The organism is Denitratisoma sp. agr-D3 (assembly GCF_054658675.1).
This window is the reverse complement of record NZ_BAAGIA010000005.1, coordinates 1-115343: the sequence shown is the minus strand read 5'-3', so window position 1 is coordinate 115343 and position 115343 is coordinate 1. Positions and strand designations below refer to the sequence as shown.

The window sequence follows — 115343 nt, the reverse complement described above, 5'->3', positions numbered from 1 at the left end:
GAAGTTGGAGTGTGCTACGCCGGGAATGAGGGGGGGGCTAAATTGACTCGCTTTGCCTATGTATGACTTTCCCGATTATGTAGCAATGCTTATCGACCCATACCTTTTTAGGAAAGCGTTGTGCATCGGGGTTATCGCAATACAGCCACCATGAAGCAGCGTCTCTAACGATCCTGCGGATGAGCACATCCCCCTCATAATTCACAGCAAAGACTGCAGTATCGGCGAAGGCTGTATCTGCTGTATTCACCACTATTAGGTCGTTTTGAGCCAAAGTTGGCCTCATTCCCTCGTCGTTCATAGGGATGGCTAATAGCTTATGGCTGTCATAGTTTCTTTGTTTGAGCCAGTCGTTGCGAAAAGCAATGAAGGCACCGACCTTAGGGAGTGATCGGATCTTGTACTCATTCCTGCCTGCTTGCAGCTGTAATTGGACACAGCGGATCGTGGCGTAGTCAGACTGATGGATTCCTTCACCCCTAGCCTGTGGGGCTACTTTTAGCGCTAGTTCAAGCTCCGCAGCCAGGCGAGGGCTAAATGAATTTAGCTCAACGCCCATACCCGCAGCGAAACGTATCCCTGCCATTAGGTTTAGGGGGCGTCTAGCGCTTAGGTACTGGTTGACCATTGACGCGCTTCCAATATTGTTCTCACGGCCAAATGCTGCTTGCGATTTGTTCACATGCCGTTCAAAGAGATCTCGGAGCGCTGAAGCTTCATCCTTTGCTATCATTTTTGCCGTTTGAGACATGTAGCAATGCTACATTATTTTGTGAGTTATTGACAAACGATATAGCAACGCTATCATGTCGGCTGTGTTCCCCAGCTTATAAATTTTCTGCCTAGTGCCCTATGTTCCGTGGCTAACTTGATTGATTCTCCAGAGGGATCGCTGGAATATGCGCTTAGCCAGATTGGGGCACCGCCTGATCGGGTGGTGAGGCTATTCCCACAAGATGGGATTACAGCCGTTAATTTCGAATATTCGGATCTCATTCGCGGCCGCCGTGCGGGTGACGTACAAGCCGTTGTTGAAAAGGACGGCAGCCCTCTGCTTTACGTTGCGAAGGGCAGTCCTGATGCAATAGACGACGAGCGCCAGTTAGCCTCACTTTTAGCAAATCGAGGGGAAACTGCGCTATTGCTAACTGTCCCATCCGGGATAGCTCGGCGTACAAGTGCCAGAGTTTGGCATTGCGGGCTGAATGATTCCTCGTTTGAAGATCTGAATCTTGCAGACTCCGCTCGGGCTAAAGCAATCCTAGGTGACCTTCAGCAAGGGATATGGGCTGACCCCAATTACGCATATCAAGAGCAGCGCTTGCGCGATTTGCTCGTCAAGAGCGTCCGGCATGTAGCCGGGGCGCTAAGGACTCAGTCGGGTTTCTCTGACGACGAAGATCAATTGGAGGTTCTCGGTTTAATCGGCCGTGCATTGTTCGCCCGCTTCTTACTAGACCGAGAAATTCTTTCTGGAGTAAGTGCTCCTGCACTATGGCGGCTACTTGATGGTGATGGCGCCTCGGCTTTCGCTTCTCCAAAACAGGCTGCTGCTACGTGCATGTGGCTTGACTCCACTTTTAACGGCGAGTTCATGCCGTTACCTCTTAATGGCAGAAGCTATGAGAGTTACTTTGCCGTGCTGCAGAGTCGCTCTAAAGCAGCGTTAGAGCCGTTAGGCTGGATCATGAATCGCACGGACGCGTATGGTCAGCTTCCACTTTGGGAGTACTTGGATTTCTCGCATATTCCGGTGGGCACATTGAGCGAGGTCTATGAGGACTACGCTCATCACCGATCACCCGAGAAGGCTAAAGAAACAAGTGTCCATTTTACCCCCCGCCATATTGCCCGCATGATGGTGCGTCAGGCCTTTGCAGGGCTTGAGAGAGAGAAGGCTGCGAGTGCTCGATTGCTGGATCCGGCTACTGGCGCTGCTGTTTTTTTGGGCTTGGGATTCCGCGAGCTTGCTCGGCAGCATGCAAGCCTGTCGGGGGAGTGGCCGGATACTCAGCAATTGCGGCATATCTTGTATCGACAGCTGCGGGGATTGGATATCAATCCAGCTGCGCTCAATTTGGCCGCGCTGACGCTTTATCTAACTGCCATTGAGTTGGATAACAATCCTTTGCCCCCCGAAAAGCTTAAGTTCAAGGAAAGGCTTCTAGGGAACGTCCTGTTCAATGTCGCTATACCGGACCCCTCTGATCGAGACTCCGGGCTGCTGGGAAGCCTGCGTACGTCTTCCCCGGCAGGTACGGGGTTTGATATCGTCATCGGCAATCCGCCGTGGACGTCCCAAAAAGGAGGGGGAGGCGGAGAAACGCTAGTTAAGCGTGCTGCCGATAAGGTTGCAAAAAAGTGCATTTCGACTCGCGCACCAACTTTTGAGCTGTCTTACCAGCATCCGGACAAAGTTCCTGATCTAGCATTTGCTTGGAAGGCAGTGGAGTGGGCAAGAGAAGGTGGAATTATTGCCCTGGTTATGCATCAGCGCATTCTAGTAAAGCAAAGTGAAGGCTGGAGTGCTGCGCGTCAGGCCTTGTTCTCATGTATTCAAGTGGACGGCATTTTGAATGCCGGTGAGTTCGCTGACGACAACAAATTTATTTGGCCAGGTATCCAGGCTCCGTTCTGCATTCTCTTTGCCCGTAACCATGCTCCTAAGCAAGATCACCGCGTTGTGGTTTTAACTCCTACGGTTGAACCTTCCCTTCTTACGCGCCGGCAGTTACGCCTTGATCCGAATGCAACTGTAATCATTCGCCAGGAGGAGCTCGAGGATCAGCTTAATCCTATCAGCGTGCTGGCCAAGGGGTCGGAGCTTGACCTGGTGTTCTTACAGCGTTGTTTGTCGCGGGTTACTGTTGGTAAAAGTGAATGGCGTGGGCAGGCAACATCGGATGCGATGTGTAGGCAAGATGCGCGCGATCTTCCAATGTCCACCTTGGGAGAGTGCTTAACGGCGATCGCCGCGGACATGCCTGCGCGGGGTATGAAGAAAGCTGACGAACGTAGCGGAAAAACGAAGCTGCATACGCCTGCATGGTTTGCGCAACTTCCAGACGAAACGTTAGAGCTCTGTGCGAAAGAACGCCTGGTCGGCCTCGTGGATTGTGCTCCCTTGCTACATTTTGATGGGGACAGCAATGTCCCTCGGAAGTCTTGTACTCATTTTGTTAAACGGCCGATTCGCTCTAGCCCTGATATTTCTTACTTCACGGCGCCACTTTCATTGATGTTGAGGGAGGCTCCTGGCAGGTTGAGGGAGCCTGGGCGTGCATTCTTGTTAAAGCCGCCACTTGGTGGTCAGATCCCTGTCATATACCCCTTTAGCTTTGTTGGTGTTCCGCTACTCGCTGGAGCGGCAGCGGAGTTTGCGGCGAAGTACATTTGCTTATGGATTAACAGTTCGTTCTATGCGTACTTCCACACGTTAACGTCTTCTCGATTTGCCTACGGCAGGCGAGTGATTAACAACGAAGAAATGGCTTCTGTACCAGTTGTGAGCCCTGATGTAGCGCTACAAGCTGAATTGACTTCTGAAAAGGAGGTTAATGAACTATTTAGCATCCTTCCAGACCCTCAAGTGGATGCTGTTGCACGAATAGACGCTTGGTTAAACAACATCGCCGGTTTTAGCGATAACGACTATCGGTTGATCTGTGATACTTTGTCTGTGTCATATCCGATTGGATCGTCCAAGAAGAGTGGATTGGCTTGGGTGGAGCCGAAGGTTCTTGATGAGTATGTTGATGCCCTGCGATACGAAATTAGCGATATAGCTCCAGATGCCGTGGATGTCGATTCACTAAAAGTAGTCGGGTCAAGTTGGATGAGCGGATGGCGTTTCTTGGCTTGGCGTCTTTCATCGGAAAGGGTCTGCGAAAGTAAGTGCGTTATAGACAGTACCTCCGAAGAGAACCTACTCGAGCTTGTTAAAACTGAATACCCAAATGGTCAGGTTTGGGCTGTCACGCGAGATGGCTGGCAAGTGTTTGGCCAAATAGCCCTGCCTAGACTATGGCTGCCTTCACGGGCACCTCTTGTCGCAACAACAATAGTTGCTTGGGCCGACCAGAGGATGAATTGATGGTAAAGGCCGGAAGAAGAGAGCAATAAATGACGACGATGCACGTTGCTACCGCGTCAAGTGCTTCCGGAAGCATTCCAGAGGATGATTTTCTTTTCTTTAAGCCAAGAGATCGCAACACTCCAATTAGATCAACGCTCAGCGCGCGCAATCTTGCTACCATTTTTAATGCAATACATACCTGCTGGGCGGAGATTGAAACGTTCCCCTATAGAAAGTCGCAGCCCTTTCAGTCAGCTCACCTGCATGACGAAGACGCCCTAAGCGCAAAGCTTGTAGAAATCTTGAATTACAAGCTACAAAAGAATCTCATCCCGGGGTTTAAAGCGAACCAATTCCAAGATGTTTACCGGGATGCGAAGCAGAGTAATGCGAGCGCGACAAGCTACGACCAGATGCCTGACCTCCTGTTCCGCATGATTAGGTTTGCGCCGAATGAAGACCGGAGTGAATCGGGGCTGTATGTTGAATGTAAACTTGTGTCGGCAGGGAGTGGATGCGGCGAATACGTCTCGAACGGAATGTATCGATTCGTCTCTGGGCGCTACGCTTCACAAATGGGCTTTGGGTTAATGCTTGGCTACACAACCCAAAGTTATAGTGACCCAGATGGCGGTCTTGAAGCATATTTCAAGCTGGCTTCCAAAGCAGAATCCATTAAATGCAAGGCGACGTTAAGTTCTTGCGAAATTCATCCCAATAGTTATTCGAGCAAACATACAAGGGCTTCCCCGTGCGCCCCTTCGTTTCGTATGTTTCACATCTGGTTGGTTCGGCCAGGTGTGTCTTAGCGAGAGACAAATTGCCCATATTGCGAATAATCCTGATCTATTTGTAAGTTGAAGGGGTAGCTAATGCTTCAAATCAAACATCGCGGCCAGGCGGAATCGTTGTTCTGTGACTTGTTTTATGAGGCGGGAATGGCATTGGGAGTCCCCGGGTATGGCGAGTCCGATAAGGAGAGCCATTTGGGGGTGAGTTCAGCGGTAGTTGATGTAATACATCAGTGCGAATTTGGAGATCCACATTTTGTAGGAGGCCCGGGGGTATTTTCTTTTGCGAAGAAAAAAGAGAGCGTAGAAAAAATCTTCTCCAGGGCTGCCCCATTTGCTACTGAACTACTCGCATTGCTTGATGAAAGAAATCCCAACTTTGCGGAGAAATTTAGGGCAGAACTCGCCGCGATCAAAGACTGGATGTTGCGGCAGTCTATTTAAGACTGTCTTGGTGGGATTATCCTTCTGAATCAATGAGAAGGTCAGGAATTGCTTCCTTAGATGGGCGCATTTATGCGCCTAGCGACACGCATTTGCGCCAGGCTTTTTTCTTTGGGGTCCAACCCCGTGATCAGGGGATGGCGAGGAAGGAAGGTTTGGCCAGCAGGCTTTCCCAGTCATGGATGGGCAACGGTTTGCCGAAGAGATGCCCCTGGTAGCGGGTGCAGCCGCTGAGCTTGAGGAATTCCAACTGATCCTGGCTTTCAACGCCCTCGGCGATGACTTGTATGCCCAAGGAGCGCGTCATGGAAATGATGGCGCGGACGATGGCGGCGTCATTGGGATCCACGATGATGTCGCGAACGAAGGTCTGGTCGATCTTGACCTGGTCCAGGGGCAACAGCTTGAGGTAGGACAGGGAAGAAAATCCCGTGCCGAAGTCGTCCAGGGAAAAGGTGACGCCCATGGCCTTGATCTGCAACATGCGGTCCACGATTTCCTCGACGTTTTCCAGCACCACGCTCTCGGTCAATTCCAGTTTCAATCGGGCGGGGTTGGCACCGCTACGCTCCAGGCAATCACGCACCTGGCGGGCGAAATTGGCTTGGCGGAATTGACAGACGCTGACGTTGACGGCGATCTGTAATTCCCGGGTTCGGGCATCCTTTGCCCAGCGGGCCAACTGGTCGCAGGCGGTCTGCAAAACCCAGGCGCCGATGGGAATGATGAGCCCCGTTTCCTCGGCTAGGGGGATGAATTCGGCTGGGGAAATGGGAATGGCTTGTCCTGCGGGGAACCAGCGTAGCAGGGCCTCGGCGCCGATCAGGTGGCCTTCCTGGTTGCACTGGGGTTGATAGAGCAGATGGAACTCGTCCAGTTGCAAGCCATTGCGCAGGGCATCCTCCATGGCGAGACGGGACTCGATGGCGGCCTGCATTTCCGGGTTGAAGAAGCGAATGGTGTTGCGGCCCTCGCCCTTGGCCCGGTAGAGCGCCACGTCCGCTTGCTTGAGCAGGGTATCGCAGGAGTGGGATTGGCCGCAGAACAGCGTGACGCCGATGCTGGGGGAACTGGTATGGGGGAGCCCGTTGGTGGTGACGAAGTAGGGCTGATTAAGAAAGTGCCTGATTTTCTCGGCGATCACCTCGGCCAGGTTGGCCGCCGTGCTTTCTTCCGGGCCAAGGTTTTCCAGCATCACGACATATTCGTCTCCCCCCAGCCGGGACACCGTGTCGGACTCGCGCACATTGGCGGACAGCCGCCGGGCGACGTCGATCAGGAGGCGGTCGCCGACGTCGTGCCCTTGGGTGTCGTTCAAGGTCTTGAAGTTGTCGAGGTCGATGATCATCAGCGCACCGCATTGACGGCTGCGGTCACTGAGGGCCAGGGCCTGGGTCAAGCGGTCCATCAACAGGCGCCGGTTGGGCAAGCCGGTGAGGGGGTCGTAGAAGGCCAACTCGATGTTGGCGGTCCGCGCGCGTTCAAGGGGCATCAACACATAGGCATTGAGCAGGGACAGCAAAAGAAAACCGATGGCGATGCCGATGGCACCGAACAAGGCGCCTTGGCTGAGGGTGGGGGCTAGATCCACATCGACCCGTAAACTGCCGGCGGTGTTGCCGAAGTCCAGGATGGGGACGCTTTGGGAGAGGCAGATGCCGCTGCAAGGGTCGCCGACTTGCAGCAGGGCATTGCCCTGCGTATCCAGAACCGTGGTGGCGGTACCTTCGTGGCGGTTTTCGTTGATCTGCTCCTGCAAGCGCTCTGGGGTGAAGCGCCAGCCGACGGGATTGGCGGCGATGGCCTGGCCGACGCGATGTGCCAAATAGCGGGCATCGTCCGCCGCCAACTGGTTCTTGGCCGAATAACCGATGAATACGAAGACCACTGCCGGCATCAGCACCGCCCCCAGAAGGGCGGCTTGGGCAAGTTTGCGGACCAGGGTTTCCGAAGTGGGCAACATGGGGGTCAGGGCAAGGCCATTGGACGTTCTAGGCGGGCAAGTGGGGCGGAACGCCCGGATGCAGTGGCTTGTCTCCGTGGACTGGGATCAGGGGCCAAGGACAACTTGCCGGGAAGGAAGGGATGCGCTCAGGATGGGGAACGGTCATCGCAAGGGTAAACCGGTAAGGCAAAAGGGCAGCCATGGCACTGCAAGCCGCCGGGGCAGTGTAGCCGATGACCCGGCCAGGGGAGAAGGGATGCCGGCGTGTGGTGGGCGGTGTTCAGCCGCGGCTGCGGTTCCACAGCACGTCGCCCCGATCGGCGATCAGGTTGAACCAGCGCGCCAGCACGAAGAGCAGGTCGGACAGGCGGTTGATGTATTCCCGTGCCGCATCGCTGACGGGCTCATCGCGCCCGAGCTGGACGATGCTGCGCTCGGCGCGACGGCAGACCGTGCGGGCAAGATGGGTCAGGGCCGCGGCGCGGGTGCCGCCGGGAAGGATGAATTCCTTGAGAGGGGACAGCGCGGCGTTGTAATGGTCGATGGCGGTTTCGAGTCCCTGGACGGCTTGGGGCGACAGCAGGTTGCTGGTGGGGATGGACAACTCGCCGCCCAGGTCGAACAGATCGTGCTGGATGGCCGTCAGCAAGGGAACAATTTCTTCGGGCAAGGACTCGCATAGCAGGAGACCGAGCAGGGAGTTCACCTCGTCCACATCGCCCATGGCCGCGACTCGGGCCGCGTCCTTGCCGGTGCGGCTACCATCGCCGAGGCCGGTGGAGCCGGCGTCGCCGGTACGGGTATAAATTTTCGATAGTCTGTGGCCCATCCGCGGATTATAAGGGCCCGCGCCGGGCAAGCGCCGGGTCGGTGGCGATGCCCTAGCGCAAGATGTTAAGCTTCAAGATTCGGGATGTATTAAAAAGAAAGGCTGTAGGGGTGTCTGGGGGAGAAATGAAACCGGCGATCGATGACAATTCATTGATGCAGGAACTGGTCGCCAGGGGCCTGAAGATCCCCCCATGGCCCAAGGTGCTCCAGGAGTTGCAGCAAGCGCTGGCAAGCGGCCGCGACGATATCCGTACCCTGGCCCACGTCATCGGCCAGGACCCGGGAATCGCCGCCATGTTGTTCAAAGTGGCCAATTCACCCGCTTTTGCCAAGGGTCAATCGGATTTCGAGCGCCTCGACCAGGTACTCATGGTGCTCGGGGTCAAGCAGGCCCTCAATCTGGTCCAGGCGGTGAGTCTGAGCACGAGCTTGAATGCCGAGAACCGCCCCGCCTTCGATTTGTTCTGGAACCGCTCGGCGGAGGTTGCCATCATCGCCGCCATGATTGCCGAGGATCGCCTGTTCAGCAACAAGGTGTCCCCCGACCAAGCCTATCTGGCCGGCATTTTCCGTGAGTGCGGCATTCCCATTCTGATGCAGCGTTTCCCCGATTACTGCGAGGCGGTCACTCTGGAAGAGATGCAGTGCGGGCCGTCCGTCGTCACGGAGGACCAGCGCTACGGCATGGACCACGCCGTGATCGGCTACCTGGTGGCCCGCCACTGGAAACTACCGGATTTTGTCGCCACGTCGATCTTCTATCACGGCGACATGCCCGATGCCGCCCATGACGAAGTGCGCACCCTGGTGGCCATCCTGCATCTGGCCAACCATTACTACAACTACATTCACCACCGGGACACGCCCCACTGGGACGAGGTGAAGGACGATGTATTGGCCGAACTGGGACTTCACCCCGCCGAGGAGGAGGAGTTCCGTGCCGATATCGAAATCCGCTTCAACAACATGGCCTGACGTCGCCGCCATGACGGGTACTTGGGGATCACCATGGCCTTGGCGGTAGAAAGCTGCTCGGCCCAGCACATCGGCGACCGGGATGAGCAGCAGGACCGGGTGGTCCTGCTGCCCCACGGCAAGTACCCCGGCGTCTTGATGATGGTGCTGGCCGATGGCATGGGCGGGCTCAGCGGCGGCGCCCTGGCGGCGGAGCAGGTCATCCATGCCTGTCGGCAGGACTTCGACGCCTTCGTTCCCGGCGGCGATCCCCAGGCCGCCTTGGCGGCCTGCATGCAGGACAGCCACGACAGCATCAAGCTGGCGGCGGTCAGTTCCGGCTTGGAGCCCCATAGCACGGCATGCGTGCTGATCTTGCAGCCGGAACGGGCCGATTGGGCCCACTGCGGCGATTCACGGATCTACCATTTCCGCGACGGTCGCTTGCAGGCCCGCAGCGTCGATCACTCCCTGGTCATGCGCAAGATGGTGCTGCCGGGCTATCTGACCGAGGCCCAGGCGGAGCGGCATCCCAAGAAGAATATTCTCTCTTCCTGCCTGGGAGCCGAAGTGGCGCCCGAGGTGGACTTTGCCTCCACCATGGGGTTGCAGGCCGGCGATTGCTTCATGGCCTGTTCCGACGGTATCTGGGCCTATTTCAGCAACGAGGAGCTGGGTGCCATTCTCGATGGACAGCCGCCGCGCCAGGCCGCCGAAAACCTGATCGCCCAGGCCCGGGAGCGCGCCGACGGCCATGGCGACAATTGCTCCGTGGCAATCGCCAAAATCGTGACCGCGACAAGCCCCGGCCTGGCCGGCAAGCGCTAAGGCCCTAGCCGAGCCAGCGGCGGCGCCAGAACACCAGGCTCAAGCTGCCGGCGATGACGGCCATGAAACCCAGGGCCAGGTAAAAGCCGACCGGGTTGTCCAGCAAGGGCATGGTGTGGAAGTTCATGCCGAAGATGCCGGAAATCAGGGTGGCGGGCATGAAGATGATGGCGACGACGGTCAATGCGCGGACTTCCTGGTTGAGGCGATTGCTGACGCTGGACAGGTAGATGTCCAACATGCCGGCGATGAGGTCGCGGATCGCCTCCAGGGATTCGAGCACGTGCACCGTGTGGTCGTACACATCCCGCAGATAGGGCAGGGTGGTGGCCTGGAAGGCGTGGCCGTCGTTGCGACAAAGCTGGCTGATGACTTCCCGCAGCGGCCACACGGCGCGGCGTAGGGTCAGGGTTTCCCGCTTGAGCTGGTGCAGGGTTTGCAGCACCGTCGGGGTGGCTTTTTGCATCAACTCGTCTTCCAGTTGCTCGGTGCGCTCGCCGATTTGCTCCAGCACCACGAAGTAGCGATCCACCACCACGTCGAGCAGGGCGTAGGTCAGGTAGTCGGCCTGTTGCTGCCGGACCAGCCCCCGGTTTTGCCGTAGTCGTTCGCGGATGGGGGCGAAGTTGCCCGTCGGCCGCTCCTGGAAGGTGAGGACGAAATCCTTGCCCAACACCAGGCTCACCTGTTCCGAACTGACGGTCAGGTTGTCGGCGTCGTATTCGAAAAAGCGGCTGACGATGAACAGGTAGTCACCGTAATCGTCCACCTTGGGACGCTGGTCGGTATTGAGGATGTCCTCCAGAACCAGCGGATGGAGCTTGAAGCGTTGGCCAATCTCGGTCAGTACTTCGGGTTGGTGCAAACCGTGTACATTGAGCCAGAGTACCGGATGGGCTTGGCGGTCGCGCTGGTATTGGCGGGACTCGGCCAGGTCGGTAAAGGCGATTTCCTCCAGGCTATCGGGGCCGAAGGCAAGCAGGCTCACCATCGCGGTGTCGGTCTTGCGTTGTCCGACATGAACCAGACTTCCTGGTGGTAAACCCAACTTGCTGACGTGTCCGTTGCGCGGCTTACGACCCGGGTGGCGATGGGGTTTTTCCTGTTTTCTCAGTGACATGGCCATTAGTTGAGTTTTTTTTAGGGGCTTGAGTATGATTGTTGCTGTAGCGGGACACTTCAGTCGGGTACGACAATTTTTCCGTCAGCCGGGCGCTGCGGACCATTAACTCATTGGGCCGCAAAAAAGCCCGTCTGGCAATGCCAAGTTTGGAGAATATATGACCGTAATCATAGGCGTAGCCAAGGAATCCGTGGCCGGGGAGACCCGTGTGGCCACGGTGCCCGAGGTGGTGAAGAAGTTCAAGGCCCTGGGGGCGGAGTTCAGCATCGAACAGGGTGCCGGGTTGGCAAGCCATTTCCGCGATGAAGACTTCGCTGGAAACATTGTTTCCAGCGTGGCCGAGGTGGCGGCCCAATCCCAGGTGGTGTTCCGGGTAACCCCGCCCAGTGTCGCCGACATCGAAGCCCTCAAGTCGGGCACCGTGCTCGTCGGCTATTTGGCCCCCTACGCCAGCAAGGAGCGCATCGCTGCCCTCAAGGCGAAGAACATCACTAGCTTCGCCGTGGAATTGATTCCCCGCATCTCCCGCGCCCAGAGCATGGACGCGCTGTCCAGCCAGGCCGCCGTGGCCGGTTACAAGACCGTGCTGATCGCTGCCGATGCCTGTCCCAAGTTCTTCCCCATGCTTACCTACGCCGCCGGCACCATTCGTCCCGCACGGGTATTGGTGATCGGTGCCGGGGTGGCCGGTCTGCAAGCCATCGCCACCGCCAAGCGTCTCGGCGCCATCGTCGAGGGCTATGACGTGCGGCCGGAAACCAAGGAACAGATCGAGTCCCTCGGTGCCAAGTTCGTGGACACCGGCGTGTCCGCCGCCGGTAGTGGCGGTTACGCGCGGGAACTGAGCGATGAGGAAAAGGCCCAGCAGGCCGAGAAGCTGGGCAAGGCCGTGGCCGGTTGCGACATCCTGATCACCACCGCCGCCATTCCCGGCAAGAAGAGCCCCTTGATCATCACCGACACCATGGTGGCGGGCATGAAGCAGGGCGCCGTGGTGGTGGACATGGCGGCGGAAGGCGGCGGCAACGTGGCCGGTACCGTGGCGGGCCAGACCGTCAAGGTCGGCCCGGCCACCATCATCGGGCCCGTGAACCTGCCGGCCACCATGCCGGTGCACGCCTCAGAAATGTACGCCAAGAACCTCTACAACTTCCTCTCCCCCTTCATCAAGGACGGCGCCCTTTCCCTCGATTGGGAAGACGACATCATCAAGGGCGCCTGTCTGACCAAGGACGGCCAGTTCGTCCATGAAGGCGTCAAAAAGATCCTCGGAGACATCTGACCATGGAAAACTTCATCTACGTTTATATCTTCATGCTGGCCGCGTTCACCGGCTACGAAGTCATCTCCCGGGTGCCGGTGATTCTGCATACCCCGCTGATGTCCGGTTCCAACTTCGTGCACGGCGTGGTGCTGGTGGGCGCCATGGTGGCCCTCGGCTATGCGGATCCCAATGATCCCCTGCAACTGGCCATCGGCTTTTTCGCCGTGTTCCTCGGTGCCGCTAATGCGGCCGGGGGCTATGTGGTCACCGAGCGCATGCTCGCCATGTTCAAGAAGAAGTGAGGGCTGAACTGTGAATATCGAACTCCTGATCCAGGCCTCCTACCTCGTCGTGGCGGCGCTTTTCATTCTCGGCCTGAAGGCCATGTCCTCGCCGGTGACGGCGAAAAAGGGCATCGTCTGGGCCGGCGTCGGCATGGTGCTGGCGACCCTGGTCACCTTCGCCAAGCCCGGTCTGGGCAACTTCGGCCTGATGATCATCGCCATCGTCAGCGGCGGCGGTCTGGCCTGGTACCTGGGCAAGGTGGTCAAGATGACCGACATGCCCCAGATGGTGGCCGTCTATAACGGCATGGGTGGCGGTGCCGCCGCTGCGATCGCGGCCCTGGAATTCGCCAAGGGCGAGGTGCATGATCCCATCACCACCACCTTGGCCGTGTTGGGCGCCCTGATCGGCTCCGTGGCCTTTTCCGGTTCCTGTATCGCCTTCGCCAAGTTGCAGGGCATCATGAAGAAGGCCTGGCGCCTGCCCGCCCAGAACGCGGTGAACGTGGCCCTGGCTGCGGTGACGGTGCTGCTCGGCCTGTCCATCATCGTCTCCAGCCATGTCTCGCCCCAGGTGCTGATCGGTTTCTTCGTCCTCGCCCTGGTGCTCGGTGCCATTCTCACCAGCCCCATCGGCGGCGCCGACATGCCCGTGGTGATCTCCCTGCTCAATGCCTTCACCGGCCTGGCCGTGGGTTTCGAGGGCTATGTGTTGCACAACCCCAGCCTGATCATCGCCGGCATCGTTGTGGGCGCCTCCGGTACCCTGCTGACCCAGTTGATGGCCAAGGCCATGAATCGGCCCATCAGCAATGTGCTGTTCACCCCCATCACCGGTGAGGCCCAGGGCGGCGAGGGAATTTCCGGCACGATGAAGGAAGCCAGCGCCAACGACTGCGCCGCCATGATGCGCTACGCCCAGAAGGTCATCATCGTTCCCGGCTACGGCATGGCCGTGGCCGGCGCCCAGCACAAGGTGTGGGAAATGACCAAGTTGTTGCAGGAAGCCGGTGTGGAAGTGAAGTTCGCCATCCACCCGGTGGCGGGCCGCATGCCGGGCCACATGAATGTGCTGTTGGCGGAAGCCGGCGTGCCCTACGACATCATCTTCGACTTGGAAGAGATCAACGAGGAATTCGCCACTGCCGACGTGGCCCTGGTGATCGGCGCCAACGACGTGGTGAACCCCGTGGCCCGGACCGACAAGTCAAGCCCCATCTACGGCATGCCCATCCTCAACGCCGACATGGCGCAGAACGTCATCGTCAACAAGCGGGGCAAGGGTGCCGGCTACTCGGGTGTCGAGAACGCCCTGTTCTACGGCGAAAACACCCGCATGCTGTACGGCTCCGCCCAGCAGGCCATCGCCGAGGTGATCGCCGACATCAAGGCCATGCAGGGCTGATCGTCGCCTGCCAGCCCGGCATCACCGCCGCGCGGCCCCGGCTCGTTAACGCGAGCCGGGGCCGCGTTCTTTTCGGTGATCGACCAGCCCTTGTTTGGGCCAGGATTGGAGGCCGGTTAACGCCCTGAATTGAACGGTCTAAGCGGGGCTATTCCCCCCCAAGCATCTGGACGTCGCCGGCAATAATTGCCGCCATGGGAGATTGGGACCATGGCTGAGGATAGCGACCTCGAAAAAACAGAACCAGCGTCAAGTCGACGCATTGAACAAGCTCGCGAGGAGGGGCAGGTCCCCCAGTCCCGCGAGCTTTTGGCGTTCATGGTGCTGTTGGCCACGGTGAGCGGCATGTGGGGCATGTCCGGCTGGATTAGTCATCACGCCGAAGCCATCATGCGACACGGCCTGAATTTCGGCAGGGAAGCGGCTTTCAGCGACCGGATCATGCAGACCAGTTTCGTCACCCTGTGCGAGGAAGCCCTGATGCTGGCCGCGCCGATTTTCCTGTTGTCGGTGGTGGCGGCCATCGCCGCGCCGGCCATGATCGGCGGCCTGGTCTTCTCGCCCAAGGCCCTGGCCCTCAATTTCGGCCGCATCGACCCGGTGTCCGGCATCAAACGGGTGATTTCCATGCAGGGCCTGGGCGAGTTGGTGAAGGCCATCCTCAAGTCCCTGCTGATCGGCGGCGTGGTCTGGTGGATGGTGCGCCACGACGGCGAAACCCTGTTTTCCCTGTTGGGCCAGTCCATCGAGGTGGGCATCGGCTCCTTCTTTCACATCCTGTTCAAGGCCGGCATGGTGTTGCTGGTCGGGGTGGCCCTGATCGTTGCCCTGGACGTGCCCTTCCAGCTCTGGCAGTACTACGCCAAGCTGCGCATGACCAAGGAAGAGCTCAAGCAGGAACACAAGGAGCAGGAAGGCGACCCCCATCTCAAAGCCAAGATCCGCGCCCAGCAGCGGGAGATGGCACGCAACCGGATGATGGCCGACGTGCCCAAGGCCGACGTGGTGGTGACCAACCCGACCCACTTCTCCGTGGCGCTGAAGTACGAAAGCGGTTCCATGGGCGCGCCGGTGGTGGTGGCCAAGGGCATGAACGAGGTGGCCTTGAAGATCCGGGAAATCGCCGGAGAGAACCGCGTGCCCGTGCTCGAGGCGCCGCCCCTGGCGCGGGCCCTGTACCGCCACACCGAAATCGGCGACCAGATTCCCGCCAAGCTGTATACCGCCGTGGCCGAGGTCATGGCCTACGTCTATCAATTGAACCAATACCTGGCCGACGGCGGCGCGACCCTGTTGCCGCCGGCCGTGCCGGAACAAATCTCGGTCCCCGCCGAACTCGACCCCGGAGTGCCTGAAGCATGAACCCCACCCTGCTCCTGGCCTTCAACCAGATCTTCGGCAAGGCCAACCTGAAGGCCCTGGCTGCCCCTGTCCTCATCGTCATGATTTTGTCGATGATGGTGCTGCCCCTGCCGTCCTTCGTCCTCGACCTGTTCTTCACCTTCAACATCGCCCTCTCGGTGATGGTGCTGCTGGTGGCCATGTACACCGTCAAGCCCCTGGACTTCTCGGTGTTCCCCACCGTGCTGCTGGTGACCACGCTGCTGCGCCTGTCCCTCAACGTGGCTTCCACCCGGGTCGTGCTGCTGCAAGGCCACACCGGCCCCGACGCCGCCGGCAAGGTGATCGAGGCCTTCGGCCACTTCCTGGTGGGCGGCAACTACACCGTCGGTATCGTGGTGTTCATCATCCTCACCGTGATCAACTTCGTCGTGATCACCAAGGGTGCCGGCCGGATCGCCGAAGTGGGCGCCCGCTTCACCCTGGACGCCATGCCCGGCAAGCAGATGGCCATCGACGCCGACCTCAACGCCGGCCTGATCGGCGAGGACGAGGCCCGCAAGCGCCGCAGCGAAGTCGCCGCCGAATCCGACTTCTACGGTTCCATGGACGGTGCTTCGAAGTTCGTCCGCGGCGATGCCGTCGCCGGCATCCTGATCCTGTTCATCAACGTCATCGGCGGCCTGATCGTGGGCGTGCTCCAGCACGACATGGACGCCGCCACCGCCGCCAAGACCTACACCCTGCTAACCATCGGCGACGGCCTGGTCGCCCAGTTGCCGGCCCTGATCATCTCCACCGCCGCCGGTCTGGTGGTGACCCGGGTCGGCGACGACGACAGCGACATCGGTCAGCAGTTCATCGGCCAGATCTTCGGCAACCCCTCGGTTCTGGTGCTGACTTCCGCCATTCTGGGCATTCTCGGTCTGATCCCGGGCATGCCCCACCTGGTTTTCCTGTTGCTGTCTGTCGTTGTCGGCGCCCTGGCCTACTGGAAGCTGAAGGATCACCAGGAAGAATCCGCCGCTGCCGAAGCGGAGGCAGAAAAGAAGGAAGCGCCCAAGGCCGAGTCCCTGGAAGCGAGTTGGTCCGACGTGGCGCCGGTGGACGTGCTGGGCCTGGAAGTGGGCTACCGCCTGATCCCCCTGGTGGACCAGGGCCAGAACGGCGACCTGCTCAAGCGCATTCGCGGCTTGCGCAAGAAATTCGCCCAGGAAGTGGGCTTCCTGGCCGCGCCGGTGCACATCCGCGACAACTTGGAACTCAAGCCCAGCGCCTACCGCCTGACCATGAAGGGCGTCGAAATCGGTGCCGGCGAGGCCCACACCAACATGTTCCTGGCCATCAACCCCGGTCGGGTGAGCGGCCCCCTGTCCGGCATCGAAACCCAGGATCCCGCCTTCGGCCTGCCGGCCATCTGGATCGAACCCCATCTCAAGGACCAGGCCGGCATGCTGGGCTACACCGTGGTGGATACCAGCACCGTGGTGGCCACCCACCTCAATCACGTCATTCTTTCCCATGCCGCCGAACTGCTCGGCCGCCAGGAAACCCAGGCGCTGCTGGACCACATCGCCAAGGATGCGCCCAAGCTCATCGAGGACCTGGTGCCCAAGCAAATCTCCCTCACGGTGGTGCAGCGGGTGCTGCAAAACCTGCTGGAAGAGGGGGTGTCCATCCGCGACATGCGCACCATCATCGAAACCCTGGCGGAGTACGCCCTGCGCACCCAGGATCCGATGGAACTCACCGCCCAGGTCCGCATCGCCATGGGCCGCGCCATCGTCCAACAGATTTTCCCCGGCAACAGCGAATTGCAGGTCATGGCCCTGGAGCCGGGCTTGGAACGCATCCTGTCCCAGGCCCTGGGTGGCGGCGGCGATGCCGGCGCCATCGAGCCGGGCCTGGCCGACACGCTGCTGCGGGAAACCGCCGCGGCTGCCCAGCGCCAGGAGGACCTCGGCCTGCCGCCGGTGCTGCTGGTCCCTGGTTCCCTGCGCTGGCTGCTGTCCCGTTTCCTGCGCCGTGCCGTTCCCCAACTGAAGGTCATCGCCAACGGCGAAGTGCCTGATTCCCGCACCATCAAGGTGATGTCGATTATTGGAGCCAACAAATGACAGTAAAACGCTTCTACGCTGAAACCGCGCGGGAATGCCTGCGACGGGTCAAAGCCGAATTGGGGCCGGATGCCATCGTTGTCTCCAACCGTTCGGTGGACGGCGGGGTGGAAATCACGGCCATGTCGGCCGACAGCCTGGAGGCTATCTCCCGCCAGGCCGGGGCCGATCCGGTGGCCGCCGTCGCCAACGGCGCGGCACGCCCCATGGCCAGCGTCGTGCCCGAACGGACGCCCGCCGCTGCCCGTGCCGCGATGGACGACGATTACACCGTGAGCCTGTCGCCGCAAGTGCGCAAACAGCCCGCCGTGCGTAGCTGGCAACCGCCGCAGCACGACGTGCGGCCGGCCGTGGAGGACAAGCCCCGCCTGCGTCCATTGCCGCCCAAGGGTCGCAACGGTGGCGACGGCGTTCCCTCCGCCGCCCAGGTGGCGGCCAGCCTGCGCTCTTCCCTGGCGGAAGGGGAGCGCCTGGCGGCCCAGCCCAGCAACGATGGCCGGGTGAATGAGTTGATGCGGGAGATGCAATCGATCAAGGGCATGCTGGAACAGCAACTGGCGGGTTTCGCTTGGGGCGAGATGTCCAAGCATGAACCGATGCGCGCCCTGCTTTTGTCGGAAATGCTGGAAGCCGGATTTTCCGGCCAGCTGGCCCGCCGGCTGACTTCGGAACTGCCCAATGAGATGGGCCTGGAGGAAGGTCGCAAGTGGCTGATGTCCGCCCTCAATCGACGCCTGCGCACCCTGGGCGACGAAGGCGACCTGATTGACCGGGGCGGTGTCTATGCCCTGGTGGGGCCGACCGGCGTCGGCAAGACCACCACTACCGCCAAGCTGGCGGCCCGTTGCGTGGTGCGCTACGGTGCCGACAAGGTGGCCCTGCTGACCACGGACAGTTACCGGATCGGTGCCCACGAACAACTGCGCATCTATGGCCGCATCCTTGGCGTGCCGGTGCACGTGGTGCGGGATGGCGAGGACCTACGTCACACCCTGGCCGATCTCAAGGACAAGCACATGGTGCTGATCGACACCGTCGGCATGAGCCAGCGCGATCGCATGGTGGCCGAGCAGGCGGCCATGCTGATGCGCGCTGGCGAGGTCAACCGCTTGCTGCTGCTCAACGCCACGAGCCGTGGCGACACCCTGGACGACGTGATCCGTGCCTACGCCGGCGAGGATCTGGTGGGCTGCATCATCACCAAGACCGACGAAACCGCCGCCCTGGCACCGGCGGTGGACGCCATCGTCCGCCACGGCCTGTTGTTGGCCTACATGGCCAATGGTCAGCGGGTACCGGAAGACCTGCATCTGCCCAACCGCAGCTATCTCCTCCATCGTTCCTTCAAGCAGCCCATCGCCGGCTCTCCCCATCGTCTGCGTGAGCAGGAAATCGGCATGGTGATGGCGCGTCAAGGCGGCCCTGCCGCCGATGGCGGCAAGGGGAACGAGGACCGGCGTCTTGGCTGAACTTGGCAGCCACGATCAGGCGGCCGGTCTGCGCCGCCTGTTCGGTAACCGGGGCGCGCGATCGGTGGCCTTCGTCCACGTTCGACGGGGCGCGGAAAGCGCAAAGATGATCGCCCGGGCCGCCAATGGTTTGGCCGACCACGGTCACGGCGTGGTGGTCGTGGATGAACAGCCGGGCGGCGGCGGGGTGCTCGCCCTGGCCGGACAACGACCGCGCTACGACTTGTTCGATGTCTTCATCGGCGCCTGCCGCCTGGAAGACGTCATGATCCGGGCGACGCCCAGCATCAGCCTGGTACCCGCCGCCCGCGCCGCCCGGGAGTTTGGCGTCGGCGAGGTGGATATCGAGCAGCGGATGAGGGCCTGTCTGGCCGAGCTCGGCGTCAAGGCCGGTTTTGTCCTGGTGGATGCCAACTTGCGCCAAGGCGATGTTTCCCAGTTAGCAAAGGCTGCCGACCACATGGCCATCGTGGCCCCGTCGGCGGGACGGGACGTGACCGATGCCTATACCCTGATCAAGCGCCAAGGCGGCCGTCATGGCCGCCGGGAATTTCAACTGGTGCTGGAAAACGTCGGCAATTCCTTGGTGGCCAGTGGCGAAGCAAGGACTATTTTTCAGAATCTGAGAACTACGACACAGAAGCATCTTGGTGCCCGCTTGGGGCATCTTGCCACCTTGGTGAACGGCTCCGCAGACGACCTGGTGGATGGACTGCTGACCCGGCTTAGCGCGACCAACCAACCGCCGCGAGAAGGCGGCACAACCCGTCTGCGAGGCCTTTTCGGGGCCTCGGGCCTGTTTGAATCGGTGGTATAGTCGGGCGGAATTTCCGCCCGATTTTCCTTGAATACCGCCGCTTTCCGACAGATGTATACCGCCCAAGGCTCACTGGAACGCAGTCAACTCGTTACCCAATATGCGCCGCTGGTTAAACGGATCGCCTTCCATTTGATGGCGAAATTGCCGGCCAGCGTGCAGGTGGACGATTTGATCCAAAACGGCATGCTGGGCTTGCTCGATGCCCTGGGGCGTTACGAAGAGGGCTTGGGCGCGCAGTTCGAGACATACGCCGTGCAACGCATCCGCGGTTCGATGTTGGATGGCCTGCGGGAGAACGATTGGTTGCCCCGGGGCGTGCGCCGGGAGATGCGCCGGGTGGAAGCCGCGATTCACAAGCTTGAACACCAGCATGGCCGGCAGCCCTCGGAAAAGGAGTTGGCGGATACCCTGGGCATGACCCTGGATGAGTACCAGAAGCTGTTGCTGGAGGCCCGCGGGCACCAGTTGGTCTATCTGGAGGATTTGTCGGATGCGGGCGATGAGGATTATCTCGATCGCAATCTGGCCAGTTCGACCCTGGATCCTTTGGCCGCCCTCGAGGATGCCAGTATGCGGGCCGCATTGGTGCGGGCGATTTCTGCCTTGCCCGAGCGCGAAAAGCTGATGATGGCTTTATATTACGAACAGGATTTGAATCTTCGTGAAATCGGTGAAGTGATGGGCGTTACCGAGTCGCGGGTTTGCCAGTTGCATAGCCAGGCCATCGCCCGGTTGCGGGCATCCGTGGTCGGCGAGGGCGAGGAAGCGAAGGAAAAACCCTTGGCAAAAGCCAAGCGTGGACGTAAACCCAAGGCGGCGTGAAGGGATCTAGCGTATGGATTTAGTCAGCATTCTGGGCTTGTTGTTGGGGGTGATCGCCATCGTCGGCGGTCAGTTGCTGGAAGGGGGGCATATCGGCTCCCTGATCCAGCCGACGTCGTTGCTGATCGTGTTCGGCGGAACGATGGGGGCGGTGCTGCTGCAAAGCCCCATGCGGACCATCAAGAAGGGCCTGATCATGCTGGGCTGGATTTTCGTTCCGCCCAAGGTGGACGCCGGCAACCTGATCGAGCAGATGACGCGTTGGAGCCACCTGGCGCGCAAGGAAGGCCTGCTTTCCCTGGAAAACCAGATCGAAACCATGGACGATCCCATTCTGCGCAAGGGGCTCCAATTGCTGGTCGATGGTGCCGAGCCCGAGCGTCTGCGGGAAGTCATGGAAGTGGAGATCGGTTCCTACGAATGGGAACTGAAAATGGGCGCCAAGATTTGGGAAGGCGCGGGCGGTTACTCGCCGACCATCGGCATTATCGGCGCGGTGATGGGCCTGATCCACGTGATGGAAAACCTGACGGATCCGTCCAAGCTGGGCGCGGGGATTTCGGTGGCCTTCGTCGCCACCATTTACGGCGTGGGCATGGCCAACCTGTTTTTCCTGCCGGTGGGCAAGAAACTGATGTCCAACATTTCCCGCCTGGTTTCCCTGCGCGAAATGTACGTGGATGGCTTGGTGGGCATCGCCAACGGCGACAACCCGCGCATCATCGAAAGCCGTTTGCAAGGCTATCTGCCGGACTGAGGCTGCCATGCACTATTCCCGCCATCGTCGCGAACGACGCAAGCAGCAAGGTGAGGAGCTCGAGAATCACGAGCGTTGGCTGGTGTCCTATGCCGACTTCATCACCCTGATGTTTGCCTTCTTCGTGGTGATGTACGCGATTTCCTCGGTGAACGAAGGCAAGTACAAGGTCCTTGGGGATGCCCTCAATCTGGCCTTCCGCGCCGCGCCTGGCGACACGACAGGTGCCGCGCCGGTGTCGATCAGCCCGAACGTGACGGCTCCCATGTTCATGCCCCTGCGCCGGACACCGGCCCAGGTCAAGCAAGACGAGGCCACGCGGCAGTTGCTGGAAAAAATGCGGGCCATGATGAAGGAGATCCGGACCACCCTTGCTCCCTTGGTTCAGGAGGGCTTGGTGAATGTGACCGAAGGGCCGCGCGGCGTCACGGTGGATTTTGACGCCAGCGTTCTGTTTGCCCCCGGCGATGCCCGTTTGGATACCTCGGCCATCCGGGCACTGGTGGTGGTGGCGCAGATCGTCGCACCGGCAACCTTCCCCATCACGGTCGAAGGGCACACGGACAATGTGCCCATCAGCACCCCGCTGTATCCCTCCAACTGGGAGTTGTCCGGCAATCGGGCTTCCAGCGTGGTGCGGCTGTTCATTGAAAGCGGCGTCTCCCCCAAGCGGCTCACCGCCATCGGTTATGCCGATCAGCGTCCGGTTGCCGATAACAGCACCCAGGATGGGCGCCAGAAGAACCGTCGAGTGTCCATCGTCATGGAAGCCATGCCGCCCCAGGACAGCCGGGCGCCCGAGAACATCCTGAAACAACCCTAAGAGTTTTGCGGCACGCTGTCCGCAGTCGCGTCAGCGACTAGGCGCTGCCGATGGTGCGGCCGTGGCTGATGCTGTTGGTCTGACCGTCGGGGCCGTAGGTGGCGGGGCGATTGGCGGCCGCCATCAAGGTCTGGATCGCCTGCTGGTTGTTGCTCAGGCGTTCGGCCACCAGGCGGCCGTTGATGTCGTTGAGAAGCTTGGCTTCGCTGGCCAAACCGATGAAGCTGGCCCAGAGTTCCTGGTGTTCAGCGGCTTGTTGGGTCATCCACTGCTTCAGGCCTTCCCGGTCCGTGGGGATGCCGCTTTCGGCCATGAGCACTTGGCGTTTTTCGCTTTGCTGGCCTAAGGTTTCCGCCAAGGTGGTTTTGCTGGCGGTCAGGGGGGCGATCTCGTCCTTGCGCCCGGCGGTGAGTACTTCCTGTTCGGCCTTCAGCAGGCCGACGAATTTTTCCACCAACTGCTTTTCCGCGGCCAGCAGCGTGAAGAACGACTGTGTCTGGGCCGCTGTCGTCACGGTGGTTTAGGCCTGGGGACGACCGCGCAGCATCTGCTTGACGTTGTCGAGCAAACCGTCGGCGATGCGTTCGGGATCGATCTGGAAACGACCCTCGGCGATGGCCTGCTTGATTTCCTTGACGCGATCACTGTTCACCACGGGCGTATTGGCCATGGCGCTTTGCACTTCTTGCATGTGCTGGGTGAAGGTGGCCACTTGGGCCTCGGCTACGCCACCCGATGCCGTCTGGGCGGCCGGAACCGACCGGGCCGTTACGGTGGCACCGGGCTGGTTCAGACTAGGGGACGAGTTGTTGATCTTCACGGCAAATTCCTTTCCACTCAGGGAGCTCTGTACTGGTTAACGGTATTCCACGTCAAAACTTTAGAGCATCGTCCTGTGGCAATCGTTGGACGGATTCTACGATAAATCAGTGTGTTATTTCAACAATGCCGCCAGCCTTGGCAATGCCGCTGACAACCTGACCATTGGGCAGGCGAACCCGGACCACGGCCTCCTCGCTGGCGTTGTTGAGGGCCTGGCCCTCGCTGGAAACGGAAAAGCCGCTGCCGCGGCTGACGATGGTGACCCGTTGCCCCTGTTGCACCACGGTCGGCAAGCGTAGGGCATCGCTACGCAGGGGCTGGCCGGCGATGAGGGAAACCCCCAGGGTCTTGCCCAGTGCCAATTGCGGCGAGTCCAGCAGGTTGCCCGGAAATTCGGTGATATCCCCTTGGCGGATCTCGATGTCCGCGTCGCTCAGGGTTTGGCCGGCCCCCAGGTTGCGGCGGGCGACCAGGTAATTACCCATGATCTTGACCTGAACGGGGACGAACAGCGCCCAATTGGCGCCGGCGATGCATTGCACCGTGACTGTGGTTCTGCCCCACAGCCGCCCGCCGTCCTGGCGCACCTGAAAGCCCGAGCAGGGCGGCAGTTGGTTGGCGGGATCGATATGGCCCACGCTATAGCTCACCGCGCCCGACATCCCCTTGGTCTGGGCGCGCAAGAAATCCTCCGCCGCTTTTTTGACGGCGGCCGGATCCTGGTAGGCCTGTACCCCGGTGGACAGGGCAAGCAGCGCAAGCATGGGGAGGCGTTTCATCGACCCATTCAAGCATGGTGCGCCGCCATGGGAAAGCCGGAAAGCCTCCCGATTTACCCGGTAGTTTTCCCGGTAGCCGATGCCTGGGCGGCAAGTTTTGCCGAATACCGGGGAAATGGCGGCAAGACCCGCTGACGCGGCAAGGCAGTAGGGACGGGAAATCGGCCTGTTTGGCTCAACCATGCGGATAAAGGTGGTGGCATGGAATCTGCATCTCGGCAGCTATCCAGATTTCTTTAGGCCTTGCCATCATGATCGATCGATTGGACCGCGAATTCGGCGTCAAGCAAAGCGCTCTGAATCTTCGTGCCTATCGGCAGGAGCTGCTGGCCTCGAATATCGCCAATGCCGATACGCCTTATTTCAAGGCCCGGGACATCGATTTCAAGTCCGCGTTCCAGAACGTCATGTCCGGTCGCAATACCGGCAGTGTCGAGTTGGCCCGCACGTCTTCGGCCCATATCCAGGGCCAGAGTGACGGTCAGTTCGATCCCCAGGCCCAGTACCGCACCGAGTATCAAGGCGCAGTGGACGGCAACACCGTCAACATTGACGTGGAGCGGGGAGCCTTCGCCGAGAACTCCATCCACATGGAAGCCTTGCTGACCTTCCTCAAGGACAGCATCAAGGAAATGCAAACCGCGATCCAGGGGCAATAAGCGATGTTGAATCTGTTCAATATTTCCGGCTCCGCCCTCACTGCCCAATCGGCACGCCTGAATGCCGTGGCCAGCAACCTGGCCAACGCCGACAGCGTGGCCGGGGCCGACGGCAAGCCCTACCGCGCCAAACAGGTGGTGTTCCAGGCCACGCCCATGGGCAACGACGGCGGCAAAGGCGTGCGGGTAACCCAGGTGGTGGAAAGCGCCGCGCCCCTGCGCATGACCTACGACCCCGCCAATCCTGCCGCCAACCAGGACGGCTATGTGGCGATGCCCAATGTCAACGTGGTGGAGGAAATGGTGAACATGATCTCCGCCTCCCGTGCCTACCAAACCAATGCCGAAGTCATGAGCAACACCAAGTCGCTCATGCTCAAGACCCTGGCCATCGGCCAGTAATTCATTCGTTCAGGAGAGTCGTCATGGCAACCAGCACCGTCAGCAATAGCAACAACAATTCCGCGTTTGACTATACGTCCCTGAACGGCACCAGCAAGACCACAACCTCCACCGAGGAATCCCAGACCCGCTTCCTCAAGCTGCTGACGACCCAGTTGCAGAACCAGGATCCCCTTAACCCCATGGACAACGCCCAGATGACTTCGCAAATGGCCCAGTTGAACATGGTGGACGGCATCAATAAGATGAATACCTCAATGCAGAGTCTGTTGACCTCCATGACTAGCGCCCAGACCATGCAAGCGACCTCCATGGTGAACCACGGCGTTCTGGTGCCCGGCTCCGGCCTGACGGTGACCGGCAAGACGGACACCGCCGCCGGTACCGCGGTGGGCGGATACAAGCTGGCATCGGGGGCCGATACCGTCAAGATCACCATCAAGGATTCCGAAGGCAATGTCGTCAAGACCAACACCATCACCTCGGTCAAGGAAGGGGTGAATGCCTTCACCTGGGACGGCCTCAACGAAGCCGGCGAGATGGTGGCGAACGGCAACTACACCTTCAGCGTGGAAGCTGCCCAAGGGGGCAACAAGGTCGATGCGACCGCTTTGACCCTGGGCGTCATTTCCAGCGTAACCAACGGTACCGACGGTCTGACCGTCAATGTGAGCGGACGCGGCTCCTACAAGCTGTCCGAAATCGAACAGGTTTTCTAAAGGGGAAGAGTCATGGGTTTCCAACAAGGGCTTAGCGGCCTCAACGCTTCCTCCAAGGCACTGGAGGCCGTCGGCAACAACGTGGCCAACTCCGGCACCGTCGGTTTCAAGTCGGCCAACGCCCAGTTCGCCGACGTATTTGCTTCCTCCTTGGCCGGCTCCGGCAGCGGCCAGATCGGTATCGGTGCCAATCTGGCCACCGTGGCCCAGCAATTCACCCAGGGCAACATCACCTCCACCAACAATCCCCTGGACATGGCCATCAACGGCAACGGCATGTTCCGCTTGTCCAACAACGGCGTGATCAGCTATTCCCGCAACGGCCAATTCCAGTTGGACAAGAACGGTTTCATTACCACGCCCGATGGTTTGCACTTGACGGGTTATGCCGCGGATGCAAACGGCAATATCGTGCCCGGCAACCTGGTGGACTTGCAGGTGGTAAACACCAACATTGCTCCCCAGGTGACCACTGCCAGTCAAATTCAGTTGAACCTGGATTCCCGGGCCAAGGCGCCGACTGCGATGACGGGTGGCTCCCTGGCGGGCAATATCGTGTTGACCTCGCCGGTGACTATCACCCAGGGTAGTAACGACACCTTGCAACTCACAGTAGACGGCGTTGCGGTCAACATCACCGTCCCTCCGGGAACCTATCAGTCCCTGGCGGATTTCGCCAGCAAGGTCGAGACCCAGATTAACGCGGCCTTGGGCAACTCCGGCGCAGGCGTCACGGTGACTCTTGATACCTCCAACCACTTGGTCATCAAGTCCAAGAGTGTTGGCACCGTCGGTAGCCAGGGGAGCGGCTCTTCCGTGGTATTGGTTGGCGGAACCTCCGTACCTTCCATCCTGAGCGCCTCCACCCATGGGAAGTTGACGGGCACACTCGCCACTCCGCTGACGGCGACTACAGCCAATGCCATTCTGGCCACTAACAATACCTTGACGATCAGCGTGGATGGCGGCGCAGCTGTGACGACATCCAGCTTTGCCGGGAGTTACAGCACATTGGCCGATCTGGCCACCACCATCGAAGGTCGGATCAATGCGGCCCTGACGGCACAAAGCAAGACGGTGACGGTTTCCGTGTCGCCTACTAATCAGCTGGTCATCACCTCGAACACCACCGGGGTTACGTCGCAGGTAGCATTAACGGCCGCGGCGGCCCCCGATGCTGCGGTTGCATTGTTCGGTGCATCGCCCACCATCGTTGCAGGTGCCACGGGTCCCACCTCGTCCACGAGTGGCGGGTTGACAGCCTCCACAGTCCTCGGTTCCTACGGCGGTTATGTCACCGGTACGGTGGCCTTGAGCGCATCGTCGGCCTCTCCTCTGCCAGCCACTGGGTCTCTGACATTCGTCGTGGATGGTGGCCCTACTGTGACATCCAACATCACCGGCCCTTTTACATCCCTCGCCAGCCTGGCTTCGGCGATTGAATCGTCAGCGTCTCCCGCGGGAAGAATTACGGTCAGCGTGGTGGGCAGCCAGTTGCGGGTGACGTCCACGGCGACTGGAGCCACTTCTTCTGTTGCCGCCCCTGGCGGCACTTTGGCGGCAACGTTGTTCGGTGCCACTCCGGCAACGACCACGGGCGGACAGACTTCCATTCAAATCACCCAGGGGGTAAACGATTTCCTCCAGGTCAAGGTGGATGGTGTCGAGGCGGACATCACCATTCCGGCCGGTACTTACACGGCAGCAGAGTTGGCCGGCAACCCTTCCGGCACACCGCCCGTGATCGGCTTGATCCAGACACTGATCAACAAGGCTCTGGGCACCACCGGCAAGGCGGTGGATGTGAGGCTAAACGGCACCGGGCAACTTAGCATCACCTCGACCTCAAGCGCTGGTGAAGGCTCCACGGTGAGTTTGGTGGGGGGTACCGCCGCTAAGACACTGCTGGGTTCCCTGCCCGTTGCCTTGACCGGTACGGGCCCGACCTGGATCGAGGGCGGTGACAATTTCAGTATCACCAACACTCTGAGCTACACCTCCTCTACTTCGCAAACGGTGTACGACTCCCTGGGCAATCCCCACAACCTGAACATCTATTTCGTCAAGACCTCCCAGGGCAACCGCTGGCAGGCCTATACGACCCTGGATGGGGCCAATTTGGCCGGGCCGATCCCGATGCAGTTCAATACGTCCGGGGTGTTGACCACGGCCATGCCGCTGACCCAGAGCTACACCCTGAACAACGGCGCCACCTCGCCCCTGACCTTTACCCTGGATTTCACCGGATCCACCCAGTACGGTGTGAACTTCGGCGTTAACCAGTTGCTGCAAGACGGCTATACCTCTGGTCGCCTGTCGTCCATGTCGGTGGCGGACGACGGCACCATCCAGGGCCGTTACTCCAATGGCAAGTCCCGCAACATGGGGCAGGTGGTGTTGGCCAAGTTCAACAACAACAATGGCTTGCAGTCCCTGGGCGGTAACCAGTGGGCGGAAACGGCTGAATCCGGCCAGCCCATTCCCGGCACGCCAGGCCAGGGCAGTCTGGGTGTCATTCAGGCCGCGTCGGTGGAAGAGTCCAACGTGGATTTGACCGCCGAACTGGTGAACATGATCACCCAGCAGCGGGCTTATCAAGCCAATGCGCAAACCATCAAGACCATGGACCAAATCTTGCAGACACTGGTGAACTTGCGTTAATGCCGGCATAGATTGCCGGCCTCACTGGAGCTGAACGATGGATCGCCTGATTTACACCGCCATGTCTGGCGCCTCCCAGACCCTCAGCCGGCAAGCGGCGGTGTCCCACAATCTGGCGAACGTTTCCACCACCGGCTACCGCTCCGAGGAACACCGGCTGCGGGCGGTCCAGGTGCTGACCAAGACCGTTCCCGGTACCGGCGCCGCCTTGCCGACCCGGGCCTTTGCCGTGGATGCCAGCACCCACACCGACTTCTCCCAGGGACCGATGATGGAAACCGGTCGCTCCCTGGACTTGGCGGTTCAAGGCAAGGGCTGGATCGCCCTGTCCATGCCCGACGGCACCGAAGCCTACACCCGCAACGGCAGCATGGAGCTCAGCGTCAACGGCATCCTGCAAACCCGCAACGGCATCCCGGTCACCGGCGACGGCGGTCCCATCACCATCCCGCCCGATTCCAAGATTTACATCGGCAAGGATGGCACCATTTCCGTGGTGCCCGAAACCGGCGCCCAAAACACCGTCAATACCATCGGCCGCATCAAGCTGGTCAATCCGCCCGAGGAAACCCTGCGTCGTGGCGAGGATGGCTTGTTCCGTTCCACCGAGGGCGTGCAGCCGGTGAATGAGCGGGTGAGCTTGGCCAGCGGTTTCATCGAGAACAGCAACGTGAATCCGGTGGAGCAGATGGTGAGCATGATCTCCCTGGCCCGCCAGTTCGAAATGCAAATGAAGATGGTGTCGAGCGCGGATCAGAACGATCGTTCCGCGACCCAGATCATTAATGCCCGTTAAGGCAGTGTTGGAAAGTTAGGATAGCCCCATGATTCGTTCCCTCTGGATCGCCAAGACCGGCCTCGATGCCCAGCAAACCCAGCTGGATGTGATTTCCAACAACCTGGCCAACACCAGCACCAACGGTTTCAAGCGATCCCGCGCCGTGTTCGAGGACTTGCTCTACCAGACCATCCGCCAGCCGGGCGCGTTGGCGACGCAGCAGAACACCATTCCCTCCGGCCTGATGCTGGGTACCGGTGTGCGTCCCATTTCCACCGAGCACGTGTTCACCCAGGGCAGCCTGCAAAAGACCGAGAACCCCCTGGACATGGCCATCAACGGCCAAGGCTTCTTCCAGATCCAGATGCCCGACGGCACCCTCGCCTATACCCGCGACGGCGCCTTCCAGAAGGACAACACCGGTCAGATCGTGACTTCCAGCGGCTATCCCCTGTCGCCGGCCATCGTCATTCCCAACAACGCCCTCACCGTGTCTGTCAGCAAGGACGGCATCGTCACCGTCACCACGCCGGGCACGACGGCAGCCACCCAGATCGGCACCATCCAGCTGGCCACCTTTGTGAACAACGGCGGCCTGCAAAGCGTCGGCGAGAACCTGTTCGTTGAAACCGGCTCCTCCGGCGTGCCCACGCCCAACACCCCGGGCCTCAATGGTGCCGGCGTGATCAACCAGTTGTACGTGGAAACCTCCAACGTGAACGTGGCTGAGGAACTGGTCAGCATGATCCAGACCCAGCGCGCCTACGAAATGAATTCCAAGGCCATCTCCACGTCCGACGCCATGCTGGGTCGCTTGACCCAACTCTAACGATAGGGGGACATTGACATGATCCGCACCCTCAGCCTTATGACTATCCTCGCCGGCCTGTTGACCGGTTGCGTCACTACCGTGCCGCCCACCGCCGTGCACCAGCCCATGACCATTCGTCCCGAGCCCAGGGAATCCCTGGCCGCGGTGAACGGCTCCATCTACAGCACCTCCAGCGCTCGGCCCCTGTTCGAGGACCGGCGTGCCCGTTTCGTCGGCGACATCATCACCATCAACATCGCGGAAAAGGTCCAGGCCTCCAAGAAGTCCGGCACCACCGCCGAGCACACCCAGAGCATTTCCGCCGGCATTCCCACCATGGACGGCGTGCCGTTCAAGGGCGTGTCCAACTTGAACATTTCCGCCAACGATTCCAACAAGTTCAACGGCAAGGGCGAGAACACCTCGACTGCCGACTTCACCTCCACCATCACGGTTACCGTGATCGAGGTGCTGCCCAACGGCAACCTGTTGGTGTCCGGCGAAAAGCAGATCGGGCTGAAGCAGGGCGAGGAATTCGTCCGCTTCTCCGGCGTGGTGAACCCCAACACCATCACCACCGCCAACACCGTGACCTCCACCCAGGTGGCGGACGCCCGCATCGAATACAAGGCCAACGGCTTCCTGGACGACGCCCAGGTCATGGGTTGGCTGAGCCGCTTCTTCCTGAGCTTCCTGCCGATCTGACCCCGAGGAAAGAGGAGTTTCATCATGAGTCTCACCCACAAAATCCTCATCGGCCTGATGTGGCTGTTTGCCGGCCTGATGGTGGCCGACGCCGCCCGCGCGGAGCGGATCAAGGATCTTGCCTCGGTCGCCGGTGTGCGCAACAACCAGCTGGTGGGTTACGGCCTTGTCGTCGGCCTGGATGGCAGCGGCGACCAGACCACGCAAACGCCTTTCACCGTGCAGAGCATCGTCAACATGCTGTCCAACCTGGGGGTCACCATGCCGCCGGGGACCAGCCTGCAATTGAAGAACGTCGCGGCGGTGATGGTGACGTCCAATCTGCCGCCCTTCGCTCGCAGTGGCCAGCCCATCGACGTGACGGTGTCCTCCATCGGTAACGCCAAGAGCCTCAAGGGCGGCACCCTGATCCTGACTCCCCTCAAGGGTGCGGACGGGCAGATCTACGCCATGGCCCAGGGCAACGTGGTGGTCAATGGCGCCGGCGCCTCCGGCGGCGGTTCCCGCGTCACCATCAACCATTTGTCCGTGGGCCGGATCGCCGGCGGCGCCACGGTGGAACGGGAAGTGCCGACGCCCCTCGGCCAGGGTGAGTTCGTGTATCTGGACCTGAATTCCACCGATTTCGGCACCACCCAGCGCATGGTGGAGGCCATCAACCGGGTCGTGCCCGGTGCCGCGACGGCCAACGACGCGCGCCAGATCCGGGTCAAGGCCCCCAGCAATCCGAATGAGCGGGTCAGCTTCATTGGCCGCATCGAGAACATCGAGTTGCAGGCCGCCCAGGGCGTGGCCAAGGTGATCGTCAATTCCCGCTCCGGCTCGGTGGTGATGAACCAGGCGGTGACCCTGGACCGTTGTGCGGTGGCCCACGGCAATCTGTCGGTGTCGGTCAGTTCCGACAACAGCGTCAGCCAGCCCAATGCCTTGGCAGGCGGGCAGACCGCCGGGGTGACCAATTCCGACATCACCATCAAGCAGGACGGTGGCGCCCTGATGAACGTCAAGGCCGGCGTTAACCTGGCGGAAGTGGTCAAGGCCCTCAATGCCATCGGTGCCAATCCCCAGGACCTGATCGCCATCTTGCAGGCCATGAAGGCCGCGGGCGCCCTGCGGGCCGAACTGGAAATCATCTGACGGGCAGTTTTTGCCGTTTTTTCCCGGGACCGTGGCCGGGGAAATGGTGACAAGCTGTGGCCATGACGATTCCCGCCGAAACCAATGTCTTCGACCAGCGCGGCCTGGCCGACATCAAGCGCCTGGCCAAGACCAACGATCCCCAGGCGCTGAAGGCGGCGGCACGCCAGTTCGAGGCCTTGTTCCTCAGCATGGTGCTCAAGTCCATGCGTGACGCCTCCCCCCAGGACGGGCTGATGGACAGCGATCAGACCCGCATGTACCAGTCCCTGCTCGATCAGCAATTGGCCCAGGCCATGGCCAGCAAGGGCAACGGCACCGGGCTGGCCGCCATGATCGAAAAACAATTGTCCCAGGTGCGCACCTTCAATCCCGATAGTGCCGAGGGGGGGGCCTTGCTCAATCCATCGATCAAGGGCACGCCCTTGTTCCGGGAGACACCGGCGCCTGCTTTGCCGTCCCTCACCCCGCCCAGTGCACCCTTGTCGTCGGTGAATGGCGAAGGCGGCTATGGCGGCGGCGACGGTAGCGCCACTTCCCGCGATTTCATCGCCAAGGTCTGGCCCCACGCCCAGGAAGCCAGCCGCGTGACCGGCATCCCGGCCCAGTTCCTGGTGGCTCATGCCGCCCTGGAGACGGGCTGGGGGCGGGCTGAGCCCCGTCTGGCCGATGGTCGCAGCAGCTTCAACCTGTTCGGCATCAAGGCCGGCAAGAGCTGGAATGGCGCGGCGGCGGAGGCGAGCACGACCGAATACGTCGATGGCGTGGCCCAGCGCCAGGTGGAACGGTTCCGCGCCTACGGCTCCTATGCCGAATCTTTCCAGGACTACGCCAAGCTGCTGGCCGGCAATCCCCGCTACGCCAATGTGCTCGGCGCCAAGGACGGCACGAGCTTCGCCCGGGGCTTGCAACAGGCCGGCTACGCCACCGATCCGGCCTACGCGGCCAAGTTGGAGCGCATCATCAACAGCCGTCCCTGGGTGTCCTGACCGCACCGCCAGCGCCCATCCCGCCAGGATTGGGCTGAATTCCTTCCTTATTTCTCGCGATGGCATGCCAGTTGCTGAGTAAAGGCATGCACTGCAATCGCGGCAATAGTTGCCGTGGTCAAAGCCGAGGAATAGACAATGGGATCGGGCATTCTAGGTATCGCCGTATCGGGACTCAATGCCGCGCAGGTGGGCATTCAGACGGCCAGCCACAACATCACCAACTCGTCGGTCACGGGCTATAACCGCCAGACGATCATCCAGACCACCAATACCCCCAATTTCACGGGTAGCGGTTTCCTTGGCACGGGCACCAACGTCGATACGGTCAAGCGGGTCTATAACGACTTCCTTTACACCCAAATACTGGGGGCCCAGACCAATGTTGCCCAGCTGCAAACCTATTCGGACCAGATCAGCCAGATCGACAACGTGCTGGCCGATTCCACTGCCGGCCTGAGCCCCGGCTTCGACAATTTCTATTCCGCCTTGCAGGCCCTGGGCTCGTCCCCCTCCTCGGTGCCGGCGCGGCAGGCCGTGTTGTCCTCGGCCCAGGCCCTGGTGGCCCGCTTCCAATCCCTGGACCAACAGCTCTCGACGATGCGCAATGGCGTCAACAGCCAGATCACGACCGAGGTTGGCACCATCAATTCCCTGGTACAGCAAGTCGCCGACATCAACCAGCGCATCATCCTGGCCCAGGCCGCCGGCACGGGGCAACCGGCCAACGATCTGCTCGATCGCCGGGACGCCTTGATGACCGAGTTGAACAAGGAAGTCCGCATCACCAAGCAGTTGGAGTCGGACGGGACCTACAGCGTCTTCTTCGGCAATGGCCAACCCCTCGTGGCGGGCACCCAGGTGTACCAACTCAAGGCCGTGCCATCCAACGAGGACATGAGCGATCTCGGCGTGGCCTTGGTATCGCCCAATGGTAACGAGATTCCCCTGCCGGAAAACCTGATCTCCGGCGGCAATCTGAGCGGCCTGCTCGAGTTCCGCAGCCAGACGCTGAATACCGCCCAGAACCAACTGGGCCGCATCGCCATCGGTTTCACCAGCGCCTTCAATGCCCAACACCAATTGGGGCAGGATCTGACGGGCAAGCTGGGTTCCGATTTCTTCAAGTCCGTGTCGCCGCAAGTGATGGGAGCCGCGTCCAATCTCGGTGTCAGTACCGTTTCGGCCAACATCACCGTCAGCGATTACCAGGTCAAGTACACCGGCACCGGTTATGCGGTGACCCGCCTGTCCGACGGCACGGACATGGGCACCTTCAACAGCCTGCCCCAAAGCGTGGATGGCGTGACGATTTCCCTCAGTGCCGGCAAGCCTGCCGCCGGGGATACCTTCCTGATCCAGCCGAGCAAGGAACCAGGGAAGCGGGTGTCCACCTACGCCACCAATACCGGCAATGCCACGCTGGATTCCTCCGCATCCAATATCCAGTCCCTCACCGACAGCGATTACCGGCTGACCTTCAACGGCGACGGCGTCACCCTGATCCGTCTGTCCGACAATCAGACCTGGAGCGCAACCGGCACGGACCAGGCCAGCGCCCTCAAGACCCTGATGGCCAATACCGGTCCCCAGGGCTTCACCCTGAGCATCAATGGCACCGCCCAGCCCGGCGATACCTTCCTGATCCGACCGACCCGCTACGCCGCCCGCGACATGGGCCTGTTGATCACCAACACGGACAGCATCGCCGCCGCCACGCCGATGCGGACGTCGACCACAACCGGCAACAGCGGCACGGGAACCATTTCGAGCGGTGAGGTGACCAGTACCGGCGTCGGTCTCACCGCCAACCTCAAGCTGACTTACGATGCCGCGGCCAATGCCCTCGTTGGCTTCCCCATCGGGGCTCAGGTCAAGGTGGGCGGCACCATCTACAGCATCAGCAGCGCCACCCAGCGGGTGCCTTTCCAGGCCGGTGCCACCATCACCGTCCAGGGCACCAATTTCCAGATTGCCAACACGCCCGCCAATGGCGATACCTTCGTGGTGGGGCCGGACAAGATCACGACGGGCAACAGCACCAATCCGATGATCAAGGTGGAATACGCCTCCGGCAACGTGGCATCGACCAAGACCCTCACCTATAGCACTGCGACTCAAAGTCTGTCCGGCTTTCCCGCCGGATCAAAGGTCACGATCAAGGATTTCGCCTCGCCGCCCAACGTGTTGGGCGTAGTGACGATCGACAGCGTCGGTAGCACCCAAATTCCCCAGCCGCCCATGACACTGCCGACAACCGGGGTCAGCCTCAGTTACGAGGGGGTCACGGTCGACATCAGCGGCCAGATGGTGAATGGCCAGCAGATCACGCCTTCGGCCTACAACGTCGAAACCCCGGTCAGCTTGCCCACCTCGCCCATCACGCTGACGTACAAGAAGGCGGATACCAGCGGCTTGCCCGCTCGGCTGACCGGTTTCCCCGTCGGAACCACGGTGACCGTAACCAAGGCCGACGGTTCCATGAAAACCTATCCCATGGACCCCACCGTGGCGGGCGCCGACTATGTGCCCTATACCGCAGGTGCCACGATCTCTTTCAATGGCATGAGTTTCCAGATCGGCGGCAGTCCGGTGGAAGGCGACAGCTTCACCGTCGGACCAAATCCTTCCGGTTCTGGCGATAACCGCAATCTGCTGTCCCTGGAGGCCTTGCAGACGGCCAATACCATGTTGAGCGGTACCGCCAGTTTCCAGGGTGCCTACTCCCAGATGGTGAGCCAGGTAGGTAATAAGGCCCGGGAAGTGTCGGTGACCCTGACCGCCCAGGAGAACCTGGTGTCCCAGGGGGAAACCGCTATCCAGTCCATGTCCGGGGTCAACCTGGATGAGGAGGCCGCCGATCTGATCCGTTTTCAGCAGGCCTATCAAGCTTCGGCAAAAATCATCGATATTACTGGCAAGCTGTTCGATATGCTGGCCAGCCTCGGCGGCTAACGGGGCAAGAAACAGGAATTAGGAGTTCATCATGCGCGTCAGTACCGGGATGATTTTCAACGCAGGTTCGAGCGGTATCCAAAAACGAACCTCCGAAATGCTGCGCACCCAGCAGCAGCTCTCTTCCGGCAAGCGGATCATGTCGCCCTCCGACGACCCGGTGGGCGCCGCTCGCGCGCTGCAATTGACCCAGGCCCTGAGCGTCAATACCAACCAAACCGCTTCCCGGGCCGATGCCAAGAGCAGCCTTGGCCTGGTGGACAATCAATTGGGTTCGGTGAACGACTTGCTGACCCGGGTCAAGGAACTTGCCACCCAGGCTGGTGACGCCGCCCTGTCCGACCTCGACAAGAAGAGTATCGCCACCGAACTGCGGGCCCGCTATACCGAGCTGATGGGCCTGGCCAACAGTACCGACGGTACCGGCAACTACCTGTTCTCCGGTTACCAGGTGACCAATCGTCCTTTCGGCGGCAGCATCGAGGATGGCATCACCTATGTTGGCGACAGCGGTATCCGTCAACTGCAAGTGGCCTCTTCCCGCCAGCTGGGCATCAGTGCCGCGGGGGACGACATCTTCATGAAGATGCGCAACGGCAATGGCACCTTCCTGGCCGCCATGCAGTCAACGAAGTCCGTCAATAGCAGCACCATTGTTTCCTCCTCGGCCGCCGTGACCTCGGCCGCCGATTGGGACGACCCGGTCAACAGCGGCAAGCTGGAAGTGCGGTTCTGGACCGATACCGCCGGCGGCAGCGTGGCGACCCACGGCGTCGGCGTCGGTAGCCTGGATTTGTCCACCGCCCTGCCGTTGACCATTACCGCCGGGGTCAATGACCAGTTCAATCTGAGTCTTGATGGCGGTGCCGCCACGACGATCACCCTGGCGGCCGGCACCTACACGACCGGAACGAGCCTAGCCGCGGCGCTGCAAACCGCCGTGGGCGCGGGGGCCACGGTTTCCTTGAACGGCAACAATCAACTGAACATCGCCTCCAACACGACCGGCGCGACTTCCAGCGTGCGCCTCACTGCTGTCGGCGGCAATACCGGTTTCGCCACCCTGGTGGGGACCCCGGCCTACGCTCAGGGCGGCACCAGTGCCCCGGGCAGCGTTTTCTACGACATCGTGGATACGGTAACGGGCAACTCGTTGTTCACGAACACCGCCTCCACCACCGGTGCCGGCAGTACCTACACCCACGCCTATACCAGCGGGGTCCCGATCACCCTGTCCGGCTTCAACGCCGCCTACACCACCTCGGTGCCGCCCACGGCGTCGGGTACCAACGGTTTCGGCGCGACCCTGATCTTCAAGGGGGTGCCTGCTTCGGGTGATACCTTCAGCGTGACCCATCCCGCCAATGGCAAGATCGCGGTCACCGCGAAGCAGGTCGCTGATTGGCACGCCGACGCCACCATCGACAAGGGCGTGGTCACCAACCCGGCAGCCTGGCAGCAGAGCGCCAATAGCGGCAACCTGGAAGTCCGGTTCTGGGTGGATACCGTGGGCGGCACCACTACCCAGGGGCAGGCCGTGGGTTCGGCGGTGCCGATCCCCGTCGCGGCCACGGCACCGGCACCGGCCACCCCGCTGACCCTGACCGCCGCCAACAACCAATTTACCCTGTCCCTTAACGGCGCCGCCGCCGTGACGGTGACGGTGCCCGCCGGCGTCTACAACGATGCGGCTTCCCTGGTGACGGCGATGCAGACCTCCGTGGATACTGCCTTGGCTCCCCTGCCCGCCGGTTCGGCCAAGGTCAGTCTCGATAGCGCCAACCACCTGGTCGTGACGTCTTCCACGAATGGTTTCGGCTCCAGCATTTCCCTGGCGGCAGCCGGCGCCAACACGGGCTATGCGACCTTCTTCGGTACCCCGACGACCACAGCGGGCATGACTGCCGTGCCGGGCACGACCTTCTACGACTTGGTGGATGCCAGCACCGGCAAGTCGGTGTTCACCGGCGGCGCCTCGACGACCGGCGGCGCCGGCAACACCTACAACCATGTCTATGTGCCGGGTCAGACCATTTCCCTGTCCAGCCCCGGCGGCACCGGCAGCCCGGCCACCGCAGCCTTTAACTATGGCGCCTCGGTGACTGTCAGCGGCGTGCCGGTGACCGGCGATGCCTTCACCATCAAATCCAGTACCGATGGCTTGGGTAACGGCTACTTCGTCACCGCGCCCAAGTCGGCGGCGGCCGTCAACAGCGGCGGCGGCATCATGGGGGCCGGCGAGGTGACCGATGTTTCCAAGTGGAACAATCCGGCCAACTCACGCAACCTGGAGGTCCGCTTCTGGAAGGACACCACGGTTACCCCCAACCAGCTCTACTACGACCTGGTGGACGTCACCACCGAGAAGTCTCTATTCACGAATACCACATCGGTGGCGGGCGGCACGGGCAGCACTTTTACCCACAAGTTCACCGCTGGCGACACCATCAGTTTCTCCGGCCTGAACGTGCCGGTGGCCGGGCCCCCGCCGACCACCGTGACGGACTTCGGCATTTCGGTCAGCGTGGACGGCACGCCGAACAGCGGCGATGTGTTTTCCATCAAGCCCAGCACGACCCAGAACGTGTTCGACACCATCGCCAATCTGGTGAATGCCCTGGAAAATCCCAAGCCAGTGGGCACTACCGGCAATAACTACCTGATCAACAAGGTAGGCGAGGCGCTGACCAACGTGGACCAGGCCATGGACAACGTGCTGCGGGTGCGGGCGTCCATCGGCGCCGCCCTGAACGAGGTGGACAGCCTGGACAACGTGGGTTCCAACCTGGACCTGCAATATCAACAAACCCTGTCCAGCATCCAGGATTTGGACTACTCTTCCGCCATTACCAACCTGATGCGACAACAGACGGAATTGCAGGCTGCCCAGCAATCCTTTGCCAAGATCGCCAACTTGTCCCTGTTTAACTACCTCTAAGATGCTGCATAGGTTCCCTTTTGTTTTTGCCGTTTTATGCCTGTTATCGATGACGGGATGCATACGTCTGGGGAATCTGACGAGCACAGCGAGCGAAAGTAGCAGCTCGACGATGATCAGCAACACGAATGTCAACGTGGGGCCGACGAACACCATTTCCCTGGAGAAGCTGGTGTACTGGGGCGGGGTTGGGGCGATCGCCTATTTTGTGTTGGATCCCTATGCGCCGAATTGGGAAATCGAGGAAGCGCAGTTCCCCAACGATCACTACCTGCTGTCCTTGAAAATGAAGCGCTATTACGCGGGCGGTGCCGGCGAGGCCCGGGTCGTGTTCAATCGCAGGGCCAAGGAGTTGGCTGATGCTGGCGGTTTCTCTGGCTATCGCATTCTCGAATACAGCGAGGGCATGGAGTCGAGCATCATCGGCTCCAAGCGGGTTTCCCAGGGGGTGATCCAGCTGACCGGGGTGGCCCAGGTTCCCGGCGGGTCGTCAGGGCGATAAATCGCCCTCACATTACAGGCCGTTGCCGATTTGAGGTGCTTGGGGCGGCGGCGGGACCGCTGCCCGCAACACGGTTTCTAATGCCGTGAACCCTTGTTCGTAGAGCCGCTCAAGCGCCGCGCCCATGTAGGGTAGGGAAAGCATCAGGACGATGAACCCCGCCGCCAGGGTCACGGGAAAGCCGATGGCGAAGAGGTTCAGGGTGGGGGCCATGCGGGTGAGCACGCCCAGGGCCAGGTTGGCCACCAGGAGTGCCGCCACCAGGGGCAGGGAGAGCAACACCCCCGCGGAGAACAAGGTTGCCACCCAGGCCAGCAGGGCGCCGATCCCCTTGAGAGCGAAAGGCGTCGCCGATACCGGGAGCAGGCGAAAACTTTCCGCCAGGGCGGAAACCACCACCAGGTGTCCATCCATGGCCAGGAAAATCAAAGTGGCGAAAAGGGACAGGAATTCCGTGACCACCGGCGTCTGCCCGCTACTCTGCGGGTCGTAAAAGACTGCGAAGGAAAGCCCCATCTGCAAGCCGATCAACTCGCCGGCCAGGTCGATGGCGGCAAAGACGATGCGCAGGGTCATGCCCATCAGCAGACCGATCAAGAGTTGTTCGGCGATGATGGCCAGGCCGATCCAGGAGCCGGCGGGTATCTTCGGCATTGGCGGCAGCGCCGGCGACAAGGCGAAAGCGATGACCAGGCCGAGGATCAGCCGGGTACGGCGGGGCATGGAGGCGTTGCTGAAGACGGGCGCGGTGGCCAGCAGGCCCAGGATGCGGACCAGGGGGAAAACGAACAGGGTCACCCAGGCGTCGAGTTGGGCGGAGGTGACGCTCAGCATGCCGTCAGCCGATCAGGGTTGGAATGGCTTCGTAAAGGCGGCGGATGTAATCCGTCATGACGGTGATCATCCACGGACCGGCGATCAGCAGGGTGACGAAGACCACGATCAGCTTGGGGACGAAGGACAGGGTGGATTCGTTGATCTGGGTGGCTGCCTGGAAGATGCTGATGATCAAGCCGGTGGCCAGGGCGGCGATGAACAGGGGCGCGGAGATCAAGAGGGTGATCTCCACCGCGTGGCGACCGATTTCGATGACGGTGGTGGGGGTCATGGCAATTCCTTTTCGACTTGGGGAGGATGACTCCCCCGCTGTGTCCTAGCCGGCGCGATAGGGGGAAAGGAAGGGTTTCCCCCGCGAGAAACGGGTTTCCATTCAGCCGAAGCTCTGCACCAGGGAAGCGATCAGCAGGTTCCAGCCGTCCACCAGGACGAACAGCATCAGCTTGAAGGGCAGGGCGACGATCACTGGTGACATCATCATCATCCCCATGGACATCAATACCGAGGCGACCACCATGTCGATGATGAGGAAGGGAATGAACACGATGAAGCCGATCTGGAACGCGGTCTTGAGTTCCGAAGTGACGAAGGCGGGGATTAAGACCCGCAAGGGCACTTGATCCGCCGTGGCGGGCTTGGGCTGCTTGGCGATCTTGGTGAACAACTGAAGGTCGGCCTGGCGCGTCTGCTTGAGCATGAAGCCGCGCAGGGGAATGGCGCCCCGCTCCACGGCCTCGGGGAAGCTGATCTTGTTTTCCGTCAGCGGCACGTAGGCCTCGCTGTAGATCTTGTCCGCCACCGGCGCCATGACGAAGAAGGTGAGGAACAGGGACAGGCCGACGATGATCTGGTTGGAGGGCGCGGTCTGGGTGCCCAGGGCGTGGCGCAGCAGGGAGAGGACGATGACGATGCGGGTAAAACTGGTCATCATCAGCAGGATGGACGGGATGAAGGTCAATCCCGTCATCAACAGCAGGGTCTGGATCGACAGGGTCCACTGGGTACCGCCACCGGCGGTCGGCGTGCTGGTCAATGCCGGCAGTGCCTGGGCCTGGGCCAGGATAGGCAGGAAAGCAGGCAGAGTGAGTAGGGCTGCGCGGAGCAGCGCGGTGCGGCGAGAGCTCATGCGCCACCTCCCGACCGTTTGTCGAGGGCGCGTTTCAACCAGGCCGAGAAGTCCGGCACCGTCGTCCCCGCTGTTACCGCAGGCAAGGCCTGGCGCGGCATTTCCCCCAGTTTGGTGACGCGGCCGGGGGCGACGCCCAACACCAGCCACTGCTCTCCCGCTTCCATGAGCACCACGCGTTCCCGCGGGCCCACCGCCAGGGTGGAGATCACTTTCATCAGGTGGCTGGCCTGGCCCTTGGGGGCGGTCAGGCGCTTGAGCAGCCAGAGACTGGCAAAGAGCAGGGCGAGAACGACAATAAAACCGAAGCCCAGTTGGAGCAGGCTGGTGCCGAGCTCGGGGCTGCTGGCCGCCGGCGTCTCGGCTTGCTGCGCCCTGGCCAGCAGGGGCAGCAGCAGAAGCGGCGATGCGCAAAGGCGCGGAATGAGGGGGGAGGCGTTGGCCATGATCATGCAATGCCGGAAAAGACCGGGCAAAGCATAGATTCAAGGCGGTAGGGACAATCTCGGGAGCAGGGGCGAAAAATCCCGCTTCCAGGGGGGAGCGCTTAGTGGTTCAGCTTTTTCATCCGCTCCGAGGGCGTGATGATATCGGTCAGGCGGATGCCGAATTTATCGTTCACCACCACGACTTCGCCCTGGGCGATGAGGGTGCCGTTCACCAGGACATTCAGCGGTTCCCCGGCCAGGCCGTCCAGCTCGACCACGGAGCCGTGGGCCAATTGCAGCAGGCTGCGGATGGCGATGCGGGTCCGCCCCAGTTCCACCGTGAGGTGGACCGGGATGTCGAGAATCATGTCGAAATCCTGGGGGTAGGGGTTCTTTTCGGAACCGCCACCAAGGTCCTCGAAAACTGCCGGTGTGGCGGCGGGTGCCGTGGCCTCCGCCTCCGCCTGTTCGCCCATCGCGGCAGCCCAGTCGTCCTCGGAGATTTGATCGGTTTCTTCCTGGCCGGGTTCGCTCATTCGTGACTCCAGTTATTCAGCTTCCGCCGCAGCGGTAAATTGGTCGATACGGATGGCATACACGCCGTTGCGCACGCCGTAGGTGCAGTCCATGACGGGAATGCTGTCCACGGAGGCCTTGATCTTGTCCTCCAACACCAGGGGAATGATATCCCCCACCCGCATGTTCACAATATCGCGCAGGGTGATTTCGGCGCCGCCCAGGGTGGCCACCAGCTCCACGTCGGCTTGTTGCAACTGCTGGGTGAGCAGGGTGGTCCAGCGCTTGTCCGAGGCCGCCTGCTCGCTGTGCATCGTGCTGTAGAGGATGTCCCGGATCGGCTCCACCATGGAATAGGGCAGGCACAGGTGCATTTCCGCCGAGTTGCCGGACAGCTCGATCGTGAACGTGATCGCCACCACGATTTCCGAGGGGGTGGCGATGTTGGCGAACTGGGTGTTCATTTCCGAGCGCACGTACTCGAACTTGATTTCGAACACCGGTTTCCAGGCCCTTTCGTACTCGGTGAACACCACGTCCAGAATGCCCTGGATGATGCGCTGCTCGGTGGGCGTGAAGTCCCGCCCTTCCACCCGGGTGTGGAAGCGTCCGTCGCCGCCAAAGAGATTGTCCACCACCAGAAAGACCAGGCTCGGATCGAACACCATCAGCCCAGTGCCGCGCAGGGGCTTGACCTGGATCAGGTTGAGGTTGGTGGGCACCACCAGGTTGCGAACGAATTCGCTGTACTTCTGCACCCGGATCGGACCAACGGAAATTTCCGTGCTGCGGTGCATGTAGTTGAACAGGCCGATCCGCAGGTAACGGGCGAAACGCTCGTTGATGAGTTCCAGGGTGGGCATGCGCCCACGAACGATCCGCTCCTGGCGGCCCAGTTCGTAGGATTTGACGCCCTCGCCGCTTTCCTCGGCCGCAGGCGCGTCCTCCTCCCCAGTGACGCCCTTGAGGAGGGCGTCAACTTCTTCCTGGGAGAGAAAGTCCTGACTCATGTGGATGAAAAGTGCGCTGGGTTATTGGATGATGAAACTGCTGAACAGCACCGCCTGCACCGGTTCCTCGGGGACCGGCGCGCCTTTGCGGGGCGGGTTCACGATGGAGTTCACCGACTGCTGGATATCGTGCGCCAAGGCATCCTTGCCTTCCACCGAGATCAACTGGGAAGCCTTGCGGCTGGACAGCAGGCGCAGGATGGCGTTGCGGATTTCCGGCGTGTAGGGCTTGAGGGTGTCGGACTCGTGGGCGTTTTCCACCTTGAGTTCCACCACGATCTGGATGTACTGGGTTTGCGGGTCGCCAGGGTTTTCCGACGCCAGGTTGCTGGTGAAGGTGTCCAGCTTCAGATAGGCCGGGGGCAGGCCCGGTTCGGCCTTTTTCTTTTCCACCTTGCGCGGGGTGTCGCTGTCTTCGTCGTCCACCGGGGGCTTTTTCAGCAACACCACTGCGCCAACGGCGCCGAGTGCCACGATTACGATACCGATGATGAGGAAGAGGAGCAGCTTGCTCTTCTTCTTCGGTGCCCCTTCTGTCTTGGCTTCAGCCATGCCCGTTAACCTCCGCAGCCTGAGTAATGAACGTCATTGATCAGGCGAATGTGTCCACCATGCCGTTGCCCTGCGAGACCCACGTGGATGTTCGGGGAGCGGTGGACGCGAGGCCGGGGACAATTTCGCCGCTTGCAACGAAGTTTGTGTCGTTGCGCCCTGAATTATCGCGTCTTTCTTGCTGTTGCGGCGAATCTCCCCGGGTGTCGCTGCCCACTTGTGCTTGATCGAGACGGACGCCGGCGTCCGCCAGGACTTCCCGCAGACGGGGCAGGGCGCTTTCCAGGGCCTCGCGGACGGCGGGGTTGTTGCTGTTGAAGGAGGCGCTGGCCTGGTCACCGTTCATGGAAATGGACACCTCAATCCGACCCATTTGGGGCGGATTGAGCACCAGTTCGGCACGGCTTTCCTGCTTGCCCACCATCCAGGCCACCTTGTCCCCCACTTCCTGACCCCATTGCGGGTGGCCGACCGGGGTTTCCACCTTCGCCTCGGTGCGGACGACGGCAGTTGGGACGTTGTGCGCCGCCGCCGGACGTTCCTGGGCGGCGGTCTGAAGGTTGCGGGCGCTTTCCAGCAAGGTCTGGAAGTCGGACTCTTCGTCCCCCTTGCGGGTAACGGCGGTGCTGTCGGTGCTGGCGTCCTGGGCAAGAATTGCCGGTTTGGCGGCAAGATTCAGGGCGCTGTTGCCGTTTTCGCCAGCGTTGCCCCCGCCGCCATTGCCGTTTTTGGCATTGACGTCGGTCTGGACCGGTACGTTGGCGGAGGCCAGCAGATTGGTCAGGGCGGCGAGGGGATCGCCGCTACCGCTGTCCGCCTGGGTATCGTCCTTTTTCTTGTCGCCTTGGCTGTCGCTGCCTTGGCTGGCGGCCAGGGTCGGATCCTTTTGTCCTTGCAGGCCCAGGGTCTGGGCTTGCAGGCTGGCCATCAGGCTGACCATGGCGTCCTGGCCGGTGGTCTCCGCGAGGGCCGGATCCTGAGTCTGGGCGCCATTCTCCAGCAGCAAGGCCAGCTTCGCGCTATCGAGCCCGTCCTGGTCGGACTGGGACTGGCCAGACTTGCCCTTGATCAGACGCTGGAGCATGGAGGCAAAGGGATCGGCCGGCGCATTGGCGCTGTCCGATGTGCCGGCCAGGGCGCTGGTATCGGCGTTGGCCGGGGCGGCATTGGCCGTGTTGCTGCTGGCGATTACTGGGCTGGGAGTGGCGGCAATTTCCGGCATGTCAGGCATCCTTGCTGAAAGGTATCGTTAACCCTTCAGCAAGCCCTGTGCCATTGCTTGCGGTGGAAAAGAGGATCAGTTCTGGCGGTTTTGCTGGAACTGGCGGGCGGTGTGTTCGTCGAGGGCCTTTTGTTCCCGGCGCTGCTCGGCATAGGCCTGGCGTTGGGCGAACCGGTCGGACAGGGTGTCGTAGGCCTTCACTTCGCCCCGTTTTTCCAGCCATTGCTGCTGGCCTTGGGCGGTACGCTGTTTGGAATGGTTGACGGCGTTCTGGGCCTGGCCGATGGCAACGTCGAGGCGGTCGAGGAAACCCTGGAAATTGCGCCATTGGTCCTGGCTGACCCCATTGCGGGCATTTTCCAGGAAACGGCCGTGATATTCGGCCCGGTATTGGATCAGCAGCTCAAGGCGCTGGGCCGCTTCCTTTTCGCTGGCCATCAACTCACCCAGCAGGCGGGTGGCGTCGTCCAGGCGGGTCTGGGACAGGTCCAGCAGGGTTTGCAGGGGGAATTTCTTGCTCATGGGCGCAGTCTAGTCCGGCGACGCGGGCGGGGGAAGCCCTATTGGTGCTTGTTGAACAGTTCGCCCAGGCCGGCCAGGGCGTGGGTGAAGTCGGCCCGTTCGGTGATGCGTTGCTGGAGGAAGGCTTCCATGCGTGGATAGAGCTGGATCGCCAGGTCCAGCATGGGGTCTGAGCCTGGTGCGTAGGCGCCCACGGCCAGCAGGTCACGGGCCCGCTGGTAGCGGGAGTAGAGCTGCTTGAAGTTGCGCACCAGTTCCAGGTGTTCGGGGCTGATGATGTTGGTCATGACCCGGGAGATGGACTGTTCGATGTCGATGGCCGGGTAGTGGCCGGCGTCGGCCAGGCTGCGGTTGAGCACGAAGTGACCGTCGAGAATGGCCCGGGCCGAGTCGGCGATGGGGTCCTGCTGGTCGTCGCCTTCGGACAGCACGGTGTAGAAGGCGGTGATCGAGCCGCCGCCCTCCGGCCCATTGCCGGCCCGTTCCACCAGGGCCGGCAGCTTGGCGAAGACCGAGGGCGGGTAGCCCCGGGTCACCGGCGGTTCGCCCACGGCCAGGGCGATTTCCCGCTGGGCCATGGCGTAGCGGGTGAGGGAGTCCATGATCAGCAACACCTGTTTGCCTTCGTCACGGAAGTGTTCGGCGATGGAGGTGGCGTAGGCCGCGCCCTGGAGCCGCATCAGCGGGCTGACGTCGGCCGGGGCGGCGACGACGACGGAACGGGCCAGACCCTCGGGGCCCAGGTTGTGCTCGATGAATTCCTTCACTTCGCGGCCCCGTTCGCCGATCAGGCCGACGACGATGACCTCGGCTTCGGTGTAGCGGGCCATCATGCCCAGCAGCACCGATTTACCCACGCCGGAGCCGGCGAACAGGCCGAGACGCTGGCCGCGGCCCACGGTGAGCATGGCATTGATGGCGCGGATGCCCACGTCCATGGTGTCGCGGATCGGTTCCCGTTGCAGGGGATTCATGGGCCGACTGGCCAGGGAGCGGGACTCGGTGGTGCCGAGGGGGCCCAGTTCGTCCAGGGGGCGGCCGTTGCCGTCCACCACCCGGCCCAGCAGCTTGTCGCCCACGGGCAGGTGCTTGGCCCGGTCCTGGTCGCGGCGCTGGGGCGGCGTTATATGGCCGACCCGGGGCGGCTGCAAGGTCGGCTCCTGGGGTACCACCAGGGTACCGGGGGAAAGACCGAAAACGTCCTCGGTAGGCATCATGTACAGCCGCTCGCCGTTGAAGCCCACTACTTCTGCTTCCACCTTGCCGGCGATGGGGGACAGCAACTGGCAGCCGGACCCCAGGGGCAGTTTCAGGCCCGAGGCTTCCATCACCAGGCCATTGATACGGGTCAGCCGGCCCGCCACCTGGATCGGCACGGCGTGGTCCACGTGGTCGCGGCATTCGGCCAGATAGGCCTGGAGGGCGGCCGGGTTCATGGCACGGGGTCTTCGTCTTCGCCCGGAGGCGGTGCTGCTTCTTCAGGCGCGGGCGGCGCGGCATGGTGGCTGATGCTGGTCAGCACCTCCTGGGTGGAGGGCACGACCACGCCGTCCACGCCCGTAATGTTGGCATCGGCAATATCGATAGCCTCGGCCTCGGCGGTGTCTTGTGGTGCTGGCTCAGGCGCGGGCGGGGGCGGGGCCTCGGTGCTGGCCTCCGGCAGAACGGGCGTTGGCGCTGCCGGCTGGCTGGGGGTACCGTCCCAGGGCACATCCTGGCCCAGGGTTTCCACCACGCGGCGCCAGCGGGTGGCCAGGGTGGCATCCACATGGGCGCCGCCGGCCTCGATGGCCACGTCGTTGCGCTGCAAACGGGCATCCTCGTGGATGCGGTGGCCGGCATGGGTCAATTGATCGCCGGCATAGTTGCGCACCAGGGCCGCATCTTCGGGGTGGAGGTAAATATTGGCGTGCTGGTGGGGCAGTCGGGTCAGGGCTTCCCGCACCACGCCCACCACGGTCTCGGGTTTTAGTGCCAGGGTCTGGCACAGTACCTTGCGGGCGATCTCCAGGGACAGGGCCGCCAGTTCCTCGGCGATTTCCTGGTCCAGGGCGGCGAGGGAGGTGTCCAATCGGGACGCCACGGTCAGCAGGTGCTGGGCGGCCTCCTCGCCGGGGGTCTTGCCTTCCCGGTGCCCGACGTCGTAGCCGTCGCTATGACCGGCCTGGCGGCCGGCTTCATAGCCTTCCTTGTAGCCGTCGTCGTAGGCCTGCTGGTGGATCTGCTCGATTTCCTCGGCGGTGGGGATATGGATTTCCGGGGGCGGCGGGGGAGGCGGCTCCTCGACCCTGACTTCGCGCCGGGCATGGAGGGGCGGCCGTTTGGGGGGGGCGCCGTCGTCCAGACTGGCCAGTTCCCAGCGTTCCCAGGCCGTCTGTTGGATTTTTTCCATGGCCGGTTAGATCAGTTGGTCGTCGCCGCTGGCGCCCAGCTGGATCTGGCCTTCCTCGGCCAGGCGGCGGGCCACCTTGAGGATTTCCTTCTGCTCGGCTTCCACTTCGGAAAGCCGCACGGGCCCCTTGGACTCCAGATCTTCCCGCAGCATTTCGGCCGCCCGTTGGGACATGTTCTTGAAGATCTTCTCCCGTAGTTCCGGCGGCGCGCCCTTGAGGGCGAGGATGAGGGAGTCGGACTGGATTTCCCGCAGCAGCAACTGGATGCCCCGGTCGTCCACGTCCATCAGGTTTTCGAAGACGAACATCTCGTCCAGGATCTTCTGCGCCAGGTCCGGGTCGTATTCCCGCACGTTGTCGAGAATGCCGGTTTCCGCCTGTTGGCCGACGAAGTTGAGGATTTCCGCCGCGTGGCGCACGCCGCCCATGGCGGCCTTCTTGACGCTGGAAGAGGCGCCGGCCATGAGGCGGGTCAGGGCTTCGTTCAATTCCCGCAGGGCGATGGGCTGAACCCCATCCAGGGTGGCGATGCGCAGCAGCACGTCGTTGCGCAGGCGTTCGCTGAAGTGCTTGAGCACTTCGCCGGCCTGGTCGAATTCCAGGTGCACCAGGATGGTGGCGATGATCTGGGGATGCTCGTTCTTGATCAGGTCCGCCACCGTGGCGGCGTCCACCCACTTCAGGCTTTCGATGCCGGCGGTGTCGCCGCCCTGCATGATGCGGGAAATCAGGTTGGCGGCCTTGTCGTCGCCCAGGGCCTTGGTCAGCATGGCCTTGATGGCTTCTTCGTCCACCGAGACGGGGGCGCCCTTGGCGGTGTGTTCGTGGAACTCGTTGATGACGGCTTCCACCCGGTCACGGGGCACCTGTTTCAGGGCGGCCATGGCGTGACCCAGCTTCTGGACCTCCTTGGGGCCCAGGTTCTTGAGCACTTCCGCCGCCTCGTCCTGGCCGATGGTCAGGAGCAGGATGGCACTTTTCTCAATGCCCTCATCGGGGTTCGACACTCATCCACTCCTTGATCAGGTTGGCCACCATCTTCGGATCCTGCTTGGCCAGGGCCTTGGCTTCGGCGACCTTGTCTTCGAAGGTGGGTTCGCCATCGTGCACCACCACTTCGCCTTCTTCCTCGGTCGCTTCTTCCTCGGCCACGGGCTTGGGCATCAGCTTCTCATAGATGGGTTGTAGCACCTTCTTCCAGATCAGGAAGATGACCAGGGCCAGCACCAGGTAGCGCAACAGTTCCTTGCCCAGGGTGACCATTTCCGGATCCTTCCAGAACGGGGTTTCCGGCAGGGCATTCTTTTCCTCGGGCACGAACAGGGAATTGACGATGTTCAGGCTGTCGCCCCGTTCCTGGTTGAAGCCAACCGCTTGCTGGGCCAGGGTTTCCAGTTGCTTCATCTGGTCCGGCGTCAGCGGCACGGTCTTGGTCTTGCCGCCCTTGGCCTCTTCCTGTTTCTGGTTGACCACGATGGCCACCGACAGGCGGCGGATCACGCCGGGGACGCCTTTGGTGTGGCGGATGGTCTTGTCCACCTCGTAGTTGGTGGTGGAGTTCTTGGTGTAGTTGAGCGGTGTCTGGCTACCCGTTCCGGTGGTGGTGGTCGTGGCGCCCGGGGAGTTGGGCGCGGCCGGCGTGGTGATGGGGGCCGTGGCCGGTGCCGGCGGCTGGTTGGTGAGGGCGCCTGGCACGCCGGCGGCGGTCGGGTTGGTGGTGCCGGTTTCGTTCAGTTGTTGGCTGCGGATGGCCGTGTCCGGGGTGGGGTTGGGCCGGTAGGTTTCCGCTACTTGGTCGATCTGGGAGAAGTCCACGTCGGCGGTGACCTGGGCCTTGATGTTGCTCAGGCCGACGATGGGGGCGAGGATGGACTCGACCCGCTTCACGTAGTCCTGTTCCAGACTGCGGATGTACTTGAGTTGGTCCTCGTCCAGGCCCGAAGCGTGGCTGGGGTCGTTCTTCTGGGAGATCAGGTTGCCATCCTGATCGATCAGGTTGACGTTGAGGGGATTCAGTTCGGGCACGCTGGAGGACACCAGGTGCACGATGCCCGCGATCTGGATGCCTTCCAGCTTGCGGCCGGGTTGCAGGTTGAGCAGCACCGAGGCGGTGGGTTTTTGCTCGTCGCGCAGGAAGGAGGTTTGCTTGGGGATCGCCAGGTGCACCCGAGCGCCCCGCACCGAGCCGATGGTGGAGATGGTGCGGGCCAGTTCGCCTTCCAGGGCCCGCTGGTAGTTGATCTGTTCGAGGAACTGGCTGGCGCCCAGCTTCTGGTTTTCCATCACCTCGAAACCCACCAGGCCGCCCTTGGGCAGACCCTGGGAAGCCAGCTTCAGGCGGACGTCGTGGACCTGGGCTGCCGGCACCAGGATGGCGCTGCCGGTGTCGGAGTAGCGATAGGGAATATTCTGCTGCTGGAGGGTGGCGACGATTTCGCCACCGTCCTTGTCCGACAGGTTGGAAAACAGCACCGAATACTCGGGTTGCTTGGCCCACAGCCAGGTGCCGAGGATGACCGCGATGGCCACCGCCAAGGCGGCACCGCCCGCCAGCTTGACCCGCATGGGCAGCTGCTTGAAGGCCTCCACCGCCTGGGCAAGGGGATTGGCGGCTGGGGCGACGGTGGCTTGAGCGGCGTCAGGCATTAAGTTCCAGTGCGAAAAATTCGTTCCAGGGCAGTGAATTAAAACGGTTTCTAGCCGTGGGGATTGTCAGGCCCGCAAGCAAGGGCGGTTCCCGTAAACAGCGGCAAAATTTGCCGCCATTTCACCTCCCTGTTCAAGTTGTTGCGTTGGGGTGAATCTGCCATCATCGTCAGCCATGAGTTCCCTGCCCATCGACGCCGGCCAGACCGCCGGCAACCCCGTCAATACCGAGGAAGCCGTGCGCCTGGCGGAGGCTTTTCGCCTCTTCAACCAGGTGTCCGACGAACTGTCCCAGGCCTATACCCAGTTGCAGGGGCAGGTGGCAGCCCTGACCGAACGCATCACCCTGCTCCAGGACGCCCTGCCGGCCGGTGTGGTGGTGCTCGATGGTGGGGGGCGCATCGTACAGGTAAACTCCGCCGCCGACCGCTTGCTGGGGGAGGGGCTGACCGGCATGCTGTGGGCGGACGTGGAAAATTCCCGCCTGATGCCGGCCGACCTGCCCGGGGAGTTCACCGCCGGTGCCAGCCACGAAAGTCGCCTGGCCTTGACCGACAGCGCCCTGGACTCCGCCGGTGGCCGCATTGTCCTGGTGCACGACATCACCGAGGCCCACCGTCTCAAGACCCAGGCCGAGCGCCATGAACGGCTGGCGGCCATGGGCGAGATGGCCGCCCAGGTGGCCCACCAGTTGCGCACCCCCTTGACGGCGGCCCTGCTCTACGCCGGCAATCTGGAAAACCCCGACCTGCCGGCGGCGACTCGCAGCGCCATCGCCCAGAAAACCGTGGCCCGGCTCAAGGCCCTGGAGCACCTGATTCAGGACATGCTGCTGTTTGCCCGGGGCGAGGCCTTGGGACGGGACGCCATGACCGTGGCGGACGTGGTGCAGGAGGTGGTCCATACCATCGAGCCCCTGGCGCGGGCGCGGCAAATCGATTTCACCGTGGCTGATGGGGCCGGCGACGCGGCCCTGACCTGCAACCGCAAGGAAGTGGCCGGCGCCCTGCAAAACCTGCTGGAAAACGCCCTCCATGCTGTCGGCCCCGCCGGCCAGGTACGCCTGGAAACCCGTCTGACGGCTGACCGCATCGCCTTCCACATCCGCGACAACGGCAAGGGCATGGAGGCCGCCGTGGTGGCCCGTCTGTTCGAGCCCTTTTTCACCACCCGGGCCGAGGGCACGGGCCTGGGACTCGCCATCGCCCGGGGCGTGGCGCGGGCCCATGGCGGCAATATCGAGGTGAATTCCGAACCCGGCGTCGGCACCGAGTTCATTTTCAGCGTGGCGCGGCAGCCCCAGAGCGCCACCGAGTCCCCAGCGTGATGAGGGGATTTCCTGCCGGTTATTTCCGTCCCGCTGTACGGGGCGCCATGTTTCAATAAGGCCATGGATAAAAAGACTTTGCACATTCTGGTGGTGGAGGACGATGAATCCCTGCGGGATGCCCTCTGCATTACCCTGGAGGCGGCCGGCCACAAGGTGGAGGCGGCCGAGCACGGTCCCCGCGCCCTGGAATTGATCGGCAACGGGCGGGAATTCAACATGGTGGTTTCCGACCTGCGCATGGACCCCATGGACGGCCTGCAACTGCTGACGGAAATCCGCAGCCGCAAGCCCGGCCTGCCGGTGCTGCTGATGACCGCCTTCGGCGACGTGGACAAGGCCGTGGCCGCCATGCGCGGCGGCGCTTGCGACTTCATGCTCAAGCCCTTCGAACCCAAGGACTTGCTGGCCCAGATCGAACGTTATGCCACGCCGCCGGCCTCCGAGGGGCTGGTGGCGGAGGATCCCGCCACCCGCCAGGTGCTGCTGCTGGCGGCCCGGGTGGCCAAGAGCGAGGCCACGGTGCTGCTCACCGGCGAGTCCGGCGTCGGCAAGGAGGTTTTCGCCCGCTACATCCACGAGCAATCGGCCCGTTCCAACGGCCCCTTCGTCGCCATCAACTGCGCCGCGATTCCTGACAACCTGCTGGAAGCCACCCTGTTCGGCCACGAAAAGGGCGCGTTTACCGGCGCCCAGAGCGCCCAGGCCGGCAAGTTCGAACAAGCCGACGGCGGCACCCTGCTGCTGGATGAAATTTCCGAAATGCCCTTGGCGCTCCAGGCCAAGCTGCTGCGCGTCTTGCAGGAGCGGGAAGTGGAGCGGGTGGGCGGCCGCAAGCCGATCCCGGTGGATATCCGGGTCTTGGCGACGTCCAACCGCAACATGGCGGACGAGGTGAAACAGGGCCATTTCCGCGAGGATTTGTTCTACCGGATCAACGTCTTCCCCTTGCAAATCCCCGCCCTGCGGGAGCGGCCGGGGGATTTGGTGCCCTTGGCCAGGCATTTCCTGGCCCGTCAGGGGGCACGGGAAGGCCGTCGCGTGCGCTTGAGCACTGAGGCGGCGGCAATAATTGCCGCTTATCCTTGGCCCGGCAATGTGCGGGAACTGGAAAACACCATGCAGCGGGCGCTGATCCTGGCACCGGGGGATACCGTCGAGCCCGGCCATTTACTCTTGTCGCCCGTGGCGCCGGGGACGGCGGCCGCGGCACCCGCGACCGCTCCCGCCCCGGTGTTCTCCGCGGCGCCGAGTTATGCCGGCCTACCGCCCATCGAGCCGAATTCCGCGCCAACAGAGGCTTCCGTCAATATGAAGGACCTCGAGCGGCAGCATATTTTGGATACCCTGGCCAAGGTTGGCGGCTCCCGCAAGAAAGCGGTGGAGCTGCTGGGCATCTCGGAACGAACCTTACGCTACAAGCTGGCCCAGTACCGGGAAGAGGGTTTTGTCGGCAATGACGACGAGCGCAGCTAAAAACCCGCTTCCCAGGCACAAGCTTTGCTCATAGAATTCCATCAGACAATTTTTGCCGCCCGGATCAACGTCCATGTCCATTGACACCCGCAACATCGAAGCCATGCTTGCCGAGCTCAAGGCCACCAGCGCCTTGGCCCAGGGGAAGTCTGCCGGTCAGGCGACCGAGGCGGGCGGGGTCGATTTTTCCAAGGTGCTGCAATCCACCCTGGAACAGGTGAACCAGGCGCAGCAAAGCGCCAAGACCATGGCCGAGGATTTCGCCACCGGCCAGAGTAACGTCAACCTGCAAGACGTGATGGTGAACCTGCAAAAGGCCAACCTGTCCTTCCAGCAAATGGTGCAGGTGCGAAACAAGCTGGTGACGGCCTACAACGACATAATGAACATGCAGGTGTGATTTTCATCGCATCCTGACGGTTGTCGTCTCCGCCAAGCCCCGGCCCGCCGGGGCTTTCTGTTTATACTCGCTCCTTATGAGCGCGGATGTCCGGCCCCTGCCACCCTTCCCGAAAACCGATACCGAAGCGGCCTACGACCGCTTCGTACCCCATCAGTTTCTGGAATTGCTGGGCAAGCCCAGCATCGTGGACGTGGCCTTGGGTGACCACGTGGAAAAAGAGCTGACCCTGCTTTTTTCCGACATCCGCGACTTCACCACCCTGTCCGAATCCATCCTTCCCGCCGAGAACTTCCGCTTCATCAATTCCTATCTGTCCACCATGGAACCGGTGGTGGCGCGCAATGCCGGCATCGTGGACAAGTTCATCGGCGACGGCATCATGGCCCTGTTTCCCGGCAGTGCCGACGATGCGGTGCGGGCCGGGATCGAGATGCTGCGGCAACTGGCGGACTACAACATGGGCCGGGCCCGGGCCGGTTACGTCCCGGTGCGGATCGGCATCGGCGTCAATACCGGGCTGGTGATGATGGGGACCGTCGGCGGCCATAACCGTATGGACAGCACGGTCATCGGCGACTCGGTCAATCTGGCTTCCCGCCTGGAGGGCCTGACCAAGAACTACGGCATTCCCCTGATCATTAGCGAGCATACCTTCCACTCCCTGGCCGATCGCAGCCGTTACTCGATCCGTTTCCTTGACCGCCTGCAGGTCAAGGGCCGCTACCAGGCCCAGTCGGTGTACGAGGTGTTCGACGCCGACCCGGAACCGCTGTGGATCGCCAAGAAACAGACCCAGAAGTTGTTCGAGGAGGCCCTGGCCTATTTCCACATGGGTCATCCCGAACTCGCCCGCCCCCGGCTGGAGGACTGTCTCAAGGTCGCCCCCGACGACCGGGTGGTGCGTAGTTACCTGGACCGTTGTACCGAGGCGGAGCGGAGCGGCATGCTGGAGCACGCCGGCGAGTCGGTGCGGGTCATCGACTGGCGCGACGAGTTCTCGGTATCCATCGGCGAGATCGACGCCCAGCACAAGGAACTGCTGTCGCGTATTGCCGACTTGTCGAGCCAGGTGGGGCGTGGCAATGAGCAGGTGGTCGAATCCCTCAAATCCTTGACGGAATTCATCCGCGACCATTTCGCCACGGAAGAAAACCTCATGGTGCGTTACGACTACCCATTCCGCGACGACCACATCCGCCAGCACCAGATTTTCCTGCGCTGCCTGGAGGACTTCCGTTTGGAAGTCGGCTCCGCCGAGTTCAATCGTCTTTACCTGCTGTTCCGCATCCAGTTGCTGCTGGTGGATTGGCAGATCAACCATACCACCAAGAGCGATCTACACCTGGGCCACTTCCTGCTGCGGGCCGGCCTTTCCTAGGCGGGAACGACAAACACCAAAGCACAAGGGCCGCAGCGCGGCCCTTGTGCTTTTATGGCTTGCGGCTTGGAAAACCCTAAGCCAGGCCGGTGGGCTTGAGCTTGATCGGGGCCAGATGGCCCTTTCGGGCACGCTGGCCACGGAAAGCCTCGAGGTCCCGACCTTCGATCACGGCGGTGCTTGCCTTGCCGCCCCGGCCGGCGCCTTCGATGGTCAGGCTGTTGCCGAAGTTCACGCAGATGGCGGCCAATTCGTCCTTGGCATCCAGTTCCATGATCTTATTGCCCCGGCCTTTGGCCATTTCCGGCATGTCGGCCAGGGGGAACAGCAGCAGGCGGCCTTCGGCGGAAATGGCGTTGAGGGTGGCACCCTTCACCGGCGCGGGCGCCAGGGGCTTTTCGCCCTTGTCCAGGGTGAGGAAGGCCTTGCCCGCCTTATTGCGGCCCACCAGATCCCCCAGCTTGGCGACGAAACCGTAGCCGCCGCTGCCAGCAAAGAGGAACTTGCTTTCCGGGTCACCGCTCAGGGCCTGGGCGATCTTGCCGCCGTCCTGTAAATCGATCAGGGTGGCCAGGGGCACGCCGTCGCCGCGACCGCCGGGCAGGTCGGAGACCTTCACACTGTAGGCGCGACCGTTCGTGTCGATCAGCACCAGGGGCCAGACGGTGCGGGATTCGGCCACCACCCAGCCGAAGTCGCCGGCTTTGTAGCTGATGGTGTCGGGCACGATGCCGTGGCCCTGGCGGGTGCGCACCCAGCCGTTGCGGGAGACGATCACCGTCACCGGCTCGTCGGGCACGGCCACCTCGGCCACGCTGATGGGGGCCACGGTTTCCAGCAGGGTACGGCGGTCGTCGCCGAACTTCTTGGCGTCCTCGGCGATTTCCTTGAGCACCAGCTTGGTCAGCTCGCTGCGGGAGTCCAGCAGGGTGTTCAGGTTGCCCTGTTCTTCCCGCAGATTGCCCAGTTCCTGCTCGATCTTGATGCCTTCCAGGCGGGCCAGTTGGCGCAGGCGGATTTCCAGGATGTCCTCGGCCTGGATGTCGGTCAGGTGGAACTTCCAGATCAGGTCCAGCTTGGGTTCTTCGGAATTGCGGATGACCTTGATGACTTCCTCAATCTTGAGGAACACGGTCATGCGGCCTTCCAGGATATGGATGCGGCGCTCCACTTCCTCCAGACGGTGGCGGGTGCGGCGCTCGACGGTGCCGATACGGAACTCGCCCCATTCCCGCAGGATCTGCACCAGGGGTTTTTGCTGGGGGCGACCGCCATGGACGGCGCCGTGGCCGATCATGGTGAAGTTGAGGGAAACGCTGGCTTCCAGACTGGTGTGGGCCAGCAGCACGGCCATGAACTCTTCCTGGGAAATGCGCGAGGAGCGGGGCTCCAACACGATGCGGACCGGAGCCTTTTCGTTGGATTCGTCCCGCACGGACTCCAAGACGTTCAGCACCACCTGCTTGAGGTTCTTCTGCTCCTGGGAGACGTCCTTCTTGCCCGCCTTGGGCTGGGGATTGGTGAGGGACTCGATTTCCGACAGCACCTGGGCGGTGGACACGCCATGGGGCAGCTCCTCGACGATGATGCGCCACTGGCCCCGGGCCAGGTCTTCCACCCGCCAGCGGGCGCGCATGCGCAGGCTGCCACGCCCCGTGGCGTAGGCATCGCGGATGTCCTCGGCCGAGGAAATCAGTTGGCCGCCGCCAGGGAAGTCGGGCCCCGGCATGAGTTGCAGGACTTCTTCCAGGCTGGCGTTGGGGTTCTTGATGAGCAGACGGGCCGCTTCCGCCACTTCCCGCAGGTTGTGGGGCGGGATTTCCGTCGCCATGCCCACAGCAATCCCCGAGGCGCCGTTGAGCAGCACGAAGGGTAGGCGGGCAGGCAGTAACTGGGGTTCGGTGAAGGCGCCGTCGTAGTTGGGAGCGAAGTCCACCGTGCCCCGGTCGATCTCCGACAGCAGCAGTTCGGCAATGGGGGTCAGGCGGCATTCGGTGTAGCGCATGGCCGCCGCGCCGTCGCCGTCGCGGGAACCGAAGTTGCCCTGACCATCCACCAGGGGGTAACGCAGGCTGAAGTCCTGGGCCACGCGGACCATGGCGTCATAGACGCTGGAGTCGCCGTGGGGGTGGTACTTACCGATCACATCGCCCACCACCCGGGCCGACTTGACGTGCTTGGCCGTGGCGGACAAGCGCATTTCGTTCATGGCGAACAGAATGCGGCGTTGGACGGGCTTGAGGCCGTCCTCCACCTGGGGCAAGGCACGGCTCTTCACCACGCTCATGGCGTAGGCCAGATAGGCCCGCTCGGCGTAAGCGTTGAGGGGCAGGGAGGTGCCATCCCCCATTGCATCGCCAAAGGAAGGCGGCGTGGGCGGCGGCGGGGCATCGCCGAGGGCGAAGAAGTCGGGGGTGTTGGTGGGATTATCGGTCGTCATGGCAAATTATTGGGTACCTGTTGATTCTGTCTCGCCTTTGATCGTCGTCATGAGGGCTAGGCGAATGGTTTCCAGTGTGCTTTCCGGATTGGTCAGAATGTCATTGTTCCAAAAACGCAGTACGCGAAAGCCTTGGCTTTCCATGTAAAGGGTGCGCTCTTCGTCATAGTTTGATTGGGCTTGGTGTTGGCCGCCATCCGCTTCAATGATCAGCTTGCATTCCAGGCAAACAAAGTCAGCAACGTATGGGCCGATGGGCTGTTGGCGGCGAAATTTGTGTCCTTCCAGTTGTCGGTTGCGCAAAAGGTGCCAGAGTTTTCTTTCAGAGTCCGTTGACCGTTGTCGTAATTCACGGGCGAAGAGGTTGGGCATTTGGGGCTACCCCTCACCCTGTCCCTCTCCCACAAGGGGCGAGGGAACCTGCTTCGACGAGGGTCGCAAAACACCTCCCTCTCCCCTCGTGGGAGAGGGCCGGGGTGAGGGGGCTTGTAAGCCTTGCCTCAAATATCGGCCTCCACCAGGTGGCCTTTTTCTTCCATCCAGGCACGGCGACCGGAGGCCTCGCCCTTGCCCATGAGGAGGTTGAACAGTTTCAGGGTTTCGCTACGGGCCTGGTCGGGCAGGGCCACGGGCAGGACACGGCGGGTGGCCGGGTCCATGGCGGTTTCCCGCAGTTGCTCGGGGTTCATTTCGCCCAAGCCTTTGAAGCGGCCGATTTCCAGCTTGTCCTCGCTGATGCCTTCCTTGACCAGGCGGTCCTTCATGGCAGTGAGTTCGCCTTCGTCCAGGGCGTAGAGCCGACGGGCGGGGCGCTTCTTGCCGCTGGCGGGGACGTCGATGCGGTACAGGGGCGGCTGGGCAATGTAGATGTGGCCGCGCTCGATCAGCGCCGGGAAGTGGCGGAAGAACAAGGTCAGCAGCAGGGTCTGGATGTGGGCGCCGTCCACGTCCGCATCGGACATGATGACCACCTTGCCGTAGCGCAGGTTGTCCAGATTGGGCGTGTCCTCGGGGCCGTGGGGATCCACTCCGAGGGCCACGGCGATGTCGTGGATTTCATTGTTGGCGAAGAGGCGACCGGCCTCTACTTCCCAGGAGTTCAGCACCTTGCCGCGCAGGGGCAGGATGGCCTGGGTTTCCTTGTTGCGGGCCATCTTGGCAGAACCGCCGGCGGAGTCGCCCTCCACCAGGAACAGTTCGTTCTCGGCAATGTCGGTGGATTCGCAATCGGACAGCTTGCCCGGCAGCACGGCGACGCCGGACTGCTTTTTCTTTTCCACCTTCTGGGCATTCTTCTGCCGCGCCAGGGCCTGCTTGATGGCCAGCTCGGCGATGGCCTTGCCGGCTTCTACGTGCTGGTTGAGCCAAATCTCGAAGGGGTCCTTGACCTGGGTGGACACCAGCTTGACGGCTTCCCGGGAGTTGAGTTTTTCCTTCACCTGGCCCTGGAATTGGGGGTCCAGCAGGCGGGCAGAAAGGACGAAGCCCATCTTGCCGCAGACGTCTTCCTGTTGCAGCTTGACGCCCCGGGGCAGCAGGGCGTGGTGTTCGACAAAGGTCTTGATGGCTTCAAACACCCCGGCCCGCAGGCCCGATTCGTGGGTGCCGCCGTTGATGGTGGGAATCAGGTTGACATAGGACTCGGAGGCCACGCCACTCTCGGGGAACCAGCCCAGGGCCCAGGCCGCGCCTTCACCGGGGGCGAAGCTGTCGTCGTTGGCGTCGGCGTATTTCTCGCTGGCGAACAGGGGAATCGGCAGTTCCTGATCCCCGGCCAGTTCCTTGAGGTAGCCGGCCAGGCCTTCGGGGTAGCTCCATTGCTTGGACAACACCTCGCCGCTGGCCTGCTCGATGTCCAGTATGACGCGCACACCGGGCAGCAGCACGGCCTTGGAACGCAGCAGGCGCTCCAGTTCGTGCAGGGGCACCTTGGGAGACTCAAAGTACTTCGGGTCGGGCCAGACGTGAACCCGGGTGCCGGTCTGCTTGCCGCAGCTGCCCAACTCCTCGAGCGGGCCGATCTTGTCGCCGCCTTCGCTGAAGTGGATGCCCCAGATCTTGCCTTCGCGCCGCACTTCCACCTCGATGCGCAGCGATAAGGCGTTGGTCACGGCCACGCCGACGCCGTGCAGGCCGCCGGAGAAGGCATAGGCGGAGTTGCCGGATTTCTTGTCGAACTTGCCGCCGGCGTGGAGGCGGGTATAGGCCAGCACCACCACGGGAATTTTTTCCTCGGGGTGCAGGCCCACGGGAATGCCCCGGCCGTCGTCGGTGACGCAGACCGAGCCGTCGGTCTTGAGCAGGACGTGGATGTTCTTGGCAAAGCCGCCGAGGGCTTCGTCGGCGGCGTTGTCGATGACTTCCTGAATGATGTGGGCGGGGGAATCGGTCCGGGTGTACATGCCGGGCCGCTCGCGCACGGGCTCAAGGCCCTTCAGGACGCGGAAGGAAGATTCGTCGTAGCGTTGGGTACTCATGGGGTCGCTAGGGTGGTCCCACCAGTGGCGCGGGAAAGGCTGGAAAAGAGGGGCAAGCCCCGTTCAATCCGGGGATTTTAGGCGAATTGCCGAAAATCCCCGCGACAGTCGTCACAAAGAACGGACAGGACGTCGGCGCGATGCCGGACAAATGGCTGGCAAGGGGGAGGAAAAAGGACGTTGGCGCCGCGGCAAGCGATCCGGGCCGGCGCGCAAACACCCGGGGCGGAAGGCGTTGGTGGCGTCTCCGCCGACGACGTTCAGGCCAGGCCGGATTCCCGCGCCTTGCGCTCCCGTTCGTGCTTGACGATGTAGCGCTGGATCAGGTTCATCTTGGCGTCGGGCAGGTTGACGAATTCGCAACCGGAGCGGCGCAACACCGTACCGCTGCGCAAGGTGACCTCGAACACGCTCTTGACCCGCAGGGTGACGATGATGTTGCCGATGTCCGGCAAGTGGATCTGGCAGTCGGGGAATTCCGTTTCCGGCGCGAAGGGCACCGACTCCGGCGGGGCCACGAGGGCCACGCCGCCGCCGCTGATGTCGGCGATCTGGACCGTGATCGATCCCGTCTGACCGTCCACGTCTTCCAGGGGAATCAGGCAGGTCAGCGGCCGGCTGACCGGAGTGGTCAGGCGGTAATACTCGCGTCGTTGCAGACGCAGCAAGGTTTGCGGGAACTCGCCACGGAAGGCGGGGCGCCCGCCATGGTCTTCCTGGCGCAAGCCCTTGAGGATGAATTGCACCTTCACCTTGTTCAAGGAGGTGATGCAAAACAGCTTGCCTGCTTCCAGGGCGCGACGGTTGGTTTCCGGATTGGAACCGTAGTCGAAGAGCAGCCCCTTCTCGTCGGCCGCGATCAGGGTGGTCAGCAGCAAATCCTTGCCTTCATTGAAAAAAACCGTGATGTGGCATCCGTGCTCGATGACGGACTTGAGCACCAGCAGGATTTCCTTGGGTGCGTGCAGCAGGAACTTGTCGTAGTCGCTGGGTTCCAGCGGCGTTTCGACAGATTTTTCCGGTTCTTCCGGCGTGATGTCTGGGATTTCGCTCATGTCGTCGGTCTCTTTGGTGCGCAAGTTTATCCCAAGTCGCTGGGCACCTTGAGCACCGGTGGCGGCAGCTCCTGGCCTTGTTCCACCTGATAAAGCCAGGCCAGCAGTTCGGCAATGGCCACGTACAGTTGGGGGGGGATTTTTTCGTCCAGGTCTACCTGTTGCAACAGAGTGACCAATTCGGGAGACTCATGCACGTAGACCCCGTGTTCCCGGGCGCGATGGATGATTTCCTCGGCGATCAGCCCCCGCCCCTTGGCCACCACCTTGGGCGCTGCGTCGCCCGGGGCATAGGCCAGGGCCACCGCCAGGGAGCGCTCGTCGGGGAAGGGCTTGTCACTCACCGCCATCCTCGCTGCTGGTGCGCTGCCATACCCGGATCGACAGGGCCGGCACCCCGGCCGCTTCCAGGGCACTGCTCAGGCGGGGAATGGCGGCCTGTAAGTCTTCCAAACTTTGTCCGGCGGGGGATTGAAGATTGATATGAACCCCCTGGGGCCGTAATTCCAGGGTGGCCTCGACCCGGCCCAGGCGCGGCGTGGTCAGGGCCAGGCGGGTGGTCCATTTGTCGCCCTCCGCTTCATCATCCCCTTGGCGGCGTGAGCCGTCCCGTTGAATTTCCCAGTCCATGGGCTGCTGCGGCCATACTTCGCCATGCCAGACCATGCGCTGGGTGGCGGCGGCATCCAATTGCTGCTGTACCAAGTGGCGCAATTCGTCTGGCACCACCTGGGCGGGGGGCGGCGTGGTTGCCTGGGTGGTCGCGGAGGCCTGACTCGCGCGGTCCGCATTCTCCGTACCGGCGGAGGCGGACGTCGCCGCGTTTGCAACCGCGGCCGCTGCATGAGACTTGGCGTTTTCCGCAGGGCCGGCCTGCTCCGAAGCATTGCCCCGCCCCAAAAGCATTTGCAGCAGACCGCCGGGCTTTTCCGTCGGCGTCGTGTCGCCCGCACTGGCTGGAGTCGGGCGCAGCAATTGGTTTTGGGGTTCATCCAGCAGTGCTTCGGTCGGCAACTGTCCCGCGACCCACTTGGCCTGGTGGGCCTCGTAGAACATACCGCTTTGACTGACGGCTTTTTCCAGACGGGGCGCCAGTTGCTGGGCCAGCTGCTCGTCGCCGGCCTGGGGCGGCGTCGGCAGCAGGGGTTCCCCCTGGTTGAGGGCCACGGGCCGCGCGGCTTCGCCTTCCGCCGGCAGTAGTTTGCCGATCAACTGGGCGGCGGCGCTGAAGGTGGTATGGGGATAGGCTTCCCCCTCCTGGCTGGCTAGGCCGGCGCCCGCATCGGCCAACTTGGCCATGACCATGCGCGGCGTTTTGTCCACCACCACCAGTTCCAGGGTATCGCCGGCCTTGGCGCCGCCGGGCAGGGAGAGGGTGATGCTTTTACCCGCCACCAGGGCCTTGTAGGTGGCCTCGGGCAGGACTTCGACGATGCGGGCGGTGAAGGTCTGGCCCTTTTCCAGCGCCGGCAGGTCGGAAGGAATTTCCGATACCGGCGCGGTTGGGCGCAGGGGCGAGTCAACCTGGGTGCGCAGGTTGACGCCGACGTCGGTGGGAATCAGAGCCATGACGGGCTCCGTCTAGCAGGGGGTGGGGTTGGGGCGGGGCGGCCCATGGCGCTGCCCCGGGGAATCAGGCTCCCGCGCCGTAGGCGCGTTCGACCCGGCGACGCTGGTTGCTGCTGCCCAGGAACTGGCGGACATGCTCCATCCAGGGCTCGGTATGACGGCGCACCTCGGCATCGTCTTCAAGGATTTGCTGGATCAGGGTCCGCTTGCGTTCGCTTTCATCGGCGGACAGTACGCCGATGTCATCATCGGCTTCGAGGGTCTTGCGCAATTTGGCAACGGATTCTTCCAAGCTTGCCAACAGGGTCCAGTCCTGGATGCGGGCCGCCTCCACCATGCGGGCGGAGAGCTGGCTCATGTCTTCGTAGATTTCAATCTGGGTAGGCATTGTCAGCATGGTAGACCTCAGGCCACGGCTTTGTTCATGGAAACTACAGCGGGATCATTGGCTATTTCCTCCCAGGCCCCCTTCAGTTCCCGCAACAGGTTGCCGACCTCGGTCAGGGCAGCCTGGTCGTTATGCAAATTGGCATGGAGCAAGCGGTTACACATGTACTCGTAGAGGGCACCTAAGCGCTCGGCGATTTCCCCGCCGGTCTGGTAATTGAGGCAGGCCCGCAGGCCGGCGTCGATGATATCGATGGCCTGGCCGATGTCCTTGCCCTTTTCGGCGATGTTGCCTTCCTGAATGTGCACCCCCGCCTTCATGATCGCCGTCAGGGCACCCTCGTAGAGCATGACCACCAGTTCATGGGGGGTGGCCGTCTCCACTTTGGTTTCGACGCCAGCCTTGCGGTAGGCGCCGGTGGGGTTGTTCATTACGCCGAACATCGTGATTCTCCTGGGGCGGGGTCGTTATTTACTGCTACTGCTGGACAGAGCCGACAACTGTTGCGTCAAATAGTTCGAGGTGGACTTCATGCTGGCGATCAGGGTGTCCAGCGCGTTGTATTGTTTGGTGTAACGGGCTTCGATGTCCGTCATCCGCAACTCAAGGGCTGCCTTTTGCTTGGCGATGGTGCTGAGGGTACTGTTCAGACCATCGGTACGGGCGGCGATGGAGCCGGTGGTGCCGACGATCGAAGTCATCAGATCATCTAGCTTATTGGCCAATCCGCTAGTGCCGTCCTTGCCAATCAGGAAGGCCTGGACGTTCTTGGTGGGATCGGATAGGGCGGTGTTCAGCTTATCGCTGTTGAACTTCAAGGTGCCGTCCCGCTGGAAGGAAACCCCCACGTCCGACAGACTGCTGGTGCCCATGCTGCGGTTCACCGTCTGGATCATCTGGCGCAGGCTGGTCTGGATCGAGCGGACCGTGCCTTCACTTTGCAGGGCGCCAGCCTTCTTCGTCTTGACGTCGTAGGACAGCAGGTCCGCCAAGGATTTGGAAACCGCGTTGTAGGCCGTGACGAAGGTGTCGAGGCCCTTGCTCAAGGCACTGGAGTCTGCCGCCACGGAAACGGTGGTGGCCGCCGTGCCTTCCTTGGTCAGACTGAGGGTCACCCCTTGGATCGCGTCGGTGATGGTGTTGGTGGATTTGACCACCTGCACCCCGTCCACCAACAGTTTGGCGTCCTGGGGGGCGACGGTCTGGGTCATGCGATTGCTGGCGGTGATGGCGGTGCCAGAGTCGCCGAACAGGGCGGTGGCGCCAGTGCTGCCGGCCGCTGCGCCAATGGTGACGCCGGAGAAGCCGGTGGTGGTGGTGGACGACACCACCAACTTGTTGTTGGCGTCCAAGGAAACCTTGGCTTTGCCAGCGCCCAATGCGCTATCCACGGCGCTTTGCATGGCCGCGACGATGTTGGTCTTGTCGTAGGTCCCATCGGGCAGGGTGACAGTCGCCGCTGCCCCGCCGTCCACTGCGACAGTGAACTTGTTGTTGCCGCTTGCGGCGGAAATGGCGATGGAGGCCGAGGTGTAGTCCAGGCTGCTCCGGGTCAGGCCGCTGCTCTGGTCGGCAGCCAAGCGGGAAAGGCCAGCGTTATCGCTGTTATTGCCATCGTTGTCGCTAACCGTGATCTTCAGGGCATTGGCCGAGCCCGGGTCGGTGGGGGAGAAGGACAGGTAGCTATTGGTGCCATCGTTAAGTACCGTGGCACTGACCCCGGCCTTGGCCGCATTGATGGCGCTGGCAATGGCAGTCAGGGAGTCGGAGCCGGAGGGGATGGTGACCGACACCGTTTTCTTGTTGGTATTGGGCGCAAAGGTTGTGACCCCATTGGCATCGGTGTTATAGCTGCCGAAGTCGAAGGTCAACGTCCCCGTGCCCACGCTGTCCGTTGCCTTGGCGAAGGTGGTGGAGGTGAGCTTTTGTTGCTTGGCCAGTTGCTGCACCTGGATCGAGTAGCTGCCGACGGCAGCAGTGCTATCGGACGTTGCGCTGAACTGTGCAGTATCGGCCACGGTGGCCTTGGTGGCGGAGTAGGTGCCCTTGTTGGTCAAGGTCTGCACGGCGGTTTGCAGGGTGGACAAAGTACCCTTCAGGGTGCCGTAAGCCGTAATTTCGGCCGTGACCACGCCGCTCTGGGTGTCCAGCCGGTCAATGGGCTGGCGCTCGATGGACATCAGTTTGGAAACAATCCCCGACACGTCCAGGCCGGAGCCGACGCCTGATGAGGTAAGTGTTCCTGTTGTCGCCATGATGAAATCCTTTATTTGCCTGTTAAGGCCATGCTCCTTGACTCAATCAACGGCACGGCTTGGGAAAACTGAAGCCCTAACAAAAAAGGGGATGGACGATAGTAGTTTATCGCCCATCCCCATTATGCATCAATGACTTAGCCGCCGAGCAGCTTCAGCACCATCTGCGGCAACTGGTTCGCCTGGGCCAGCATGGCCACGCCGGCCTGTTGCAGGATCTGGCCCCGGGTCATGTTGGCCGTTTCCTGGGCGAAGTCGGCATCCTGGATACGGCTGCGGGCGGCGGTGACGTTCTCCGCCCCGGTGGACAGGTTGGCGATGGTCGATTGCATCCGGTTCTGCACGGCACCCAGGGCGCTACGGATGTTGCTGATCTGGGTCATGGCCGCGTCGATCACGGTGATGGCGTTGTTGGCGCCATCCACGCTGCTCACGTCCACCCCGTTGATGCTGGAGAGGGCGCTGGCATTGGCGATGCCGGCATCGCTGCCGAACAGGGAGGTGTTCCCGCCCACCAGGCCCACGTTGTCGCCGCTGACGCTGGAAGTGACGCTGAAGGCCCCCGCCGCGTTGAAGGAGATGGTGCCGCCGATAGTGGTGGAATCCTCGCCCTTGGTCACATTGCCGCCGTAGTGCAGGGCGGTGGTGGAGGTGGTCACCGTGGTGATGGCGCCGTTGGCGTCCACCTTGCTGGAGAGGGCGCTCACCGTCACCGAGGCTACGGCCCCCGTGATGTTGCCCGAGTTGGGCAAGCTACCGGCGCTATGGGTGAAGTCCGAGATCACGATGTTGGCGCCGTCTTCCTGGGTGAGGATGATGGAGGCGTTGTTATCGGTCAGGGATGCCCGGACACCGGTGCTTTCTGCCTTCTGGTTGATCGCATTGGCCAGGGCTGACAGGTCGGCCAGGGTGCCGCTGCCGGTGACGGCAGCGCTCACGGTGACCGGATTGGTGTTGGTGCCGAAAACCTGGAAGCTCACGGTGCCGGCGGCAGTGATGCCGTTCAGCTTGGCCTGGGTCTTGGCGGTGGCGGTGACGCCGGTGGTGGAGGTCTGGGCATTGACCCGGGCCGCGATGGTGGCTGCCGAGTCATCCCGGGTCACGGCTACGTCGGCCTTGCCGTTGGGACCATTCACCGTCAGGGTCTGGTCGCGGACGCTGTTGCCGTAGTTGACGCTGGTCACGGCGGCGGGCGCCTTGGCGTTGGCCGCCACTTTGAACAAGCCGCCACCCGGGGCGGTTGCCGTTGTGCCATCGAGGGAGGATTCGATGGTGTAGCCGTCGGGTAGGACAACGGAGAATTGTCCGCTGATCGTCGTTGAGGCGGTAGTGGCACTAGCGAGGGTGACGGGATTGGCTGCCGCATTGGAGCCAGTGGCGTTGAGGCTGACCGTGCCCGTACCGGCGGCGGCGACGGTCAGTTGAATATCGTCGCCGGAAGTGTTCTTGATTTCCACATTACCGCTGGCGTTCCGACTGGCAGAGAAGCCTGCTCCGGTGAGGGTGCTGTTCTGGTTTACCGCTTCCACTACGGCAGCGTATACCGCATCGGCACTACTGGAGGTGTCCACGCCGGAGAGCGTCATGGCCTGGCTGTTGATGGTCACCGTGATCGCGTTGGCGCCAGTACCGGAAAAGCCGGAAAGCGTGGCCAAGGCAGAGCCCGTGGCGGTAACGCCGGAGACCGCGTTCAACTGACCGACGATGGTCTTTACCGAGGAGTTGGGTGCAACCGTGATGCCGGCGCTGTTGCCGATGACGTTGCCGGCGGTGTCCTTGATCTTGATGATCTGGGTAGGAATACCATTAACCGGTACGTTGGCCGAGGGACCTTGGGGTTGGCCCAGGATCAGACCGGAACTGTTGAAGCGGTGGGTCGGGTCGTTACCATCCACCACATTATCGATACCGACGTTCTTCTCGCTGGCGGTCTGCACCGTGTTAGGGGTCAGGTTGAACAGACTGTTGGCCTTGGTGGCGGAGGACTCGATGCTGTAGCCGTTGGCGAGATTGATGTTGAGTTGGCCGCCGACGGTAACCGTGTTGCCTGCGTTGGTGGTCAGGGTATTTTTGGTGTTGGAGCTATCGGAGCCGTAGACATCAATGGTGCTCGGTGCCGTGGTGGTGAATTGCACGGAAATATCAGCACCTGTGGAGTTGTTGAGCACCAGGTTGCCACTGGCGTCAATACCGGCTTGCATGCCGGCGTTTTTCAGGGCGGCGTTGTTGTTGATCTGGTTTTTTACGGCGTTGAGCACGTCGGCGCTGCCGCTGGTTTCATTGACGCCGAAGAGCGTCAGGCTTTGCTTGGTGGTGCCGGTACCAACAATCACGGTAATCGGCACAGATGAAGAGGCACCGGCGCCAGGAATGTAGTTTGCCACCTTGACGTTGTTGTAGGCGGTGACGCTCACGCCAGGCAGTCGGTTGAGGCGGGCGGCGATGTCGCTGGCCTGGTCGTTGGCGTTGACGCCCACGGCCCCATTTTCGATCACCGCGCCGCTGGCGTCGCGGATCGACAGGGTTTGGGCTTGATAGCCGTTGGTCGTGCCAGTCACGGCCAAGCCGGTGCGGGCACCATCGGTACCAAAACGGTTATAGGCGGTGGAGGTGGCCGCATGGTTAGCGAACACCACATTGGTCCCGATCGCGGTGGAACGGCCGTCGCCGATGGATACGCCGATGGTCTGATTGGCCTCGGCACCCACCTGGAAGGAGATGTTCTGCTGGGTACCGTTGAGAATCTTCTGGCCGTTGAAGGTCGTATTGTTGGCGATCCGGGTCAGTTCCTGCTTGAGCTGGGACACTTCAGCCTGGATGGAAGCGCGGTCGGAATCGGAGTTGGTGGCGTTGGCGGACTGGATGGAGAGTTCGCGCATCCGTTGCAGGATGTTGCTCACTTCGCTCAAGGCGCCTTCGGCCGTCTGGGATAGGGAGATGCCGTCGTTGGCGTTACGCACCGCTTGGTTGAGGCCGCGGATCTGGGAAGTCATCCGGTCGGAAATGGCCATCCCCGCGGCGTCGTCCTTGGCGCTGTTGATGCGCAGGCCGGAGGACAGCCGTTGCAGCGCGGTTTGCAGTGCCGCCTGCGAGGTATTCAGATTGCGCTGAGAGTTCAGCGACGCAATATTCGTGTTGATGACCTGTGCCACGATCCTTCTCCTTCCATTCGTTCCTGAGTCGGGTGAGCTGTCCTCCCCGCCGCCTCACGTGGACGAACCACCGGCAGTGACGGAGCGATTAAGTTGGACTACGACTGCCTAATAGCAGCCACTGTGCCAGCTCGTGTAATACGCAGGAAATGGAGGGTGAAGGCGGTGTTTTTCTGGTGTTTTGCCGGTTTTTGCCGATTTTTTCTGGCAAGAATTGCCGAGAGATGGGATGGGTGGCGGCAATTTTGCCCACCCATTTATCCCCCCAAAAAGCAAGACCCGCCGGACTCCGATGAGGAGAGCGGCGGGTCTTTGGGTGTTACGGGTATGGCTTGTGGCTTACGCTTTTTGTCTCAAAAGCAGCCCGGAGAGCTTGTCCAGTGCCTTGACCATGTCCAGGAATTCCTGGGAGGGAATCTGGCGGATCAACTCTTGCGTGCTGTCGTCCACCACTTTGATCACGGTCTCGCCGGTGCTGTCATCCACGGAGAACTGTAGATTCTGCGCGACGGGTTGGGTTGCTTGTTGCAGTTTCTCGAGAGCCTTCTGGACCTGCTCGGTAGAGGGTTTGGACGCTTGAGACTGGGCATCAGCCGCCTGCGGGGCAGGCGACGCCGGGACCGACACCGTTTTGTTTCCCTTGTTTCCCGAAGGAACCTGGGTCACCGTGGGCGCGGCTGACGTCTGAGGCAGTTGCACGTCCATGTCGCATCTCCTAGACCGTGATGGCCGGGGTTCCGAGATCAGTCATCGATCTCAGAACCCCGTTCCGCTCCTTACTTGAGGAGGGAGAGAACCATCTGGGGCAGCTGGTTGGCCTGGGACAGCATGGCCACGCCGGCTTGTTGCAGGATCTGGGCGCGGGTCATGTTGGCCGTTTCGGAGGCGAAGTCCGTATCCTGAATCCGGCTACGGGCGGCGGTGACGTTTTCGACGCCGGCGGACAGGTTGGACACCGTGGTGGTGATCCGGTTCTGGACCGCACCCAGGGCGCTACGGATGCTATTGACCTGGGACAGGGCCGCATCGATCACGGAAACCGCGTTGTTGGCGCCATCCACGCTGCTCACGTCAACCCCGTTGATGCTGGAGAAGGCGCTGCCGTTGGAGACGTTGGCATCGGTGCTCAGGATCGAGGTGTTGCCGCCAGTCACATTGACCGTGCTACCGCCGACGCTGGACTTCACATCGAAGGCGCTACCGGAGGTGAAGCTGACGGTACCGCCGATGGTGGTGGAGTCCTCGCTCTTATTCACCGTGCCACCGTAGTGCAGGGTGGTGGTGCTGGTGGCGGCGGTGGTGATGGCGCCGTTGGCGTCCACCTTGCTGGACAGGGAAGACACCTTGATGGAGGCATCGGTACCCGTGATATTGCTGGAGGTGGGTGCGCTACCGGCGCTGTGGGTGAAGTCCGAGATCACGATGTTGGCGCCGTCGGCCTGGGTCAGGACGATGGAGGCGTTGTTATCGGCCAGGGAAGCGCGGACACCGGTGGTTTCGGCCTTGCTGTTGATGGCGTTGGCCAGGGCGGACAGGTCGGCCAGGGTGCCACTGCCGGTGACGGCGGCGCTGATGCTGACGGCGCTGCTGTTGGTGCCCTTGAGTTGGAAGGTCACGGTGCCGGCGGCGCTGATGCCGGACAACTTGGCCTGGGTGGTGGCGCTGGCGGTGACGCCGGTGGCGGTCGTCTGGGCATTGACGCGGGCAGCGATGGTGGCGGCGTCGTCGTCCTTCTTGACGGCCACCTGGGCGCTGCCGGCGGCGCCGGAGACGGTCAGGGTCTGGGCGGCGACGCTGTTGCCGTAGTTGACATCGGTGACGGCAACCTTGGCCGTGGAGTTGGCCGTGGTGTCGAACAGACCGCCAGTCGTGGCGAGGGTGCCGGCGACGCTGGACTCGATGGTGTAGCCGTCGGCCATGGCCACCGTGAAGGTACCGACCACCCGGGTGGAGACGAGGGTGTCATCGATAGCTTGACCGGTGGCGGCGGCATCGGTGCCGGTCACCTTGGCCGTGGCAATGGCGTCGGTATTGCCACCGAAGGTCAGTTGAATGTCTTCACCGGTGTTGTTCTTGATCACCACGTTGCCGGTCTTGTCCAGCTCGGCGGAGTAGCCCTTGTCGGTAAGGCTGGAGTTGTTGTTCACCGCGTCGCGGATGGCAGAGGCGATTTGGCCGCCAGTGCTATTACCATCGACGCCGGCCACGGTCAGGGCGACACCGGACACAGTGAGGCTGACCGCATTGCTATTGGCCGCACCGACGATGTTGGAGATGGTGGCCTGGGCGGAACCGGTGGCGGTAACGCCGGTGATGCCGTTCAGTTGGCCAACAATGGTCTTGACGTCGGTATTGCCGGCGACGGTGATGCCGGAACTGTTGCCCACCACGTTGCCGGCAGCATCCTTGACCTTGATGACTTGGCCAGCAATACCGCTGGGCGGCATGTTGGCACCAGCAGCCTGGGCTTGGCCGAGGATGAGACCGGTGGCGTTCACCCGATTGGTGGCGGTGTCTTGGCCGGAGACCACGTCGTCGATACCGACATTGGTTTCCTTGGCGGTAATGCTGGTGTTGGCGGCGGCTTTGAACAGACCGCTGTTGCCGGTGGTGCCGGCGACGGAGGACTGAATGTTGTAACCGTTGGCCAGCTTGATGTTCAATTGACCACCGACACGGGTGGTGTCACCACCGGCAGTATTGCCAGATAGAACGCGGGCGGTGCTGGAGGTGTCGGAACCGGTAACGCTGACGGTTCTGCCGTTGGTGGTGTTCAGTTCGATACCCAGGTCGGCACCGGTACTGTTGCGAATGGCCAAGTTGCCGCTGGCGTCCAGGCCGGCAACGACCCCTGCGGCTTGCAGGCTGGCACTGTTGTTCACCGCATTCTTCAGGGAGTTGAAGATGTCGGCTTGGCTGCCAGCTTCATCCACCGACAGAGTCAGGGTTTCGGTGGTTGCGCCGGAGCTGATCTTGAAGGTGACGCTGTTGCCGGCAGTGCCGGAACCGCCCCAGCTGGACAGGGTGGCCACGGTGCTGGCGGTGGCTTCGACGCCTTCCAGGCGGTTGAGTTGGGCGGCGATCTCGCTGGCTTGGGCGTTGGCTTGCACGCCAACCTTGCCACCCTCGATCACGTCGCCGGCGGCGTTGGTGATCTTCAGGGTCTGGGCGGCGTAACCGTTTGTCATGGTGGCGCTGGTATAGCTTGAGCCATTGGCAGCGGCCAAGCCGACATTAGCACCGTCGCTACCGAAGCGGTTGTAGGAGGTGGACTTGGCGGCGTTGCTGGCGAAGACCACGTTGTTGCCGATGGAGGAGGCACGGGAGTCGCCGATAGAGATACCGATGGTTTGGTTAGCTTCGGCGCCCACTTGGAAGGAGATGTTCTGTTGGGAACCGTTGAGGATCTTCTGGCCGTTAAAGGTGGTGGTGCTGGAGATCCGGGTCAGTTCCTGCTTGAGCTGGGAGACTTCGGACTGGATGGAGGCGCGGTCGGAGTCGGAGTTGGTGGCGTTGGCGGACTGGATGGACAGTTCGCGCATCCGTTGCAGGATGTCGCTGACGCTGCTCAAGGCGGCTTCGGCGGTTTGCGCCAGGGAGATACCGTCGTTGGCGTTACGCACGGCTTGGTTCAGGCCGCGGATTTGGGAAGTCATCCGGTCGGAAATGGCCATACCGGCGGCGTCGTCCTTGGCGCTGTTGATGCGCAGACCGGAGGACAGCCGTTGCAGAGCGGTCTGCAAGGAGGCCTGGGAGTTGTTCAGGTTGCGCTGAGAGTTCAGCGAGGTAATGTTGGTGTTAATAACCTGTGCCATTTTGCTTCTCCTTTCAGAGGGTTATCCACGCCGACCCCCTGGGCTGATGCCGGGTTCCGACTAGGTTTAAGTGGCGGGCAATGCCGCCTACAGAAGCTTTATCGGTTTGCGGCGGGAAAACTTTAGGCATAACGGCATAGGATTTCTCGGTGATTTTGTTTTTTATGGGACTTGGGGTTTTTTCATTAATAATCAATGTTTTGATGTTTTTCTACCAAGGCCCGGTCGGGGAGGCCCGGTCGGGGAGGCCTGAGCGGGGAGGCCTGAGCGGGGAGAGGCGGGCTGTTGGGCGCCACGTTGCGTATTGGCCGGGGGGGGGGGGCAGGATTTTCTTGTCTTGGCGTTTTGGTTGAGAGGTGAGGCGGTCTGATCGAATGGCCGGCGGCGCCGGATTGTCCAATGTGCTTGATGAATGACCGTATGTTCCTTTCCTTGGTTTGCGTTGGGCGATGCTAGGGTATGGACTGGCAGAATCTTGATAGGACTGGGCAATGGTAAAAAAATTGGGTGCTGGACGGCAGCAGCAGGCTTCCGTGGTGAAACTCCAGGCTGCGGCGGTGAGCTACGATCAAAAAAACTATGCCGGGTCCGCAGCCCATGCGGATGCAGCGTTACGTCTCGATCCATCGAATTGGAGGGCGCATAAATTACGCGGGTCGGCCGCGGCGGTATTGAAGGATTGGGAAACCGCCATCAAACACTTTTCTGCTGCCTTTGCCTTGCATCAAGAGCCGGACAGCCTTATTTCACTGGCTGAGTGCCAACGTTATGGTAGTCACCCTTCCGCCGGGGAAACCCTTCATCGGTTCATCAAGGAATACCCCAAGGACTTTCGCGGTTATGTACAGCGAGCCATGCTTGAGGAACAAGAGGGGCGTTATGCGGAGGCAGAGGCGAGTGCGGAAGAGGCGAGGAGGTGCGCACCTGAGTCAGTGGCGGTGCTCAATTATTTGGCGCATATCAAGACTTTGTTAGGGAAACAGTCCGAGGCGGAGGTGCTGTATCGGCTGGGCCTAACAAAGGTCTCTGGGCAGGCGTCCTTGCTGCTTTTGGATAATTTGGCAACCTTGCTGTCCGGGGACGCTACCCGACTGGAGGAGGCCGCAGCCCTCTATCAACAGGGATTGGCATTGGAGCCAAAGGCTTTCCGCAGCTTTAACGCGGGCATCATGTTTGATCGATTGGGCAGAAAAGAAGAGGCATTGTCTTACTACCAGCATGCCTTGGAGTTGGATCCCACTTATGCGGCTGCCTACAACAATATCGGTTTTTTTTATTACAGCAACGGCATGATGGGGGATGCCGAGCTTTGCTTCCGAAAAGCGGTTGAGTTCAAGAGTGACCGTGCCGATTTCCTGACGAACTTGGGGGCGGTTCTCAATGCACAAGGACGCATGGAAGAGGCAGAGCAGTATTTGCTGGCCGCCATTGATCTGCGGTCAGGGACGGCGGCTCCTTACCATTTTTTGTCGACAGGCTATGCCGCACGTGGGCTGCAACAAAAATCAATAGAAGTGCTACGGGCGGGGCTGGCTGTTGAACCGGATTATTTGGATTCCCTTATTCAGTTGGCGGCACACGAGGAAAACGCAGGCTATACCGAATCGGCACTGGAACATTATCGGCATGCCTATCAACTCAGTGGTCGGAGTGTGATCCGTGTCTTGATGGCAATGCTGATTCCTGCTGTTATGGGAACCTGGCAGGACATTCTGGCCTGCCGACAGCGGGTGGATCAAGCCTTGGATGAGTTATTGGCAATGGAGGAACTAACGATCAGCGTCGAGGATCTGCGATTGCTGGTTCAGCCTGGATTCTATTTTGCTTTCCACGGCCTAAGCGACAGGGAAATACTGACAAAGTTTTCCAGCTTGCTGCGTAAAGTCTGTCCTGAACTCAACTGGGTTAACCCCGAGTTGGCAACGCTGCCCCCGGCATCAGGGAAATTACGCATTGGTTTTGTCTCAAAGTATTTGTTCAATCATTCGGTTGGACTTGCGTACAACCCCATCATCAAGGCCTTGGCGGAACGGGATGATTTGGAAGTCAGCGTGGTGAGCTTGGGGTATGACCAAGCACTTGACCCAGCTCATGTGGATTTGATTACCGCAGTTGATTTTTATGTGCCTGTGCCTGATGTGGATTTGATTCAGGCTAGAAATACCATCGCGCAGATGCGGTTTGATGTGATTGTTTACCCCGATCTTGGGATGTATGCTTTCTGCAATTATCTCGCGCATTTTCGATTGGCGCCTGTGCAATGTTGTTTTAACGGACATCCAGACACTTTGGGTATCTCCACGGTGGATTATCGTTTCAGCTGGGATACCCCTGGTGAGGTACCAGGGGCCGAGTCACACTACAGTGAGAAATTGGTAAGGCTTAAATATGGCGGAACATTCTTGCCGCCACCAGAAGACTTTACGAATTTATTTTCTCGGGAGTCTGTTGGGTTGGGGCCGCGACGGGCTTATGTGGTTCCCATGAAGCTACAGAAACTGCATCCAGACTTTGATGAAGTAATGGCAAAAATCCTGGCCGAAGACCCGGAGGGAGAGGTTGTGTTATTCAAAGACAATCTCATGCCTACCTGGCACGAGCTTGTACTCGCGCGGCTAGAAAAGACGATTGCTGATCCATCCGTGCGGGAGCGAATAAGGTTTTCTGACTGGCTGCCGGGGCCGGCTTTTAAGTCAATGCTTTGTCATGCGGACATTCTGTTGGACCCTTTCCACTTTGGTGCCGGGACTACAGGGTTTATTGCCAACAGCCAGGGTATCCCACTGGTTACCATGCCTATGGAATTCTTTCGTTCTCGCTCGGTCGGTGGATGGTATGAGGCATTGGGTGTGACAGATACCGTGGCCCGTAGCCCTGAAGAATACGTGCGTATAGCGATAGACTTGGCCAGGAGCCCAGAAAAGAAAAAAGCAATCGGCGTCAGGGTTCAGAATGCTTTAGCTGATTTCAAAGCGCGTTGCGATGGCTTGGTCGTGGATGAATTAGCTAATGCTTTAATTAAGTTGGTGCACAGTTAGGCCTCATTCCGATGATTAAAAATCATAGTTTGTAGAATGGGTTGTGGAGAATTGTGGAAGGGGAAGGTAAGGCTTTTATCTTATTTGTTGTGCAAAGTGATTGATTGCATAATGACTTGGTTTGAATGGCTAAATAAGTTAGTGTATGGACAAATCCATTGGTGGCGCGGTATTGGCTTGAATTTTTTTGGCTTGGGGTGATTGAATGTTAAATTCTGAGGGCTACTTTATTGATTCTCCTGTTGATGTGGGTAAGGAGAATTTATTGATACTTTTTAAATATGCGTCCCGGTGGAATTCTCATGTTGTTCAGATTCTTGAGCGTCAATATAACGTTTATTATGGGTATTTTTCTGAGTTCTATGCGGCATTGGGGACGCTGGGGTTGTGCGAGCATGTTAAGAGGACTCAGGTTTCTTTCGAATTTAGAGCGCTGTTAATTGATTCGGAGTGGTGCGATATTTTTAATATTGCAACGGTTGAACTTCTTGACCAAATACTGCCGGTGGGCTTAATGCTTTTCGATGACTCGACAATGCATGATTACAATCGCGTGCTCGCAAGTCGTGCCTCTTTTGCTCTTGTTGCCTGTCCATCTGGGATTGTGAAGTACCAAGAGTTGGATATTAAGGTTACACAATTTTTCCCGATATCTGAGTCGTTTTATGTGAGCAATATAAAATTACCAGAGTACGATGTTCTTTGGTTTGGTTACCCTGATAAGGCAGATAGATTAAGTTATGTTACCAAGCTGGAACAGATGAGCGGCCTTAAGGTACGAGTTCATACAGGGAAGTCTCATGAAATAGCAATGAGTGGTGATTTAACTTGGCAGGAACTTTCTGATGTGATTGCAAGTGCCAAGATTATCGTTAATTTGTCTAAAAGCGACTTTCCTTTCCGCTGTGCTGGCTATTCTTCATTGCCCAGGCCTGAGGTTTACCAATTTGCTGGGCGGATTATAGAGGCTGGGTATGCGGGTAGATTATGCATTAGCCAGTACTCCCCACATCATTCTTTTGGGGAGCTGAAGAAGTTTATGGTGGAATTCAGTTCGCCGGAAGAGATGGAGGGTGTTATTAGGACATTGTTGGTTTCTGAGAGGTTTTCGGAGTACACAAGAGATTTTTGTGGTTATATTAGAAGTCATTATGGTAATGAATTGTGGTCCATGAATGTTAGGTCTTTAATTGATGGGGCGAATAAGTCTTCTCATCGTTATGTGACTAGGGTTAATCAGCAATATTATGATATTGCTTGGTCTGCAATAAAGAGCTATCCCTATAAATCTGAAAATATGAGGGGGGTTGAGGTTGATTTGCTTAATCAGGCTTGTCAGCGGGTCTCTGGTAACTTTCAGTTGATGGATTCAACTATGCCTCATACTTCCCAAGCGAAAATTTACGTTAATAGATGAGTGTTATTTGTTGGTGCGAGGGTAAAGAACATTACGGTTTCATAAATTGATTCAGTGTAATGTCTTAGATGGATTAGATAGTTAGGGTTTATTTCCAGAATGAATTTGGGAATCTTCCAAAAGTCTCCTGGGTTGTGATAAACACATATGGCTAGCCGTGGATGGTGCTTGCGAATAGTCTCGGCTGCGCCTCCAATTGCAGACATTTCAGCCCCTTCAACGTCAATTTTGATTAGCGTTGGATTGCCGATTTGGGCAGCATAGTTGTCCAATCTATCAACATCAATAAAAAAGTGGCCACTGGCCGAAACTTTTGAGGCAGAGCCTTCAGAACTTAAACGTAAAGTGGCTTTACGATCAGAAAGGCCGAGCTTGTGGATGTCGATGTTGGCATGATGCTGTAGATTGGTTTTGCACGTAGTGTAATTTTTAGGCTCTGGCTCGAAGATATGAATTGCTGCGTAATGCGGGCAGTGACGAATGAACTCCGAACTCGTATAGCCATCGTAGCCGCCGACATCGATAAAGGTTTCCCCGCTATCCTGAAGTTGCAGAAAGTCCTCAAAGTACTGTTGATCCTCGCGTGGTTCAAAGCCTTCCAGAAATGAAATGTCTTGCTCAACACGGAAGCTGATGAGCTTCCTGAAGATTGTTCTGGATTGCTCATCTGCAAGCAACTGATAAATCCACTCATATTGTTTTTCGTTCTCGGCAAAATCTTCGGCGAAGCCTTCGTTGAACATGAGATGGGGTAAGGGCAGCCCGGAAATTCGACGAAAGGCAAAGTAGTCGAGGTATTGCACCTGTCGTTCTTCAAGGCGCCTTTGGGCAGACAAGGGCCGAAGACTCGACGCGATTAATACAAGAGCATCCTGGGGGATATCTTTCGTTTTGATCACGGGGCATGCAAGGTAGCTTTCTTGATCTGAAAAATCATCGATAAACCCTGTCACTGCAATGTGCTTGCTAACGGCTTCGGCGTAGGCGTTTCTTCCTAGAACATACTTGGGGCGTCCATTCAATGCGATGAATCCATCGCAGAAGCGTCGCGCTTCCTCATCCGCATGTTTTCGATGGGGATTGTTGAGAATCAAACTGCTCATAGTCTCCTCTCTACTGGGGTAGCGGGTGGATTGATCCCTGGTATGAAGCGAATAGGAGTAATTTTAGGTATGGTTTTGACGAAGATGTTCGTCGATAATGCGGACTAGGCCGCCGATGGTGCTGAAGGCCGGTGACTCAATCTCAGCTTCGCTGATCTCAATATCAAATTCCGCCTCGATCTCCAGCACGAATTTCATGATGCCGATGGAGTCAACGTAGCCGGCTCGCCGGTAATCCAGTTCCATCAAAGACTCCGTTTCAGGTATTTTCCCTTTTGCCTGGATTTTTTTGAGTACAAAAGCAAGTGTAGTTGGGTTCATTGAGCGGCTCCTAGATCCACGCCAGTAACCATCTGCCATTTTCTTGTTTTGACCGACTCGACCATGGCCTCAAGCATGGACAAGCCTTCGATCGCCAATTCCGCACTAAATACTTGATCGGACTGCCATGTTCCGGTCCGCTTGAAGGTTTGCAGGGAACGGGCGATATCCACATAGAGATTACCAAAGGCCTCAAGGAAGCCTGCCGGATGCCCTGCTTTGAATCGGTTGTAACGGGCTTGTGAGGTAACCTCGACTGATGAGGCTCGGTCCAGTATTTCTCTGCGTCCATCACTGAAGGAGAGCAGCACTTCTTCCGGTTTGGCTTGGTACCACTCGGCGGCACCCTGATCGCCAAAGATGCGCAAGCGCAAACCATTGCGATAACCCAGGGAGGATTTGCTGAACCAGATTTGTCCCTGCACATCGTTCTGGTATCGGCTCAGGCAAATGACATCGTCCACTACGTCGGAGAACCAGCCGTAGCTGGCCTGATTAGCCACGACTTCTAAGGGAGACAGGTCGGTAAGAAAATGTATTAGGTGATGGAGATGCACTGCCAAATCAAGGTGAATGGTGGGGATGGCACCATCCCTGAGGCGCCACGATTGTGGTTGTGGCTTGTGTCCTTGAGCATCGGTACGGATGAAGCCCTCCTGGGGCATCTCAGCCTGGAAGTGAATAATTTTTCCGAGGCGTCCTTGACGGATCAGATTGCGTAATTCCCTGACCATGGGATAGCCGGAATAATTGTAGGTGACAGCTAAAAATCCCTTAGTTTCGTCCCTGATGGATTGAATCCGTCGCGCTTCTGCGCTGGTGGTGGCCAATGCTTTCTCGCAGACGACAGGAAGTCCTGCTTGAAGGCAGGCAGTGACTACTTCGCCATGGGTAGGGGTAGGGGTCAGAACGACAATTGCATCAAGGCGGTTCTGTTCGCCGAGGAGCATGTCCTGCCAGTGGTCATAGCAGCGTTCGATGGCGACACCGTAGGCCTTACTTGTTGCCTGATTCAGTTCAGGGTTTCGAGTAAAGGCACCAGCCGCAATTTGCCAATGGTTGTCCATGGTGGCGGCCACCTGGTGTGCGTAGCCCACTGCCGAGGTCAGGGAGCCTCCGATGAACCCCAATTGCAATGGCGGGGAGGGGAACAGGGGGTCAGGTGTTTGCATGGTTTATTCCACCGAATTCATTGATCAGGGCCGACTTCATGATTTTCCCCATAGGGTTTCTGGGGAGTCGATCAAGGATGAAGTACTTACGCGGCAATTGAAAGTCGGCCAAGGTTTTAGCGCAATGATGGCGCACTTGGCGCAAATTGAATTCGGCGGGGTCATTCGGCACGAGTGCAACACCCACGACTTCGCCTAAATGATCGTCCTGTACGGGGAAGGCTGCGCATTCAAGAACCCCGGGGGCATGGGCAAGGGCCGACTCTATGTCTGTCGGATATATGTTGATGCCGCCGCTGATGATGAGCTCCTTCGTTCTTCCCATGAAGTAGAGGAAGCCTTCTTCATCGAGGCGTCCCAGATCGCCCGTGCGGAAGTATTCCCCGTGCATGGCAGCCTGGGTCAGGTCATCCCTGAGGTAGTAACCACCGAAAAGCATGGGCGTGTTGCACAGGATTTCGCCAACTTCGCCTTGCGCCGCCCAGGTCCCATCCTTGGCCAGGATTTTTACGTCAACACCGGGGGCGGGGTAGCCGACGGAATGCAGTTTTGTTTCGGCGTCGCGGTTGCTCAGATTCGTGGCGATGGCGATTTCCGAGGCGCCGTAGCACTCATGAAATTCTCCATCGAAGCAAGCGACCAGGTCGGCCTTGATGCGATGGTCGATCCGGGCCGAGGACGATACCAGGCAGCGCAGGCTGGTGATGGCCTCGTGGTTGCCTTTCATGGCCTGAAGATGGGGCAGTATCTGACCTAATTGGGAGGACACGGCTATGGTGAAGGTGACCTTGTGTTCGGCAATATGGCGCAACCATTCCGAAGCCGAGAAGCGCGCCATTAATACCGAGGTGCCGCCGGTCATGAGGGGTAACAGCACCAGGCGCTCCGCCAGGGAGTGGTAGAGAGGCGTGGCAGCCAAGGTGATGTCGTCGCTAGTGAGCCCGTATAGCTGTTGGGCGGCGGAAATGCGTTGGCGTTTGGTGCGCTGGGTGAGGATGATGGGTTTGGGGTCCCCGGTGGAACCGGAGGTCATGGTCAGGATGAAGGAATCTTCATCCTTCCCCTGGAAGGTGGCTTGGGCATCATCCGGCGCGGTTTGTAGAACGGATGAAAATGTGTCGGCCTTGTCGATGGTGCGATCAATGGCAAGCCATAGACCGTCGGCGACACCGACGGGAAACAAGGCTGTTTCAGTGAGGGCGCTTATGGTGTCGGCTGTTGCAATGACATGCTTGACCCGGGTCGAGGTAAACGCAATGGCAATGGCATCCGTCGTCAATGCCGGGCTGAGAGGGATTAGGGTTAGCCCCAGGTCTGCGGCGGCAAGAAGTGTGGCCACAAATTCGACATTATTGGGCAGCAACACCGCCAGATGGTCACCTCTGCGGACATTGCGGGCGGTCATGGCGGCGCCCAAGCGCCAGGCTATGGAGGCCAGTTCACCGTAGCTTAACGACTGATCTTCAAAAACGAGGGCTGTCTTCCCTGGCTTTAACGCGACGGTATGTTGAAACTGGTGGGATAGGGTCAGCACGATGCAATTCCCGTGGCAAAGGTAATCACTGCGCCATCCCCGTAAACTTGAGGAATGCTGGACTCTTCAGGCGGAACTTCATGCCGGGCTCGGAAAGGTAGACTTCTTCATCTGTCGTGTTCTGTGCGATCAGGGTATTGGCACCGATGAAGTTATGGGCGCCGAGGGTAATGCCATCCCCGGCACAGGCATTGACGCCCCAAAAGCTGCCCGGGCCGAGCGTGCAATGGCCGGCAATGGCGACACCGGAGTTGATCCAGTTGTAATCCCCAATGACACAGTCGTGACCGATATTCACGTTGCTGGAGATGAACACGCCATCCCCCAAGGTGGTGCCGGGATGCAGGGAAACATGATCAAGAACCACCACATTCTTTCCAATAGTCACATCATCATGGCGTTGCACGGACTCATGAACGTAGGAGGTCAGTCGATACCCCAGAGTTTCGGCCTCCTCGCATTTGCGCTGACGCAGCTTGTTCATTTCGGCAAAGCCAACCATGACGATCATGGAGTGCTGCTCAGGGGGAAAGGTTGTGGCGACTTGGTCGAATGGAAGCAAAGGAAGTTGGCAGAAAGTATCCGTATCGCCAGTCATGCAATGTCGATCCACGGTGAAGCCCTGAATGTCGAGGGTTTTTTTCGCGTAGGAATAAAGTACCTTGGCCATGGCGCCGTTGCCGTAGATCACTACGCCCATCGCTGCGGACCCCTTTGCTCGGTGGCTGGCCAGTCAATGCATGACCAGAAGACTGAAATATCGAATGCGCCTAACAATACGGCCAATTTCTTAGTTTCTTTAGCCGGGGCAGAGGGGCAAGCTGGGTACTTTTCTTTCAATCTCCCCTATGTCGGGGAGAGGCCGTTGCTAGGGACTAGGCCGCAGATTGTCTGCGGGTGTGTCAAGCGATAGTAGAGGAGATGCTGCTTCGGCGTAGAAACAAGGTGTCGCCGCTGACAACGGCAGTATCCCAGAGAGGGCTGCTCAGTAGCTCATCACCTGCTCGGCGTGGACCATCACCGAAGGCCCAGACATAGTCATCGAGCAGCAGCCAGCCACCGGAAATCAAGTGGGGGGTCCAGGTTGCGATGTCCTGTTTGACGTGGTCGTAGCGGTGGTTGCCATCAATGTGGAGCAGGCTCAGATGGGGAGACAGCGTGATGCTTCCCAATTCGGCACTGTGCAATACGCCATCGCGGCGGGCGCTTTCATAGATGGGGTGTGCTTCAGTGGACGTTTCGCGGATGTAGCCGATGTTGTTTAGTTGTGCTGCCGTAGCCAGAAAAATCCTGAATATCTGCTCTAAGTTGATTGTCTTTAAGTCGGCGTTAAGAATGGATGCCTGCGTTCCTTGGTCCGTGACTGCGGCAGTTCGCCAAGGGTCCACGCAGATCAGATTGCCAATCTGGTATCGAGCGGCGAGGAAGCCCAAAGCGATGGCGGAACGACCGTAGAGGCAGCCGACTTCCAACATGTCGCCACGGGGAAGCAGTTGTGCAATGTCGCATAGTGCATGGAGTTTTCCTTCATCGCTCTGCCCGGGGGTCGAGAGGAATAGCCGGTGTAGGGCCGCGTAACTGCTATGGCTGAGCGGCGGGCGAATTGGCTCCTCAGGGCGCCAGGGAGCATCAAGTACATTCCTTGCCCAGTCTTCATGGGGAGCAAATAACTGCCATGTAGCGGTAAAAGGGTCTGGCTTGCACAGGGAAAAGGAGTATCGGTCGGGCTGTGTGCACAGCAATGTGTTGAGATGGCGCCATACGCCTTGGTGGGGGGCAAATACGGTCGTAATGCCGAATCGACCAAGGGCTTCTGCTAGAGCGTCATTGAAGGATGGTTCGGTGACAAAGGGAAGCTTGATGAAGTGATCGACGGCCCGTCCTTCTGCGGATGAGAGCGCGGAACTGGCGCCGACGGTCGGGATACGAAGGCTGGCCGCCACGCGGATCACCGGGGTAGTTTCATCCAGGTCAAGGGGAAAGATGAGTAGTCGGATGCTATCCATGTCAATAAGAAGGCACGGTCAGGAAACGATGCAGTCGATGATGCGCTGTTGGTCCTCGTCATTGAGGTCGGGGTAAATGGGCAGGCACAGAATTTGTCCGGCGGCGTTGCTTGCTTGGGGAAGGTTATCGCGCCGTGAGGAGGGAAGCTCACGGTACATGGAGAACTCCGAAATCAGCGGGTAGAAGTAGCGCCGGGCTCGAATGTTGGCTGTACCCAGTTTTTCATATAAATCATCACGGCTGAGAGGGAAGTCCGCGTGCACCAGGATGGGGAAGTAGGCGAAATTCCTGCGGGTATCGGCGGGGATGGGAAGGCAGGTGATGCCGGGCACGGCGGCCAGGGCTTCGCGGTAGTGGCGATCGATTTCACCGCGCCGCTCAATGGCGGTATCCACGTGTTTGAGTTGCAGTAATCCCAATGCCGCCTGAAACTCGTTCATTTTGCCGTTGATCCCTGGGGCGACCACGGTGGTTTCGTTGGCGAAGCCGAAGTTCTTCAGGTAGTCGATGCGTTGTTTGAGCTTTGGGTCATGGCAGACGATAGCACCGCCTTCGAAGGTGTTGAAGATCTTGGTGGCGTGGAAGCTGAGGATGGACAGGTCGCCATGGTTGAGGATGGAGTTTCCCCCTTGGCGCACGCCAAAAGCGTGGGCCGCATCGTAGATCACCTTGAGGCCGTAGTTGTCGGCGATGGCCTGGATGCGTTCCATGGCGCAGGGATTGCCGTAGCAGTGCACCGGCAGGATGGCCGTGGTTTGGGGGGTGATGGCGGCTTCGATCTTGTCCGGATCCAGATTGCAGTCTTCATTCCGGATGTCCACGAACACCGGCTTGATGCCGTTCCAGAGCAGAGCATGGCTGGTGGCGGCGAAGCTGTAGGGCGTGGTGATCACTTCGCCGCTGATGCGCAGGGCCTGGAGTGCGGTGATCAGGGCCAGGGTGCCATTGGCGAACAGGGAAACGTGGTTCACGCCGAGATAGTCGGCCAGGGCCTGCTCGAACTGTTGATGAAAAGGGCCGCCGTTGGTCAGCACGCGGCTTTGCCAGATCTGCTCCAGGCTGGGCAGCAATTCCTCCAGGGGCGGCAGGAAGGGCTGGGTGACGTAGATCGGCTTGTCGCTCATGGGCGTGTCCTGTGCGGGGGGGCTGTTCGATGGCTTAAAGCGCCTTGCTGAACACCTTGGACTTGCGTTGCAGGTTGTACATCTCCCGCTTCTCGCTGGGTAGGGTGTCCACGCCTGCTTCGCTGAAGCCCCGTTCGATGAACCAGTGGGAGGTGCGGGTGGTGAGCACGAACAGGCGCTTGAGCCGATCCCGCTTGGCCCGTTCCTCGATGTGCCGCCGCAGCAGATCGCCGTAGCCGAAGCGGCGGTAGTCGGGCATCACGGCCAAGCAGGCCAGTTCGGCGGACTTTTCGTCGGAATAGGGATACAGGGCGGCGCAGCCGACGACGATGCCGTCGTGCTCCAGCACCGAAAAGCGGGTGATCTCGGCTTCCAGCCGTTCCCGGCCGCGGCGGACCAGGGTGCCGTCCTCTTCCAGCGGTTCGATCACCGACAGCACCGCCATCACATCGTCGGGCGTGGCTTCCCGCACCAGGGCCAGGGGGGCGCGGGTCATCACGGTGCCGACGCCGTCCCGGGTGAAGAACTCCATCAGCATGGCGCCGTCGGCGTTGCGGTCGAGGAAGTGCACCCGTCCCACGCCGTTGCGACAGGCGCGGATGGCCTCGGGTAGCACCCGGGCCACCTCGGGGGACTGGGGCACCTTCTGCTTGAGCAGGGCCTCCGCCTGGTTGGCGGTGAGGGCGTCGAGCAATTGGCCCTGGGCGTCCACCAGACCGGGGCCGTCGCTGAGGAAGATCAGCTTGTCGGCCTGGATGGCGACGGCCACGGCTTCGGCCACTTCCTCCCAGGCCAGGTTGAAGATTTCGCCGGTGGGCGAGGCGGCGATGGGGGTGATCAGCACCACGTTTTCCTGGGCCAGGTCGCCCTGGATTTCCTCGGCGATCACCTTGCGCACCGCGCCGGTGTATTGGTGGTCGATGCCGTCCACTACGCCCACCGGGCGGGCGGTGATGAAGTTGCCGCCGGTCACGCGCAGGAAGGCGCCGGCCATGGGGGTGTTGGCCTGGCCCTGGGAGAGCAGGGCCTCGATCTCGATCCGGGTCACGCCCATGGCGCGCTTGACACATTCCAGGGCGTCGGCATCGGTGATGCGCAAGCCATCGTGAAAGCGCGGCGTCAGGCCACGGGCCTGCATTTCGATGTCGATCTGGGGGCGGGCGCCGTGCACCAATACCAGGCGGATGCCCATGCTGTCGAGCAGGGCGATGTCGTGGATGATGGACTGGGGCCGTTCGCCCTCCAGCACTTCGCCGCCGAAGGCGATGACGAAGGTCTTGCCGCGGAAGGCATGGATGTAAGGCGCCGCTTGCCGAACCCAGGCCACCAATTTCGCATTGCTCTGATCCACTCCGCTATCCCTTTTTCAATTCGTTTTCCAGGCGCTCGCACAGGGTACGCAAAACCTTGATGCGGGCGAAGTTCTTGTCATTGGCTTCCACCAGGGTCCAGGGCGCGTGGCCGGTGGACGTACGGTCCACCATATCGCAGACGGCGGTTTCGTAATCATCCCATTTGTCACGGTTGCGCCAGTCTTCCTCGGTGATCTTGAAGCGTTTGAAGCGGGTTTTTTCCCGTTCCTTGAAGCGCCGGTACTGCTCGTCCTTGGAGATGGCCAGCCAGAACTTGAGCACGATGGCGCCGTTGCGGCTCAATTGTTCCTCAAAATCGTTGATTTCGGCATAGGCCCGCATCCAGTCGGCCTCGGTGCAGAAACCCTCGACCCGCTCCACCAGCACCCGGCCATACCAGGAGCGGTCGAAGATCGTCATCCGTCCCTGTTGCGGCACGTGGCGCCAGAAGCGCCACATATAGGGCTGGGCCCGTTCTTCCTCGGTGGGGGCGGCGATGGGTACGATGGTGTAGTTGCGCGCATCCAGGGCGGCGGTGACGCGGCGGATGGTGCCGCCCTTGCCGGCGGCGTCGTTGCCCTCGAACACCATCACCAGGGAGCGCTTCTTGAAACGGGGATGGCGGGCCAGGGCATTGAGCTTGGCCTGCCACTGTTCCAAATCGGTCTCGTAACGCTTTTTCGCCAGTTTCTGGCCCAGGTCCAGGGCATTGATCAGATCGCGGCCGTCCAGGGCGTGGGTCAGCGGCGCGGCGCTGATGCGGGCAGTCTTGCCATCCTTGAGCTTGAGCCGGGCGCGGATGGCATCCCGCAGGTGGCGGCCCACGGTGATGGCGCGGTAGTACTCGTCGCTGCCGTCCACCACGATCCAGGGCGCTTGGCCGCTGCTGGTGAGGCGCAGCACATGGCGCGCCGTCTTGACGTACTTGTCGTACTGGGCGAACAAATCCCAGTCGTGGCGGCTCACCCGCCAACGGGTCTTGGGATTGGCCGCCAGTTTTTCCAGGCGGTTCTTCTGGCCTTTTTTCGAGAGATGGAACCAGTACTTGAGGACTAATACGCCCTCGTCCGTCAGTAGCTTTTCCAAGCGCAGGATGTCGTTTACCGACCGTTCCAGGTCTGCCTTGCCGCTGGCGCCACGGACCTTGGAGACGATGGGGTCGGTGTACCAATTGCCGACGAAAATGCCGATCTTGCCCTTGGGCGGCAGGGCCCGCCAGAAGCGCCACATGGGCGGACGCAGCCGCTCTTCCTCCGCGGGCGGCGGGAAGGCGTGGGTTTCGATGTGGCGTGGGTCCATCCAGGCGTTGAGCAGGTTCACCATTTCGCCCTTGCCGGCGCCATCGAGACCGTTGATCAAAATGACCACGGGGAAGCGTCCCGCCTCCTTCAAGTCGTACTGCACGTCCAGCAGATCGGCCCGCAGCCCCGGCTCCTCCTTGCGAAAGGCGGCCTTGTCGATCTTGTGGCCCAACTCGGCGGACTCGAACATCCTGGTCTCCTCAGCATCCCCACGCAAGCAACGTCACGGGGCACGTGGGGGATAAGCCGCTGCTTGGCTTATCCATCCCCCCACAGTGCCATCAAGGCCGCCAACACGGCCGGCCCCGCCGTCTCGGTGCGCAGGACGCGCGGTCCCAGGCTGACGGGCAGGTAGCCGACGCTGCGGGCCATGTGCAATTCGGTGTCCTCGAAGCCCCCTTCGGGCCCGATCAGGACGGTGACTGGCCCTGTGGGCGGTGCCATGTCCCGCAGGCGCACCTCGGCACCCGGTGCCAGGATCAGGCGCAATTCGTCCGGAGCGGCGGGGGCGGCCAGGTATTGGGGCAGGTCGAGCAATTCCGCCACCGGCGGCACCCGGTCGCGGCCGCATTGTTCGCTGGCGGAGACGGCCACGCTCTGCCAGTGGCGGGCGCGCCGTTCGGCCTTGTCGCCGGCCAGGCGGATCACGCTGCGGCGCGCGGCCACGGGATGGATGGCGGCCACGCCCAGCTCCACGGATTTCTGGATCACCCAGTCCATCTTGTCCGCCGCCGGCAGACCCTGGGCCAGGGTCACCCGCAAGGGAGATTCCCGCTCGACCTCCTCGAAGCTTTCCAGGGCCACGTGGGGGACCGGCTTGAGCCTTTGGATGCGGCACAGCCACTGGCCGCCCCGGCCGTCGAACAGGCGTACCCGGTCGCCTTCCTTAAGGCGCAGGACGCGGACCGCATGGTGGGCGGCGTCCTCCGGCAAATCGAGGGTGGCTCCGGGGGTGAGGGGCGTGGGGCAGTGGAAGCGGGGAATCATCGCCCCATTATTTCACGGGATATTCCCTCGAAAGAGCGATGCACCGGGGGAAATCCCGGCGATTCCTGCCGGTCGGGACGACGCATAAGCCTGACCAAAGTCAGGGAATCGGACCGACCAGGGCGGTAGAATGCCTTTCGTGCTGCTGCGCAGCACGTACGCCATGCCCCGGATGCGGCTCGTTGGGCCTTTCCGGTGGTGACGTTTTTTGCCAGTTCGGCTCCTTACCGCGAGGAATTCATGTCTTCCCACGCAAGTCCCGACGCGAACGCTTCCCCCGAAGACCACCACAAGGCCAGTTTGGCCTCCATGGCCCTGGCCGCTATGGGGGTGGTCTACGGCGACATCGGCACCAGTCCCCTGTACACCATGAAGGAAGTGTTCAACGGCCACCATGCGGTACCGGTGACACCCGACAATCTGTTGGGCATCCTGTCCCTGATCTTTTGGGCCATGACCATCACGGTCACCTTCAAGTACGTCAAGTTCATCACCAAGGCCGACAACCGGGGCGAGGGCGGCATCATGGCCCTGACCGCCCTGGCCCTGCGCACGCCCGGTGCCAGTGCCGGTTTGCTGGCGGTGGTGTCCATCCTCGGCGTGTTCGGCGCCGCCTTGTTCTACGGCGACGCGGTGATCACCCCAGCCATGTCGGTGTTGTCCGCCGTGGAGGGCCTGGAGGTGGTGACCCCGGTGTTCAAGCCCTACGTGGTGCCCATCACCCTGGTGGTGCTGGTCGCTCTGTTCCTGATCCAGCCCAAGGGCACGGCCAGCGTGGCCACCTTGTTCGGGCCGGTGATGATGTTCTGGTTTGGCATCCTGGGCCTGATGGGCCTGACCAATCTGTGGGAACACCCCCAGGTCCTGGTGGCGATCAACCCGTGGTATGCCGTGTTGTTCTTCGAAGAGCACAGCGGCCTCGCCTTCCTCGCCATGGGAGCGGTGGTGCTGGCCATCACCGGCGGCGAAGCGCTTTACGCCGACATGGGCCACTTTGGTCGACGCCCCATCAAATGGGCGTGGCTGGGTTTTGTCTTTCCCTGTCTGTACTTGAACTACCTGGGCCAGGGTGCCTTGATCCTGGCCGAGCCGGAGGCCGTGGCCAATCCCTTCTTCCATATGGCTCCCGACGCCTTGCAAATCCCTCTGGTGTTGGTGGCGACCCTGGCCACGGTGATCGCCTCCCAGGCGGTGATTTCCGGCGCCTACTCCCTCACTAGCCAGGCCATCCAGTTGGGCTACTGTCCCCGCATTCAGATCAAGTTCACCTCAGAGCGGGAGAAGGGCCAGATCTACATTCCCAACATCAACTGGCTGCTGTTGTTGGCGGTGGTGATCCTGGTGCTGGGCTTCAAGTCCTCCTCGAACCTGGCCTCGGCCTACGGCATCGCCGTGACCCTGACCATGATGATCGACACCATCCTCGCCTTCGTGGTGGTGCGTTCCCTGTGGGGCTGGAGCTGGCTCAAGGCCGGCGTTTTCCTGGCGTTCTTCGTGGTGGTGGACTTCGCTTTCTTCTCCGCCAACGTGACCAAGGTCTTCGATGGCGGCTGGTTCCCCCTGGTATTGGGTCTCTCGGTGTTTTCCCTGTTGTCCACCTGGAAACGGGGCCGGGGTCTGCTTTACCGGAAGCTGGAGCAGGACTCCATGCCCCTCGACGCCTTCATTACTAGCCTGAGCTACGGCGGCCCCCATCGGGTGGAAGGCACCGGCGTCTTCCTCACTCCCAACGCCGACGCCGTGCCCCGGGCCATGCTGCACAACCTGCTGCACAACAAGGTGCTGCACAAGACCGTGGTGCTGCTCAATGTGCAGATGAAGGACGTGCCCCACGTGGCCGAAGCCGACCAGCTGAGCGTGGAAGCCCTGGAGCAGGGGTTCTACAAGGTGGTGGTGCGCTACGGTTTCAAGGACGACCCCGACATCCCCCGCGCCCTGGAGCGTTGCGCGCCCCTGGGGTTTAAGTACGAGGTCATGGAAACCTCCTTCTTCCTCGGCCGGGAAACCATCGTGCCCAGCGCCAACATTCCCGGCATGGCCTACTGGCGGGAAGTCCTGTTCACCTGGATGTTCCGCAACGCCGACAGCGCCACGGCCTTCTTCAAGATTCCCACCAATCGGGTGGTGGAGTTGGGGACACAGGTGGAGTTGTAAACCGTGCGTCAACGATGCCGACAAAAGGCGCAAGCAAGAAAAACGGCCCCATGATTGGGGCCGTTTTTTTATGGCTGCTGGTGCGGCGGGGGATCAAACAAGCAATGGCGGCCGATGGCGTCCAGGGTGGAGCAGCCGGTGAGGGCCATGGTGAGTTCCAATTCTTCCCGCAGGGTGCGGATCAGGTGCGCGACGCCCAGGGCGCCGGCCGCCGCCAGGGCAAAGCCGTAGGCCCGGCCTACCAGCACCGCGGCGGCACCCAGGGCGAGGGCCTTGAAGGCGTCGCTGCCCCGTTGGATGCCGCCGTCCAGCAGCACCGGGCAACGGTCTGCCACTGCCGCGACCACGGTGGGCAGGGCGTCGATGGCGGCGGGCAGGGTGTCCAGAGTACGACCGCCGTGGTTGGAAACGATGATGCCGTCGGCGCCCAGGGTCAGCGCCTGCTGCGCGTCGTCGGGGTGGAGGATGCCCTTGACCAGCAAGGGCAGTCGGGTCTGCCCACGCAGCCATCTTAGGTCGTCCCAGGTGGGCGTGCGGCCCAGCAGACCATCGAAGAACGCGCTTTGCCCCGGTGCCAAGGCCGCCGGGGCCTGGCTTGGCAGGTCCGCCAGATGCACCGCCGCCAAGCCTGGCGGCAGGGCGAAGCCGGCCCGCTGCTCGCGGTTGCGCAGCCCGGCGACGGGCGCGTCCACGGTCAGTACGATGGCTTGGTAGCCGGCGGCCTCGGCCCGTCGCAGCAGGGAGAGATTGAAGTTCCGGTCAGTTTGCAGGTAGAGCTGGAACCAGGCCGGGCCGGGGTGAATCTTGGCGACGGTTTCCAGGGGCGTGGTGGCGAGGGTGCTCAGCACCAGACCGGTGTCGGTGACGGCGGCAGCCAGGGCGCTGGCTTCCTCGCCCTGGGGATGGAACAGGCGCTGGTAGGCCACCGGCGCCAATAGGAAGGGATGGGCGAAAGCTTGGCCGAACAGGGTCAGGCGGGTGTGGCCGCCGCCCATGGCTTGCAGCACGCGGCCATGGAGACGCAGCCGGTCGAAGGATTCCCGGTTCCAGCGCTGGGTGAGTTCGTCCCCCGCGCCGCCGGCCAGGTAAGCCCAAGCGTTGTCATCCAGGCGCAGGCGGGCGTGGGGGACGTAGTCGGCGGCGGCGACGATGTCGCGGGGAATGGCGGCAAGGGGCGGCAGGGGCGGACGGGTGTGGTTCATGGCGGTGCGGAGTGGGGCGGTGGTCGAGTCAATACACGTCGCGGCGGTAGCGGCCTTCCGCCAACAGGGCTTCCAGGGCGTCGGCGCCGATCAATTCGGTCAGCACCGCATCCACGGCGGGGGCCAGGGTGGCGGCGTTGCCGCAGAGATAGATGGCAGCGCCTTCCGCGAGCCAGTGGCGCAATGCATTGCCGGCGGCGGCGAGCCGGTCCTGGACGTACACCCGTTCCCCGGCGGTGCGGGAGAAGGCCAGGTCGAGCCGGGCCAGGAGCCCCATGTCCTGCCAGCGACGGATATCGGTGCCGAAATGGAAGTCCCGCGCCGCTTCCCGTTCGCCGAACAACAGCCAATTGCGGCCATCGCCCTGGGCGGCGCGGGCAGCCAGGTGGGCGCGCAGGCCCGCCATGCCGGTGCCGGTGCCGATCAGGATCAGCGGTCGACCGGTGTTGGCGCCGATGCGGAAGGCGGCATGGGTTCGCAAGCGCAAGGGCACCAAGGTACCCACCGGCGCCTGGGTGAGCCAGCCGGAAACCAGGCCGGGCTTCCCCTGCTCGTCCCGTCGTTGCCTCACCAGCAATTGCAATGAACTCTCGCCGGGCAGGCTGGCGATGGAATAGGCCCGGGGCGCGCCGCTGCCCGCTGGGGGCTGAATCAGGGCCAGGTCGCCCGCTTCCCAGGTCGGCAGGGGGGCGTCGGTCGCGGCGGGTACCAGGTCCAGGCGCACCACCGGGGCCGCTTCGCTGCCTGCGTTGAGGTGTTCCCGGCGCAGGATGCGCCAGGAGGCGAAGGCCGTGGCAGCCAGCGGCGCGGCCGCTTCCTCGCGCGTATCCAGGGTGCTGGCCAAGGCGCCGACGCGGTGTTGCCAGGCGGCGATGGCCCCTTCGTCACCCCGGTTGACTTCGATGGCGGGAAACAGGGCTTGGGCCCCTTGCTGCTGTAGCCAATGATCAAGGCGGCGACCGAAGGCGCAGAAATTGGCGTAGCTGTCGTCGCCCAGGGCCAGCAGGCCGTAGCGCAGGCCGGCCAGGGATGGCGCCGTGGCCATCGGGCCGGCCACGAAATCGGCGGCCTCGTCGGGGCTGTCTCCCTCGCCACTGGTGCTGACCACCAGCAGCAAGGGGGTGTCGGTGGCGATCAACCGCGCCAAATCTCCCTGGCTCAACTGCGCCAGGGAGAGCGGCCGGGCCGGGCGTCCGCCCCGTTGCAGCGACAGGGCGGTTTCTTCCGCCAGTAACTGGGCGAAACCGGTCTGGCTGGCATGGACCACGGGCAGCAACGCGCTGTCGCCATCGGCGACGTGGGGCGTGTCCGCCTGCCTGCCTGCCCGTCGCCAACTCCAACGGCAGAGGGCGGCGTAGGCGAGGACGGCCAATAGGGCCGCCAGTAAGCGGGGCCAGGGCAATACCGTGAGCGAAGACAAGGACACGACTATCAGCCGACCGGGTTTATTGGGGCAGCACTTCCAGGGTGGCGGCGTAGGTGACGCGGCGTTCCTTGGCGGCGGGCACGGAGGTCTTGCTGTCCTTGGTTTCCGCTTCCAGGAAGTAAAGGCCGGCTTCGGGCCAGGTGACGGTGAACTTGCCCTCACTGTCGCTGCTGGTCTTGATTTCGTTCAACTGGTTGCGGTAGCGGGTGCCGCCGCGCACCAGGGTCACCGCCAGGTTGGTGGCGGGCTTGCCGTCCAGCACCAGGCGGAAGCTGGCGGCTTCACCGACCACCAGGTCGTTGGGGTGGCTGGCCTTTGCGCCGACCTGCACCAGCTCCAGGCCCTTGCCGACGGGCTTGATGGCGCTCGGCTTGCCGACGGTGACGAAGGTTTCGACGCGGCCCAGGCTTTCGCCGACCTTGAGTTCATCGGCATCGGCAGGCACTTCCTTGGCAAAGGTTTCCGCCGTGCCGCGCCAGCGTTTCATTTCACCGTTCACCTTGTAGCTGGCCATGACACCGCCGTTCACCACGGCGATGCGATAGGTGCCAGCCTGGCTCAGGTTCAGGTCGAAGACGCTGCGCAGTTTGCCCTTGAGCAAATTTTCCGGGGCCAAGGTGCTGCCGTCGGGGGCGGTGACCGTCAGGTTGTCCAGGGCCAGTGGCATGTGGTTGAAGAAGAACAGGTCGTTGGAGACCGCGGCATCCACGGTGATCCACTGGGCCTTGGCGAGGATGGTGGTCGAAGGTTGCAGCCACAGGCTATGGGCGTTGGCCGGGGAAAGGTGAAGGCCGAGACCGCCCAGGGCAACCAGGGCGGCAAGCTTGAGGGGACGCAGAGTCATGACGGGGCTCCTTGATGGATGGGGGCTGGAAGTAAGGGACTAGGGTCTGGGGACAAGGGACTAGAGAGGGGGTGGCTTCTCAACCCTGGCCTCTAGCCCCTAGCCCCTGTTTTCAGGGCTTCAGTTCAAGGCTGATGCCGCCCAGCTCGTGCTCACCCTTGGCGCTCAATTGCTGGGTCTGTTTGGGCGGCCACTGGAAGGGCAGATAGACCAGTTCCCGTCCGCCGGACTCCCGGGCGGCTTCCACGCCCAGCTTGTATTCGCCGGCGGGCAGCGAGGCCAGGGGCGCCTTGCCCACGGTGTAGCGCAGCTTGAGGGGGCCGACGGCGGGGGTGGCACCGGCCAGGGCGTCCACTTGGGCGGGTTCCAGTTCGCGGCCGGTACGGCGCCACCATTGGCGCAGGTCCTTGAGCCACTTGGTGCCTTCGTTGTTCTTCTTCGGGTTGTAGCGCACGGTCAGGTTGGCGGCCACGGATTGGTCGGCTTTTTCGATCCACACGGCCAGATAGGGGCGGTGGTATTCCGCTACGTCGAGGCGGGGAATGTCCACGTCCACGTTCAGTTCGGCGGCCAGGGCTGGGGCGGCAGTCAAGGCGAGACCGGAGAGGAGGGCGGCGATGATTCGGGTGGCGGCGCGGTGCCGGGCCATCCGTTGCGGGGTTGGGGTCATGGGGTGTCCTTTTTTAATGAATGAAAAGCAGGGTCAACAGCAGGGGCAGCACCAGTCCCAGGGTCACCAGGGGCCAGGTGCTGGGGCGTTGGCCGGCGTGGAATTGCAGGATCAGCAGGCCGGTCAGGGAGGAGAGCAGGCAGATCACGGCGAACAGGTCGATGAACCAGCTCCAGGCTGTGCCGGTGTTGCGCCCTTTGTGCAGATCGTTGAAGTAGGCGATCCAGCCCTGGTCGGTGGCCTCGTACTCGACGACGCCGTCTTCGCGCAGGATGCGCAGCCAGGCGTCGCCACCGGGACGGGGCAGGGGCAGATAGATCTCGTCGGCGGCCCACTCGGCTTTTTCCCCCTGGGTGGCGGAGATGCCTTCAGACAGGGCTTCGCCCAGCCAGACACGGACGGCATCGGGCAAGGGCGCAAGGGCGGCGCCGCTGCCGCCATTCTTTCGAAGTGGCATGGGTGCGGCGGGAGACACCAGGGGCAGCAGGTGTGCTGGCAGTTGGACTTCCCGCGAGATCACCCGGGGTTTGGTCTTGATGTCGCCGGCGTGATTGAGGGTGATGCCCGTGACGGAAAACAGCAGCAGGCCGATCAGGGTGATGGCGGCGCTGATCCAGTGCCAGCGGTGCAGGGTCTTGAGCCAGGCGGCACGATGCTGGCTGGCCTGGTGACGGATGGCGGCGGCGGGAGAACTCATGGCGTGCCTCAGGTCTCGGCCCAGAGGCGAAGCAGGTTGTGATAGTGGCTGGTGAGGGAAACGACCTCCTCGCTGTCGCCAACAAACTGGCGAAGCTTGAGGATCGTCATGTCCAGGTCGAACAACATGGCGCGCTTCCAATCCTCTCGCACCATGCTTTGGGTCCAGAGGAAAGAGGCAATCCGGGCACCGCCGGTCACGGGTTCGACCCGGTGAAGGCTGGTGGAAGGATAAACGATGGCATCCCCGGCAGGGAGCTTCACTTCATGGCTGCCATAGGTGTCCTCGACAATCAGTTCGCCGCCTTCGTATTCTTCTGGATGACAAAGAAAAACGGTGGTTGAAACGTCGCTACGGACCTTCATCGTATTGCGAGCATCTCCTTGGATGGCGGCATCCACATGGTTGCCGTAGTTGCCCCCGTCTTGATAACGGTTGAACAGTGGTGGCAGCATTTGTTTCGGCAGCGCGGCCGCCATGAACAAAGGATGGCGACTGAGTGCCGAGGAGATAATCGCGCCCAGTCGCTCCGCTAGGGGGCTACCGGGAGAGAGCTGGTGATTGTGCTTGACGCGGGTGGCCTGGGCGCCGGACGTGGTGGCTCCGTCTACCCATTGAGCATCAGCCAAGCAGCGGCGGCATTCGGCAAGTTCTTCCGGGGTGAGTACTGAGGGAATGTGGAGCAGCATGACAGTGATTTCCTGGCTGAGCCCCGCCGACCCATGAGGGCGGCAGGGCGGGGCTGGGTGAGTGAACTAGAACTGGAAGTTGGCGCTAACCATGGCGTAACGAGGTGTGCCGGGGGTGTAGCGACCACCGCCGTTGTTCAGGGTGGCGATGTATTCCTTGTCAAAGAGGTTATAGATGTTGAGTTGGAGCGTTGTGTGTTTGTCCACCCGATAGCTTGCCATCATGTCCGCCACCCAATAGGAAGGAATCTTTGGTACCGATTGAGCGGTGGTGTTCACGGAAGGATCGACGATGCGCTTTTGGTCCGAGGTGTAGCGGGCACCACCACCAACCGTCCAACCACCGGGCAGGGCGTAAGAGGACCACAGGGTAAAAGTCAGATCGGGTGACCAGCGGGCCGCCGCACCTGCGGAGTTATTGCCGGTTGAGCCGTTTTTGATCTTCGTGTCCATCGTGGCGAGGCCGGCGGAAATCTGCCACTTGTCGGTGATGTTGCCCACCGCGCCCAACTCGATACCTTCCACTGTGCGCTTGCCGAAGGCGGCGTAGATGTTGTTCACTGGGTCCACATTGGCAATTTCATTGCGAATGGTAGTTTGGTACAAGGCAGCCGTAAGGGCGAGCTTCTTGTCGAACAGATCCCACTTGGTGCCCAGTTCCCGGTTTTCGCTTTCCAGGGGATCTAAGTTCGGATTGTTACTGGTCCCCCCTGTGGCGGATGCGGTTGCATTCAGGTTGAAGCTGTTGCCCCCAGGTGGGGTCATCGAATTGGCAACTGTCAGATAGATGCTGCCGTTCGCAGCTGGCTTGTAAAGGGCACCGACCTTCCAGCTGGTCAGATGATCCGTGTCACCGGCAGACGACGGCGCCAGCGAACCCACTGCATAGCCGGGAAATTGAGCTTGATTGCCATTGGTGCCGCTGGTTACCAAAGTCATGTTACTGGTGCTGGTCCGGTAGCGTTCGACGCGTAGGCCACCGTTGACCTGCCAACGCTCATTGAGCTTCATCGTGTCGAAGGCGTATAGGGCCAAGGTGGTGGTGTTGCCGTCTACATAGGCACCTGTTTTATAGGGGACCGGTAGGAAAGTGTCGGCATTGGGGCTGTATAAGTTGGCGGCGGGAATGGTGAGGCCAGTGGAGGCCATGGTTTCCGTCCGTTGCTTTTCGTAGATCAATTCCACACCAGCGGACAATGAATGTTTGAACGCGCCCGTATCGAATTCGGTGGTCAAGTTGGTCTGGTTAGTGAACATCTCGTTGACTTGGTACAGGCCTTGACGTGTTCTGGCGATGGTCCAGGTGGAAGGATCGCTGAGGCTGACTGTGGTGAGGTAGGCAGAACCCGAACCAATGCCCGTCATGATCCGGTCCATCTTGGTTTTGCCATAACGGGTGGTATTACGCAGGGTGGTCTTGCTGTTGATGTCGTGCTCGACCTTGGCTGTCACCATGTCGGCCGATACCCGTTCGTAGTCGTTCAGGCTGCCGTAATAGTTTTCCGAGTCCACCTTGCCGGCGGCACGGGCCACGGCGGAACCGGCTAAGTTGGCAGTGTCGTTGTAATAGAAACCCGGCAGACCGACGGTGGGGAGCCCACCGTCCGGCCGATTGTGTTGCTGGATGTGCTGGGAAAACAGGTAGAACCGAGTTGGTGTGCCAAGGCCAGTGGCGAAGGAGGGGGCAAAGCCCTGATAGTTCTTTTCCACGTGATCGCGCCCCGGAACGTCGCCGCCTTGAGACATGATGTTGAGGCGAATCGCGGAGGTGTCGCCGACTTTTTTGTTGATGTCGGCAGTGTAGCGCTGGCCATTGGCACTAGTCAGACTGGCTGAGCCTGCATACAAGTCTTCCACGGTGGGCAGCTTGGAGACGAGGTTGATGTAACCGGAAGAGGCGCCACGACCGATATCGGTCCCCGCCGGACCCTTGACGATTTCGACCTGCTCGATGTTGAAGGTGTCCCGGGTAATCGCGCCCAAGTCACGGATGCCGTCCACGAAGGTGGCAGACTCGGTGGAAACGCCGCGCATCATGTAGGTATCGCCGGCGCTGGTGTTGCCGTTTTCGCCAAGCTGCATGGTGATGCCCGGGGTATTGCGTAAGGCGTCCATCAAGGAGGTTGCCCCCTGTTCCTGAAGCAGTTCCTTTTTCACTACGGAAATGGTCTGGGGAGTATCCACCAGAGGTTGGGTGAACTTGGGCGAGGACACCTTGTCAGCCTTGTAGGTGGCCTCGGCAGTGGCCTTGACCTCGACCGTGGACAAGACCGAGTCCTCGGCGAGGGCGCCGTGGCTGGCCATGGCCAGCAGGGTGAAGGCAGCGGCCGGTTTGAAGGCCGGGTGACGGACGGCCGCGTGCTTGCGGCGCTTGATGTAAGCCATGACGAATCTCCTGGGTTGGCGGAAGTGTGTGGCTGGCTTCCTGACCTGCGGGAGAGGCGGTCGGTGGCTGGCTGTTATTGAAAAACGGTGGAACGAGTGCGGTCTGGCAACTCCTGAGTGCTGTGTGCGGTGGTTTGCTTTAGCGACCCACGGGAGGCAGCGTGATGAAGCCCAGTTTTTGGATGCCGGCTTCCCGGGCCGCGCTCATCACTTCGGCGACCCGCTGGTAGCGGGTTTCCTTGTCGGCGGACAGATGTACTTCCGGCGGCGGGGTGTGGCCGGCCACCTCGGCCAGTCGTGCCGGCAAGGTGCCCTCGGCGACGGGACTTTCGTTCCAGAACAGCTTGCCACCGGCGTCCAGGGCCAGACGGACGACGTCAGGCTTGGCGTCGTTGGGCTGGGCCTTGACCTGGGGCAGATCGATCTTGAGGGACTGACTCATCATAGGCGCGGTGACGATGAAGATGATGAGCAGCACCAACATGACGTCCACCAGGGGTGTCATGTTGATTTCGGCCATGGGTTGCTTGCTGTCGTCGCTGAAGCTGCCGAAGGCCATTTAGCGCTCCTTCGCCAGACTCACCACGGGGCGGCTGCGCTCGCCCATGGTGAAGTAGGTGTGCAGGTCGTGGGCGAAGCCGTCCAGGTCGGCGCTGATCACACGCAGGGCACGGGTGAAGGCGTTGTAGGCAAGCACGGCGGGAATGGCGACGAAAAGGCCGGCGGCGGTCATGATCAAGGCCTCGCCCACGGGGCCGGCCACCTTGTCCAGGCTGGCTTGGCCGGTGGCGCCGATGCGGGCCAGGGCGTGATAGATGCCCCAGACGGTGCCGAACAGGCCGATGAAGGGAGCGGTGGCGCCGATGGAGGCGAGGAAGGTGAGGCCGTTTTCCAGGCGGCTGCTGGCTCGGGTGATGCCCTGGCGCAGGGCCCGGGTGACCAGTTCGCTGGCGGACAAGTGGGCGTCCAGGTGGTGGGCGCTGCCCTTGGCGTGGCTACCGTAATGGGCCACGGCCTCGGCGCCGCGCTGGGCGAGGAGGGCGAAGGGAGCGGCATCCTCGACCTTGCCGATGGCTTCGGTGATGGAAGTGGCGTCCCAGAAGGCCTTCAGGGCCTGGGGGCTGGTACGACGCAAATGGAAGATCTGCCAGCCCTTGGACAGGATGACGGTCCAACTGGCGATGGAAAGAACGGCCAGCAGCAGGGCGACGGCATGGGCGACGAAGTCCCCTTGCGCCCAGAAGCTGCCGAAGTCGAAGCTGTAGGACATGGTTAATTCTCCAAACTGAATGAAATGGGAACGACGACCCAGGCCGCCAGGGTTTCGCCACCCTGCTTGGCCGGCACGAAGCGCCAGCGCTTGACGGCATCTAGCGCGGCGCTATCCAGCCGTGGGAAGCCGGAACTGGTGCGGATTTCCAGCTGGTCAGGCAAGCCCGAGGGCAGGACGTGTACGCGCAGGAAGACCTTGCCGGTTTCCCCCAGGCGGCGCGACATGGGCGGATAGGCGGGGGCGGGGTTGTTGAGGTAGGCCGCGTCGAATTGCGGTTGGCTGACCGGCTGCCCAGCGGAGGGCGCCGGTTCCCCGGAGGTTTTGCTCGGCGGTGTTTCGACAGCCGGTGGTGTGGGTTCGGCCTTGGTGGTCAGGGCCGTCGGCAACGGCGTCTTGCTGACGGGGATGGGCGGTTGGGGCGCAGGCCGCTTTTCCACCTTGGGCTGAGGCTTGGGCGTGTCGGGCTTGTCCGGATTGGCCGCGTTGAGAATCTCCACGGCGAAGGGTATAGGCGGCTGGATCGGCTCGGGCGGCTTGATCAGGGCAAAGCTGGTCAGCAGCAGGACGTGGCAGAAAACGGCCAAGCCGATCCACAACGCATTCTCGCGCCAGGGGTGTTCCGCGGGTGCCGAGGCGACCGGACCGGCCGCCGCGAAGGCCAAGGGCTCGAAGGGCGCCATCAACGTTTCCCCCTGGGGGCGACCGTGTTCCCAAGCCGGGCGGAGCGGATCGGTAGGGCGGTGGCGAAGTGACAGGCAGAGACTTCCATGGGTATCGGCTAAGGCGTATGAAGAGGCGATCTGTCGGGCGGAATGTGATTGTAGTGGCTGCGTTGGGGTGGCCGTTAGCGGCAAAATGCCGCTCCCCCTGTCTCGGGCGAGGGGAGCTTGTGTGCGGTAGCGGGTGGGATGCCCAGGTGGGATTGGGCGCGGTAGGTTGGGATTGCAGTGGCCATGGTTGCCTCGGTGGGGGCGGAGGACATGGCTTGCGGTGGTGCTGGCTAGTCCGGCAGGAAAACGGTATCGGGTGGTTAAGGTGTTTTGTGTTGTCTTTCTAGCGACATGAGGCCCGGTTGGCCGACTCCGTCGTGGTTGCCCCGTTGGCGGCGTTTTGCAGCATGCCCTTGGCGCAAGCGGCGCAGCGGCCACATTCCGAGCCAAGGCCAAGGCGGCGTTTGAGTTCCTTCACGGAACTGCACCCCTCGGCGACGGCGGAATGCACATCCTTTTCGGTCAATGCCTTGCAGACGCATACGTACATGGCGGCCCCTTACTTGGTCAGAATCAACTTGCCTTGCCGAGTCACGCGCAAGGAATAGACGCAGCCGCAATGGGCAATGCGCACTTCGTTGCGCCCCTGGAGGATTTCCTGGCTGGGCAAGGGGGAGTTACCCGGTTCGCCCATCGTCGCGGGGGCCGGATTCGGTTTTTCCGTATTCGACTCGGCATTCATGGTTTCATCGTCCGTCGTGGAGTTGAGAACACTTCTTTCCTGCTAACGAGAATTATTCTCAATGAAGTTGGGGTGCCCTGTCAACTTCTGTTACGCAAAAAATTTGCCTGATCGTGTCATTCCTCGGTAAGGGACAGTCCTTTATAATTAATGCTTTTCGGTTGAGGAGATAAGCGTGGGTCTTGGAAAAGTGCCTTCCGGCAAGGATTTGCCCAATGATTTCAATGTGATCATCGAAATCCCCATGAATTCTGACCCCATCAAATACGAGGTGGATAAGGATTCCGGCGCGGTGTTTGTGGATCGTTTCATGTCCACCGCCATGCACTATCCCTGCAACTATGGTTACATTCCCCACACCATCGCCGGCGATGGCGACCCCGTGGATGTGTTGGTTGTCAGCCAATTCGCCCTTCCTCCCGGTGTGGTCGTTCGCTGCCGCCCCGTTGGCATGCTGAAGATGGTGGACGAGGCCGGCGAAGACGCCAAACTGCTGGCCGTGCCGGTGGACAAGCTGACCCCTCTCTATCGCAACGTGAAGAGCACGGCCGACCTGCCCCAGTTGTTGCTGGACCAGATCGCCCACTTCTTCGAGCATTACAAAGACCTGGAGCCCGGCAAGTTCGTCAAGGTACAAGGCTGGGGCGACATTGAGGATGCCAAGAAGGAAATCATGTCCGGTGTCGAGGCGTACAACAAGGCCAACAACAAGCCGGCCTTTTAATACGCATCGCGCTTGATGACGGCCCGCCCGCTTGCGCCGGCGGGCCGTTTCGTTTGTGTTTCCCCGGTTCAAGGGAAATGCCGTAGCGGGTATAGTTGAAACATGAGTTCATTACGCATCGCCATCGCCCAGATCAATTGCACCGTGGGGGACCTGGAGGGCAACGCCCAGCGCATTCTGGCCTACGCCCGACGCGCCAGCGAAAAGTCCGCCGACCTGCTGCTGACGCCCGAGTTGGGCTTGTGCGGCTACCCGCCGGAAGACTTGTTGCTGCGCCCGGATTTTTACCGGAACTGCGAGTCCCAACTTCTTGCCCTAGCCCAGGCGTTGCCCCTGCCTGCCGTGGTCGGCCACCCCGCGATCATCGATGGGCAACGCTACAACAGCGCCTCCTTACTGCGGAACGGCAAGGTCGAGGCAACCTACCGCAAGCATCGACTGCCTAATTACGAGGTGTTCGACGAGGAGCGCTATTTCGCTTCCGGAACGCAGGCTTGCGTGGTGGACGTGAAGGGCGTGCCCTGCGGCATCAACATCTGTGCCGACGTATGGGAATCCGGCGCGGCGGAGGCCGCCCATGCTGCCGGGGCGCGCTTGCTGTTGGCACTGAATGCCTCGCCCTTCCACATGCACAAGCAGGAAGAGCGCTACGGCGTCCTCAACCAGCGTATCCGGGCCACCGGGCTGCCGGTGATCTACGCCAACATGGTGGGCGGGCAGGATGAACTGGTGTTCGATGGTGCATCCTGCGTGCTGGATGGCCAGCAGCGATTGACCCATCAGTTGCCGCTATTTCAGGAAGCCTTGGAGGTCGTTGATTTCCAGGACGGCAAGATTCTTCCCGGTGCGGTGGCGGAGCCGGAGTGCATCGAGGCCCAGGTCTATGCCGCCTTGTGTCTGGGCGTGAAGGACTATCTTGACAAGAACGGATTTCCCGGCGCCATCATCGGTCTCTCCGGTGGGATCGACTCCGCCCTGACGCTTTGCGTGGCAGTGGATGCTCTTGGGGCGGACAAGGTGCGGGCGGTGATGATGCCGTCGCCGTACACGGCTCAAATGAGCCTGGACGATTCCCGCGCCCTGGTCCATACCCTGGGGGTGCGTTACGACGAAATTCCCATCGCGCCGGCGATGGCCACCTATGCGCAAATGCTCGATCCCCTGTTCGCCGGCCTGCCGCCGACGGTCTGGGCGGACACCACGCCGGAAAATATCCAGGCGCGGATTCGCGGCATGGTGCTGATGGCCCTTTCCAACCGGACCGGCGCCATTGTGCTGACCACGGGCAACAAGAGCGAAATGGCGGTGGGCTACGCCACCCTGTACGGCGACATGGCCGGCGGCTTTGCCGTGATCAAGGACGTTTTCAAGACCTTCGTCTATCGGCTCTGCCGCTACCGCAACACCCTTTCGCCGGTGATTCCCGAAAACATCATCGTTCGGCCGCCGTCGGCGGAGCTCAAGCCCGACCAGACCGACCAGGACACGCTGCCCGCCTATGAAACCCTGGATGCCATCATCCAGGCCTATATGGAAAACGACCTGAGTCCGCGCCAGATCGTGGCCCAAGGCCATGACGAGGCCGTGGTGCGTCGGGTGGTGGGCATGCTCAAGCGCAACGAGTACAAGCGGCGTCAATCCCCGGTGGGCATCCGCATCACCCGCCGCGGTTTCGGCAAGGATTGGCGATATCCGATAACATCGCGGTATCAGGATGAGTACTAAGCAACGGGATCAGAACTAAGGGAAGGAACAACATGAAAAAGATTGAAGCCATCATCAAACCGTTCAAGCTCGACGAAGTGCGCGAAGCCCTGTCCGAAGTGGGCGTAACCGGCCTGACCGTCACCGAGGTCAAGGGTTTCGGCCGGCAAAAGGGCCATACTGAGCTATATCGCGGTGCTGAATACGTGGTGGACTTCCTGCCGAAGATCAAGGTAGAAGTGGTCGTGGCGGATCAGACCTGCGACGCCGCCATCGAGGCCATCGTCAAGGCATCCCGCACCGGCAAGATCGGCGACGGCAAGATTTTCGTGATGAACGTGGAGCAGGTGGTGCGCATCCGCACCGGCGAAACCAACGAGTCTGCCATCTAAGCCAGCCGGTTCCGTCACTCGACAAACGGCACGCCTCGGCGTGCCGTTTTTATTTGCCGGCTCGCAGCAGTACAACCACCGCGCCGGCTCCGCCTTCCGCCGCCCGGGCCTGGCAAAAGGCCAACACTTCCTGGCGCTGGCTAAGCCAGCCGAGCACCAATTTCTTCAGGATCGGTTCCCGGCCCGGCGAACCCATGCCCTTGCCGTGCACGATACGAAGGCAACGCAGACCGCGGCTCATGGCCTGGGCCATGAAGGTTGCCACCAGGGTGCGTGCTTCCTCGCGATTGCAGCCGTGCAGGTCAAGGTGGTCCTGTACCACCCAGCGGCCGCGCCGCAAATCGCGCAACACGCTGAGGGCAAGGCCTGGCCGGGACCAAGCCGCCTCGTCGCCGCCTTCCAGATGCAGGTCGAGCAAAGGCGGTCCGTACAGGGATTCCACGAGGGCGCCCCGTTCGTCGAGTTCCCGCTGGCGGGGGCGAGGTCGGGGCGCTGGGGTTTCCAGCACCACCCGGTCGTGGGAAATCGGCGTGGCATCGGCCACTGCCGAACGGAACAGGGCGCGCGCCTCGGCATCCACCGCCGCATCGCGCCCCTTGCTCATTCAGTCACCCAGGGCGTCCAGGTAACGCTCGGCATCCAAGGCCGCCTGGCAACCAGCGGCGGCACTGGTGATGGCCTGTTTGTAAATCTGGTCCTGCACGTCGCCGGCGGCAAAAACGCCGGGAATGCTGGTGGCCGTGGCGTTGCCCTGGTGGCCGCTCTTGGTGACGATGTAGCCGCTGTCCATGTCCAACTGGCCGGCAAAGATGTCGGTATTGGGCTTGTGGCCGATGGCGATGAACACGCCTTGCACCGAAACCTCCTCGGTGGCGCCGGTCTGGACGTTTTTCAAGCGCATGCCGGTGACGCCGCTCTTGTCGCCCAGCACTTCGTCCAGGGTGGTGTTCCACTTGATGGTGACCTTGCCGGCCTTTTCCTTCTCGAACAGCTTGTCCTGCATGATCTTCTCGGCGCGGAACTTGTCGCGACGGTGGATCACGGTGACGTGGCTGGCAATGTTGGCCAGGTAGAGGGCTTCTTCCACGGCGGTGTTGCCGCCGCCAACCACGGCCACGGGCTGATTACGGTAAAAGAACCCGTCACAGGTGGCGCAAGCGGACACGCCCTTGCCGGCGAAGGCCTCCTCGGATGGCAGCCCCAGGTACATGGCCGAGGCGCCGGTGGCAATAATGAGGGCGTCGCAGGTATATTCGCCGGCGTCGCCGATCAGGCGGATCGGCTTTTCCGTCAATTTCGCGGTGTGGATATGGTCGAAGATGATTTCCGTGTTGAACCGCTCGGCGTGTTTTTGGAAACGGGCCATCAGGTCCGGACCCTGCACCCCGTCGGCGTCCGCCGGCCAATTGTCCACTTCGGTGGTGGTCATCAATTGGCCCCCTTGGGCCAGACCGGTGACCAGCACGGGATTCAGGTTGGCGCGGGCGGCGTATACCGCAGCGGTGTAGCCCGCCGGGCCGGAGCCCAGGATCAGGAGGCGGGAATGACGGATGGATGCAGTCATATAGCGGCTCTCACGCATTGTTGATATGCTTGCGATTATACTTCCCGCGCCAATAAGCCATTTCAACCCATTCTATTAATTCGGACTATCGAAAATGTCGGTTTCCACCACGGTTCTGCGCTCTTTACCAATTTTCGACACGCTTGACGATGGACAACTGGCTCCCATCGCCCGTGTGGCCTCTTTGCGCCACGCCGCCCGGGGTGCCGTCGTGGTACGGGAAGGGGACCGGACCGACAATATCTACTTCGTCGTCAATGGCCACCTGAAGGTGTCGGTGTCCGACGACGAGGGACGGGAGGTCATCCTGTCCATCCTTGGCCCCGGCGAGCTGTTCGGCGAAATGGGGGTGCTCGATAACACGCCGCGCTCCGCCACCATCACGGCCACCCACAGCAGCGACCTGGTCACCATCAGCATGGCGGACTTCCAGGCCTGTCTGATGAGCAACTTTGACATCTCCCTGTTCATCATGCGTGGCTTGGCCCAGCGCCTGCGCCAAGCCGACCGTAAGATCGAAAGCCTGGCCCTGATGGACGTGTTCGGCCGCGTCGCCCGCCTGCTGCTGGACTTGTCCGAAACCGTGGATGGCAAGCGCCTTGTGCGCAAAAAACTGACCAAGCAGGACATCGCCAAGATGATCGGGGCTTCCCGCGAAATGGTGAGCCGGGTTATGACCGATCTGCGTACCCAGGGATTGCTGGAAGAAGAGGGCGACTGCATCATCCTGCACGGCGAATTCGGCCAGTAAAGGCCAGTCTCTTTTCTGGGTTGGACTTTTCTCTGCCGGGTGGCGGGGAAAAGGGTTCTTATCCCCCCTTGTTTTTGCCTTAATCCGGCCGTCGTGGGTCAATAATCGACATTGACTCATTGCGTATGGTTTTCCTATGGCGGTCATGCCTAACCGGCGTCCCGAGGCGCCGCAACCCCTGCCCGAAAAAATTGTCGCCCTGGTGAACGAGGCGCGCTGGCTGCTGCTGGCCGTGGCAGGGGGCTATATCGCCCTCATTCTGTGGGGCTTCAATGTTGCCGACCCCGGCTGGTCCCATGCCGTGTTGACGGACCGGATCGGCAACCCCGGCGGTCGTCTGGGGGCTTGGCTGGCGGACCTGCTGCTGTATTTCCTCGGCCTTTCTTCCTGGTGGACCGTATTGTTCCTGTTGTTCCTCGTGGCTTGGGGTTATCGCCGCCTGGAGGGTCTGATCAATGGCGACCGCCGTCCCTTCCTGATCGCCGCCTTTGGTTTCGTCGTACTGCTGCTGGCCAGCACCGGCGTGGAAGCCATGCGTTTCTGGAGTCTGAGCGTTGCATTGCCCCAGGCCCCTGGTGGGCTGGTAGGCCATGAGGTGGGGCGCCTGGCTACCCGTTATCTGGGTTTCCATGGTGGCACCCTGATCCTGTTGGCGCTGATGGCCGTGGGGCTGTCGATTTTCACTGGTCTTTCCTGGCTTCGTCTGGCCGAGCGGGTGGGGTATCTGCTGGAGCGGGTCTGGCTCGGGGCCCGTCTGTTCCTGCAAACCCGCCAGGATCGCCGCTACGGCAAAGCCCTGGCCGAGAAGCGGGAAGCCGTAGTGGAAGTGGAGCGCAAGAAAATCGAGGAAAGCCCGCCGGTGCCGATCAAGATCGAGCCGGTGGAAATCGAGGTGCCGGTGGCACCCAAGGCCGTGGCCCGTGCCGAGAAGGAACGCCAGGTGCCGCTGTTCTACGACGCTCCCGGCGAGGCGCTGCCGCCCCTGCATCTGCTGGACGATCCGAGCCACAACCCCGACGATCTGCCCGCCGCCGAAACCCTGGAATTCACCTCGCGCCTGATCGAGCGCAAGCTGGCGGACTTCGGCGTGACGGTGAAGGTGCTGTCCGCCAATGCCGGCCCGGTGGTGACCCGCTACGAAATCGAGCCCGCCACCGGCGTCAAGGGCAGCCAGATCGTCAATCTGGCCAAGGATCTGGCCCGCTCCCTGTCCCTGGTCAGCATCCGGGTGGTGGAAACCGTGCCGGGCAAATCCTGCATGGCCCTGGAACTGCCCAACGCCAAGCGGCAGACGGTGCGGCTCAAGGAGATCATCGGCTCCAAGGCCTACAACAGCATGTCGTCCCCCTTGGCCATGGCCCTGGGCAAGGACATTTCCGGGCAGCCGGTCGTCACCGATTTGGCCAAGATGCCCCACCTGCTGGTGGCCGGCACCACCGGGTCCGGCAAGTCGGTGGGTATCAACGCCATGATCCTGTCCTTGCTCTACAAGTCCGAGCCCAAGGACGTGCGCTTGATCATGGTGGACCCCAAGATGCTGGAACTGTCGATCTACGAAGGCATTCCCCATCTGCTGGCGCCCGTGGTTACCGACATGAACAAGGCCGCCAACGCGCTGCACTGGTGCGTGGGCGAGATGGAAAAACGTTACAAGCTCATGTCTGCCATGGGGGTGCGCAATCTGGCCGGCTTCAATAACAAGATCCGCGAAGCGGAAAAGGCCGGCGAACATCTGCCTAATCCTTTCCCCCTGGTGCCCGAATCCCCCGAGCCCTTGAAAACCTTGCCCTACGTGGTGGTGGTGATCGACGAACTGGCGGACTTGATGATGGTGGTGGGCAAGAAGGTGGAAGAGTTGATCGCCCGGCTCGCCCAGAAGGCCCGCGCCGCCGGCATCCACCTGATTCTCGCCACCCAGCGCCCCAGCGTGGATGTGATCACCGGCCTGATCAAGGCCAACATTCCCACCCGCATCGCCTTCCAGGTCAGCAGCAAGATCGACAGCCGCACCATCCTCGACCAGATGGGCGCCGAAGCCTTGCTGGGCCAGGGCGACATGCTCTATCTGGCGCCCGGTACCGGCTTGCCGACCCGGGTGCACGGCGCCTTTGTCGCCGACGAGGAAGTGCACCATGTGGTGGACCACTTGAAGAAAGTGGCCAGCCCCGAATACATCGACGACATTCTCTCGGCTCCGGTAGGTGACGGTGATGGCGCTGGTGGCGAACCCAGCGGCGAAGCCGAGTCCGACCCCATGTACGACCAGGCCGTGGAGATCGTGCTCAAAACCCGGCGTCCTTCCATCTCCCTGGTACAGCGCCATTTGCGCATCGGCTACAACCGCGCTGCGCGACTGATCGAGGCCATGGAGCACGCTGGCCTGGTGTCGCCCATGAATGGCGCCGGTAACCGGGAAGTGCTGGTGCCCGACAAGTCCGAATAAGTGAGGGGGGAAGCCATGTCCGTACTTAACTTAATCCTCGCCGGCATTCTGGTTTTATTCGTGGTGTTGTTGTTGCGAGCTAACACTGACATTGGGCGCAATCCATACCAGAAAATAAAAATGCATGAAGACCTTTTCGGTCCGTTTCCGCCCAGCATGAGCGACTCGGAAAAACTGCGCCTTATTAACTGGCGTGGTATTTCTTCAGGTAATACCAAATGCATCGGGGGCTTAATACTTGTTGTCGCATTGTTCTTTATGTTCCTGCTATGGCAGGAGCAATAGCCCTAACCCAACAGACAACAGCCTCATTCGTGCGCTCGGGCCTGTCGCCATTGGTAGGCCGTTATCCTCACGATAGACGGTACAGGCAAGGGCTGGGCGGTTTGGGGGATAATCCCTCCCCATGATGATCCGATCCCTTTTCCCCGCCTTGGCCTTGGCTACCCTGGCGTCAGGCGCTTCAGCCTCCGGCCTGGCCCAATTGGAGGCCTTCCTGGCCGAAGCCCATACCGCCCAGGGCGGTTTCGTTCAGGTGGTCAGCGCCAAGTCCGGGCGCAAGCCGCAGCAATCCTCCGGCAGTTTTGCCCTGCAACGACCCGGCAAGTTCCGCTGGGTTTACGACAAGCCCTACCCGCAAACCCTGGTCAGCGATGGCGACCGTTTCTGGAGCTACGACCCCGATCTCAACCAGGTCACCGTCAAGCGCCTGGGCAAGGCCCTGGGCGCCAGTCCGGCGGCCCTGCTGGCCGGCGAGGGCCTGGAAAAGAATTTCGATCTGAAGGAGGCCGCCGCCGAAAACGGACTGGAATTCGTGGACGCCACGCCCAAGGCCCAGGACGCAGCGTTCCAGCGGGTGCGCATCGGCTTTGCCGGTAACCTGCCGCAGGTCATGGAAATCCATGACAACTTCGGCCAGACCAGTTTGTTGCGCTTTACGCGCTTCCAAGTCAATCCTGCCGTCGGCGCCAACCAGTTCCGCTTTACGCCGCCCAAGGGGGCGGATGTGGTCGGCGAATAAGGGCTACCGCTCCCCTTGCCCACAGGGATGAGCAAGGGAGCGCAAGGGCGTGTTTGGCCGGGTGAGAGGGGGGGACGCCCTAGGGCGTGACCATGGGCTCGGCCCGCAGGATTCCCTGCTGCTTGAGCAGCTTCACCAAGGTTTTGAAGTCCCGTATTTCCAGGGCGAATTTTTTCATCGCCGGTTTGCCGGCGTTCTTGCCTATCGCCTTCTGGAGGATGCTTCCCCAACTGGCGCATTGTTGCCCTACGGGCGCAGGGGCTGATCCAGGGCCACTTTCGTAAACCTCGAACTTGCGAATAGTGTTGCTCTTGGCCACGGTGATCGGATAGTTGCCTGGCCCCACGTTTGAGTAATTGCGGTTGTCCACCCAGTTGTGGAAGGACATGCCGCCATTGGGCACAAACTGCGTGTGGACCGCCACGGGCTGTTGATCAATCTGGTATTCGACGGCATTCCCGCGCCAGACGATGGTGTAGTCGCGCCAGCGATAAATGTCGTCCGGCAATTGCGTCAAGCAGATGCCGCCAGCGTTCAGGTGGCTCAGGTCTATGTTGGTGACGGTCATCGCCAGCAGGGTTTTCTTAACTGTCGGTTGGCCCTTTGCGGGCGGAGGAGAAACCGGGTTGGTGAATTCCATGAACCAGGCGTATTGCCAGGCAAAAGGGTTCATCGTGGTGTTCCAAAAGCCCCAGCCCCGGCTGCCGCCGCCATCGCCTTCGGCCTTGATGCTCATGACGATTTTTTGTGCCGTTGCCGTGGTCGCCAGATAGGGCGTGTTCCAGACCAGATCGCGGAACCACATGCCGGCGTTTTCCGTCGTCGAATACGCCAAGGGATTGGCCTGAAGGACGCCCGGCGTTGTGGTATTCCAAGAATCCTTGGCATAGGGGGTTACCGGATGGGCGTTTTGCCAGGCCGGGTCGTAGGGGTAGGGCCTGTCGCATTGCATGCGCAAGGTCTCGTACAGAACAAAGGCAGGCAGGATGGGATTGCCGAAAATATTTTTCTGCACCCAAGGGTTCTTGTCCCCACTACCGTAAGTGAGCAGCTTGTCAAAGGCTTGCGGCTGGGGCTGGCCCGGCCCCTGGCGCACGCAGGCGTTGTTGTACATCTCGGCATTGATGTAAGGCGTCTGCATGCCCGTGCTTCCTGACTCGGCGGAAAGAAGCGAGGCCTTGCAGATAGTCTGTTGCGCATCGTAAACCTCCGCAGTGAGCTTCACGCAGGGGTGTGTGGGAGAGCAGCCTTCCGATTGGATATCTTGGAAATAGTGATTGCCATTGCAGTCCTCCCGCCACATCCACGTATTGAATTTCGTTGTGCCCTGCCTGGCTTGGCTGGCGTAGTCGTAGTCGTCCTGGTAGATCAATGTCCAGGCGGTGGTTGCCGCATTCCCTGTCACGGCAAGGCCGGCATTCAGCAGGGCCAGTATTAAAAATCCGGTATTTCTTGGGGACGTGAGATAAGCCATGGGGTGATCCTCTCGCAAGGGTGGTCGGTAGACGTGCTTTGTGGGGTGACATGGAACCTCTGTGCCCGTCGATGTTAGCTCAATGTCATTAATCCGGGCGTTGGGCCTTCCGGGGGCGCTCGCGTAAGGCCGCCTGGACGTGGAGCCGCCATCTGGCGCGACTGAATTTGCCAAGGCACGATTCGTGGTGACTCGCCTCCTGCCGTAACATACCGACCTGTCCTTTGATCTTTCCGGCCCCTACAGCCCGTATCCCCGTGACCGACCTTTTTGCATCCGCCCAACCCGTCCACGCGCCCTTGGCGGAGTTGCTGCGTCCCAAGCACCTGGACGAGGTGATCGGTCAGCAGCATCTGTTGGGGCCAGGCAAGCCGCTGCGCTTGGCCTTCGAGTCGGGCACGCCCCACTCCATGATCCTCTGGGGCCCGCCGGGGGTAGGCAAGACCACCTTGGCGCGGCTCACCGCCGATGCCTTCGACGCCCAGTTCATTGCCCTGTCGGCCGTGTTTTCGGGCGTCAAGGACATCCGCGAAGCCATGCAGCAGGCGGAACTGACTTTGGCCCAGAGCGGGCGACGCACCCTGCTGTTCGTGGACGAGGTGCACCGCTTCAACAAGGCCCAGCAGGATGCCTTCCTACCCTATGTGGAAAACGGTACCGTCACTTTCATCGGCGCCACCACGGAGAATCCCTCCTTCGAGGTGAACTCCGCCTTGCTCTCCCGGGCGGCGGTCTATGTACTGAAAAGCCTCAATGAGGATGAACTGAAGCAGCTCTTCAGCCGCGCCCAGGAACAGGCTTTCCCCGATATCGCGTTTGACGACGAAGCCCGGGATCGCCTGATCGGCTATGCCGACGGCGACGCCCGCCGCCTGCTCAACGTGCTGGAGCAGATGCGCACCGCCGCCCACACGGCCGGCGTCTCCAAAATCGACGGGGCGTTTCTCGAGTCGGCCATGGCCCGCGACCTACGCCGTTTCGACAAGGGCGGCGACGCCTTCTACGACCAGATCTCCGCCCTGCACAAATCCGTGCGCGGCTCCGACCCCAACGCCGCCCTGTACTGGTTGGTGCGCATGCTGGACGGCGGCGCCGATCCGCTGTACATGGGACGCCGCCTGATCCGCATGGCCAACGAGGACATCGGCCTGGCCGACCCCCGTGCCCTGCGCCTGGCCCTGGATGCGGTGGAAACCTACGAGCGACTGGGTTCGCCGGAGGGGGAACTGGCCCTGGCCGAGGCGGTGATCTACCTGGCCGTGGCACCCAAATCGAATGCGGTGTACATGGCCTACAACGCCGCGCGGGCCTTCATCGCCAAGGACAAGTCGCGGCCGGTGCCCGAGCATTTGCGTAACGCGCCCACCAAATTGATGAAGGATTTGGGTTACGGCCGCCAGTACCGCTACGCCCACGACGAACCCGAGGCCTATGCCGCCGGGGAAAATTATTTCCCCGAGGGAATGGCGGCGATGAACTGGTACGAGCCCACTCCGCGCGGCCTGGAGCAGAAGATCGCCGACAAGCTGGCCCACCTGCGCGCCCTGGACGCCCAGGCGGTCAAAGAGGACGAATAGCCGAGGACCAGTAACCGAGGGCGAATAGCCGCGCCCTTTGCCGACGATCCTGCTTCCGGCTTATTGGCTTTGCGGGTGGTGCTGGGTGAAGTGGCAAAAGGCCCGCTCGGCTTGTTGTAGCGTTTCCATCTCGCCTTTGCCGGCGGCTTCGCACACCACCTCGCCGAGCATGTCGCACAGCTGCTTTTCCCCCTTTTTATCCTGGGCCAGGGAGCAGGCCAACTGGGCCGCCGCCTCAAACGACAGATGCTCGTGGTGGGCAATGACCCGCACCTCGTCCTCGTTGAGATCACAGTAGTCGAGGCAATCCTGCATGGACAACATAAGCATCTCCTCCAGTGCGGACGCCGTACCCGGGCTTGCCTGAGGCAGGACTCGGGTCGGAATCTTTTTCTTTTCCCTTAGGAAAGTATCGGTGTTGTTGCTTAAAATTCAAGGCTTAGGGCGATTTCGGCCGCTGCCGTTGGAATTCATCGGCTTGGCTGTCTTTCTTCAAGCACCGCCGCAACTTATGTAGCGTTTAAGGATTCTTCATGCTGGACATTCAACTTCTCCGCAGCAACCTTTCCCTGGTTTCCGAACGGCTGGCCAGCCGTGGCGTGACCCTCGACACTGCCGCCTTCGAGGCCCTGGAGGCCGAGCGCAAGGCCGTGCAGATCGCCACCGAAAATCTGCAAGCCAAGCGCAACAGCCTGTCCAAGCAGATCGGGGTGTTGAAAGGCAAGGGCGAGGATGCCTCCGCTGTGTTGGCCGAAGTGGCCGGCATCGGCGACGAGTTGAAAGCCAACGAGGCCAAACTGGCCGATTTGCAGGAACGCTACAACGCCTTCGTGGCCGGCATTCCCAACCTGCCCCACGAGAGCGTGCCCGTGGGCAAGGACGAAACCGGCAATGTCGAAGTGCTGCGCTGGGGGTCGCCCCGGACCTTCGATTTCGAGGTGAAGGACCATGTGGACGTGGGTACCCCCCTGGGCCTGGATTTCGAAACCGCCACCAAGATTTCCGGCAGCCGCTTCACCCTGATGAAGGGCACCCTGGCCCGCCTGCACCGCGCCCTCGCCCAGTTCATGCTGGACACCCACACCGGCGAGCACGGCTACACCGAACTGTATGCCCCTTATCTGGTGAATCCGGACAGCATGTACGGCACCGGCCAGTTGCCCAAGTTCGAGGAAGACCTGTTCCAGGTGCCCCGTAGCGACGGCACCAAGCTCTATCTGATTCCCACCGCCGAAGTGCCCGTCACCAACATCGTGCGCGGTGAGATTCTCGACCCGGCGGTGCTGCCCTTGAAGTTCGTCTGCCACACTCCCTGTTTTCGGTCCGAAGCCGGCAGCTATGGTCGCGATACCCGCGGCATGATCCGTCAGCACCAGTTCGACAAGGTGGAATTGGTGCAGATTGTCAGCCCCGAAAAGTCTTGGGAAGTGTTGGAAGAATTGACCGGCCATGCCGAGGTCATTCTGCAAAAGCTGGAACTGCCCTACCGCAAGATGGCCCTGTGCTCCGGCGACATGGGTTTCTCCGCCGCCAAGACCTACGATCTGGAGGTGTGGCTGCCAGCCCAGAACACCTACCGGGAAATTTCCTCCTGCTCCAACTTCGAATCCTTCCAGGCCCGCCGCATGCAGGCCCGTTTCCGCAACGAGAAGAATAAGCCCGAGTTGGTGCACACCCTCAATGGTTCCGGCCTGGCCGTGGGCCGCACCCTGGTGGCGATCCTGGAAAACTACCAGAACGCCGACGGCAGCGTGACCATTCCTACCGCCCTGCGTCCCTACCTGGGCGGCTTGGAAAAACTCAGCGCCGCTTGAAGGGCAGGGGCGTGATCCACGGCTCCTCAAGACCCTTGAGGATGTCGTAGTAGGTGCGGATGTTTTCCACCATGATCACCGCCTCGCCGCCCCGGGCCCGGCCGGACTTGAGCCGGGCGTAGTACTGGGGCTTGGCCATCAGCGGCAGCACCGACTTCATTTCAAACCAGGAATCCGGGTCCTTGCCGAGACCTTCGGCGATGGCCCGGCCGCCGTTCATGTGGCCCATGCCCAGGTTGTAGGCGGCCAGCGCCATCCAGGTCCGGTCCGGCTCCTTCACCGAGGGCGGCAGGGCGTCCCGCAGGTCCGCCAGGTACTTCGACCCGGCCAGGATGCTCTGGCGTGGGTCGAGGCGATTGTTCACCCGTAGCCGGTCCGCTGTTTCTTCCGTCAACATCATGATGCCGCGTACCCCCGTCGGCGAGGTGGCGAGGGGATCCCACTTCGACTCCTGGTAGGCCAGTGAGGCCAGCAGGCGCCAGTCGATGCCGGTGATTTCCTGGGCATCCTGGAAATATTTGCGCAGGCGATAAAGCTCCGTGTCGGCCGCCTCGATGAAGTCGCTGATGCCCTGAGTGTTGATGCGGGTGATGTAACCGAAATAACGGTCGTGGATGCGGGCCAGGCTGCCGTCATGACGCAGATTCTCGAGGAAGTCCTTGGCCTTGTCGGACAGGGTCTGGGCATCCTTGGCGAAGGCCCAGCCGAATTCCAATTTCCCCGGCAGCTTCTGCGCCACTTCCAGTTCAGGGTGGGCGCGGGCGGCCAGGGCATACAGCAAGGAATCCGTTGCCACCAGCAAATGGCGATGCTCCGCCAGTTGTTGCAACAGGGTCAATTCCGGCAAGCCGGACAATTCGGTGACCAGAAACTTCTTGCTTTCCCCCGCCAGATGCTTGAGCAGGGTGGCCTGTACCGATCCGCCCGAAACCGCCACCGCCTTGCCCTCGCCCGGCAGGCTGTCGTCGTCGAAGGGCAGCTCGTCGGCATTTTTCACCAGCACCGCCTGGGCATTGCGCAGGGGCGGCGTGTAAATCAGATCGGTCTGGTCGTCGATGGAAACGCCGGCGGCAAAATGCACCTTACCCTGCCGCACCAGACGCAGGGTTTCCTCCCTATCCTGGGTCAGCACAAAGCGGGGCTTCAGGCCCTGGGATTCGGCGAAGGCATTCACCAGGTCGTATTCAAAACCCGTGGTTTCGCCGTTTTCAGTTTGATAGGTGGTCGGTCCCGCCACCAGGGCTACGACCAACTCCCCCGATTGTTCCGGGGGATCAACGCGACCGCAGGCCGCCAAAAGACACATCACCAGTCCAAGGGGCAGCCCTAAAACAGTCCGGGGCAGAGTCCACATGGGCGCCTCCCGTCTTGAAGGACCGCCATTCTGCCATGGTCCGGGAGAAGAACGCAGTGATAGAATCCGCCCCCTGCGGAGAGGTACCGAAGCGGTCATAACGGCGCCGATTCGAAATCGGATGGTCAGGGAAACCTGGCACAAGGGTTCGAATCCCTTCCTCTCCGCCACCCCTTCAAGCAATACCGAACCAGCCCACCGCCCTTGCCGGCCGTGGGCTTTTTCATGGGCGACACGCTTACAGCGCCCCGGCGGCGAGCATTTTGCTGATGAGGATATTGGGGGACAACCAGACCAGGACGTCGTCGAATTCTGTAAGCCGGCGCGATTTTTGGCACTGTTTTGCGCTGCTTTTGGCACTGCCAAGATCAAAAAAAGCGCCCGGCGGGCGCTTGTCGTTACCGGGAGGCTGCGGCTGCTAAGGTGGCCTTTAGCTTCTC

102 protein-coding genes and 1 tRNA gene are annotated in these 115343 nt (G+C 61.2%); 44 read left to right on the top strand and 59 right to left on the bottom strand.

Annotated features, from left to right (window positions below; translation table 11 throughout):
* Positions 1-37: 37 nt before the first annotated feature.
* Complete coding sequence (locus tag ACYQ2U_RS14240) at positions 38-751, bottom strand: S24 family peptidase (protein ID WP_459951051.1); 714 nt, start codon at positions 749-751, stop codon at positions 38-40.
* A 108-nt stretch (positions 752-859) separates the two neighbouring features.
* Between ACYQ2U_RS14240 and ACYQ2U_RS14235 the strand changes: the two genes are divergently transcribed.
* From ACYQ2U_RS14235 to ACYQ2U_RS14225, 3 genes are all read left to right on the top strand, one after another.
* Positions 860-4093 carry an N-6 DNA methylase gene (locus ACYQ2U_RS14235; protein WP_459951050.1) on the top strand — a complete coding sequence of 1078 codons (3234 nt, stop codon included), beginning with the start codon at positions 860-862 and terminating at the stop codon, positions 4091-4093.
* Positions 4094-4122: 29 nt separating this feature from the next.
* Positions 4123-4884: a hypothetical protein gene (locus tag ACYQ2U_RS14230; protein WP_459951049.1), complete on the top strand. Its 762-nt coding sequence runs from the start codon at positions 4123-4125 to the stop codon at positions 4882-4884.
* Positions 4885-4947: 63 nt separating this feature from the next.
* Entirely contained in the window at positions 4948-5310 is a 363-nt protein-coding gene (locus tag ACYQ2U_RS14225; protein WP_459951048.1) for a hypothetical protein, read from the top strand.
* 130 nt (positions 5311-5440) lie between these two features.
* Here the strand turns inward: ACYQ2U_RS14225 and ACYQ2U_RS14220 are convergent, their stop codons facing one another.
* Positions 5441-7273, bottom strand: coding sequence for a putative bifunctional diguanylate cyclase/phosphodiesterase (locus ACYQ2U_RS14220; protein ID WP_459951047.1), 1833 nt, complete (start codon positions 7271-7273; stop codon positions 5441-5443).
* Positions 7274-7535: 262 nt separating this feature from the next.
* On the bottom strand, positions 7536-8084 hold the full coding sequence (locus ACYQ2U_RS14215) for a cob(I)yrinic acid a,c-diamide adenosyltransferase (protein ID WP_459951046.1): 549 nt from the start codon (positions 8082-8084) through the stop codon (positions 7536-7538).
* Positions 8085-8209: 125 nt separating this feature from the next.
* Between ACYQ2U_RS14215 and ACYQ2U_RS14210 the strand changes: the two genes are divergently transcribed.
* Both ACYQ2U_RS14210 and ACYQ2U_RS14205 read left to right on the top strand, forming a co-directional pair.
* Positions 8210-9061: an HDOD domain-containing protein gene (locus ACYQ2U_RS14210; protein ID WP_459951045.1), complete on the top strand. Its 852-nt coding sequence runs from the start codon at positions 8210-8212 to the stop codon at positions 9059-9061.
* Between the two features lie 33 nt (positions 9062-9094).
* On the top strand, positions 9095-9868 hold the full coding sequence (locus ACYQ2U_RS14205) for a PP2C family protein-serine/threonine phosphatase (RefSeq protein WP_459951044.1): 774 nt from the start codon (positions 9095-9097) through the stop codon (positions 9866-9868).
* Between the two features lie 4 nt (positions 9869-9872).
* Here ACYQ2U_RS14205 and corA read toward each other — a convergent pair whose 3' ends face one another.
* Positions 9873-10988, bottom strand: coding sequence for a magnesium/cobalt transporter CorA (gene corA, locus ACYQ2U_RS14200; RefSeq protein WP_459951043.1), 1116 nt, complete (start codon positions 10986-10988; stop codon positions 9873-9875).
* Positions 10989-11148: 160 nt separating this feature from the next.
* On the opposite strand from corA, the gene ACYQ2U_RS14195 reads away from it, so the two are divergent.
* The 10 genes from ACYQ2U_RS14195 (at position 11149) to motD (ending at position 22093) form a co-directional block, all read left to right on the top strand.
* The gene (locus ACYQ2U_RS14195) at positions 11149-12273 is read left to right on the top strand and encodes an NAD(P) transhydrogenase subunit alpha (RefSeq protein WP_459951042.1); all 1125 of its coding nucleotides are present in this window, start codon (positions 11149-11151) and stop codon (positions 12271-12273) included.
* Between the two features lie 2 nt (positions 12274-12275).
* A complete protein-coding gene (locus ACYQ2U_RS14190; protein ID WP_459951041.1) occupies positions 12276-12557 on the top strand; it encodes an NAD(P) transhydrogenase subunit alpha part 2 in 282 nt (93 codons plus the stop codon).
* Between the two features lie 10 nt (positions 12558-12567).
* On the top strand, positions 12568-13944 hold the full coding sequence (locus ACYQ2U_RS14185; protein WP_459951040.1) for an NAD(P)(+) transhydrogenase (Re/Si-specific) subunit beta: 1377 nt from the start codon (positions 12568-12570) through the stop codon (positions 13942-13944).
* Positions 13945-14154: 210 nt separating this feature from the next.
* Positions 14155-15306 carry a flagellar biosynthesis protein FlhB gene (gene flhB / locus ACYQ2U_RS14180; RefSeq protein WP_459951039.1) on the top strand — a complete coding sequence of 384 codons (1152 nt, stop codon included), beginning with the start codon at positions 14155-14157 and terminating at the stop codon, positions 15304-15306.
* A complete protein-coding gene (gene flhA, locus ACYQ2U_RS14175) occupies positions 15303-17402 on the top strand; it encodes a flagellar biosynthesis protein FlhA (protein WP_459951038.1) in 2100 nt (699 codons plus the stop codon). Before flhB ends, flhA begins: the two co-directional genes overlap by 4 nt.
* Positions 17399-18871, top strand: a complete 1473-nt coding sequence (gene flhF, locus ACYQ2U_RS14170) for a flagellar biosynthesis protein FlhF (protein WP_459951037.1) — start codon at positions 17399-17401, stop codon at positions 18869-18871. Before flhA ends, flhF begins: the two co-directional genes overlap by 4 nt.
* Positions 18864-19688: a MinD/ParA family ATP-binding protein gene (locus tag ACYQ2U_RS14165; RefSeq protein ID WP_459951036.1), complete on the top strand. Its 825-nt coding sequence runs from the start codon at positions 18864-18866 to the stop codon at positions 19686-19688. Before flhF ends, ACYQ2U_RS14165 begins: the two co-directional genes overlap by 8 nt.
* A 51-nt stretch (positions 19689-19739) precedes the next feature.
* Positions 19740-20513, top strand: coding sequence for an RNA polymerase sigma factor FliA (locus ACYQ2U_RS14160; protein ID WP_459951035.1), 774 nt, complete (start codon positions 19740-19742; stop codon positions 20511-20513).
* A 13-nt stretch (positions 20514-20526) separates the two neighbouring features.
* Positions 20527-21270 carry a flagellar motor protein gene (locus ACYQ2U_RS14155; protein WP_459951034.1) on the top strand — a complete coding sequence of 248 codons (744 nt, stop codon included), beginning with the start codon at positions 20527-20529 and terminating at the stop codon, positions 21268-21270.
* A gap of 7 nt (positions 21271-21277) precedes the next feature.
* Positions 21278-22093: a flagellar motor protein MotD gene (gene motD / locus ACYQ2U_RS14150; protein WP_459951033.1), complete on the top strand. Its 816-nt coding sequence runs from the start codon at positions 21278-21280 to the stop codon at positions 22091-22093.
* Between the two features lie 37 nt (positions 22094-22130).
* On the opposite strand, the gene ACYQ2U_RS14145 is transcribed toward motD, so the two are convergent.
* From ACYQ2U_RS14145 to flgA, 3 genes are all read right to left on the bottom strand, one after another.
* Positions 22131-22607, bottom strand: a complete 477-nt coding sequence (locus ACYQ2U_RS14145; RefSeq protein WP_459951032.1) for a flagella synthesis protein FlgN — start codon at positions 22605-22607, stop codon at positions 22131-22133.
* Positions 22608-22613: 6 nt separating this feature from the next.
* Positions 22614-22913 (bottom strand): flagellar biosynthesis anti-sigma factor FlgM, encoded by a 300-nt coding sequence (gene flgM, locus ACYQ2U_RS14140; RefSeq protein WP_459951031.1) that lies wholly within the window; start codon positions 22911-22913, stop codon positions 22614-22616.
* A 106-nt stretch (positions 22914-23019) separates the two neighbouring features.
* Entirely contained in the window at positions 23020-23679 is a 660-nt protein-coding gene (gene flgA, locus ACYQ2U_RS14135) for a flagellar basal body P-ring formation chaperone FlgA (protein WP_459951030.1), read from the bottom strand.
* Between the two features lie 266 nt (positions 23680-23945).
* On the opposite strand from flgA, the gene flgB reads away from it, so the two are divergent.
* The 12 genes from flgB (at position 23946) to ACYQ2U_RS14075 (ending at position 38950) form a co-directional block, all read left to right on the top strand.
* Positions 23946-24353, top strand: coding sequence for a flagellar basal body rod protein FlgB (gene flgB / locus ACYQ2U_RS14130; protein WP_459951029.1), 408 nt, complete (start codon positions 23946-23948; stop codon positions 24351-24353).
* A 3-nt stretch (positions 24354-24356) separates the two neighbouring features.
* Complete coding sequence (gene flgC, locus ACYQ2U_RS14125; protein ID WP_459951028.1) at positions 24357-24755, top strand: flagellar basal body rod protein FlgC; 399 nt, start codon at positions 24357-24359, stop codon at positions 24753-24755.
* 23 nt (positions 24756-24778) lie between these two features.
* Complete coding sequence (locus tag ACYQ2U_RS14120; RefSeq protein WP_459951027.1) at positions 24779-25474, top strand: flagellar hook assembly protein FlgD; 696 nt, start codon at positions 24779-24781, stop codon at positions 25472-25474.
* A 12-nt stretch (positions 25475-25486) separates the two neighbouring features.
* Positions 25487-28135, top strand: coding sequence for a flagellar hook-basal body complex protein (locus ACYQ2U_RS14115; protein WP_459951026.1), 2649 nt, complete (start codon positions 25487-25489; stop codon positions 28133-28135).
* A gap of 37 nt (positions 28136-28172) precedes the next feature.
* Positions 28173-28931 (top strand): flagellar basal-body rod protein FlgF, encoded by a 759-nt coding sequence (gene flgF, locus ACYQ2U_RS14110; protein ID WP_459951025.1) that lies wholly within the window; start codon positions 28173-28175, stop codon positions 28929-28931.
* Between the two features lie 28 nt (positions 28932-28959).
* Positions 28960-29742, top strand: a complete 783-nt coding sequence (flgG, locus tag ACYQ2U_RS14105) for a flagellar basal-body rod protein FlgG (protein WP_459951024.1) — start codon at positions 28960-28962, stop codon at positions 29740-29742.
* Positions 29743-29760: 18 nt separating this feature from the next.
* Positions 29761-30429: a flagellar basal body L-ring protein FlgH gene (locus tag ACYQ2U_RS14100; protein WP_459951023.1), complete on the top strand. Its 669-nt coding sequence runs from the start codon at positions 29761-29763 to the stop codon at positions 30427-30429.
* 57 nt (positions 30430-30486) lie between these two features.
* Positions 30487-31566 (top strand): flagellar basal body P-ring protein FlgI, encoded by a 1080-nt coding sequence (locus tag ACYQ2U_RS14095; protein ID WP_459951123.1) that lies wholly within the window; start codon positions 30487-30489, stop codon positions 31564-31566.
* 62 nt (positions 31567-31628) lie between these two features.
* Positions 31629-32555, top strand: coding sequence for a flagellar assembly peptidoglycan hydrolase FlgJ (flgJ, locus tag ACYQ2U_RS14090; protein ID WP_459951022.1), 927 nt, complete (start codon positions 31629-31631; stop codon positions 32553-32555).
* A 138-nt stretch (positions 32556-32693) separates the two neighbouring features.
* A complete protein-coding gene (flgK, locus tag ACYQ2U_RS14085) occupies positions 32694-35510 on the top strand; it encodes a flagellar hook-associated protein FlgK (protein WP_459951021.1) in 2817 nt (938 codons plus the stop codon).
* Between the two features lie 31 nt (positions 35511-35541).
* Positions 35542-38448 (top strand): flagellar hook-associated protein FlgL, encoded by a 2907-nt coding sequence (gene flgL, locus ACYQ2U_RS14080; RefSeq protein WP_459951020.1) that lies wholly within the window; start codon positions 35542-35544, stop codon positions 38446-38448.
* A 112-nt stretch (positions 38449-38560) separates the two neighbouring features.
* Complete coding sequence (locus ACYQ2U_RS14075) at positions 38561-38950, top strand: hypothetical protein (RefSeq protein ID WP_459951019.1); 390 nt, start codon at positions 38561-38563, stop codon at positions 38948-38950.
* A gap of 12 nt (positions 38951-38962) precedes the next feature.
* On the opposite strand, the gene fliR is transcribed toward ACYQ2U_RS14075, so the two are convergent.
* The 13 genes from fliR to fliF form a co-directional block, all read right to left on the bottom strand.
* Positions 38963-39784, bottom strand: a complete 822-nt coding sequence (gene fliR / locus ACYQ2U_RS14070) for a flagellar biosynthetic protein FliR (RefSeq protein ID WP_459951018.1) — start codon at positions 39782-39784, stop codon at positions 38963-38965.
* Positions 39785-39788: 4 nt separating this feature from the next.
* A complete protein-coding gene (fliQ, locus tag ACYQ2U_RS14065; protein ID WP_459951017.1) occupies positions 39789-40058 on the bottom strand; it encodes a flagellar biosynthesis protein FliQ in 270 nt (89 codons plus the stop codon).
* A 102-nt stretch (positions 40059-40160) separates the two neighbouring features.
* Positions 40161-40913, bottom strand: coding sequence for a flagellar type III secretion system pore protein FliP (gene fliP / locus ACYQ2U_RS14060; RefSeq protein ID WP_459951016.1), 753 nt, complete (start codon positions 40911-40913; stop codon positions 40161-40163).
* A complete protein-coding gene (gene fliO, locus ACYQ2U_RS14055; protein WP_459951015.1) occupies positions 40910-41359 on the bottom strand; it encodes a flagellar biosynthetic protein FliO in 450 nt (149 codons plus the stop codon). Before fliO ends, fliP begins: the two co-directional genes overlap by 4 nt.
* Before the next feature lie 101 nt (positions 41360-41460).
* Positions 41461-41877, bottom strand: a complete 417-nt coding sequence (fliN, locus tag ACYQ2U_RS14050) for a flagellar motor switch protein FliN (protein ID WP_459951014.1) — start codon at positions 41875-41877, stop codon at positions 41461-41463.
* 12 nt (positions 41878-41889) lie between these two features.
* Positions 41890-42867: a flagellar motor switch protein FliM gene (fliM, locus tag ACYQ2U_RS14045; protein ID WP_459951013.1), complete on the bottom strand. Its 978-nt coding sequence runs from the start codon at positions 42865-42867 to the stop codon at positions 41890-41892.
* Positions 42868-42888: 21 nt separating this feature from the next.
* The gene (locus ACYQ2U_RS14040) at positions 42889-43419 is read right to left on the bottom strand and encodes a flagellar basal body-associated FliL family protein (RefSeq protein ID WP_459951012.1); all 531 of its coding nucleotides are present in this window, start codon (positions 43417-43419) and stop codon (positions 42889-42891) included.
* Between the two features lie 40 nt (positions 43420-43459).
* The gene (locus tag ACYQ2U_RS14035; protein WP_459951011.1) at positions 43460-44641 is read right to left on the bottom strand and encodes a flagellar hook-length control protein FliK; all 1182 of its coding nucleotides are present in this window, start codon (positions 44639-44641) and stop codon (positions 43460-43462) included.
* A gap of 75 nt (positions 44642-44716) precedes the next feature.
* Positions 44717-45163 carry a flagellar export protein FliJ gene (gene fliJ / locus ACYQ2U_RS14030; protein WP_459951010.1) on the bottom strand — a complete coding sequence of 149 codons (447 nt, stop codon included), beginning with the start codon at positions 45161-45163 and terminating at the stop codon, positions 44717-44719.
* Between the two features lie 38 nt (positions 45164-45201).
* Positions 45202-46599: a flagellar protein export ATPase FliI gene (fliI, locus tag ACYQ2U_RS14025; protein WP_459951009.1), complete on the bottom strand. Its 1398-nt coding sequence runs from the start codon at positions 46597-46599 to the stop codon at positions 45202-45204.
* Positions 46596-47555, bottom strand: coding sequence for a flagellar assembly protein FliH (locus tag ACYQ2U_RS14020; RefSeq protein WP_459951008.1), 960 nt, complete (start codon positions 47553-47555; stop codon positions 46596-46598). Before ACYQ2U_RS14020 ends, fliI begins: the two co-directional genes overlap by 4 nt.
* A gap of 6 nt (positions 47556-47561) precedes the next feature.
* Positions 47562-48563: a flagellar motor switch protein FliG gene (fliG, locus tag ACYQ2U_RS14015; protein WP_459951007.1), complete on the bottom strand. Its 1002-nt coding sequence runs from the start codon at positions 48561-48563 to the stop codon at positions 47562-47564.
* A complete protein-coding gene (gene fliF, locus ACYQ2U_RS14010) occupies positions 48547-50202 on the bottom strand; it encodes a flagellar basal-body MS-ring/collar protein FliF (RefSeq protein ID WP_459951006.1) in 1656 nt (551 codons plus the stop codon). Before fliF ends, fliG begins: the two co-directional genes overlap by 17 nt.
* 175 nt (positions 50203-50377) lie before the next feature.
* On the opposite strand from fliF, the gene ACYQ2U_RS14005 reads away from it, so the two are divergent.
* The 4 genes from ACYQ2U_RS14005 (at position 50378) to ACYQ2U_RS13990 (ending at position 54786) form a co-directional block, all read left to right on the top strand.
* A complete protein-coding gene (locus tag ACYQ2U_RS14005; RefSeq protein WP_459951005.1) occupies positions 50378-51529 on the top strand; it encodes a sensor histidine kinase in 1152 nt (383 codons plus the stop codon).
* Between the two features lie 63 nt (positions 51530-51592).
* Positions 51593-53005 (top strand): sigma-54-dependent transcriptional regulator, encoded by a 1413-nt coding sequence (locus tag ACYQ2U_RS14000; RefSeq protein ID WP_459951004.1) that lies wholly within the window; start codon positions 51593-51595, stop codon positions 53003-53005.
* A gap of 73 nt (positions 53006-53078) precedes the next feature.
* Positions 53079-53405 (top strand): flagellar hook-basal body complex protein FliE, encoded by a 327-nt coding sequence (fliE, locus tag ACYQ2U_RS13995; protein WP_459951003.1) that lies wholly within the window; start codon positions 53079-53081, stop codon positions 53403-53405.
* A gap of 76 nt (positions 53406-53481) precedes the next feature.
* Positions 53482-54786: a bacteriohemerythrin gene (locus tag ACYQ2U_RS13990; protein ID WP_459951002.1), complete on the top strand. Its 1305-nt coding sequence runs from the start codon at positions 53482-53484 to the stop codon at positions 54784-54786.
* Positions 54787-54862: 76 nt separating this feature from the next.
* Here ACYQ2U_RS13990 and parC read toward each other — a convergent pair whose 3' ends face one another.
* The 12 genes from parC to ACYQ2U_RS13930 form a co-directional block, all read right to left on the bottom strand.
* Positions 54863-57226, bottom strand: a complete 2364-nt coding sequence (parC, locus tag ACYQ2U_RS13985; protein ID WP_459951001.1) for a DNA topoisomerase IV subunit A — start codon at positions 57224-57226, stop codon at positions 54863-54865.
* 6 nt (positions 57227-57232) lie between these two features.
* On the bottom strand, positions 57233-57598 hold the full coding sequence (locus tag ACYQ2U_RS13980) for an endonuclease domain-containing protein (protein ID WP_459951000.1): 366 nt from the start codon (positions 57596-57598) through the stop codon (positions 57233-57235).
* 128 nt (positions 57599-57726) lie between these two features.
* Positions 57727-59703, bottom strand: a complete 1977-nt coding sequence (locus ACYQ2U_RS13975) for a DNA topoisomerase IV subunit B (RefSeq protein ID WP_459950999.1) — start codon at positions 59701-59703, stop codon at positions 57727-57729.
* Between the two features lie 260 nt (positions 59704-59963).
* Positions 59964-60758: a flagellar brake protein gene (locus ACYQ2U_RS13970; protein ID WP_459950998.1), complete on the bottom strand. Its 795-nt coding sequence runs from the start codon at positions 60756-60758 to the stop codon at positions 59964-59966.
* A 26-nt stretch (positions 60759-60784) separates the two neighbouring features.
* The gene (locus ACYQ2U_RS13965; protein WP_459950997.1) at positions 60785-61108 is read right to left on the bottom strand and encodes an EscU/YscU/HrcU family type III secretion system export apparatus switch protein; all 324 of its coding nucleotides are present in this window, start codon (positions 61106-61108) and stop codon (positions 60785-60787) included.
* Complete coding sequence (fliK, locus tag ACYQ2U_RS13960) at positions 61095-62327, bottom strand: flagellar hook-length control protein FliK (RefSeq protein WP_459950996.1); 1233 nt, start codon at positions 62325-62327, stop codon at positions 61095-61097. Before fliK ends, ACYQ2U_RS13965 begins: the two co-directional genes overlap by 14 nt.
* 64 nt (positions 62328-62391) lie before the next feature.
* Positions 62392-62724 carry a flagellar protein FliT gene (locus ACYQ2U_RS13955; RefSeq protein WP_459950995.1) on the bottom strand — a complete coding sequence of 111 codons (333 nt, stop codon included), beginning with the start codon at positions 62722-62724 and terminating at the stop codon, positions 62392-62394.
* An 8-nt stretch (positions 62725-62732) separates the two neighbouring features.
* Positions 62733-63158 (bottom strand): flagellar export chaperone FliS, encoded by a 426-nt coding sequence (gene fliS / locus ACYQ2U_RS13950; protein ID WP_459950994.1) that lies wholly within the window; start codon positions 63156-63158, stop codon positions 62733-62735.
* A 24-nt stretch (positions 63159-63182) separates the two neighbouring features.
* Complete coding sequence (gene fliD, locus ACYQ2U_RS13945) at positions 63183-64970, bottom strand: flagellar filament capping protein FliD (RefSeq protein ID WP_459950993.1); 1788 nt, start codon at positions 64968-64970, stop codon at positions 63183-63185.
* A gap of 137 nt (positions 64971-65107) precedes the next feature.
* Positions 65108-68122: a flagellin N-terminal helical domain-containing protein gene (locus tag ACYQ2U_RS13940; protein WP_459950992.1), complete on the bottom strand. Its 3015-nt coding sequence runs from the start codon at positions 68120-68122 to the stop codon at positions 65108-65110.
* Between the two features lie 339 nt (positions 68123-68461).
* On the bottom strand, positions 68462-68827 hold the full coding sequence (locus tag ACYQ2U_RS13935) for a flagellar protein FlaG (RefSeq protein WP_459950991.1): 366 nt from the start codon (positions 68825-68827) through the stop codon (positions 68462-68464).
* 71 nt (positions 68828-68898) lie between these two features.
* Positions 68899-71937, bottom strand: a complete 3039-nt coding sequence (locus ACYQ2U_RS13930; RefSeq protein WP_459950990.1) for a flagellin N-terminal helical domain-containing protein — start codon at positions 71935-71937, stop codon at positions 68899-68901.
* Between the two features lie 491 nt (positions 71938-72428).
* On the opposite strand from ACYQ2U_RS13930, the gene ACYQ2U_RS13925 reads away from it, so the two are divergent.
* Positions 72429-74975, top strand: a complete 2547-nt coding sequence (locus ACYQ2U_RS13925; protein WP_459950989.1) for a tetratricopeptide repeat protein — start codon at positions 72429-72431, stop codon at positions 74973-74975.
* A 205-nt stretch (positions 74976-75180) separates the two neighbouring features.
* The gene (locus tag ACYQ2U_RS13920) at positions 75181-76392 is read left to right on the top strand and encodes a hypothetical protein (RefSeq protein WP_459950988.1); all 1212 of its coding nucleotides are present in this window, start codon (positions 75181-75183) and stop codon (positions 76390-76392) included.
* On the opposite strand, the gene ACYQ2U_RS13915 is transcribed toward ACYQ2U_RS13920, so the two are convergent.
* The 10 genes from ACYQ2U_RS13915 to ACYQ2U_RS13870 form a co-directional block, all read right to left on the bottom strand.
* On the bottom strand, positions 76377-77495 hold the full coding sequence (locus ACYQ2U_RS13915; RefSeq protein WP_459950987.1) for an FkbM family methyltransferase: 1119 nt from the start codon (positions 77493-77495) through the stop codon (positions 76377-76379). The two genes, ACYQ2U_RS13920 and ACYQ2U_RS13915, sit on opposite strands and share 16 nt — an antisense overlap.
* Before the next feature lie 63 nt (positions 77496-77558).
* On the bottom strand, positions 77559-77816 hold the full coding sequence (locus ACYQ2U_RS13910) for an acyl carrier protein (protein ID WP_459950986.1): 258 nt from the start codon (positions 77814-77816) through the stop codon (positions 77559-77561).
* Positions 77813-78988, bottom strand: coding sequence for a Gfo/Idh/MocA family protein (locus ACYQ2U_RS13905; protein WP_459950985.1), 1176 nt, complete (start codon positions 78986-78988; stop codon positions 77813-77815). The genes ACYQ2U_RS13910 and ACYQ2U_RS13905 overlap by 4 nt, the downstream gene beginning before the upstream one ends.
* On the bottom strand, positions 78975-80522 hold the full coding sequence (locus ACYQ2U_RS13900) for a class I adenylate-forming enzyme family protein (protein ID WP_459950984.1): 1548 nt from the start codon (positions 80520-80522) through the stop codon (positions 78975-78977). Before ACYQ2U_RS13900 ends, ACYQ2U_RS13905 begins: the two co-directional genes overlap by 14 nt.
* Before the next feature lie 25 nt (positions 80523-80547).
* Positions 80548-81222 (bottom strand): LbetaH domain-containing protein, encoded by a 675-nt coding sequence (locus tag ACYQ2U_RS13895; protein WP_459950983.1) that lies wholly within the window; start codon positions 81220-81222, stop codon positions 80548-80550.
* Between the two features lie 202 nt (positions 81223-81424).
* Positions 81425-82528 (bottom strand): class I SAM-dependent methyltransferase, encoded by a 1104-nt coding sequence (locus ACYQ2U_RS13890; RefSeq protein ID WP_459950982.1) that lies wholly within the window; start codon positions 82526-82528, stop codon positions 81425-81427.
* 18 nt (positions 82529-82546) lie between these two features.
* Complete coding sequence (locus ACYQ2U_RS13885; RefSeq protein ID WP_459950981.1) at positions 82547-83653, bottom strand: DegT/DnrJ/EryC1/StrS family aminotransferase; 1107 nt, start codon at positions 83651-83653, stop codon at positions 82547-82549.
* Between the two features lie 34 nt (positions 83654-83687).
* Positions 83688-85004 carry an amino-acid N-acetyltransferase gene (argA, locus tag ACYQ2U_RS13880; RefSeq protein ID WP_459950980.1) on the bottom strand — a complete coding sequence of 439 codons (1317 nt, stop codon included), beginning with the start codon at positions 85002-85004 and terminating at the stop codon, positions 83688-83690.
* A gap of 4 nt (positions 85005-85008) precedes the next feature.
* The gene (gene pap, locus ACYQ2U_RS13875; RefSeq protein ID WP_459950979.1) at positions 85009-86496 is read right to left on the bottom strand and encodes a polyphosphate:AMP phosphotransferase; all 1488 of its coding nucleotides are present in this window, start codon (positions 86494-86496) and stop codon (positions 85009-85011) included.
* A gap of 68 nt (positions 86497-86564) precedes the next feature.
* On the bottom strand, positions 86565-87293 hold the full coding sequence (locus ACYQ2U_RS13870) for a 16S rRNA (uracil(1498)-N(3))-methyltransferase (RefSeq protein ID WP_459950978.1): 729 nt from the start codon (positions 87291-87293) through the stop codon (positions 86565-86567).
* A 240-nt stretch (positions 87294-87533) separates the two neighbouring features.
* On the opposite strand from ACYQ2U_RS13870, the gene ACYQ2U_RS13865 reads away from it, so the two are divergent.
* Positions 87534-89447 carry a potassium transporter Kup gene (locus ACYQ2U_RS13865; protein ID WP_459950977.1) on the top strand — a complete coding sequence of 638 codons (1914 nt, stop codon included), beginning with the start codon at positions 87534-87536 and terminating at the stop codon, positions 89445-89447.
* Positions 89448-89515: 68 nt separating this feature from the next.
* Here ACYQ2U_RS13865 and ACYQ2U_RS13860 read toward each other — a convergent pair whose 3' ends face one another.
* The 12 genes from ACYQ2U_RS13860 to hemP form a co-directional block, all read right to left on the bottom strand.
* Entirely contained in the window at positions 89516-90649 is a 1134-nt protein-coding gene (locus ACYQ2U_RS13860; RefSeq protein ID WP_459950976.1) for an alpha-hydroxy acid oxidase, read from the bottom strand.
* 28 nt (positions 90650-90677) lie between these two features.
* A complete protein-coding gene (locus ACYQ2U_RS13855) occupies positions 90678-92075 on the bottom strand; it encodes a sulfite reductase subunit alpha (protein ID WP_459950975.1) in 1398 nt (465 codons plus the stop codon).
* A 19-nt stretch (positions 92076-92094) separates the two neighbouring features.
* The gene (locus ACYQ2U_RS13850; protein ID WP_459950974.1) at positions 92095-92919 is read right to left on the bottom strand and encodes a DUF4198 domain-containing protein; all 825 of its coding nucleotides are present in this window, start codon (positions 92917-92919) and stop codon (positions 92095-92097) included.
* A gap of 112 nt (positions 92920-93031) precedes the next feature.
* Positions 93032-93589 (bottom strand): DUF2271 domain-containing protein, encoded by a 558-nt coding sequence (locus ACYQ2U_RS13845; protein ID WP_459950973.1) that lies wholly within the window; start codon positions 93587-93589, stop codon positions 93032-93034.
* 13 nt (positions 93590-93602) lie between these two features.
* Positions 93603-94286, bottom strand: a complete 684-nt coding sequence (locus tag ACYQ2U_RS13840; protein ID WP_459950972.1) for a PepSY-associated TM helix domain-containing protein — start codon at positions 94284-94286, stop codon at positions 93603-93605.
* Positions 94287-94294: 8 nt separating this feature from the next.
* Complete coding sequence (locus ACYQ2U_RS13835; RefSeq protein ID WP_459950971.1) at positions 94295-94975, bottom strand: Fe2+-dependent dioxygenase; 681 nt, start codon at positions 94973-94975, stop codon at positions 94295-94297.
* 66 nt (positions 94976-95041) lie between these two features.
* Positions 95042-97360 (bottom strand): catecholate siderophore receptor Fiu, encoded by a 2319-nt coding sequence (locus tag ACYQ2U_RS13830; protein WP_459950970.1) that lies wholly within the window; start codon positions 97358-97360, stop codon positions 95042-95044.
* 139 nt (positions 97361-97499) lie between these two features.
* On the bottom strand, positions 97500-97919 hold the full coding sequence (locus tag ACYQ2U_RS13825; protein ID WP_459950969.1) for an ExbD/TolR family protein: 420 nt from the start codon (positions 97917-97919) through the stop codon (positions 97500-97502).
* Complete coding sequence (locus tag ACYQ2U_RS13820) at positions 97920-98630, bottom strand: MotA/TolQ/ExbB proton channel family protein (RefSeq protein ID WP_459950968.1); 711 nt, start codon at positions 98628-98630, stop codon at positions 97920-97922.
* A gap of 2 nt (positions 98631-98632) precedes the next feature.
* Positions 98633-99313 (bottom strand): energy transducer TonB, encoded by a 681-nt coding sequence (locus ACYQ2U_RS13815; RefSeq protein WP_459950967.1) that lies wholly within the window; start codon positions 99311-99313, stop codon positions 98633-98635.
* Between the two features lie 373 nt (positions 99314-99686).
* On the bottom strand, positions 99687-99893 hold the full coding sequence (locus tag ACYQ2U_RS13810; protein ID WP_459950966.1) for a (2Fe-2S)-binding protein: 207 nt from the start codon (positions 99891-99893) through the stop codon (positions 99687-99689).
* A gap of 9 nt (positions 99894-99902) precedes the next feature.
* On the bottom strand, positions 99903-100085 hold the full coding sequence (gene hemP / locus ACYQ2U_RS13805; RefSeq protein WP_459950965.1) for a hemin uptake protein HemP: 183 nt from the start codon (positions 100083-100085) through the stop codon (positions 99903-99905).
* Positions 100086-100260: 175 nt separating this feature from the next.
* On the opposite strand from hemP, the gene ppa reads away from it, so the two are divergent.
* From ppa to ACYQ2U_RS13790, 3 genes are all read left to right on the top strand, one after another.
* Positions 100261-100809 (top strand): inorganic diphosphatase, encoded by a 549-nt coding sequence (gene ppa, locus ACYQ2U_RS13800; RefSeq protein WP_459950964.1) that lies wholly within the window; start codon positions 100261-100263, stop codon positions 100807-100809.
* A gap of 102 nt (positions 100810-100911) precedes the next feature.
* Positions 100912-102534: an NAD+ synthase gene (locus ACYQ2U_RS13795; RefSeq protein ID WP_459950963.1), complete on the top strand. Its 1623-nt coding sequence runs from the start codon at positions 100912-100914 to the stop codon at positions 102532-102534.
* 32 nt (positions 102535-102566) lie between these two features.
* Positions 102567-102905: a P-II family nitrogen regulator gene (locus ACYQ2U_RS13790; protein WP_459950962.1), complete on the top strand. Its 339-nt coding sequence runs from the start codon at positions 102567-102569 to the stop codon at positions 102903-102905.
* A 49-nt stretch (positions 102906-102954) separates the two neighbouring features.
* Here ACYQ2U_RS13790 and ACYQ2U_RS13785 read toward each other — a convergent pair whose 3' ends face one another.
* Together ACYQ2U_RS13785 and trxB are read right to left on the bottom strand one after the other, a co-directional pair.
* Positions 102955-103509, bottom strand: a complete 555-nt coding sequence (locus ACYQ2U_RS13785) for a Smr/MutS family protein (protein WP_459950961.1) — start codon at positions 103507-103509, stop codon at positions 102955-102957.
* Positions 103510-104469, bottom strand: a complete 960-nt coding sequence (trxB, locus tag ACYQ2U_RS13780) for a thioredoxin-disulfide reductase (protein WP_459950960.1) — start codon at positions 104467-104469, stop codon at positions 103510-103512.
* A 94-nt stretch (positions 104470-104563) separates the two neighbouring features.
* On the opposite strand from trxB, the gene ACYQ2U_RS13775 reads away from it, so the two are divergent.
* The 4 genes from ACYQ2U_RS13775 to lolA all read left to right on the top strand — a co-directional run bounded on the left by ACYQ2U_RS13775 (position 104564) and on the right by lolA (position 108684).
* The gene (locus ACYQ2U_RS13775; protein WP_459950959.1) at positions 104564-105220 is read left to right on the top strand and encodes a Crp/Fnr family transcriptional regulator; all 657 of its coding nucleotides are present in this window, start codon (positions 104564-104566) and stop codon (positions 105218-105220) included.
* A 145-nt stretch (positions 105221-105365) separates the two neighbouring features.
* Complete coding sequence (locus ACYQ2U_RS13770) at positions 105366-107663, top strand: DNA translocase FtsK (RefSeq protein WP_459951122.1); 2298 nt, start codon at positions 105366-105368, stop codon at positions 107661-107663.
* A 15-nt stretch (positions 107664-107678) separates the two neighbouring features.
* Positions 107679-107948, top strand: a complete 270-nt coding sequence (locus ACYQ2U_RS13765; protein WP_459950958.1) for a hypothetical protein — start codon at positions 107679-107681, stop codon at positions 107946-107948.
* A 121-nt stretch (positions 107949-108069) separates the two neighbouring features.
* Positions 108070-108684, top strand: a complete 615-nt coding sequence (gene lolA, locus ACYQ2U_RS13760; protein ID WP_459950957.1) for an outer membrane lipoprotein chaperone LolA — start codon at positions 108070-108072, stop codon at positions 108682-108684.
* Positions 108685-108763: 79 nt separating this feature from the next.
* On the opposite strand, the gene ACYQ2U_RS13755 is transcribed toward lolA, so the two are convergent.
* Positions 108764-110158 (bottom strand): hypothetical protein, encoded by a 1395-nt coding sequence (locus ACYQ2U_RS13755; protein ID WP_459950956.1) that lies wholly within the window; start codon positions 110156-110158, stop codon positions 108764-108766.
* A 257-nt stretch (positions 110159-110415) separates the two neighbouring features.
* Between ACYQ2U_RS13755 and ACYQ2U_RS13750 the strand changes: the two genes are divergently transcribed.
* Entirely contained in the window at positions 110416-111735 is a 1320-nt protein-coding gene (locus ACYQ2U_RS13750; protein ID WP_459950955.1) for a replication-associated recombination protein A, read from the top strand.
* Between the two features lie 60 nt (positions 111736-111795).
* Here ACYQ2U_RS13750 and ACYQ2U_RS13745 read toward each other — a convergent pair whose 3' ends face one another.
* Entirely contained in the window at positions 111796-112059 is a 264-nt protein-coding gene (locus tag ACYQ2U_RS13745; RefSeq protein ID WP_459950954.1) for a hypothetical protein, read from the bottom strand.
* Positions 112060-112268: 209 nt separating this feature from the next.
* Here ACYQ2U_RS13745 and serS point away from each other — a divergent pair, with 209 nt between their 5' ends.
* Positions 112269-113549, top strand: coding sequence for a serine--tRNA ligase (gene serS / locus ACYQ2U_RS13740; RefSeq protein ID WP_459950953.1), 1281 nt, complete (start codon positions 112269-112271; stop codon positions 113547-113549).
* Here serS and mltF read toward each other — a convergent pair.
* Positions 113536-114855: a membrane-bound lytic murein transglycosylase MltF gene (gene mltF, locus ACYQ2U_RS13735; RefSeq protein ID WP_459951121.1), complete on the bottom strand. Its 1320-nt coding sequence runs from the start codon at positions 114853-114855 to the stop codon at positions 113536-113538. The two genes, serS and mltF, sit on opposite strands and share 14 nt — an antisense overlap.
* Positions 114856-114980: 125 nt before the next feature.
* Between mltF and ACYQ2U_RS13730 the strand changes: the two genes are divergently transcribed.
* Positions 114981-115073 (top strand) — tRNA-Ser (locus ACYQ2U_RS13730).
* Positions 115074-115343 lie beyond the last annotated feature (270 nt).

Bases quoted from the DNA above. Each gene is read 5' to 3' on its own strand.
- motD (WP_459951033.1), top strand. From the start codon at position 21,278: ATGCACTATTCCCGCCATCGTCGCGAACGACGCAAGCAGCAAGGTGAG.
- ACYQ2U_RS13860 (WP_459950976.1), bottom strand. From the start codon at position 90,649: ATGAACCACACCCGTCCGCCCCTGCCGCCCCTTGCCGCCATTCCCCGC.
- fliF (WP_459951006.1), bottom strand. From the start codon at position 50,202: ATGCCTGACGCCGCTCAAGCCACCGTCGCCCCAGCCGCCAATCCCCTT.
- mltF (WP_459951121.1), bottom strand. From the start codon at position 114,855: ATGTGTCTTTTGGCGGCCTGCGGTCGCGTTGATCCCCCGGAACAATCG.
- ACYQ2U_RS14205 (WP_459951044.1), top strand. From the start codon at position 9,095: ATGGCCTTGGCGGTAGAAAGCTGCTCGGCCCAGCACATCGGCGACCGG.
- ACYQ2U_RS13970 (WP_459950998.1), bottom strand. From the start codon at position 60,758: ATGAGCGAAATCCCAGACATCACGCCGGAAGAACCGGAAAAATCTGTC.
- fliE (WP_459951003.1), top strand. From the start codon at position 53,079: ATGTCCATTGACACCCGCAACATCGAAGCCATGCTTGCCGAGCTCAAG.
- ACYQ2U_RS13890 (WP_459950982.1), bottom strand. From the start codon at position 82,528: ATGGATAGCATCCGACTACTCATCTTTCCCCTTGACCTGGATGAAACT.
- flgF (WP_459951025.1), top strand. From the start codon at position 28,173: ATGGATCGCCTGATTTACACCGCCATGTCTGGCGCCTCCCAGACCCTC.
- ACYQ2U_RS13870 (WP_459950978.1), bottom strand. From the start codon at position 87,293: ATGATTCCCCGCTTCCACTGCCCCACGCCCCTCACCCCCGGAGCCACC.
- ACYQ2U_RS14075 (WP_459951019.1), top strand. From the start codon at position 38,561: ATGATCAGCAACACGAATGTCAACGTGGGGCCGACGAACACCATTTCC.
- flhA (WP_459951038.1), top strand. From the start codon at position 15,303: ATGAACCCCACCCTGCTCCTGGCCTTCAACCAGATCTTCGGCAAGGCC.
- ACYQ2U_RS13865 (WP_459950977.1), top strand. From the start codon at position 87,534: ATGTCTTCCCACGCAAGTCCCGACGCGAACGCTTCCCCCGAAGACCAC.
- ACYQ2U_RS13790 (WP_459950962.1), top strand. From the start codon at position 102,567: ATGAAAAAGATTGAAGCCATCATCAAACCGTTCAAGCTCGACGAAGTG.
- fliN (WP_459951014.1), bottom strand. From the start codon at position 41,877: ATGAGCGAACCCGGCCAGGAAGAAACCGATCAAATCTCCGAGGACGAC.
- ACYQ2U_RS13905 (WP_459950985.1), bottom strand. From the start codon at position 78,988: ATGCAAACACCTGACCCCCTGTTCCCCTCCCCGCCATTGCAATTGGGG.
- ACYQ2U_RS13850 (WP_459950974.1), bottom strand. From the start codon at position 92,919: ATGACTCTGCGTCCCCTCAAGCTTGCCGCCCTGGTTGCCCTGGGCGGT.
- ACYQ2U_RS13810 (WP_459950966.1), bottom strand. From the start codon at position 99,893: ATGTACGTATGCGTCTGCAAGGCATTGACCGAAAAGGATGTGCATTCC.
- ACYQ2U_RS13830 (WP_459950970.1), bottom strand. From the start codon at position 97,360: ATGGCTTACATCAAGCGCCGCAAGCACGCGGCCGTCCGTCACCCGGCC.
- parC (WP_459951001.1), bottom strand. From the start codon at position 57,226: ATGACGACCGATAATCCCACCAACACCCCCGACTTCTTCGCCCTCGGC.
- ACYQ2U_RS13915 (WP_459950987.1), bottom strand. From the start codon at position 77,495: ATGAGCAGTTTGATTCTCAACAATCCCCATCGAAAACATGCGGATGAG.
- ACYQ2U_RS14035 (WP_459951011.1), bottom strand. From the start codon at position 44,641: ATGCCGGAAATTGCCGCCACTCCCAGCCCAGTAATCGCCAGCAGCAAC.
- ACYQ2U_RS13835 (WP_459950971.1), bottom strand. From the start codon at position 94,975: ATGCTGCTCCACATTCCCTCAGTACTCACCCCGGAAGAACTTGCCGAA.
- ACYQ2U_RS13840 (WP_459950972.1), bottom strand. From the start codon at position 94,286: ATGAGTTCTCCCGCCGCCGCCATCCGTCACCAGGCCAGCCAGCATCGT.
- fliI (WP_459951009.1), bottom strand. From the start codon at position 46,599: ATGAACCCGGCCGCCCTCCAGGCCTATCTGGCCGAATGCCGCGACCAC.
- ACYQ2U_RS13990 (WP_459951002.1), top strand. From the start codon at position 53,482: ATGAGCGCGGATGTCCGGCCCCTGCCACCCTTCCCGAAAACCGATACC.
- ACYQ2U_RS13895 (WP_459950983.1), bottom strand. From the start codon at position 81,222: ATGGGCGTAGTGATCTACGGCAACGGCGCCATGGCCAAGGTACTTTAT.
- ACYQ2U_RS13920 (WP_459950988.1), top strand. From the start codon at position 75,181: ATGTTAAATTCTGAGGGCTACTTTATTGATTCTCCTGTTGATGTGGGT.
- fliO (WP_459951015.1), bottom strand. From the start codon at position 41,359: ATGGCCAACGCCTCCCCCCTCATTCCGCGCCTTTGCGCATCGCCGCTT.
- flgG (WP_459951024.1), top strand. From the start codon at position 28,960: ATGATTCGTTCCCTCTGGATCGCCAAGACCGGCCTCGATGCCCAGCAA.
- ACYQ2U_RS13980 (WP_459951000.1), bottom strand. From the start codon at position 57,598: ATGCCCAACCTCTTCGCCCGTGAATTACGACAACGGTCAACGGACTCT.
- flgL (WP_459951020.1), top strand. From the start codon at position 35,542: ATGCGCGTCAGTACCGGGATGATTTTCAACGCAGGTTCGAGCGGTATC.
- hemP (WP_459950965.1), bottom strand. From the start codon at position 100,085: ATGAATGCCGAGTCGAATACGGAAAAACCGAATCCGGCCCCCGCGACG.
- ACYQ2U_RS14210 (WP_459951045.1), top strand. From the start codon at position 8,210: ATGAAACCGGCGATCGATGACAATTCATTGATGCAGGAACTGGTCGCC.
- fliD (WP_459950993.1), bottom strand. From the start codon at position 64,970: ATGGCGACAACAGGAACACTTACCTCATCAGGCGTCGGCTCCGGCCTG.
- ACYQ2U_RS13955 (WP_459950995.1), bottom strand. From the start codon at position 62,724: ATGCTGACAATGCCTACCCAGATTGAAATCTACGAAGACATGAGCCAG.
- flgA (WP_459951030.1), bottom strand. From the start codon at position 23,679: ATGCTTGCGCTGCTTGCCCTGTCCACCGGGGTACAGGCCTACCAGGAT.
- ACYQ2U_RS14115 (WP_459951026.1), top strand. From the start codon at position 25,487: ATGGGTTTCCAACAAGGGCTTAGCGGCCTCAACGCTTCCTCCAAGGCA.
- ACYQ2U_RS14225 (WP_459951048.1), top strand. From the start codon at position 4,948: ATGCTTCAAATCAAACATCGCGGCCAGGCGGAATCGTTGTTCTGTGAC.
- ACYQ2U_RS14120 (WP_459951027.1), top strand. From the start codon at position 24,779: ATGGCAACCAGCACCGTCAGCAATAGCAACAACAATTCCGCGTTTGAC.
- ACYQ2U_RS14230 (WP_459951049.1), top strand. From the start codon at position 4,123: ATGACGACGATGCACGTTGCTACCGCGTCAAGTGCTTCCGGAAGCATT.
- ACYQ2U_RS14240 (WP_459951051.1), bottom strand. From the start codon at position 751: ATGTCTCAAACGGCAAAAATGATAGCAAAGGATGAAGCTTCAGCGCTC.
- ACYQ2U_RS14155 (WP_459951034.1), top strand. From the start codon at position 20,527: ATGGATTTAGTCAGCATTCTGGGCTTGTTGTTGGGGGTGATCGCCATC.
- ACYQ2U_RS13820 (WP_459950968.1), bottom strand. From the start codon at position 98,630: ATGTCCTACAGCTTCGACTTCGGCAGCTTCTGGGCGCAAGGGGACTTC.
- flhB (WP_459951039.1), top strand. From the start codon at position 14,155: ATGGCTGAGGATAGCGACCTCGAAAAAACAGAACCAGCGTCAAGTCGA.
- fliP (WP_459951016.1), bottom strand. From the start codon at position 40,913: ATGAGCTCTCGCCGCACCGCGCTGCTCCGCGCAGCCCTACTCACTCTG.
- lolA (WP_459950957.1), top strand. From the start codon at position 108,070: ATGATGATCCGATCCCTTTTCCCCGCCTTGGCCTTGGCTACCCTGGCG.
- ACYQ2U_RS13815 (WP_459950967.1), bottom strand. From the start codon at position 99,313: ATGGCGCCCTTCGAGCCCTTGGCCTTCGCGGCGGCCGGTCCGGTCGCC.
- flgK (WP_459951021.1), top strand. From the start codon at position 32,694: ATGGGATCGGGCATTCTAGGTATCGCCGTATCGGGACTCAATGCCGCG.
- ACYQ2U_RS13930 (WP_459950990.1), bottom strand. From the start codon at position 71,937: ATGGCACAGGTTATTAACACCAACATTACCTCGCTGAACTCTCAGCGC.
- fliR (WP_459951018.1), bottom strand. From the start codon at position 39,784: ATGCTGAGCGTCACCTCCGCCCAACTCGACGCCTGGGTGACCCTGTTC.
- ACYQ2U_RS13885 (WP_459950981.1), bottom strand. From the start codon at position 83,653: ATGAGCGACAAGCCGATCTACGTCACCCAGCCCTTCCTGCCGCCCCTG.
- ACYQ2U_RS14095 (WP_459951123.1), top strand. From the start codon at position 30,487: ATGTGGCTGTTTGCCGGCCTGATGGTGGCCGACGCCGCCCGCGCGGAG.
- ACYQ2U_RS13755 (WP_459950956.1), bottom strand. From the start codon at position 110,158: ATGGCTTATCTCACGTCCCCAAGAAATACCGGATTTTTAATACTGGCC.
- ACYQ2U_RS14190 (WP_459951041.1), top strand. From the start codon at position 12,276: ATGGAAAACTTCATCTACGTTTATATCTTCATGCTGGCCGCGTTCACC.
- fliM (WP_459951013.1), bottom strand. From the start codon at position 42,867: ATGAGTCAGGACTTTCTCTCCCAGGAAGAAGTTGACGCCCTCCTCAAG.
- ACYQ2U_RS14000 (WP_459951004.1), top strand. From the start codon at position 51,593: ATGGATAAAAAGACTTTGCACATTCTGGTGGTGGAGGACGATGAATCC.
- ACYQ2U_RS13965 (WP_459950997.1), bottom strand. From the start codon at position 61,108: ATGGCGGTGAGTGACAAGCCCTTCCCCGACGAGCGCTCCCTGGCGGTG.
- flgB (WP_459951029.1), top strand. From the start codon at position 23,946: ATGATCGATCGATTGGACCGCGAATTCGGCGTCAAGCAAAGCGCTCTG.
- fliK (WP_459950996.1), bottom strand. From the start codon at position 62,327: ATGGCTCTGATTCCCACCGACGTCGGCGTCAACCTGCGCACCCAGGTT.
- fliQ (WP_459951017.1), bottom strand. From the start codon at position 40,058: ATGACCCCCACCACCGTCATCGAAATCGGTCGCCACGCGGTGGAGATC.
- ACYQ2U_RS13845 (WP_459950973.1), bottom strand. From the start codon at position 93,589: ATGACCCCAACCCCGCAACGGATGGCCCGGCACCGCGCCGCCACCCGA.
- trxB (WP_459950960.1), bottom strand. From the start codon at position 104,469: ATGACTGCATCCATCCGTCATTCCCGCCTCCTGATCCTGGGCTCCGGC.
- ACYQ2U_RS13935 (WP_459950991.1), bottom strand. From the start codon at position 68,827: ATGGACGTGCAACTGCCTCAGACGTCAGCCGCGCCCACGGTGACCCAG.
- ACYQ2U_RS13910 (WP_459950986.1), bottom strand. From the start codon at position 77,816: ATGAACCCAACTACACTTGCTTTTGTACTCAAAAAAATCCAGGCAAAA.
- ACYQ2U_RS13745 (WP_459950954.1), bottom strand. From the start codon at position 112,059: ATGTTGTCCATGCAGGATTGCCTCGACTACTGTGATCTCAACGAGGAC.
- ACYQ2U_RS13975 (WP_459950999.1), bottom strand. From the start codon at position 59,703: ATGAGTACCCAACGCTACGACGAATCTTCCTTCCGCGTCCTGAAGGGC.
- ACYQ2U_RS14100 (WP_459951023.1), top strand. From the start codon at position 29,761: ATGATCCGCACCCTCAGCCTTATGACTATCCTCGCCGGCCTGTTGACC.
- corA (WP_459951043.1), bottom strand. From the start codon at position 10,988: ATGTCACTGAGAAAACAGGAAAAACCCCATCGCCACCCGGGTCGTAAG.
- ACYQ2U_RS14005 (WP_459951005.1), top strand. From the start codon at position 50,378: ATGAGTTCCCTGCCCATCGACGCCGGCCAGACCGCCGGCAACCCCGTC.
- ACYQ2U_RS14020 (WP_459951008.1), bottom strand. From the start codon at position 47,555: ATGGAAAAAATCCAACAGACGGCCTGGGAACGCTGGGAACTGGCCAGT.
- ACYQ2U_RS14215 (WP_459951046.1), bottom strand. From the start codon at position 8,084: ATGGGCCACAGACTATCGAAAATTTATACCCGTACCGGCGACGCCGGC.
- flgC (WP_459951028.1), top strand. From the start codon at position 24,357: ATGTTGAATCTGTTCAATATTTCCGGCTCCGCCCTCACTGCCCAATCG.
- ACYQ2U_RS13785 (WP_459950961.1), bottom strand. From the start codon at position 103,509: ATGAGCAAGGGGCGCGATGCGGCGGTGGATGCCGAGGCGCGCGCCCTG.
- fliS (WP_459950994.1), bottom strand. From the start codon at position 63,158: ATGTTCGGCGTAATGAACAACCCCACCGGCGCCTACCGCAAGGCTGGC.
- ACYQ2U_RS13825 (WP_459950969.1), bottom strand. From the start codon at position 97,919: ATGGCCTTCGGCAGCTTCAGCGACGACAGCAAGCAACCCATGGCCGAA.
- ACYQ2U_RS13765 (WP_459950958.1), top strand. From the start codon at position 107,679: ATGTCCGTACTTAACTTAATCCTCGCCGGCATTCTGGTTTTATTCGTG.
- ACYQ2U_RS13925 (WP_459950989.1), top strand. From the start codon at position 72,429: ATGGTAAAAAAATTGGGTGCTGGACGGCAGCAGCAGGCTTCCGTGGTG.
- ACYQ2U_RS14195 (WP_459951042.1), top strand. From the start codon at position 11,149: ATGACCGTAATCATAGGCGTAGCCAAGGAATCCGTGGCCGGGGAGACC.
- serS (WP_459950953.1), top strand. From the start codon at position 112,269: ATGCTGGACATTCAACTTCTCCGCAGCAACCTTTCCCTGGTTTCCGAA.
- flgJ (WP_459951022.1), top strand. From the start codon at position 31,629: ATGACGATTCCCGCCGAAACCAATGTCTTCGACCAGCGCGGCCTGGCC.
- ACYQ2U_RS14040 (WP_459951012.1), bottom strand. From the start codon at position 43,419: ATGGCTGAAGCCAAGACAGAAGGGGCACCGAAGAAGAAGAGCAAGCTG.
- fliJ (WP_459951010.1), bottom strand. From the start codon at position 45,163: ATGAGCAAGAAATTCCCCCTGCAAACCCTGCTGGACCTGTCCCAGACC.
- ACYQ2U_RS14160 (WP_459951035.1), top strand. From the start codon at position 19,740: ATGTATACCGCCCAAGGCTCACTGGAACGCAGTCAACTCGTTACCCAA.
- ACYQ2U_RS14220 (WP_459951047.1), bottom strand. From the start codon at position 7,273: ATGTTGCCCACTTCGGAAACCCTGGTCCGCAAACTTGCCCAAGCCGCC.
- flhF (WP_459951037.1), top strand. From the start codon at position 17,399: ATGACAGTAAAACGCTTCTACGCTGAAACCGCGCGGGAATGCCTGCGA.
- pap (WP_459950979.1), bottom strand. From the start codon at position 86,496: ATGTTCGAGTCCGCCGAGTTGGGCCACAAGATCGACAAGGCCGCCTTT.
- ACYQ2U_RS13775 (WP_459950959.1), top strand. From the start codon at position 104,564: ATGTCGGTTTCCACCACGGTTCTGCGCTCTTTACCAATTTTCGACACG.
- ACYQ2U_RS13770 (WP_459951122.1), top strand. From the start codon at position 105,366: ATGCCTAACCGGCGTCCCGAGGCGCCGCAACCCCTGCCCGAAAAAATT.
- ACYQ2U_RS13795 (WP_459950963.1), top strand. From the start codon at position 100,912: ATGAGTTCATTACGCATCGCCATCGCCCAGATCAATTGCACCGTGGGG.